105 protein-coding genes, 2 tRNA genes, 4 pseudogenes and 1 riboswitch (2 of these 112 cut by a window edge) are annotated in these 112,318 nt (G+C 69.2%); of the genes and pseudogenes, 38 read left to right on the forward strand and 73 right to left on the reverse strand.

Features of this window, described 5'->3' with window-relative positions; all coding sequences use genetic code 11:
• The 3 genes in view from AB5J53_RS19055 to drmB are tightly spaced (each overlapping or abutting the next) and all read left to right on the forward strand, a layout consistent with a single transcriptional unit that may run on beyond the window.
• A protein-coding gene (locus tag AB5J53_RS19055) for a UvrD-helicase domain-containing protein (protein ID WP_369246862.1) crosses the window boundary here: on the forward strand, positions 1-225 show its 3' portion. Its footprint begins 1,680 nt before the window's first position; the window shows 225 of its 1,905 coding nt (coding positions 1,681-1,905); its start codon lies off the left edge, out of view; its stop codon occupies positions 223-225.
• On the forward strand, positions 222-3,479 hold the full coding sequence (locus tag AB5J53_RS19060) for a helicase-related protein (protein WP_369246863.1): 3,258 nt from the start codon (positions 222-224) through the stop codon (positions 3,477-3,479). The genes AB5J53_RS19055 and AB5J53_RS19060 overlap by 4 nt, the downstream gene beginning before the upstream one ends.
• Entirely contained in the window at positions 3,476-5,341 is a 1,866-nt protein-coding gene (gene drmB, locus AB5J53_RS19065; protein ID WP_369246864.1) for a DrmB family protein, read from the forward strand. The genes AB5J53_RS19060 and drmB overlap by 4 nt, the downstream gene beginning before the upstream one ends.
• A 274-nt stretch (positions 5,342-5,615) precedes the next feature.
• Here the strand turns inward: drmB and AB5J53_RS19070 are convergent, their stop codons facing one another.
• Positions 5,616-6,260, reverse strand: a complete 645-nt coding sequence (locus AB5J53_RS19070) for an ATP-binding protein (RefSeq protein ID WP_369246865.1) — start codon at positions 6,258-6,260, stop codon at positions 5,616-5,618.
• A gap of 157 nt (positions 6,261-6,417) precedes the next feature.
• On the opposite strand from AB5J53_RS19070, the gene AB5J53_RS19075 reads away from it, so the two are divergent.
• Genes AB5J53_RS19075 through AB5J53_RS19085 form a run of 3 tightly spaced genes read left to right on the forward strand, consistent with a single transcriptional unit; the run spans position 6,418 to position 7,728 of the window.
• The gene (locus AB5J53_RS19075; protein WP_369246866.1) at positions 6,418-7,266 is read left to right on the forward strand and encodes a helix-turn-helix domain-containing protein; all 849 of its coding nucleotides are present in this window, start codon (positions 6,418-6,420) and stop codon (positions 7,264-7,266) included.
• The gene (locus AB5J53_RS19080) at positions 7,263-7,493 is read left to right on the forward strand and encodes a DUF397 domain-containing protein (RefSeq protein WP_369246867.1); all 231 of its coding nucleotides are present in this window, start codon (positions 7,263-7,265) and stop codon (positions 7,491-7,493) included. The genes AB5J53_RS19075 and AB5J53_RS19080 overlap by 4 nt, the downstream gene beginning before the upstream one ends.
• A gap of 43 nt (positions 7,494-7,536) precedes the next feature.
• On the forward strand, positions 7,537-7,728 hold the full coding sequence (locus AB5J53_RS19085; protein WP_369246868.1) for a hypothetical protein: 192 nt from the start codon (positions 7,537-7,539) through the stop codon (positions 7,726-7,728).
• Positions 7,729-8,051: 323 nt separating this feature from the next.
• Here AB5J53_RS19085 and AB5J53_RS19090 read toward each other — a convergent pair whose 3' ends face one another.
• Both AB5J53_RS19090 and AB5J53_RS19095 read right to left on the reverse strand, forming a co-directional pair.
• Entirely contained in the window at positions 8,052-8,600 is a 549-nt protein-coding gene (locus tag AB5J53_RS19090; protein ID WP_369246869.1) for a DUF1062 domain-containing protein, read from the reverse strand.
• A 265-nt stretch (positions 8,601-8,865) separates the two neighbouring features.
• A pseudogene (locus tag AB5J53_RS19095) lies at positions 8,866-9,224 on the reverse strand (IS5 family transposase); the annotation flags it as partial.
• 81 nt (positions 9,225-9,305) lie between these two features.
• On the opposite strand from AB5J53_RS19095, the gene AB5J53_RS19100 reads away from it, so the two are divergent.
• Together AB5J53_RS19100 and AB5J53_RS19105 are read left to right on the forward strand one after the other, a co-directional pair.
• On the forward strand, positions 9,306-9,659 hold the full coding sequence (locus AB5J53_RS19100; RefSeq protein WP_369246870.1) for an SCO4225 family membrane protein: 354 nt from the start codon (positions 9,306-9,308) through the stop codon (positions 9,657-9,659).
• Positions 9,660-9,740: 81 nt separating this feature from the next.
• Positions 9,741-10,097 (forward strand): SCO4225 family membrane protein, encoded by a 357-nt coding sequence (locus AB5J53_RS19105; RefSeq protein WP_369246871.1) that lies wholly within the window; start codon positions 9,741-9,743, stop codon positions 10,095-10,097.
• A 61-nt stretch (positions 10,098-10,158) separates the two neighbouring features.
• On the opposite strand, the gene AB5J53_RS19110 is transcribed toward AB5J53_RS19105, so the two are convergent.
• Positions 10,159-10,851, reverse strand: coding sequence for a hypothetical protein (locus tag AB5J53_RS19110; protein ID WP_369246872.1), 693 nt, complete (start codon positions 10,849-10,851; stop codon positions 10,159-10,161).
• 529 nt (positions 10,852-11,380) lie between these two features.
• Entirely contained in the window at positions 11,381-11,800 is a 420-nt protein-coding gene (locus AB5J53_RS19115) for an Hsp20/alpha crystallin family protein (protein WP_369246873.1), read from the reverse strand.
• Positions 11,801-12,003: 203 nt separating this feature from the next.
• Here AB5J53_RS19115 and AB5J53_RS19120 point away from each other — a divergent pair, with 203 nt between their 5' ends.
• Complete coding sequence (locus AB5J53_RS19120; RefSeq protein WP_369246874.1) at positions 12,004-12,306, forward strand: hypothetical protein; 303 nt, start codon at positions 12,004-12,006, stop codon at positions 12,304-12,306.
• A 39-nt stretch (positions 12,307-12,345) separates the two neighbouring features.
• Here the strand turns inward: AB5J53_RS19120 and AB5J53_RS19125 are convergent, their stop codons facing one another.
• Entirely contained in the window at positions 12,346-12,729 is a 384-nt protein-coding gene (locus AB5J53_RS19125; RefSeq protein WP_369246875.1) for a 4-oxalocrotonate tautomerase family protein, read from the reverse strand.
• 125 nt (positions 12,730-12,854) lie between these two features.
• On the opposite strand from AB5J53_RS19125, the gene AB5J53_RS19130 reads away from it, so the two are divergent.
• Positions 12,855-13,343 (forward strand): MarR family winged helix-turn-helix transcriptional regulator, encoded by a 489-nt coding sequence (locus tag AB5J53_RS19130; protein ID WP_369246876.1) that lies wholly within the window; start codon positions 12,855-12,857, stop codon positions 13,341-13,343.
• On the opposite strand, the gene AB5J53_RS19135 is transcribed toward AB5J53_RS19130, so the two are convergent.
• A complete protein-coding gene (locus tag AB5J53_RS19135; protein WP_369246877.1) occupies positions 13,289-14,281 on the reverse strand; it encodes a GlxA family transcriptional regulator in 993 nt (330 codons plus the stop codon). The two genes, AB5J53_RS19130 and AB5J53_RS19135, sit on opposite strands and share 55 nt — an antisense overlap.
• Positions 14,282-14,478: 197 nt before the next feature.
• Between AB5J53_RS19135 and AB5J53_RS19140 the strand changes: the two genes are divergently transcribed.
• Both AB5J53_RS19140 and AB5J53_RS19145 read left to right on the forward strand, forming a co-directional pair.
• Positions 14,479-14,955 carry a DUF2269 family protein gene (locus AB5J53_RS19140; RefSeq protein WP_369246878.1) on the forward strand — a complete coding sequence of 159 codons (477 nt, stop codon included), beginning with the start codon at positions 14,479-14,481 and terminating at the stop codon, positions 14,953-14,955.
• Between the two features lie 258 nt (positions 14,956-15,213).
• Positions 15,214-15,723, forward strand: coding sequence for a levansucrase (locus AB5J53_RS19145; RefSeq protein ID WP_369246879.1), 510 nt, complete (start codon positions 15,214-15,216; stop codon positions 15,721-15,723).
• Between the two features lie 153 nt (positions 15,724-15,876).
• On the opposite strand, the gene AB5J53_RS19150 is transcribed toward AB5J53_RS19145, so the two are convergent.
• Together AB5J53_RS19150 and AB5J53_RS19155 are read right to left on the reverse strand one after the other, a co-directional pair.
• Entirely contained in the window at positions 15,877-16,341 is a 465-nt protein-coding gene (locus AB5J53_RS19150; RefSeq protein WP_369246880.1) for a hypothetical protein, read from the reverse strand.
• A 246-nt stretch (positions 16,342-16,587) separates the two neighbouring features.
• Positions 16,588-17,955, reverse strand: coding sequence for a DUF445 domain-containing protein (locus AB5J53_RS19155; protein WP_369246881.1), 1,368 nt, complete (start codon positions 17,953-17,955; stop codon positions 16,588-16,590).
• Positions 17,956-18,163: 208 nt separating this feature from the next.
• On the opposite strand from AB5J53_RS19155, the gene AB5J53_RS19160 reads away from it, so the two are divergent.
• Positions 18,164-19,492 carry an SGNH/GDSL hydrolase family protein gene (locus AB5J53_RS19160; protein ID WP_369246882.1) on the forward strand — a complete coding sequence of 443 codons (1,329 nt, stop codon included), beginning with the start codon at positions 18,164-18,166 and terminating at the stop codon, positions 19,490-19,492.
• A gap of 106 nt (positions 19,493-19,598) precedes the next feature.
• On the opposite strand, the gene AB5J53_RS19165 is transcribed toward AB5J53_RS19160, so the two are convergent.
• The 4 genes from AB5J53_RS19165 to AB5J53_RS19180 form a co-directional block, all read right to left on the reverse strand.
• Positions 19,599-20,459 (reverse strand): DUF1707 domain-containing protein, encoded by an 861-nt coding sequence (locus tag AB5J53_RS19165; RefSeq protein WP_369246883.1) that lies wholly within the window; start codon positions 20,457-20,459, stop codon positions 19,599-19,601.
• A 63-nt stretch (positions 20,460-20,522) separates the two neighbouring features.
• Complete coding sequence (locus AB5J53_RS19170; protein WP_369246884.1) at positions 20,523-21,539, reverse strand: ATP-binding cassette domain-containing protein; 1,017 nt, start codon at positions 21,537-21,539, stop codon at positions 20,523-20,525.
• Between the two features lie 4 nt (positions 21,540-21,543).
• Entirely contained in the window at positions 21,544-22,404 is an 861-nt protein-coding gene (locus AB5J53_RS19175; protein ID WP_369246885.1) for an ABC transporter permease, read from the reverse strand.
• 4 nt (positions 22,405-22,408) lie between these two features.
• Positions 22,409-23,176, reverse strand: coding sequence for an ABC transporter permease (locus AB5J53_RS19180; RefSeq protein WP_369252330.1), 768 nt, complete (start codon positions 23,174-23,176; stop codon positions 22,409-22,411).
• 235 nt (positions 23,177-23,411) lie between these two features.
• On the opposite strand from AB5J53_RS19180, the gene AB5J53_RS19185 reads away from it, so the two are divergent.
• Positions 23,412-25,931 carry a transglycosylase domain-containing protein gene (locus AB5J53_RS19185; protein WP_369246886.1) on the forward strand — a complete coding sequence of 840 codons (2,520 nt, stop codon included), beginning with the start codon at positions 23,412-23,414 and terminating at the stop codon, positions 25,929-25,931.
• Positions 25,932-26,092: 161 nt separating this feature from the next.
• Here AB5J53_RS19185 and sugE read toward each other — a convergent pair whose 3' ends face one another.
• The 3 genes from sugE to AB5J53_RS19200 form a co-directional block, all read right to left on the reverse strand.
• A complete protein-coding gene (gene sugE / locus AB5J53_RS19190; RefSeq protein WP_266828021.1) occupies positions 26,093-26,413 on the reverse strand; it encodes a quaternary ammonium compound efflux SMR transporter SugE in 321 nt (106 codons plus the stop codon).
• 29 nt (positions 26,414-26,442) lie between these two features.
• Positions 26,443-26,530: riboswitch (guanidine-III (ykkC-III) riboswitch) on the reverse strand.
• Between the two features lie 65 nt (positions 26,531-26,595).
• Positions 26,596-26,952 carry a co-chaperone GroES gene (locus AB5J53_RS19195; protein ID WP_189184788.1) on the reverse strand — a complete coding sequence of 119 codons (357 nt, stop codon included), beginning with the start codon at positions 26,950-26,952 and terminating at the stop codon, positions 26,596-26,598.
• Between the two features lie 43 nt (positions 26,953-26,995).
• On the reverse strand, positions 26,996-27,334 hold the full coding sequence (locus AB5J53_RS19200; protein WP_369246887.1) for a DUF3618 domain-containing protein: 339 nt from the start codon (positions 27,332-27,334) through the stop codon (positions 26,996-26,998).
• A 133-nt stretch (positions 27,335-27,467) separates the two neighbouring features.
• Here AB5J53_RS19200 and bcp point away from each other — a divergent pair, with 133 nt between their 5' ends.
• Positions 27,468-27,935: a thioredoxin-dependent thiol peroxidase gene (gene bcp, locus AB5J53_RS19205; RefSeq protein ID WP_369246888.1), complete on the forward strand. Its 468-nt coding sequence runs from the start codon at positions 27,468-27,470 to the stop codon at positions 27,933-27,935.
• A 23-nt stretch (positions 27,936-27,958) separates the two neighbouring features.
• On the opposite strand, the gene AB5J53_RS19210 is transcribed toward bcp, so the two are convergent.
• Complete coding sequence (locus AB5J53_RS19210) at positions 27,959-28,444, reverse strand: GNAT family N-acetyltransferase (RefSeq protein ID WP_369246889.1); 486 nt, start codon at positions 28,442-28,444, stop codon at positions 27,959-27,961.
• 117 nt (positions 28,445-28,561) lie between these two features.
• Between AB5J53_RS19210 and AB5J53_RS19215 the strand changes: the two are divergent.
• Both AB5J53_RS19215 and AB5J53_RS19220 read left to right on the forward strand, forming a co-directional pair.
• Positions 28,562-28,720: pseudogene (locus tag AB5J53_RS19215) on the forward strand (HNH endonuclease); the annotation flags it as partial.
• 53 nt (positions 28,721-28,773) lie between these two features.
• Positions 28,774-28,858, forward strand: a tRNA-Leu gene (locus tag AB5J53_RS19220).
• Between the two features lie 52 nt (positions 28,859-28,910).
• On the opposite strand, the gene rdgB is transcribed toward AB5J53_RS19220, so the two are convergent.
• The 4 genes from rdgB to AB5J53_RS19240 form a co-directional block, all read right to left on the reverse strand.
• Complete coding sequence (gene rdgB / locus AB5J53_RS19225) at positions 28,911-29,513, reverse strand: RdgB/HAM1 family non-canonical purine NTP pyrophosphatase (protein ID WP_369246890.1); 603 nt, start codon at positions 29,511-29,513, stop codon at positions 28,911-28,913.
• A gap of 34 nt (positions 29,514-29,547) precedes the next feature.
• Positions 29,548-29,940 carry a hypothetical protein gene (locus tag AB5J53_RS19230; protein WP_369246891.1) on the reverse strand — a complete coding sequence of 131 codons (393 nt, stop codon included), beginning with the start codon at positions 29,938-29,940 and terminating at the stop codon, positions 29,548-29,550.
• A gap of 145 nt (positions 29,941-30,085) precedes the next feature.
• Entirely contained in the window at positions 30,086-30,832 is a 747-nt protein-coding gene (gene rph, locus AB5J53_RS19235) for a ribonuclease PH (protein ID WP_369246892.1), read from the reverse strand.
• Between the two features lie 94 nt (positions 30,833-30,926).
• Complete coding sequence (locus AB5J53_RS19240) at positions 30,927-31,160, reverse strand: PTS glucose/sucrose transporter subunit IIB (protein WP_362501359.1); 234 nt, start codon at positions 31,158-31,160, stop codon at positions 30,927-30,929.
• Between the two features lie 175 nt (positions 31,161-31,335).
• Here AB5J53_RS19240 and AB5J53_RS19245 point away from each other — a divergent pair, with 175 nt between their 5' ends.
• Together AB5J53_RS19245 and AB5J53_RS19250 are read left to right on the forward strand one after the other, a co-directional pair.
• The gene (locus AB5J53_RS19245; protein ID WP_369246893.1) at positions 31,336-32,625 is read left to right on the forward strand and encodes a PTS transporter subunit EIIC; all 1,290 of its coding nucleotides are present in this window, start codon (positions 31,336-31,338) and stop codon (positions 32,623-32,625) included.
• A gap of 274 nt (positions 32,626-32,899) precedes the next feature.
• Entirely contained in the window at positions 32,900-34,150 is a 1,251-nt protein-coding gene (locus AB5J53_RS19250; protein ID WP_369246894.1) for a PTS transporter subunit EIIC, read from the forward strand.
• A gap of 94 nt (positions 34,151-34,244) precedes the next feature.
• Here the strand turns inward: AB5J53_RS19250 and AB5J53_RS19255 are convergent, their stop codons facing one another.
• Positions 34,245-34,997 carry an MBL fold metallo-hydrolase gene (locus AB5J53_RS19255; protein WP_369246895.1) on the reverse strand — a complete coding sequence of 251 codons (753 nt, stop codon included), beginning with the start codon at positions 34,995-34,997 and terminating at the stop codon, positions 34,245-34,247.
• 262 nt (positions 34,998-35,259) lie between these two features.
• On the opposite strand from AB5J53_RS19255, the gene AB5J53_RS19260 reads away from it, so the two are divergent.
• Positions 35,260-35,718: a type II toxin-antitoxin system PemK/MazF family toxin gene (locus AB5J53_RS19260; RefSeq protein ID WP_369246896.1), complete on the forward strand. Its 459-nt coding sequence runs from the start codon at positions 35,260-35,262 to the stop codon at positions 35,716-35,718.
• 128 nt (positions 35,719-35,846) lie between these two features.
• On the opposite strand, the gene AB5J53_RS19265 is transcribed toward AB5J53_RS19260, so the two are convergent.
• The 7 genes from AB5J53_RS19265 to clpS all read right to left on the reverse strand — a co-directional run bounded on the left by AB5J53_RS19265 (position 35,847) and on the right by clpS (position 40,802).
• Positions 35,847-36,797, reverse strand: a complete 951-nt coding sequence (locus AB5J53_RS19265) for a PLP-dependent cysteine synthase family protein (RefSeq protein ID WP_369246897.1) — start codon at positions 36,795-36,797, stop codon at positions 35,847-35,849.
• A gap of 17 nt (positions 36,798-36,814) precedes the next feature.
• Complete coding sequence (locus tag AB5J53_RS19270) at positions 36,815-37,093, reverse strand: MoaD/ThiS family protein (RefSeq protein WP_369246898.1); 279 nt, start codon at positions 37,091-37,093, stop codon at positions 36,815-36,817.
• A gap of 115 nt (positions 37,094-37,208) precedes the next feature.
• Entirely contained in the window at positions 37,209-37,310 is a 102-nt protein-coding gene (locus tag AB5J53_RS19275) for a putative leader peptide (RefSeq protein WP_313904860.1), read from the reverse strand.
• 111 nt (positions 37,311-37,421) lie between these two features.
• Entirely contained in the window at positions 37,422-37,844 is a 423-nt protein-coding gene (locus AB5J53_RS19280; RefSeq protein ID WP_369246899.1) for a Mov34/MPN/PAD-1 family protein, read from the reverse strand.
• A 122-nt stretch (positions 37,845-37,966) separates the two neighbouring features.
• The gene (locus tag AB5J53_RS19285; RefSeq protein ID WP_369246900.1) at positions 37,967-39,418 is read right to left on the reverse strand and encodes an amino acid permease; all 1,452 of its coding nucleotides are present in this window, start codon (positions 39,416-39,418) and stop codon (positions 37,967-37,969) included.
• A 354-nt stretch (positions 39,419-39,772) separates the two neighbouring features.
• On the reverse strand, positions 39,773-40,378 hold the full coding sequence (locus AB5J53_RS19290; RefSeq protein ID WP_369246901.1) for a DUF2017 domain-containing protein: 606 nt from the start codon (positions 40,376-40,378) through the stop codon (positions 39,773-39,775).
• Positions 40,379-40,484: 106 nt separating this feature from the next.
• Positions 40,485-40,802 (reverse strand): ATP-dependent Clp protease adapter ClpS, encoded by a 318-nt coding sequence (gene clpS, locus AB5J53_RS19295; RefSeq protein ID WP_028804747.1) that lies wholly within the window; start codon positions 40,800-40,802, stop codon positions 40,485-40,487.
• Between the two features lie 91 nt (positions 40,803-40,893).
• On the opposite strand from clpS, the gene AB5J53_RS19300 reads away from it, so the two are divergent.
• Together AB5J53_RS19300 and AB5J53_RS19305 are read left to right on the forward strand one after the other, a co-directional pair.
• Complete coding sequence (locus tag AB5J53_RS19300; protein WP_369246902.1) at positions 40,894-42,222, forward strand: nicotinate phosphoribosyltransferase; 1,329 nt, start codon at positions 40,894-40,896, stop codon at positions 42,220-42,222.
• Positions 42,223-42,579: 357 nt separating this feature from the next.
• A complete protein-coding gene (locus AB5J53_RS19305; protein ID WP_369246903.1) occupies positions 42,580-43,164 on the forward strand; it encodes an isochorismatase family protein in 585 nt (194 codons plus the stop codon).
• A 615-nt stretch (positions 43,165-43,779) separates the two neighbouring features.
• Here the strand turns inward: AB5J53_RS19305 and AB5J53_RS19310 are convergent.
• On the reverse strand, positions 43,780-44,121 hold the full coding sequence (locus AB5J53_RS19310; RefSeq protein ID WP_369246904.1) for a hypothetical protein: 342 nt from the start codon (positions 44,119-44,121) through the stop codon (positions 43,780-43,782).
• 122 nt (positions 44,122-44,243) lie between these two features.
• Entirely contained in the window at positions 44,244-46,598 is a 2,355-nt protein-coding gene (locus AB5J53_RS19315) for an immune inhibitor A domain-containing protein (RefSeq protein WP_369246905.1), read from the reverse strand.
• 441 nt (positions 46,599-47,039) lie between these two features.
• On the opposite strand from AB5J53_RS19315, the gene AB5J53_RS19320 reads away from it, so the two are divergent.
• Positions 47,040-47,339, forward strand: a complete 300-nt coding sequence (locus AB5J53_RS19320) for a hypothetical protein (protein ID WP_369246906.1) — start codon at positions 47,040-47,042, stop codon at positions 47,337-47,339.
• 159 nt (positions 47,340-47,498) lie between these two features.
• On the opposite strand, the gene AB5J53_RS19325 is transcribed toward AB5J53_RS19320, so the two are convergent.
• Positions 47,499-48,182 (reverse strand): RDD family protein, encoded by a 684-nt coding sequence (locus tag AB5J53_RS19325; RefSeq protein WP_369246907.1) that lies wholly within the window; start codon positions 48,180-48,182, stop codon positions 47,499-47,501.
• A 99-nt stretch (positions 48,183-48,281) separates the two neighbouring features.
• Positions 48,282-49,871, reverse strand: a complete 1,590-nt coding sequence (locus AB5J53_RS19330) for an RDD family protein (protein ID WP_369246908.1) — start codon at positions 49,869-49,871, stop codon at positions 48,282-48,284.
• A gap of 301 nt (positions 49,872-50,172) precedes the next feature.
• Between AB5J53_RS19330 and AB5J53_RS19335 the strand changes: the two genes are divergently transcribed.
• The gene (locus tag AB5J53_RS19335) at positions 50,173-50,649 is read left to right on the forward strand and encodes an SsgA family sporulation/cell division regulator (RefSeq protein WP_369246909.1); all 477 of its coding nucleotides are present in this window, start codon (positions 50,173-50,175) and stop codon (positions 50,647-50,649) included.
• A gap of 87 nt (positions 50,650-50,736) precedes the next feature.
• Here AB5J53_RS19335 and AB5J53_RS19340 read toward each other — a convergent pair whose 3' ends face one another.
• Entirely contained in the window at positions 50,737-52,152 is a 1,416-nt protein-coding gene (locus tag AB5J53_RS19340) for an FAD-binding oxidoreductase (protein ID WP_369246910.1), read from the reverse strand.
• A 92-nt stretch (positions 52,153-52,244) separates the two neighbouring features.
• Here AB5J53_RS19340 and AB5J53_RS19345 point away from each other — a divergent pair, with 92 nt between their 5' ends.
• Positions 52,245-53,825 (forward strand): tetratricopeptide repeat protein, encoded by a 1,581-nt coding sequence (locus tag AB5J53_RS19345; RefSeq protein WP_369246911.1) that lies wholly within the window; start codon positions 52,245-52,247, stop codon positions 53,823-53,825.
• A 16-nt stretch (positions 53,826-53,841) separates the two neighbouring features.
• On the opposite strand, the gene nthA is transcribed toward AB5J53_RS19345, so the two are convergent.
• From nthA to hppD, 5 genes are all read right to left on the reverse strand, one after another.
• Complete coding sequence (gene nthA, locus AB5J53_RS19350) at positions 53,842-54,426, reverse strand: nitrile hydratase subunit alpha (RefSeq protein WP_369246912.1); 585 nt, start codon at positions 54,424-54,426, stop codon at positions 53,842-53,844.
• Positions 54,416-54,712: an SH3-like domain-containing protein gene (locus tag AB5J53_RS19355; protein WP_369246913.1), complete on the reverse strand. Its 297-nt coding sequence runs from the start codon at positions 54,710-54,712 to the stop codon at positions 54,416-54,418. Before AB5J53_RS19355 ends, nthA begins: the two co-directional genes overlap by 11 nt.
• Positions 54,696-54,995, reverse strand: coding sequence for a hypothetical protein (locus tag AB5J53_RS19360; protein ID WP_369246914.1), 300 nt, complete (start codon positions 54,993-54,995; stop codon positions 54,696-54,698). The genes AB5J53_RS19355 and AB5J53_RS19360 overlap by 17 nt, the downstream gene beginning before the upstream one ends.
• A 9-nt stretch (positions 54,996-55,004) precedes the next feature.
• Complete coding sequence (locus tag AB5J53_RS19365; protein ID WP_369246915.1) at positions 55,005-55,904, reverse strand: Teichoic acid biosynthesis protein C (Precursor); 900 nt, start codon at positions 55,902-55,904, stop codon at positions 55,005-55,007.
• 121 nt (positions 55,905-56,025) lie between these two features.
• Positions 56,026-57,180 carry a 4-hydroxyphenylpyruvate dioxygenase gene (gene hppD, locus AB5J53_RS19370; RefSeq protein ID WP_369246916.1) on the reverse strand — a complete coding sequence of 385 codons (1,155 nt, stop codon included), beginning with the start codon at positions 57,178-57,180 and terminating at the stop codon, positions 56,026-56,028.
• A 122-nt stretch (positions 57,181-57,302) separates the two neighbouring features.
• On the opposite strand from hppD, the gene AB5J53_RS19375 reads away from it, so the two are divergent.
• From AB5J53_RS19375 to AB5J53_RS19405, 7 genes are all read left to right on the forward strand, one after another.
• Positions 57,303-57,773, forward strand: coding sequence for an Lrp/AsnC family transcriptional regulator (locus AB5J53_RS19375; RefSeq protein ID WP_369246917.1), 471 nt, complete (start codon positions 57,303-57,305; stop codon positions 57,771-57,773).
• A gap of 138 nt (positions 57,774-57,911) precedes the next feature.
• Positions 57,912-58,559, forward strand: coding sequence for an ABC transporter permease (locus tag AB5J53_RS19380; RefSeq protein ID WP_369246918.1), 648 nt, complete (start codon positions 57,912-57,914; stop codon positions 58,557-58,559).
• Positions 58,552-59,829, forward strand: coding sequence for a betaine/proline/choline family ABC transporter ATP-binding protein (locus AB5J53_RS19385; protein WP_369246919.1), 1,278 nt, complete (start codon positions 58,552-58,554; stop codon positions 59,827-59,829). Before AB5J53_RS19380 ends, AB5J53_RS19385 begins: the two co-directional genes overlap by 8 nt.
• Positions 59,826-60,680, forward strand: coding sequence for an ABC transporter permease (locus tag AB5J53_RS19390; protein WP_369246920.1), 855 nt, complete (start codon positions 59,826-59,828; stop codon positions 60,678-60,680). Before AB5J53_RS19385 ends, AB5J53_RS19390 begins: the two co-directional genes overlap by 4 nt.
• Positions 60,677-61,642 carry a glycine betaine ABC transporter substrate-binding protein gene (locus tag AB5J53_RS19395; protein ID WP_369246921.1) on the forward strand — a complete coding sequence of 322 codons (966 nt, stop codon included), beginning with the start codon at positions 60,677-60,679 and terminating at the stop codon, positions 61,640-61,642. The genes AB5J53_RS19390 and AB5J53_RS19395 overlap by 4 nt, the downstream gene beginning before the upstream one ends.
• 152 nt (positions 61,643-61,794) lie before the next feature.
• Entirely contained in the window at positions 61,795-62,037 is a 243-nt protein-coding gene (locus AB5J53_RS19400; RefSeq protein ID WP_369246922.1) for a hypothetical protein, read from the forward strand.
• Positions 62,034-62,471, forward strand: coding sequence for a type II toxin-antitoxin system VapC family toxin (locus tag AB5J53_RS19405; protein ID WP_369246923.1), 438 nt, complete (start codon positions 62,034-62,036; stop codon positions 62,469-62,471). The genes AB5J53_RS19400 and AB5J53_RS19405 overlap by 4 nt, the downstream gene beginning before the upstream one ends.
• A 44-nt stretch (positions 62,472-62,515) precedes the next feature.
• Here AB5J53_RS19405 and AB5J53_RS19410 read toward each other — a convergent pair whose 3' ends face one another.
• From AB5J53_RS19410 to AB5J53_RS19420, 3 genes are read right to left on the reverse strand one after another with little or no spacing between them, the layout of a single operon-like run.
• Positions 62,516-63,304 (reverse strand): S16 family serine protease, encoded by a 789-nt coding sequence (locus AB5J53_RS19410; RefSeq protein WP_369246924.1) that lies wholly within the window; start codon positions 63,302-63,304, stop codon positions 62,516-62,518.
• A gap of 55 nt (positions 63,305-63,359) precedes the next feature.
• A complete protein-coding gene (gene menC / locus AB5J53_RS19415) occupies positions 63,360-64,481 on the reverse strand; it encodes an o-succinylbenzoate synthase (protein ID WP_369246925.1) in 1,122 nt (373 codons plus the stop codon).
• Positions 64,478-65,413: a chorismate synthase gene (locus tag AB5J53_RS19420; RefSeq protein ID WP_369246926.1), complete on the reverse strand. Its 936-nt coding sequence runs from the start codon at positions 65,411-65,413 to the stop codon at positions 64,478-64,480. The genes menC and AB5J53_RS19420 overlap by 4 nt, the downstream gene beginning before the upstream one ends.
• A 115-nt stretch (positions 65,414-65,528) precedes the next feature.
• Between AB5J53_RS19420 and AB5J53_RS19425 the strand changes: the two genes are divergently transcribed.
• On the forward strand, positions 65,529-67,136 hold the full coding sequence (locus AB5J53_RS19425) for a PucR family transcriptional regulator (RefSeq protein ID WP_369246927.1): 1,608 nt from the start codon (positions 65,529-65,531) through the stop codon (positions 67,134-67,136).
• Here AB5J53_RS19425 and dapE read toward each other — a convergent pair.
• The 5 genes from dapE to AB5J53_RS19450 all read right to left on the reverse strand — a co-directional run bounded on the left by dapE (position 67,108) and on the right by AB5J53_RS19450 (position 74,782).
• Positions 67,108-68,190 carry a succinyl-diaminopimelate desuccinylase gene (gene dapE / locus AB5J53_RS19430; RefSeq protein ID WP_369246928.1) on the reverse strand — a complete coding sequence of 361 codons (1,083 nt, stop codon included), beginning with the start codon at positions 68,188-68,190 and terminating at the stop codon, positions 67,108-67,110. The two genes, AB5J53_RS19425 and dapE, sit on opposite strands and share 29 nt — an antisense overlap.
• Positions 68,187-69,665 carry an amino acid permease gene (locus AB5J53_RS19435; RefSeq protein ID WP_369246929.1) on the reverse strand — a complete coding sequence of 493 codons (1,479 nt, stop codon included), beginning with the start codon at positions 69,663-69,665 and terminating at the stop codon, positions 68,187-68,189. Before AB5J53_RS19435 ends, dapE begins: the two co-directional genes overlap by 4 nt.
• A gap of 295 nt (positions 69,666-69,960) precedes the next feature.
• Positions 69,961-70,602: an IclR family transcriptional regulator gene (locus AB5J53_RS19440; protein WP_189184748.1), complete on the reverse strand. Its 642-nt coding sequence runs from the start codon at positions 70,600-70,602 to the stop codon at positions 69,961-69,963.
• Positions 70,603-71,068: 466 nt separating this feature from the next.
• Positions 71,069-72,868, reverse strand: coding sequence for a DEAD/DEAH box helicase (locus tag AB5J53_RS19445; protein ID WP_369246930.1), 1,800 nt, complete (start codon positions 72,866-72,868; stop codon positions 71,069-71,071).
• A 483-nt stretch (positions 72,869-73,351) separates the two neighbouring features.
• Complete coding sequence (locus AB5J53_RS19450) at positions 73,352-74,782, reverse strand: MFS transporter (RefSeq protein ID WP_369246931.1); 1,431 nt, start codon at positions 74,780-74,782, stop codon at positions 73,352-73,354.
• 279 nt (positions 74,783-75,061) lie between these two features.
• On the opposite strand from AB5J53_RS19450, the gene AB5J53_RS19455 reads away from it, so the two are divergent.
• Positions 75,062-75,133: transfer RNA gene (locus AB5J53_RS19455), tRNA-Cys, on the forward strand.
• A 150-nt stretch (positions 75,134-75,283) separates the two neighbouring features.
• Here AB5J53_RS19455 and AB5J53_RS19460 read toward each other — a convergent pair.
• From AB5J53_RS19460 to AB5J53_RS19530, 15 genes and pseudogenes are all read right to left on the reverse strand, one after another.
• On the reverse strand, positions 75,284-75,862 hold the full coding sequence (locus tag AB5J53_RS19460; protein ID WP_369246932.1) for a hypothetical protein: 579 nt from the start codon (positions 75,860-75,862) through the stop codon (positions 75,284-75,286).
• A 411-nt stretch (positions 75,863-76,273) separates the two neighbouring features.
• Positions 76,274-77,383: pseudogene (locus AB5J53_RS19465) on the reverse strand (tyrosine-type recombinase/integrase); the annotation flags it as partial.
• Positions 77,384-78,661: 1,278 nt separating this feature from the next.
• A pseudogene (locus tag AB5J53_RS19470) lies at positions 78,662-79,645 on the reverse strand (restriction endonuclease); the annotation flags it as partial.
• Positions 79,646-80,089: 444 nt separating this feature from the next.
• Positions 80,090-80,584: a cupin domain-containing protein gene (locus tag AB5J53_RS19475; protein WP_369246933.1), complete on the reverse strand. Its 495-nt coding sequence runs from the start codon at positions 80,582-80,584 to the stop codon at positions 80,090-80,092.
• A gap of 49 nt (positions 80,585-80,633) precedes the next feature.
• Positions 80,634-81,038 carry a RidA family protein gene (locus AB5J53_RS19480; protein ID WP_369246934.1) on the reverse strand — a complete coding sequence of 135 codons (405 nt, stop codon included), beginning with the start codon at positions 81,036-81,038 and terminating at the stop codon, positions 80,634-80,636.
• A gap of 748 nt (positions 81,039-81,786) precedes the next feature.
• Complete coding sequence (locus tag AB5J53_RS19485; protein WP_369246935.1) at positions 81,787-83,007, reverse strand: hypothetical protein; 1,221 nt, start codon at positions 83,005-83,007, stop codon at positions 81,787-81,789.
• Between the two features lie 465 nt (positions 83,008-83,472).
• The gene (locus AB5J53_RS19490) at positions 83,473-84,630 is read right to left on the reverse strand and encodes an SUKH-4 family immunity protein (protein WP_369246936.1); all 1,158 of its coding nucleotides are present in this window, start codon (positions 84,628-84,630) and stop codon (positions 83,473-83,475) included.
• Between the two features lie 378 nt (positions 84,631-85,008).
• Positions 85,009-85,137, reverse strand: coding sequence for a hypothetical protein (locus tag AB5J53_RS19495; protein WP_369246937.1), 129 nt, complete (start codon positions 85,135-85,137; stop codon positions 85,009-85,011).
• Positions 85,134-87,440, reverse strand: a complete 2,307-nt coding sequence (locus tag AB5J53_RS19500) for a xanthine dehydrogenase family protein molybdopterin-binding subunit (RefSeq protein ID WP_369246938.1) — start codon at positions 87,438-87,440, stop codon at positions 85,134-85,136. Before AB5J53_RS19500 ends, AB5J53_RS19495 begins: the two co-directional genes overlap by 4 nt.
• Complete coding sequence (locus tag AB5J53_RS19505) at positions 87,437-88,936, reverse strand: 2Fe-2S iron-sulfur cluster-binding protein (RefSeq protein WP_369246939.1); 1,500 nt, start codon at positions 88,934-88,936, stop codon at positions 87,437-87,439. The genes AB5J53_RS19500 and AB5J53_RS19505 overlap by 4 nt, the downstream gene beginning before the upstream one ends.
• Positions 88,933-89,826 carry a xanthine dehydrogenase family protein subunit M gene (locus tag AB5J53_RS19510; protein WP_369246940.1) on the reverse strand — a complete coding sequence of 298 codons (894 nt, stop codon included), beginning with the start codon at positions 89,824-89,826 and terminating at the stop codon, positions 88,933-88,935. The genes AB5J53_RS19505 and AB5J53_RS19510 overlap by 4 nt, the downstream gene beginning before the upstream one ends.
• Positions 89,827-90,106: 280 nt before the next feature.
• Positions 90,107-91,744, reverse strand: a complete 1,638-nt coding sequence (locus tag AB5J53_RS19515) for a beta-N-acetylhexosaminidase (protein WP_369246941.1) — start codon at positions 91,742-91,744, stop codon at positions 90,107-90,109.
• Between the two features lies 1 nt (position 91,745).
• A complete protein-coding gene (locus AB5J53_RS19520) occupies positions 91,746-92,606 on the reverse strand; it encodes a carbohydrate ABC transporter permease (RefSeq protein WP_369246942.1) in 861 nt (286 codons plus the stop codon).
• Positions 92,603-93,604, reverse strand: a complete 1,002-nt coding sequence (locus AB5J53_RS19525) for a carbohydrate ABC transporter permease (protein WP_369252332.1) — start codon at positions 93,602-93,604, stop codon at positions 92,603-92,605. The genes AB5J53_RS19520 and AB5J53_RS19525 overlap by 4 nt, the downstream gene beginning before the upstream one ends.
• Positions 93,605-94,149: 545 nt before the next feature.
• A complete protein-coding gene (locus AB5J53_RS19530) occupies positions 94,150-95,457 on the reverse strand; it encodes an extracellular solute-binding protein (RefSeq protein WP_369246943.1) in 1,308 nt (435 codons plus the stop codon).
• Positions 95,458-95,592: 135 nt separating this feature from the next.
• Between AB5J53_RS19530 and AB5J53_RS19535 the strand changes: the two genes are divergently transcribed.
• Positions 95,593-96,042 carry a hypothetical protein gene (locus AB5J53_RS19535; RefSeq protein ID WP_369246944.1) on the forward strand — a complete coding sequence of 150 codons (450 nt, stop codon included), beginning with the start codon at positions 95,593-95,595 and terminating at the stop codon, positions 96,040-96,042.
• 60 nt (positions 96,043-96,102) lie between these two features.
• On the opposite strand, the gene AB5J53_RS19540 is transcribed toward AB5J53_RS19535, so the two are convergent.
• Together AB5J53_RS19540 and AB5J53_RS19545 are read right to left on the reverse strand one after the other, a co-directional pair.
• Positions 96,103-96,408, reverse strand: coding sequence for a DUF3039 domain-containing protein (locus AB5J53_RS19540; protein WP_362017694.1), 306 nt, complete (start codon positions 96,406-96,408; stop codon positions 96,103-96,105).
• A 29-nt stretch (positions 96,409-96,437) separates the two neighbouring features.
• The gene (locus AB5J53_RS19545; protein WP_369246945.1) at positions 96,438-97,010 is read right to left on the reverse strand and encodes a YqgE/AlgH family protein; all 573 of its coding nucleotides are present in this window, start codon (positions 97,008-97,010) and stop codon (positions 96,438-96,440) included.
• A gap of 270 nt (positions 97,011-97,280) precedes the next feature.
• Here AB5J53_RS19545 and murA point away from each other — a divergent pair, with 270 nt between their 5' ends.
• A complete protein-coding gene (gene murA / locus AB5J53_RS19550; protein ID WP_369246946.1) occupies positions 97,281-98,621 on the forward strand; it encodes a UDP-N-acetylglucosamine 1-carboxyvinyltransferase in 1,341 nt (446 codons plus the stop codon).
• A 114-nt stretch (positions 98,622-98,735) separates the two neighbouring features.
• On the opposite strand, the gene AB5J53_RS19555 is transcribed toward murA, so the two are convergent.
• From AB5J53_RS19555 to AB5J53_RS19580, 6 genes are all read right to left on the reverse strand, one after another.
• On the reverse strand, positions 98,736-99,017 hold the full coding sequence (locus AB5J53_RS19555; protein ID WP_007382399.1) for an HU family DNA-binding protein: 282 nt from the start codon (positions 99,015-99,017) through the stop codon (positions 98,736-98,738).
• 352 nt (positions 99,018-99,369) lie between these two features.
• Positions 99,370-100,803 (reverse strand): NAD-dependent malic enzyme, encoded by a 1,434-nt coding sequence (locus tag AB5J53_RS19560; protein WP_369246947.1) that lies wholly within the window; start codon positions 100,801-100,803, stop codon positions 99,370-99,372.
• Between the two features lie 395 nt (positions 100,804-101,198).
• Positions 101,199-103,811: a UvrD-helicase domain-containing protein gene (locus tag AB5J53_RS19565; RefSeq protein WP_369246948.1), complete on the reverse strand. Its 2,613-nt coding sequence runs from the start codon at positions 103,809-103,811 to the stop codon at positions 101,199-101,201.
• Between the two features lie 83 nt (positions 103,812-103,894).
• Entirely contained in the window at positions 103,895-104,677 is a 783-nt protein-coding gene (locus tag AB5J53_RS19570; RefSeq protein WP_369246949.1) for an anti-sigma factor, read from the reverse strand.
• A 38-nt stretch (positions 104,678-104,715) separates the two neighbouring features.
• Positions 104,716-105,246, reverse strand: coding sequence for a sigma-70 family RNA polymerase sigma factor (locus AB5J53_RS19575; protein ID WP_369246950.1), 531 nt, complete (start codon positions 105,244-105,246; stop codon positions 104,716-104,718).
• A 385-nt stretch (positions 105,247-105,631) separates the two neighbouring features.
• A complete protein-coding gene (locus AB5J53_RS19580; protein WP_369246951.1) occupies positions 105,632-106,219 on the reverse strand; it encodes an ABATE domain-containing protein in 588 nt (195 codons plus the stop codon).
• A 226-nt stretch (positions 106,220-106,445) separates the two neighbouring features.
• Between AB5J53_RS19580 and AB5J53_RS19585 the strand changes: the two genes are divergently transcribed.
• Positions 106,446-107,009, forward strand: coding sequence for a DUF1772 domain-containing protein (locus AB5J53_RS19585; protein ID WP_369246952.1), 564 nt, complete (start codon positions 106,446-106,448; stop codon positions 107,007-107,009).
• Here AB5J53_RS19585 and AB5J53_RS19590 read toward each other — a convergent pair.
• From AB5J53_RS19590 to AB5J53_RS19600, 3 genes are all read right to left on the reverse strand, one after another.
• Entirely contained in the window at positions 106,958-108,109 is a 1,152-nt protein-coding gene (locus tag AB5J53_RS19590; protein WP_369252334.1) for a uroporphyrinogen-III synthase, read from the reverse strand. The genes AB5J53_RS19585 and AB5J53_RS19590 overlap by 52 nt on opposite strands.
• Before the next feature lie 113 nt (positions 108,110-108,222).
• The gene (locus AB5J53_RS19595) at positions 108,223-109,605 is read right to left on the reverse strand and encodes a nitrate/nitrite transporter (protein ID WP_369246953.1); all 1,383 of its coding nucleotides are present in this window, start codon (positions 109,603-109,605) and stop codon (positions 108,223-108,225) included.
• A 176-nt stretch (positions 109,606-109,781) separates the two neighbouring features.
• A complete protein-coding gene (locus tag AB5J53_RS19600) occupies positions 109,782-110,825 on the reverse strand; it encodes a hypothetical protein (RefSeq protein WP_369246954.1) in 1,044 nt (347 codons plus the stop codon).
• A 759-nt stretch (positions 110,826-111,584) separates the two neighbouring features.
• Here AB5J53_RS19600 and AB5J53_RS19605 point away from each other — a divergent pair.
• Positions 111,585-112,318, forward strand: the 5' end (the start) of a protein-coding gene (locus AB5J53_RS19605; protein WP_369246955.1) for a glycoside hydrolase domain-containing protein. Its footprint extends 1,498 nt past the window's final position; only the first 734 of its 2,232 coding nucleotides appear in the window; the start codon lies at positions 111,585-111,587; the stop codon falls past the right edge of the window.

The raw sequence follows: 112,318 nt of genomic DNA on the forward strand, positions 1-112,318 counted from the left end.
TTCCGCGAGGATCTTTTCCAGGTACAGAAGGTGAACCGCAACTGGGACCCTTGGTGGCCCGACGAGATCCACGACCTGCGGATCGACACCGTGGAGACCGTGACCGGCAGCACCGCCGCCGGCACGAACGCCGGACTCGGTGAACGAGGCGTGTGGATCGCGCCGCGGATCACCGGCATCGGTCGGTTCCGGAGAGCCGACGACTACGAGGAGCAGCGCGCATGACGCAGGTGGCAGGCCCACACTCCGAGCACTACCGGGTCCGGGACGAGGAACTCCTGGTGGGGCTCCGCCGTGAACTCCTGGGCCCCGCCGAGAACGCCGAGCCGGACGATCGCGGCGAGGTCCTCTCCCAGGACGCGCCGATCGACCGCTACCTGACCGGCGTGCTGTATCCGCGTGCCGCGGACAAGGCCGCGAAGGAACGGAAGGACGAGGACGCGGCCGAGCAGGAAGGCGTGGACGCCGCCCCTCTGCTCGCCCGGGAAGACGTCGAGGAGTCCGGCACCGCGCAGGAGGTCGGCGCCGCCGGGGACAGACGTCCTTCCTCGTTGGGTCTCACCTTCGCCGTCCGCCCGACCATAAGCAGTTCGATCGTGGTCTCTGCCCGCGCGGCCGTCTACGAACCCACCGACGCCGACGGCAGGCCAGTCCCGGCCCGCCGCGCCGAGGCCCGTACCACCGCCGACCAGCGGGAGCAGTGGCGGCGCAAGGAACTCGCGCTCCCGGACCAGCACATCGACGTGACCCAGCCGTCTCCGAAGGAACCGATCGAGCTCGCCTCGGAAGCAGCGTTGCACATCAACGTCCGGCGTCCCGATCCGATCACCGGCACTGTCACGGTCACGGTCACGCTGATCAACACCCAGAAGGTAGGCGAAAAGGATCTCCAGGACGCCTCCTCCCTGTTCCAGTGCGGTCTGACGGTCCGGGCCATCGACGGCTCCTCTGTGTTCGTCGAGCGTCCCGCCCCCGCCGCAGCCCACGACCCGGAGATCGCCACGAGTCGGTTGCTGCACCGCCACGCCCCGACCTTCGCGGTCGGCCACGGCTGCGCTGCCGAATGGGACTGGACTCCGCAGCCGATCGGTATGACCGAAGCCGTCACGCCCGCCGTCCCGGAGGTGCGGAGCCAGTTCGTGCCCACCGTGGAGGTGCTGCTCACCGACTCCAATCCAGAGATCGACAGCTCGACGCTGTCCATGCTGGGGCTGGCCGAGCAGTCCGATACCGAGGTCCTGGCCGCTCTGGAAGGGCTGGCCACGGGGTACGAACACTGGATCGACCGTAAGTCGGCCGAGGCGGACGCTCTGACGGGCATCGTCCACGAGAAGCCCGCACGGGACCAGGTGATCGCCTGCCGCGAGGCACTCGACCGTATCCGTGAAGGCATCGAGCTGCTGCGGACCAAGCCCGACCTCATGCGCGCTTTCCGCCTCGCGAATCGCGCCATGGCGGACCAGCGCGCTCGCAGCAAGTGGGTGAAGGACGGACGCGTCGGCGCCCCCGCCCCGGCCGCCGGCCGCTGGCGCCCCTTCCAGATCGCGTTCCTGCTGCTCTGTCTGGCCGGCATCGACGACCGTGCGCACGACGATCGGCAGGTGTCCGACCTGCTGTGGTTCCCCACCGGTGGTGGAAAGACGGAGGCCTACCTCGGGTTGATCGCCCTCACGTCGTTCCTGCGTCGCATCCGCAAGGGTGCGGACGGCGGCGGTGTCACCATCCTCATGCGGTACACGCTGCGGCTGCTCACCCTCCAGCAGTTCGAGCGCGCGGCGATCCTGCTCTGCGCCATGGAGCGCATGCGACGCCGGACGCCCGAGTTGGGCCATGAGGAGTTCTCCGTCGGCATGTGGGTGGGACGCTCGGCCACCCCCAACACGCTTACCGTGGCGGGTCTGAAGCTCGACGAACTGCGGAGGAACCTCGCCAAGCGCCTCGCCACGGAGAATCCCGTCCAGTTGCACGCCTGCCCCTGGTGCGGGACACGCCTCGACGCACGGAACTACGAAGTCGACGAAGACGCCAAGCGGATGCACGTCCGCTGCCCCGGCGCGGGTTGCGACTTCGCCGACGGCCTGCCCGTCCACCTGATCGACGAGGCGGTGTATGACGCGCGACCGACCCTGGTGATCGCCACCGTCGACAAGTTCGCGTCGATGCCATGGCGTCCCGCGACCTCCGCGCTTTTCAACCGCGACGACGACCCGGAGGACGGCACCCCTCCCCCGGAACTGATCGTCCAGGACGAACTGCATCTGATCTCAGGCCCGTTGGGAACCCTCACCGGCCTGTACGAAACCGCCGTGGACGCCCTCGCCGGCCAGCCCAAAGTGATCGCCTCCACAGCAACCATCCGTCGCGCCGCCGACCAGGGACGCCACCTCTTCGCCCGCAAAGTACGGCAGTTCCCGCCCGCCGGCCTGGATGCCCGCGACTCGTGGTTCGCCGTGGAGACGCCACGCGAGGAGAAGGCGAGCCGACGCTACGTCGGCCTCCTGGCCCCCGGCACCAGCCAGTCGACCCTGCTGATCCGTACGTACGCCACGCTGCTGCACCGGGCCAAGCAGGCGAAGACCGATGACGAGGTGCGCGACGCGTACTGGAGTCTCGTCGGCTACTTCAACAGCCTCCGGCTGCTGTCCGCGGCCGAACTCCAGGTCCATGACGACGTGGTGGCCTATCTGGAGCTGCTTGCCGAGCGCGAGGGGGTGGAGGTCCGCTCGGTCGCCAACTACTCGGAGCTGACGAGCCGTATCGACGCCAGCGAGATCCCCACCCGCCTCAAGGGCATCGAGAAGCGGCTGCCCGACGAGGACACCGTGGACGTCCTCCTGGCCACCAACATGATCGCGGTCGGCGTGGACGTGGACCGCCTCGGTCTCATGGCCGTGATGGGCCAGCCACAGACGACCGCCGAGTACATCCAGGCGACCAGCCGCGTCGGCCGTGCGTACCCCGGCCTCGTCGCCGTCATGCTCAACTCGACCCGGTCCCGGGACCGTTCTCACTACGAGAGCTTTCAGCATTTCCACTCGGCCCTGTACCGCGAGGTCGAGTCCACCTCGGTCACCCCGTTCTCCGCCCGTGCCCGTGAACGGGGCCTGCACGCGGTGATCGTCGCCCTCGCCCGCATCATGATTCCCGCCGCCCGACCCAACGAGGGCGCCAGCCAGGTCGAGTCCTATGAACACGTGCTCCGGGACCGCATCAAGTCGATCCTTCTGCAACGCGTCGAGGCGGTCACCCCGGAGGAGAGCGACGCCGTTTCCCAGGCCTTCGACGAGTTCGTCGAGTGGTGGTGCAAGGAAGCCGACATCCACAGCGGCCTGTTGTTCGAACCTCAGAGGGGCCATCGTGCTCCTTCGCTCCTGAAGGCGTACGACGACGAGTCCGAGGACGCAGATGCGTGGTCCACGTTGTGGAGCCTGCGCGATGTCGACGCCGAGTCCGCCCTGTTCATGGAGGGAACCCGATGACCCCGCCTCCCGCCCGCCGGCGCCGGACCGGCGCGAACGGCACCGCACCCGTCCACAACCTTCCGCGGCGTGGTGCAGTCCGTCGTGCCCAGGCGATCACCACGTACGGCGTCGGGTCGCTCATTGCCGTGGATCACGAGTCCTTCATCGTCTCGGGGCTCGACGAGGCCGAGCAGAGCTGGAGCCGTGACGAGTCCCCACGGATCCACGAACGGCGCCTGGCCCGGCTACTCGACGTCGACTGCTTCCGGACGCCGCCCGCTTCCGACGACACCAGCAGGGACGGTCTCCGAGTTCGACGGTTCCCCTTGATGCACTCCTGCCCGGAGTGCAACGACCTTCAGCGACACCGGGACTTCAACCCGTCCGCCGGTAGAAGCGTCTGCGGCACGTGTGAGGTCGACCTGGTCCCCTCCCGTTTCGTCGTCGCGTGCGAGGCCGGACACCTCGGCGAGTTTCCGTACTGGCAGTGGGTGCACCGCTCCAAAGACCGCGGCGCCACTTCGGCGGCACAGTGCGGGGGAAAGCTCAAGCTGCGCACGTCCGGGCACACCGCCTCGCTCCGTTCCATCCTGGTCTCCTGTACCTGCGGGCAAGCTCCCGAGGTCTCGATGGAGGGTTCCTTCCGCAGGAACGCGCTCAAGGACCTGGGCCTCAAGTGCCGAGGCCCCCGTCCATGGCTCGGTGCCTCTGCCCCCGCTCAGGAGTGTGGACTTCCCCTGCGCACATTGCAGCGTGGTTCTTCGGCGGTATGGCAGCCGGTGCTGAAGTCGGCGCTCTCCATCCCACCGTGGAGCGACGGCCGAGCGGATCCGCTCGCCGAACACTGGGACGCGCTTCGTGAGTACGACGAGCGCGAGCATGTCGAGATCTACCTCAAAGGTGTTTTCAAGGGAAAGTGTCCTGTACCGCTGGACGAGGTGATGGCGCTGCTCGACGCAGAGCGCGAGGAGGACCCCGATAGTGAGGCGGCTCCCACCTTCGATCACCGCTACCGCGCCCTGCGCAACAAGGAGTACGAGCGTCTTCGCTCGGGTAACGACGAGAGCGAGCACACCCGCGACGAACAGTTCGTCTGCGAGACCCCGCTGGGCGACCAGAGCGTGCTCGATCCACTCGGCGTCACCGGCCCGATGCTGGTCAAGAAGCTTCGCGAGGTGCGCGCCCTGAATGCGTTCACCCGACTCATCGACGCCGAGTCGACGACCGACTCCAAGGAGATGCCACTGTCCGAACGCCCCCTGCGCTGGCTCCCGGCCATGGAGGTGCGGGGCGAGGGAGTCTTCCTCCGCCTGGACGAGGACCGACTGGACGCCTGGGAGAAGGCCCCGGCGGTGGCGGCCCGGATCGAACGGATGCGTACCGCCCACCAGCGGGTGCTGGAGCAACGGGCCGACGACCCGAGCCAGGTCGTCCCCTCCCCCGCCACCCCGCGCATGGTGCTGCTGCACACCCTGGCCCACGTCCTCATCAACGAGTGGAGCCTAGAGGCGGGGTACCCGGCCGCGTCCCTGCGCGAGCGCCTGTACGCCGCCGACGACATGGCCGGGGTACTCGTCTACACGGCGACGAGCGACTCGGCGGGCAGCCTCGGCGGTCTCGTCGCGCAGGGCGAACCGGAGCTTCTCGACCGCACGGTGCGTTCGGCCGTCCACCGTGCCGAGTGGTGCTCCTCCGACCCGCTCTGCGTCGAGTCCGAGGCATCTGGCACGGGCGGCACCAACCTCGCCGCCTGCCACGCCTGCGTGATGCTCCCGGAGACGAGTTGCGAGCACAACAACATCCTGTTGGACCGAGCGTTGCTCGTCGGTACCCCGGACGATCCTCATCTGGGCTTCTTCGCGAACGTACTGGAGCAGTGACATCCAGCTGACCGTGGGGCCCCGACACAGATCGGCGTCTTGTACCACGACGTCTCGGTAGGGCCGGGGACTGGCGCGGTAGCTGAAGCTCCCTTTCCAGTCCCAGCCGCATCACACTGCGCCCGCAGTTCTCCCGCACGTGGTTGGGAATTCTTGGTAGCCGCTGTCACTCTTCCACTGGGAGTCCCAGAACCAGACATCGGAGACGTCCCCGGCGGACATGTGGACATACTCCGCCATTGCTGCCGGTTGATCCTCACTCCTCATTGCCTGTCTACTCCGCCTCCGCCTCGAAGTGCATCTGGGCTCGATCGAGGGCTTCATCGGCATCAAGACCATGCACGCGAAGCCAGTGGAGGAGGTCAGCGATGACGTTGATCACCGCCTCCTGCGCTACAGCCTCGCTCAGCATGCTTGGGCCCGGGTTGCCGGGCAGCTTCAATGCGCCGTAGACACCGAGCATCGCTCCTGCTCTTGCCACAGGCGCGCCCCCACTGTGGCCATGGGGCGAGTTCAGACCGGTGGGCAGTTCGCACCAGGTAACCTTTCGGTCGGGGTGGAGCTGGACACCCCAGCAGTCGGCAATGGTGTCGACGAGTGCCATTCCTCGACCGCCTTCGGAGTCGACGCCCGCCTCCAGGAGTGTCGGCAAGACCAGCGTGTCGGGGTCGTGGACCTCGATGCGCAGACGAGTGCCGTTCATGGAGACGGCGAGCGTGGTCGGGGTACCCGGGCCCACGTGTGTGATGACGTTGGAGACCAGTTCGCTGACGCAGAGTTGAGCCGGGTCGATGGCCTCGTGCAGGCCCCAGAGGCCGAGCTGAAGCCGCATGATGCGGCGCAGGGCGGCTACTTCCTCGGGTTCGGCCGTGAAGGCCAAGTCCCATGGCTTCCGCACCATGCATGCCTGCTGAATCATGCACAACCCCTCTCTGTGACGTGAGCTATACCTCTGTCAGGATGCTGGTGACACATCCCGCCATGCAATGTGCACGGCGGGATTCCCACTTCCGAGTGATTGGCAAGCACACCCCTTGGCGTGAGACTGAACACCCGATATCCGAAAGAGGGTTGAGATGGCCGGTTCACCGACGGCACGCCGTCGTCGTCTCTCGATCGAGCTCAAGAAGCTCCGAGAGAAGAGCGGACTCACCTGCGCACAGGTCGGTGAAGCTCTGGACTGGAGTGGGTCCAAGGTCAACCGGATGGAGACCGGCAGTGGCCGCATCCAGCCGTCCGACATCGATGCCCTGTGCCGCTTCTACAACACCAGCGACGAGCTGCGGGAATTCCTCAAGTCCCTGGCGAGGCTGGCCAAGACGCGCGGATGGTGGCAAGTCCACGGCTCCGGTGTGCCCGAGTGGTTCTCGATCTACATCGGCTTGGAGCAGGACGCCTCCACGATTCGTCAGTACCAGTGCGAGTTGCTACCCGGCCTCATGCAGACCACTGCTTACGCCTCGGAACTCCACAAGACCGGCGCGCACATGACGCCTGCCGACATCGACCGCGCGGTGCGGGTCAGACTGGAACGCCAATCCATACTCACGCGCCCCGAGGCCCCGGACGCCTGGTTCATCGTGAACGAGGGCTGCCTGCGCAATGTCATTGGAGATCGGGCATTGATGCGTGAGCAGCTCGAACGCGCCCTGGAGTCAGCGGAGTTGCCGACCGTCACCTTGCAGATCCTGCCCTTCGACTCCGGCACCTACCCGGCCACCGGTTCGTTCACCATGCTTGGCTTCCCGGATCCAGAAGACCAGGACATCGTGTATCGGGATGGCATCACCGATGCCATGTATCTGGAGGGCGAACATCATGTTCGGGAGTACACACGGGCCTTCGACGGCTTGCGGGCCGCAGCCTTGAGCCCTCAGCGGTCCACCGAGTTGATCAAAACCGTTCTGAAGGAATACGCGCGATGAGCATTTCCGGTCCCACCGTCCCCCACGATCGCTTGGCGTGGTTCAAGTCTTCGTACAGCAATGGCGCAGGCGGCGAGTGCGTCGAATGTGCGCACGCTGGCGATGACACGCTGATACGTGACTCCAAGGACCGCAGCAGTCCCATCGTGACTGTTCGGATTCCTGCTTGGAACAGCTTCCTCAAGGCCTTGGCCCAAAGTGCCCTAGAACGCGGTCCGTTGATGTGACGACGGAGCCGGGGCCTCTCGCAACTTGCCCTTCGGCTTTCTGGTGCCTACCGCACGTCTCCTTGGCGGTGCACGAGGGATCGTATTCGAATCGTTCGACTTCGCCGTGACGCCCGATGGCGAGTGGGTGTTCTTCGAGAACAACTCCGCCGGCACCTGGGCATGGGTGGAATACCGAACCGGCCTGCCGATCACTGCTGCGCACGCCGACTACCTGCGAGGAGCCACCGAATGACTTGGCCGGACAGCCGAGTGTCGGCCGCGCTGCGGCAGAGGTTCGCCGGGGAACTCGACTCACAGTTCGACAGAGGATGGGGCGACGCGTTCGCGGCCGTCCCGACACATCTTCGAGGCTCGCGCTGCTAGTGGGATGCTCTCGAAGACCTCGCCGTCTTCCACGGCGTACCTCATCGCGATGAGCTCCGCGTGACCATCACCCCGAGTCGGAAAACCGTCTGGTACGACGTGCCTGACGGGCCTCGTGGGAACTGCACGGAAGTGACGCCCAGGGCCTGTCCGGCGGATCTTGCCGGACAGGCCCCTGGTCCCGAGGAGGGCTCAGCGCTTGAGCGTGAAGGTGAAGTCGCCGGAGAGCTTGCCGCTCAGCCGGACGGCCGAAACGAGTTTCCCCTCCGTGATCAGTCTCTCGACCTCGGCCCGCGAGAGACCGCACCCTTCAGCGATCAGTCGCACCGGCCGGACAGGGATCCGCGCCGCGAAGCGGACCGAGACGTCGATCACCTCGCGGTCCAGGTGATCCGATCCGCCGGTGTCGAGGCGCCAGGCGTTGTCCCAGTCGAGGGCGATGCGATTACGGCGCCGCACGAGCGGATCCTGGAGCAGTTCAGCTGCCAGACCAGGGTCGTTGTCATGCATCCGGTCCAGCAGCTCAGGTCGTATGGAGCGCACATTCCTGCGCTCCAGGACCGTGAACTTTGCCGTTTCCCCGCAAGCGGTGCAGAGCGCGAGGAGCCAGGCGTCGAGGAGCTTGTGGTTGGCGTTGACGCGAAATTTGCCGTTTGCCCGGAAGCGCTCGGACGCGCACGCGTGGCAACGGCGGAGGACGATCGGCAGGCAGGTGGGCATGACCACCCAGTTTTCGAGCACAGAAGTACACCGGTTTCAGTGAGAAGTCCGCAGCAAAAAGCAGCGCGGCGCACATGCGCGACGCGCGACGATTCAGCACTCGGGAGGTCTCACAGGGTGTACAACGGCACGTCCTTGACTCGACGACTTGGTTCGGCAGCACGGTAATGGCGCACAGCGGCGCTGCTCCACTGGTTTTCGAGCGCCTCACCGCCAGGTTCTGTCCGGCGGATCATGGACGAAGCCAGAGCGGGGCGGTGCTGTCGGGGCGTGTGTCTTTTCCCCGCACTCGCGGCGGCTTCTTGCGCGCTCCGGCCGCGTGTTGGTGGGCGCGACAGGAGGTGGAATCCACGCTCGCCATGGACCGGTCGATGCGGCCTGCCGCGTCGGCGTCGGCGTCGGCTTGGACGGCCCGCAGGATCTTGTCCCACGTGCCGTTCGCCGACCAGCGTCTGTGTCGTTCGTAGACGGTCTTCCACTTGCCGAGACGTGCGGGCAGATCCCGCCAGGGCACTCCGGCCCGCTCCCGGAAGAGGATCCCGTGATCACCCTGCGGCGGCTCCTCCAACGCCCGCCCCGCCGACCCGTCTTGGGCAAATGTGGCTTCAGCCGGGCCCACCTGTCTGCCCCCCCCCAAGCACGCATGAGTACCCGTACTCATGCCTGAGCGCGCCCTCCGGTCCACCGTGGAGAACACCACCCACGGACCCTCCGAACGGACCCGCGATGCCGAACGCCTCCCGCCCGCGCCGCCTCTCGCGCCTGCGCCAGCTCCTCGCGCTCGCCACGGACAACTGGCCCGCCCGGAGCTATCTGGCTGTCTTCGCCGCCTCCGTCCCGGTCGCGTTCCTCTTCCCGGAGAGCATCTACGCCACGGGCCACCTGCTGCTCACGGCACCCCTCTCCTCCCTGGGCATGGTCCTCCCCTTCGGCCCCGGCACCGAGGGCGGCGGAGCGGCCGAGGCTCTCGCCATCGCCTTCTCGGCCGTCTGGCTCCTCCTGAGCGCACTCGTCAACGCCGCCGCGCTCGGCGCCCTCGCCCACCACGTCCGCGACCTCCGCACCACCGGGCACGCGTGAACTCCTCCCGCGCCGGACCCTCCGACCTCCCCCCACGCCCCCACTCGTATCTCGCACCACTCCGAACAGAAAGGAACGGACATGGCGCGTTCTGCACGCCCCCGCCTGCGGAGGACTCGAGCCCTGCTGGCGCCCGCGGTGGACAACTGGCTCGCGCGCGGGTACCTCGCCGTGGTCGCGGCGTCGCTGGGGTTCTTCCTGTACGCCGCGTACTTGTCGCCGGACCCGGGGTTCGCCGGGATCTGGCCGTACATGGCCACGGCGCCGCTCAGCACCCTCGCCTTCCTGGTGACGACACCAGCGTGGGACTCCTCGCTCGCCTGGCTGAGCCCGTTGATCTTCTCCGTCGTTGCGGCCCTGTCCGGGCTGTTCAACGCCGTACTGCTCGGCCTGCTCGCACACAGGCTGCGGGCACAGGAACCGCGCCCGGCCGCCTGAGGGAAGTGCCGGATCAGCAGGCCCGGTGCAGGGTGTGACGGCTGAGCACCACCCTGCCGCGTCAGTACGGGCCCGGCACCAGGTCGGCGGCCATCGGATAGCCGATTGCCGCGGCGGCTTCAGCGACATCCTCCATGGACGCCGAGGAGTTGAGCCTCGCGATCTGCGTTCGGTCGAGCGGGTGCAGGTCGTAAATGCGGCGTACGGCCTCGATGTCGACCGTCGTCTCGTAGTAGTCCTCGGCGAACTCCTGGAACGCCTCCGGCGTCGGGGCGAGGAGGAGCTCGAACAGCCAGTCCGAGCCGTCGGGGTCGGGATGTCCTTCGGGGAAGGTGATCGGTCCGGTTTTCCAGGACTGGTCTGTCGACTCGCGCCACACGCACACGGTCACCACGGGCGTTCCGTCCTCGTCCGTGAAGGCGGGCTCGTCGACGTAGCACTGGAAGGGCTCGGGTACGGAGTCCAGGACACCCGGCCATGGGGCGGGCACGTCGTCGTGGTGGTACGGGCTCAGGGGGGACTCGTGGTCGAAGCCGCGGATGTATGCGCCGGCGGGGGCGAAGACGATGTCGTACTCGTCGCCGGATCCGTTGCCCATCGAGGCCAGTTCCTCGGTTTCCGACCACTGGGAGTTGTACGAGTAGTAGCGCTCGCCTTCGGGATTGAGTATCGCCTCCGCCATGGCCATCGAGCGGCAGAGATCTCGCAGGGAATCGATATCGGGGAGCGCCCGGGCAACGTCGTGAGCAGTCATGGGGCACATCCAAGCGGGTGCCACTGACAGTCCCGGACCGAGGGTGGTCCAATCTCGGTCAGGCGGCGGCCGTTTGCCCGTTCAGATGTGCTTTAGGAAGGCGGACACTGCGGCGTGCAGCTGGGTCGGCTGGTCCGAGTGGACGTCGTGGGAGGCGTTGGGGATCACTTGGACTGTTGTCGTGCTGGCGCGGCGGGATTGCATTTCCGTGGCCTCGGGCTCGGGCATGGTTCCGGTGTCGCCTAGGACGACGAGGGTGGGGCAGCGGATTTTGTCCCAGTCAAGCCAGTAGGAGTGGGAGTGGAGCACCCCGACCGCCCCCGGCCAACGCATCGTGCTGACCCCCGGTGACTGACCCCCGCCCGCCCCGCTGCCGTCGTACGGGCGGAGCTCAGGGGGCTGGGCTCACCCTTCGGGCTCTCCTACGGTCCGGTGCTCAACTCTCGTCGCTGCCTCGGCCACGCCTCCGCCCCGCGAGGGACGTACCAGAGGCGCGTACCCGCGGGGCAGGGGCTGTCGGGCCGCGGCGTCAGCTGTGGAGCTGCTTGCGCTTGCTGCCGCCGGTGATCTGGATGCGGCGGGGCTTGGCCTGTTCGGCCACGGGGATGCGCAGGGTCAGTACTCCGGCTTCGTACGAAGCGTCGATGCGCTCGGGGTCGAGGGTGTCGCCGAGGAACAGCTGCCGGGTGAAGGTTCCGGTCGGGCGCTCCGCCACGATCATGTCCGCGCCCTCGGGGGCGGGGGAACGGCGCTCGGCGCGTACGTTCAGGACGTTGCGCTCGACGTCCAGGTCGATCGTCTCCGGGTCGATGCCGGGGAGGTCGAAGTGGACGATGAGGTCGTCACCGGCTCGGTAGGCGTCCATCTGCATCGCCGCGGGGTGATCGGGGCCGAAGAACTGCCGCGTGAGGCGGTCGAATTCGCGGAACGGATCGGTGCGCATGAGCATCACAGGTCACTCCCTTGCGTACAGGTGCTGGGTGCGATGCCCTACGGCTTCTTATATAACTCTGGCGAAGAAAATTGACAAGCCTCGACTCAAGCCTGGTCTCAGCACAGGGCTTCGAGTGGATCGCGAGGGCGGACGCCGGTCTGCGGGAGCGTCCGCGTTAGCCTCGGTTCGTTCGACAGACGCAGCAGCGGGAGGCAGCAATGGCGAAGGTACCGGCCGCGGCGGTGGCCGCGAGTGGGCTCATCGGGGGGTACGGCGTGGCCCGTTGGACCAAGAAGCGGCAGCTCGGCGGGGTCGTGCTCGCCGCCGCCGGAGCCGCGGCCGCGCAGCAGTGGAAGCAGCAGGCCGGCGGGAAGGCCGCCGGGGCGCTGACCGCCGCGTACGTCGCCGCCTTCGCCGGGTCTCATCCGCTGGCCAAGAAGGTGGGCGCCTGGCCCGCCGTGTTCGGTGTCGCCGGGGCCGTGGCCCTCGCCTCGTGGGCCGTGGCCGACCGGCGGGCCTGAGCCCGGCCCACGCCACAGCCGGATCGGCGGCACCGCACCTCAGACGACGTCGCCCCCGACCCCCGACCGCCCCGCCGGGACCCCGACGATCAGCACCGTCACATGCTTCCGTACGGCCTCGCCGAGGACCGCGACCGCCGCCTCCGTGAGGGACTCGATCAGGCGGGCGGGCGCGTCGGGGATCTGCGGATGGGTCAGTCCGCCTTCGCGCATGGCGAGGGTGATGACCGGCGCGGGCGCCTCGCCGGGTACGCCGCCGGTGCCCCAGCGGTGCTCCGGGACGCCGAACAGTTCGACGACGGCGACCGCGCGCGCCCACTCGCCGACGACGGCGGCCACCGCGTCGGTCAGGGCGCGGATGAGCTTCGGCTCGGTCGATCCGTCGAGCGTCTCCTCGCGGATCTGGACGGTCAGGTGCGGCATGGTGGATCTCCGTTCGGTCGCGGCGGTCGTGACACAGAGACGAATGAAACCGATTCACCTTTAGATGCGACTTACCTTTAGATGCAAAGCATCTTTAGTCTCAAAGCTATTCAGAGGGGTGGCCGATGTCAACCGAGGGTCGCTCCGAGCCGGGCGTCGACGACGCCGTACGTGCGCTGCTGCTCCTCATGCCCCGTATGGTCGGCCGGGCCAAGCGCATCCCCGTACCCGAGGAGCTCCAGTCGCTGGCGCTGGCTCCCCGGCACCTGTCGCTGCTGTCGTATCTGCTCTTCGACGGGCCCATGACCGTCAACGACCTGGCCGCCCGCCTGGAGGTCGCGCCGACGACCGTCAGCCTCATGGTCGGCGAGCTGAGCGGGAAGGGAATCCTGGAGCGGCAGGAGGACCCGGCCGACCGGCGGCGACGCATCGTCAGCATCACCGACGCCCAACGGCCGTCCATCTCCACGTGGTTGTCGCGCGGAGCCACCGCCTGGCGCCGCGCGCTGGCACCGCTGACTCCCGATCAGCGCCAGTTGGTCATCGACACCTTGCGCGCCTACGAAGCCGCGGCGGCCGAACCCGAGGGCTCGGACTCGCCGCCCGTCCCCTGAAATGCCCGCCGGTACGCGTTCGGACTCGTTCCCACCACCCGCTTGAACCGCTCCCGGAACGCCGTCGGCGAGCCGAACCCCGCCTGGACCGCGATGCGTTCGACCGGATACGTGGTCGTCTCCAGGAGGTACTGGGCCCGCCGCACCCGCGCCCGGTGCAGCCACTGGAGGGGCGTCGTGCCGGTCTGTTCGCGGAAGCGGCGGTTGAGGGTACGGGTGCTCATACCGGCGTGGGCGGCGATGTCCTCCAGGGTCAGGTCGTGGCCCGCGTTCTCCTCCAGCCAGGCGAGGAGGGGCTCCATCGTGGCGCCGGCCGGTACCGGCGGCTGGTCGTGGACGATGAACTGGGCCTGGCCGCCCTCCCGTTCGAGCGGCATGACGGACATCCGGGCGGCGTGCGCGGCGACGGCGGAGCCGTGGTCCTTGCGGATCATGTGCAGACACATGTCGAGGGCGGCGGCCGCGCCCGCCGAGGTGAGGAACTGGCCGTTGTCGACGTAGAGGACGTTCGCGTCCACGGTCACGGCCGGGTACATGGCCGCCAGGTCCTGGGCCGCGATCCAGTGGGTGGTAGCGCGCAGCCCGTCCAGCAGACCGGTGGCGGCGAAGACGAACGCGCCGACGCAGATGGAGGCGATCCGGGTGCCGTTCGCGGCCGCCGCGCGCAGCGCCTCGGCCACGCCCGGCGGGAGCGGGACGGTGGGGTCGGCGACGCCGGGCAGGACGATCGTGTCGGCCTCGGCCAGCGCCTCCAGGCCGTACGGGGCGCGCACCGCGAACGCGCCCGCGCTCACCTCCTCGTCCGCCGAAACCGAGCAGACCCGGATCCGGTAGGCCGCGCGGCCGTCCGGCAGCCGGGCCCAGCCGAAGGTGTCGATCGGGGCGGAGAGGTCGAACGGGATGACCTGGTCGAGCGCCAGTACGGCCACGGTGTGCATGGCTAGAGGGTAGGGGTACGACGGGATCCGGTCAGCCGCGTCAGCCTTGAGAACTCGGCCTTGATAACCCCGGTGAGAACCTTTTCAGGCACTTCGCCGCTCCTCGGCCGCTTCGCGGTCAGCTCTGGCGAGAATCCGTTGAGCACTGGCAGAACCGCCACTTCTCCGAGATCCGCCGCGCCCATAGCGTCACCCCCGTGACCAAGTTCCTCCTCGCCGTTCACGTCCTCGCAGCGATCATCGCCATCGGGCCTGTCACCGTCGCCGCGAGCATGTTCCCGCCCAGTGCACGCAAGGCCCTCGCGGAGCCGAAGAACACCCAGGCCGTGTCGACAGTGCGGCTGCTGCACCGCATTTGCCGGGTGTACGCCACCGTCGGCGTCGTCGTTCCCGTCTTCGGGTTCGCCACGGCCAGCAACATGGGCGTACTCGGCGACACCTGGCTGATCGTCTCGATCGCGCTGACGGTCGTCGCCGCGGTCGTGCTCATCGCACTGGTCCTCCCCCGGCAGGCCGCGATCGCGGAGAGTGTCTGGGATGCCGGGGGCGGGGAGGTCGCGGTTGCCCGGAACGCGACCGTTCGGCTCGCCATGTTCACCGGGATCTTCAACCTCCTCTGGGCCACCGTCACGATCCTGATGATCGTTCGACCGGGGTCCTCCACAGGGGCGTAGCCCCCGCACGGCGAACCACTCAGAAGGTGCTCCGTGCGCAGGCACCCCGCATTTCAGCGGGATCACGCTTGTCAGACCTCTCTACGGATACGGCATTCCCACCGGTCAGGCGTAAGGTCGGTGTCGTTGACCGGAGTTGAACTCCTGGACGAGGGCCGTGGCGGTCCTGCCATCACCGTGGACGTCGGAGTCCTTGTCGATGTCGTGCGGCAGCACCACCACCGACGAGTGCGCGGCGCGGGGCTTAGGATCCCGCCCATGTACGGACAGCAAGAGCAAGCGGCGCCGCAGGCCTACCTCGCCTCGGTGGAAGGTCGGCTGACGGCCGACGGATGCGCCACACGGTGGGAGAACTGGGCCGGGGTGCCCGTCCTCGTGGGGCGGCGGGCCGACTTCAAGATGCGCTGGATGGCCACGAAGCTGCATCTGTTCACCGTGGCCGCGGCGGTTCCGGAGATAACCGTCCCCGCCATCTCCGACTTCACCGACCAGGTGATGAAGTACGCCAAGGACACCAAGGGCGGCCTCCCCGTCGGCATGCAGAACGGGGTCGGCGCCTTCCCGCTGCTGGTCAGCGACCGGGTCGATCCGGCCGCCGTGCGGTGGGCGGAGGAGCAGCAGCGCATCAAGTTCGCCTGCATGACGCGGCCCGTCGTGGTCGACAGCGCGCGCCAGTACGTGGGCATGTACCGCGGCAAGCCGGCCCTCGGGCGCGTCTACGCCTCGTACTTCATCGAGAAGGGGTCGCGGTACTTCTACGGCCAGTGAGAGGTCGGCAACGCTACTTCTACGGCCAGTGGGCGGTCGGTAAGCAGGCGGTGACCGGCCGGCGAGAGGAACGCGGGCGCCCCGGCGCTCCCTCGCCTGTCACATGCGGTGGGCCAGGCTCAGCTTCTCGTCACACGCGGTGCCAGGCCCTCGTCACATGCGGTGGGCCAGGCTCAGCTCCTCGTCCACCAGGTCCGCCCTGAACTGCCGTGCCACCGCCGCCACGACCAGCACCCCGGCCGCCATCAGCAGCGTGAAGAACGCCCACGCCAGCGGCCACGCGTTCGCGAAGCCGTCCGGCGGCCCGGGGTGCGTGCGCAGGGACACGTACAGCAGGGTCGCAGGCGGCACCGCCACCAGCAGCAACGGCCAGGCCAGCGCGTCCCGGTGGCCGAAGTAGGCGGCGAGGAGCAGCAGGATCAGGGCGAGGAACACGACGCCCAGGCCGGTCACCGGCGTCGTCTCGACAACCGAATCGGCCGTCTCGGGGCGGTTGCGCAGGTCCCAGGGCAGGCACAGGCGATACGCCGCCGCGGAGAGGGCGGCGCCGAGCACGCGCGTCAGCCAGCGTTCCGGCCAAGGGCGCGTTCGCAAGGGGCGGAGCAGCTTCTCGGTCATGCGTACGAGGTTTCCGCGCTCGGCGGCGGCCCGACAGAGTACGCGTACTCAGTTCGTCCGAGTGCTGGCATCCTTCGCCAGATTGTCTTCCGGTCGTCGGGCGAGATCGACGACGGCGCCGAAGGGCCGACCAATGACGTCGCCGCCATCCACGCCGGGATCGAGGCCGAAATCCGTGCCGGCGGGCCGGCGGGGGTCTGGGGGTACCCCAGAAAACATGAGGGCGACACCCCAAGGGACTACGGTCTACGCCCCCAGCGCCCGCGACACCACATAGATCAGCAGCCCCGCCAGCGAGCCCACCACCGTGCCGTTGATGCGGATGAACTGCAGGTCGCGGCCGATGTGGGCCTCGATCTTCCGGGTCGTGTGCTCGGCGTCCCAACCCGCGACGGTGTCCGTGATGAGCGAGGTGATCTCCTTGCGGTACGTCGTCACGACGTACACCGCCGCGCCCTCGACCCAGCTGTCGACCTTGGCCTGGAGCTTGGGCTCCACCGCCATCCGGGCGCCCAGGGACAGCAGGGAAGCCCGGACCCGCAGCCGCAGCTCGCTGCGCTCGTCCTCCGCGGCGGACACCATCATGGACCGTACGGCCGTCCAGGCGGAGGCGATCAGTTCCTGGACCTCGCCGCGCCCGATGACCTCGACCTTCAGCCGCTCCACGCGGGCCCGTGTGTCCGTGTCGGACTGGAGGTCGGAGGCGAAGTCGGTGAGGAAGCGGTCGAGGGCGCCGCGGGCCGGGTGGGAGGGGGCGTCGCGCATCTCGGTGACGAAGCGGAGCAGCTCCTTGTAGACCCGCTCGCCGACCTTCCTGTCGACGAAACGGGGGGTCCAGCCGGGCGCGCCACCCTCGATCGCGTCCATGACCTGATCGTTGTGCAGCACCAGCCAGTCGTGGGCACGGACGCAGATCAGGTCCACGACCCGCTTGTGGCCGCCGTCCGCGACGATCTTCTCCAGCATCTTCCCTATGCCGGGCGCGATCTCCTGGGCGTCGGCTCGCCGTGTGATCGCCTCACCGACGACCGCCTGCACGTCGGAGTCGCGGAGCACGGTGAGCGCGCCGCGCAGGGCGGCGGAGAGCTCCGCCGTCACGCGGTCGGCGTGCTCCGGTTCGGCGAGCCAGGCGCCGAGCCGGCTGCCGATACCGACGGCGCGCAGCCGCTGTCGTACGACCTCCTCGGAGAGGAAGTTCTCCCCGACGAACTCGCCGAGCGAGACGCCCAGCTGGTCCTTCTTGGTCGGGATGATCGCGGTGTGCGGGATGGGCAGGCCGAGCGGGCGGCGGAAGAGGGCCGTGACCGCGAACCAGTCGGCGAGCGCGCCGACCATGCCCGCCTCGGAGGCCGCGGCGACATAGCCCGCCCAGGCGCCGGCTCCCGAGTTCTGCGCCCACTTGGCGAGGACGTACACCAGTGCGACGAAGAGCAGCAGGCCGGTCGCCGTGATCTTCATCCGGCGGACGCCCCGGCGCTTCTCCTCGTCGGCGGGGCTGAAGGAGGTCATCGCCCGGCCCGGCGGCCCGGGGGCGGTCACCGCGGGGTTCACGGCGGCGCCCGGCCGGGCATGCTGCCCTTCGGCACCCACTTCTTCCCGTTTCGTACGTTCCATCCGCTCCACCCGTTCGGTGACCTCACACACATTGTCCCTTCCTGACCGACTCCTGGAACGGATCAGGAGTTCCCGGCGTCTGTTCGGACGGGGAATCGTCCGGGGGGACCCTTAAGGGGCGCTGTCGGTGTTCTTCCACCCCATGACGCATCATGGGGTCATCACATCGGAGCCTCGGGCTCCCATCGCCCGAGGAGACACGCACCGCATGACCAAGCGTCACGGTTATGCCCTGCTCGCCGCGATCATCGCCGTGATCGTGGTTCTTTCCGCCGCCATATACATAGGCGTCTCGGCCGACGAGGGCGGCGACCAGAACAACCTCGCCAGCGGCCGCACCCCGCACAACTCCGCCGCCCCCGCCTCCACCGGCACCTGGGTCGGCGCCTGGTCGGCCTCCCCCGTCGGGGCCGAGCCCGGCACCGAGACGAACGGCATGGCCGGGCGCTCCGTGCGCAACGTCGTCCACGCGAGCGCCGGCGGTACGAGTGCCCGTGTCACGCTGTCCAACCTCTACGGGCAGCAGCCGCTGAGCATCACCCACGCCACGATCGCCGTCGCCGCGACCGTGAACAACGCCGCCGCCGCGACCGACACCATGCGCCGCCTCACCTTCGGCGGCAGCACCTCGGTGATCATCCCGGCCGGAGAGCAGATGTTGAGCGACGCCGTTCGCGTGCGGATCCCGCACGGCTCGGACGTCCTCGTGACGACGTACACGCCCACCCATTCCGGCCCGGTCACCTACCACCCGCACGCGCGGCAGATGTCGTACGTCGCCGAGGGCGACCGCACGGAGGACGTGACCGGCACCGCGTACACCGAGCAGAGCGAGTACTGGCGCTATGTGACCGCCCTCGACGTGCTGAGCGACGAGTCGGCGGGCACCGTCGTCGTGCTGGGCGACTCGCTCACCGATGGCATCACCTCCACGGTCGGGGCCAACCACCGTTGGACCGACGTCCTTTCGGACCGGCTGCGCGACGCGGCCGGGTCGGACGACGTGCCGCGCTACAGCGTCGTCAACCAAGGCATCAGCGGGAACCAGATCCTGGCCGCGGGGCTCGGCCGCCCGGCCGACAACCCAAGTGGCCTCTCCCGCTTCGGGCGTGACGTGCTCGACCGTACGAACGTCAAGGCCGTCGTCATCGACCTCGGGGTCAACGACATTCTGCGCAACCCGAATCAGGTGGATCCCCGGACGATAACCGACGGGTTGCGAAAGCTGGTGCGGCAGGCGCATGCCCGCGGGCTGCGGGTCGTTGGGGCCACCCTGATGCCGTTTCAGGGGCACCGGGGATACACGGACGCGCGGGACGCCGTGCGGCAGGCCGTCAACGCGGAGATTCGGGCGGGGAAGGTGTACGACGCCGTCGTCGACTTCGACGCGGCGCTTCGTGATCCTTACAACCCCCGGCGGTTGCGGGGCGATTACGACTCGGGGGACCATCTGCATCCCAGTGACAAGGGGTACAAGAGGATGGCGGAAGTCTTCGACCTGGGTGACTTGAAGGGGTCGGCTCCTGCTGAGCTGTAACGGCTCTCTCGACCGCGGCGCCGTCATGGCTTGTCGCGCCCACACGGCTCAGCCGCATGATGTCGCGGCCCCGCGCCCCTGAAGGGGCGCTCCAGCCGACCGGAGGTCAATAGCCGCCGTGGCGCCTGCGGTGGCGCTCCTCCCGGCGCTCCCGATGGCGCTCCCTGCGCTCCTCGTGCCGTTCCCGCCGCTCCTCGTGGCGTTCGCGGATCAGGTCGCGGGCCTCGTCGAGCGCGTCGTACATGTCGCCGAGGCCGTCGCCCTGCGATGCCTGGGAGCCCTGCAACTCCTTGCGGGCCGCCTTCCGTTCGAGTTTCTCCTGACGGCGCTCCTCCTTGATGCGGAGCCGCTCGGCGCGGGTCAGCTTGCGTTCGACGCCGACGCCGCCCCAGAAGGCGAAGCCGGTGACGATCACGCGGGGGGCGCCGGGCTCCCCGGGCTGCCCCTCCTCGCGATGGTCGAAGCCGCCCATGACGCCGATGCCACGCACGACGACCTCGACGCCGGGCGGTACGACGACGTTCATCCCGCCCATGACGGCGACGCAGTTGATGACGACCTCGCGGTCCGCGAAGTTCGCCTCGCGCAGGTCGATCTCGCCGCCGCCCATGAAGGCGAAGGAGTTGAAGCGCCGCGGCACGGTCCAGCGCCCTTTGCGCTCGAACCCCGACAGGATCGCGACACCCCACGAGGACGAACCCTCGCCGCCGACGATCCGGCCTGCCCAACTCCCGCTCTCCGCAGGCTGCTTGACCATGGAGATGGGCGCCACGGCCGCCGGGCCCGGCAGATCGCGGGTGATCGGCGTCAGCTCCCCGTACGTGCGTGCCTTGTACGTCGCCTCCAGCCGCTCCTCGAACTCCTCCATGTCGAGGCGGCCCTCCGCGAGGGCGTCCCTCAGCTGTTCGGCGACACGTTCACGATCGGCGTCGGAGGCACGCAGCTCCGGGAGTTCGTCGTCGGTCATGTACAGCAGCCTACGAGTTCCCCGGCCCGCGGGCCATGCGGCCCGCCATTCCTCCAAAGCTCGCTACGAGACCGCTTTCTCCGCGCCGTCCTGTGCGTACATCTTGGCAATGACCGCCTCGATGTCCGGCTCCCGCACCGAAAGATCCACCAGCGGATACTCCGCCGCGATCCGCGCCACGAGCGGAGCCGCCGACTGAGCGGCGGGGAAGGCGAGCCACTGCCGCGGTCCCTCCACCTTCACCACCCGCGCCGACTCCACCTCGATCGGCAAAAGCTCCCGCTCCAGGTCCACGACCAGTGTCCGCTCGCTCTCCCCCACCTCGTGCAGCCCGGTCAGCGGACCGTCGTACATCAGCCGCCCGTGGTCGATGACCATCACCCGCCGGCACAGCTGCTCGATGTCGGTGAGGTCGTGCGTGGTGAGCAGGACGGTCGTGCCGCGCTCGGCGTTCAGCTCGCGCAGGAACTCCCGTACCCGCGCCTTGCTGATCACGTCGAGGCCGATCGTCGGCTCGTCGAGGTAGAGCACCTCCGGGTCGTGCAGCAGCGCGGCCGCGATGTCGCCGCGCATCCGCTGCCCCAGGGAGAGCTGGCGTACGGGGACGTCCAACAGATCGGACAATTCAAGGAGTTCGACACAACGGTCGAGGTTCTCGCGGTAACGCCCGTCCGGGATTCGGTACATGCGGTGCATCAGCCGGTACGAGTCGATCAGCGGAAGGTCCCACCACAGGGTCGTACGCTGCCCGAACACGACCCCGATGCGCTGCGCGAGCCGCGTCCGCTCGCGCGACGGGTCGATGCCCGCGACGCGCAGCCGGCCACCGCTCGGCGTGAGGATGCCGGTCAGCATCTTGATGGTGGTCGACTTGCCCGCGCCGTTCGGGCCGATGTAGCCGACCATCTCACCGCGCGGCACGGTGAAGGAGAGGGAGTCGACGGCGCGCACCTGCCGTCGCTCACTGCGCAGGAAGCCGGTCTTCTTGCGCACGGCGAAGACCTTCTCGACACCGTCGAGCTCGATGAAGTCACCTTCCGCGCCGCTGAATTCACTGTCCACGCCGACCGCCACGTCCAACTCCCTAACTCCCCGTACTCCGATACGACCGAAGCCCCGCGCGCCAGGCGACCCCGGCCAGCGCACAGCAGCCCGCCGCCACCAGCGGCGGTGTGAAGGCGACCCACGTCGGCAGGCCGAGCGGATAGGGCCGCCCCAGCACGTACAGCGCGGGCAGCCAGTTGACGAAGGCGAGCGGGAGCACGAAGGTCACCCCGCGCAGCAGGTCCTTGGCGAAGACGGTCGGCGGGTACTGCAGGAGCGTACTGCCGCCGTATGTGAAGGAGTTCTGCACCTCGGAGGCGTCCTGTGCGACGAACTGGAAGGCGGCGCCCGCCACGAACACGGCCGAGAAGATCGCGCCGCCGCTCAGCAGCATCAGCGGGATCAGCAGCACCTTCAGCGGCGTCCAGGAGATGTCGAGCGCGGCGACCGCGTACCCGAAGACCAGCAGCCCCTGGGTGATCCGGCCGAGGCGGCGCAGCGCGAAACGGTCCGCGGCGACCTGGGCGAGGACGGGCACGGGGCGCACCAGGAGCGTGTCCAGCGTGCCGTCGCGCACCCGGCGCCCGAGCCGGTCCATCGAGCCGAGCGTCAGGTCGGCGAGCCCGAAGGCGGTGCCCGCGACGCCGTACAGGAAGGCGACCTCGGGGAGGCTGTAACCGCCGAGCCGGTCGACCTGGGAGAACATCAGCAGGATCGCGACGAAGTCGAGGGCGGTCGCCGCGAAGTTGCCGAACGTGGTCATCGCGAACGAGGCGCGGTAGGCCATCGTGGAGCGGATCCACATGGCGGCGATCATGCGGTAGGCGCGCACTCCGTCCCGTACGCGGGCGTACGCACCCTGCCTCTCGGGCCAGGAAGCCGGCCGCGTCCTCTCGTGCACCGGGCTAGCCACCCTGCACCACCACCCTCCGCGTAGCCACCGACTGGACCAGCCGCCCGGCCGCCAGCAGGCCGACAGCCCAGGCCGCCTGGAACGCGTACGTGGCCAGCGGGTCGGCGGTTCCGAGCAGGACGTCCACCGGCGCCTGGATCAGCGACGACCAGGGCAGGGCCCGTACGACCTCGCCGAACGTGCCCGGGAAGACGTTGAGCGGCAGCAGCATCCCCGAGCAGAAGATCCCCGCGATCCAGGCCAGTTGCGCCGCGCCCGCCCCGTCGAGGAGCCAGAACGCGGACAGCGCCACCAGGAAGCGGAGGGCGAAGCTGACGACGACCCCGAGGAGGACCGCGACGAGGAAGGCGATCCAGGTCAGCGGGGAGGCGGGCAGCGCCAGGTCGAAGAAGACCGCGCCGAAGGCGAGCGGGACCACCCCGCGCCCGAGCAGGTGGAACAGCGCCCGGCCCGTGTCCTGCGCCAGCCACCACAGCTGGAGGTCGGCGGGCCGGTACAGGTCGATCGCGATGTCACCCGTACGGATTCTCTCGATCAGCTCGTCCTCGAAGCCGCCGCCCATCACCGCCACCACCATGAGCAGCGCCTGGCCCAGCCACACATAAGTGAGCGCCTGTGCCTGGTCGTAGCCGCCGAGGTGCGGCTTGGTCTCCCACAGCGCGATGAAGACGTACGCCAGGATCAGCCCGAAGACCGTGTTGGTGAACACCCCCGCCGCCGTGGCCGTCCGATAGGTGGCGAAGCGCCGGAACCCGCCCATCGCGACGGCCGCGTACAACCGCCCTGTGCCCACAACTCCGCCCCTCTTCGCCGCGTTGAGCCAAAGCGCAGGAGCCTAGCCCCGGGTTGACGTGGCCCGCCAGGCATTTTCCGGGCGCGACGCGTGCCGGGCCGAGGGAACGGAACGCTTGGTGCGACAGTCTTCAAGAGGGGGCGCACAAGGCGTACGAGGGCGTACGGGAACGTACGCACGCGAAACAGGAGTCCGGCGACAAATGAGCGACGAGCCGCAGCCGAAGCAGAACAGCCAGGGCTGGGCACCCAGGGATCCGGCACCGGGACCGGGACCGGGACGGGAACCTGGATCGGGACCGGGACAGGCATCGGGACCCGCATCGGCACCGGGGTCGGCACCGCAGAGTGCACCGGGCAAGCCCGGCAAGGAGCCGAAGCGGAAGCGCACCGGGTGGCGCCGGCTCGTCCCGACCTGGCGGATCGTGCTCGGCACGTTCCTCGGCGTGATACTGCTCCTGATCGGCCTCTTCGCGCTCGGCTACTACCTGGTGAAGATCCCGCCCGCGAACGCCGCCGCGACCAAGCAGAGCAACGTCTACCTGTACGCGGACGGCAGCCAGCTCGCCCGCGACGGCGAGGTCAACCGGGAGAACGTGTCGCTCGCGCAGATCTCCAAGGACGCCCAGCACGCGACCCTCGCCGCCGAGGACCGCGACTTCTACTCCGAGTCGGCCGTCGACCCCACGGCGATGATCCGCGCCGCCTGGAACACGGTCACCGGCAAGGGCAAGCAGTCCGGCTCGACGATCACCCAGCAGTACGTGAAGAACTACTACCTGGGCCAGGAACAGACGGCCACGCGGAAGTTCAAGGAGTTCTTCATCTCCATCAAGCTCGACCGCGAGAAGAGCAAGGACGACATCCTCGAGGGCTACCTCAACACCAGCTACTACGGCCGCAACGCGTACGGCATCCAGGCCGCCGCCCAGGCCTACTACGGCGTCGACGCCAAGGATCTGACGGTGGGCCAGGGCGCCTACCTCGCGGCGCTCCTCAACGCGCCCAGCGAGTACGACGTGATCGCGCACCCCGAGAACAAGGCCGCGGCCGTCGCCCGCTGGAACTACGTACTCGACGGCATGGTCAAGAAGAAGTGGCTGACCCAGTCGGACCGGAACGACGTGAAGTTCCCGATGCCGAAGCAGGCCAAGGGCTCGGCGGGCATGTCGGGGCAGCGCGGCTACCTGGTGCAGGCCGTCAAGGACTACCTGACGAGCAACAAGATCCTCGACGAGGACAGCCTCGCCATCGGCGGCTACCGCATCACGACCACCCTGCAGAAGCCCAGACAGGACGCCTTCGTGAAGGCCGTCGACGACCAGGTGATGGACCAGCTCGACAAGAAGAACCGCAAGGTCGACAACTACGTCCGCGCGGGCGGCGTCGCCATCGACCCGTCCAGCGGCAAGGTCGTCGCGATGTACGGCGGCATCGACTACACCAAGCAGTACGTCAACAACGCGACCCGCCGCGACTACCAAGTCGGCTCCACCTTCAAGCCGTTCGTGTTCACCTCGGCCGTGCAGAACGGCTCGACGACGCAGGACGGCCGCACCATCACCCCGAACACCATCTACGACGGCACCAACAAGCGCCCCGTGCAGGGCTGGAGCGGCGGCTACTACGCGCCCGAGAACGAGGACGGCCGCTCGTACGGCGACATCACCGTGCGCACCGCCACCGACAAGTCCGTGAACGCGGTGTACGCGCAGATGGCCGTGGACGTCGGCTCGGACAAGGTCAAACAGACGGGCATCAGCCTCGGCATCCCGTCCGACACCCCCGACCTGACCGCCTCCCCGTCCATCGCGCTCGGCTCGGCCACCGCCAGCGTCCTCGACATGACGGAGGCGTACGCCACGCTCGCGAACCACGGCAAGCACGGCACGTACACACTCATCGAGAAGATCACCAAGGACGGCGCGGCGGATGTGGAGCTGCCGGACAAGGACACGAAGCAGGCGGTGAGCCGGGAGGCCGCGGACACGACCACGTCCATCCTGCGGAGCGTCGTCGAGGGCGGCACCGGAACGGCCGCGCTGGCCGCCGACCGCCCCGCCGCGGGCAAGACCGGCACGGCCGAGGAGGACCAGGCCGCCTGGTTCGCGGGCTACACCCCCGACCTCGCCACCGTCGTCGCCGTCATGGGCCAGGACCCCGACACGGGCGCCCACAAGTCCCTGTACGGCGCGCTCGGCCAGAACCGCATCAACGGCGGCGGCTACCCCGCCCAGATCTGGGCCCAGTTCACGAAGGCCGCCCTCAAGGGCACCCCCGCGACGGACTTCGACCTCCGGCTCCAGCCGGGTGCCGAGCAGCAGGAGCTCCCGACGCTCGAACCCAGCACGCCGCCCACCGACGGCCAGGACAACGGCGGCACGGCGACGGGCGGCCGGGACACCCAAGGCCAGACCGAGGGGCAGACCGAGGGGCAGACGCAGGGCCAGACCGAGGGGCAGAGCGAAGGCCAGTCCCAGGGGCAGACCGAAGGGCAGACTCAGGGCCAGTCCCAGGGGCAGACCCAAGGCCAGACGAACGGCGGCACCACCACGGAGGGCACCACGGACGGCGGCACCACGGGAGGGACGACGGAGGGCGGGACGACCGACGGCGGTACGACGGACGGCGGGGACACTGACGGCGGGAGCACGGACGGCGGGACGACGGGGTCCAACGCCGGGGCAGGGCCGCTCAGCGGGCTCACCTCACGAAAACACTGAGTAAGGTCGAGAACGGAGGAAGGCCGGGAACACTGAGCAAGGCCAGTCCCGGCTGATCAGTGGCCGGACCCGGCTGATCAGTGGCCGGACCCGGCTGATCGGTGGCGGGTCCCGGCTGATCGGTGGCGGGTCCCGGCTGATCGGTGGCCCGAGGTGACTGATCAGTGGCCGGAGGTGACCTTCAGCCCCACCACGGCCACCAGCAGCAGACAGACGAAGAAGATCCGGGCGGCGGTCGCCGGCTCACCGAGCACGACCATGCCGAGCACCGCCGCCCCGGCCGCGCCGATGCCGACCCAGACGCCGTAGGCGGTGCCGATGGGCAGGGATTTGGCGGCGTACGACAGCAGGACCATGCTCGCGACGATGCCCGCGCCCGTGAGGACGCTCGGGACGAGCCGGGTGAATCCGTCGGTGTACTTCATACCGATCGACCAGCCGACTTCCAGCAGGCCGGCGACGAGCAGCAGAACCCAGGCCATGAGAGGCACCTCCGTGATCGATCAACAGGGGTGCGTCGTCTTTGCCCGGAGGCCCTTCGGCTCTCCGCCCGGTACGGCGCGTCTCGTCGGGGTCCTTCAAAGGTAGCAAAGGAACGGCAAAAGGGGCTGGTGACGACGGTCACCAGCCCCTTTCACCTGCGATCCGCAGGCAAAGTCAGTCGTTACAAGTACAGGCCCGTCGAGTCCTCGGACCCCTCGAACCGGTCCGCGGCCACCGCGTGCAGATCCCGCTCGCGCATCAGCACATACGCGATCCCGCGCACCTCGACCTCGGCGCGGTCCTCCGGGTCGTACAGGACGCGGTCGCCCGGCTCCACCGTCCGGACGTTCTGCCCGACCGCGACGACCTCGGCCCAGGCGAGGCGCCGGCCGACGGCCGCCGTCGCGGGGATCAGGATGCCGCCGCCGGAACGCCGCTCGCCCTCGGCGGCGTCCTGCCGCACGAGCACGCGGTCGTGCAGCATCCGGATGGGCAACTTGTCGTGCTGGGTGCTGTGCTTTTCCCGATTGGCGCTCACGCCCTGAACCTACCTGCCTCGGCCGCTTTCGTACGTCGGTGGGTCAGCTCTTGCGTCGCCGCGAGCCCACGGCGAGCAGCCCGACGATCCCCACCACGACCAGGGCCGCCGGCACGATGCGCTCCAGCCGCGGCGCGCCGTCCTCCGTCACGAGCTGGCCCTTCACATCGCTGACGACGCGGTTGACGCCGACGTAGGCGCGCCCCAGCGTGTGATCGATGTTGGAGACGACCTTGGCCTTGGCGTCCCCGACGATCGTCTTCGGGTGCACGCGCACGCCGAGCTCGTCGAGCGTCTCGGCGAGAGTTTCACGGCGGCGCTTGATGTCCGCCTCGATCTGCGCCGGAGTCCTGGTATCCGACGTTCTCGACGTATCCGACACCGCGCTGCCTCCGTGGTCGTGTCCGAGTCCCTACAGTCGACAGTCTGTCAGCTCGGACCGAGCCGCACCCCCCGGCACCCCCCATTACGCTCGTTCCGTATCCGTATCCATCCCCCGGCCACGTGAGGTACCGATGAGCGAGCGACTCCAGCCCGGCGACACCGCCCCCGCCTTCACCCTGCCCGACGCCGACGGCAACGAGGTCTCCCTCGCCGACCACAAGGGCCGCAAGGTCATCGTCTACTTCTACCCAGCCGCCCTGACCCCCGGCTGCACGAAGGAGGCCTGCGACTTCACGGACAACCTCGACGTCCTCGCGAGCGCCGGCTACGACGTCATCGGCGTCTCCCCCGACAAGCCCGAGAAGCTCGCCAAGTTCCGCGAGAAGGAGAACCTGAAGGTCACGCTCGTCGGCGACCCCGACACGACCGTCATCGAGGCCTACGGCGCCTACGGCGAGAAGAAGAACTACGGCAAGACGTACGTCGGCGTCATCCGCTCCACGATCGTCGTGGACGAGGAGGGCAAGGTCGAGCGGGCCCTGTACAACGTGAAGGCGACCGGCCACGTCGCCAAGATCATCAAGGACCTGGGGATCTGAGGTCCGGCCCCGGGGATCCGGGGTCAGAAGGAGATCCACACGTCGGGAAGCAGGTCCGGTCGCGCCGGCACCGGCCTGCGCTCCTCGGTCCAGTCATCCCCGGCAATCTCGGCGGCGACACGGCGCCAGAAGCACACGGCGGTCGGGTTGTTGTCCTGAAAGGCCACCCCCCAGGGGCCCGGGTGCCGGGCGACGACTTCCCGGACGGCCCGCAGCCCGATCCCCTGTCGCCGGGCCCCGCTCACGACGAAGAAGCTGCTGAGCACGCGGGCCGGGCCGTTCAGGCCGCGCACGAACACGAAGCCGACCGGATGTTCCCCGCTCGCCACCAGATACGGCACCCGGTCGGCATCGGTGAACGCCGCGTCCAGCCGCTCACTGCGGAACGTCCCGTCCGGGTTGGGCAGCACGCCCCGAAACCCGGACATGTCGTGCTGGAACAGCGGCCACAGACGCTCCAGCACAGGACGGTCGGCGGCGTCCGCACGACGCACGGTGATGTCGAGCATGCTCCTCCTCCTATGGTTTGCGGGCACGAAAAAAGCCTCCCGGCGGACATGTGTCCGAGCCCGGAAGGCCTGACTGCTGATCAGCAGGATACCGAGGGCCGGGACTCCGTGACTCCGCCCGAGTGGAACGGCAAACCCACGACACTGGAGATCGACCACATCAACGGCGACTGGAGCAATGATCGGCGCGAGAACCTGCGGCTGTTGTGTCCCAACTGTCATGCGATCACCAGCACCTGGTGCAGGGGAGGCAGCCGAAGCCGGGAAACGGCGTGACAGAAACCCCTGCTCACCGGCAGCCTCGTGACCGGTACGATGTCAGACGGCTAGCGGCGGTGGCGCAACGGCTGACGCAGCAGACTTAGGATCTGTGGCCCGTGAAACGGCTTGAGGGTTCGAATCCCTTCCGCCGCACAGCAAACGGCCTGCGAATCGAAGGATACGCAGGCCGTTCTCGTGCGCGGCCTCAGCTCAGCAATTCCCGCACCACCGGCACCAGCGCCCGAAATGCCTTCCCCCGGTGGCTGATCGCGTTCTTCTCCTCCGGGCTCAGCTCCGCGCAGGTGCGTGTGTCGCCCTCCGGCTGGAGGATCGGGTCGTAGCCGAAGCCGTTGGTGCCGGTGGGGGTGTGGCGGAGGGTGCCGCGTAGCTGGCCCTCGACCACCCTCTCCGTGCCGTCCGGGAGAGCCAGGGCTGCCGCGCAGGCGAAGTGGGCGCCCCGGTGGGCCTCGTCGATGTCGGAGAGCTGGGCCAGGAGCAGTTCCAGGTTCGCGCGGTCGTCGCCATGCCGTCCCGCCCAGCGGGCGGAGAAGATGCCGGGGGCGCCGTTCAGGACGTCGACACAGAGGCCCGAGTCGTCCGCGACGGCGGGCAGGCCCGTGGCTTGGGCCAGGGCGTGGGCCTTCAGCAAGGCGTTCTCGGCGAAGGTGACGCCGGTTTCCTTGACGTCGGGGATGTCGGGGTAGGCGTCCGCGCCGACGAGGTCGTGGGTGAGACCTGCGTCGGCGAGGATCGCCTTCAGCTCGGTGATCTTTCCGGCGTTGCGGGTGGCGAGGATCAGGCGGGTCATGGTCGCCAGTATCTCCGAGTTCCCCCGTCGGCTCTTACGGCGTGCAGACCTTCGTCAGTTCGCCGGCCGCGTCCGTGACCGGGCTGATGTCGGGGGTGTTGTCGCCGTTCTTGATGGCCGTACGGACATTGCCGACGGCCTTGTCGAGGTCGTCGACCGCCTTGTTGACGTCGGCGTTGTCGGTCTTGTCGCCGATCTTGTCGAGGTTCTGGTCGATCGAGTTGAGGGACTCGTCGGTCTGCGTCGGGTCGTTCGCCGCGTTCTCGACGGCCTGTTGGAGGTCGGTGACGCTGTCGGCGATGGAGTCGGCGGTCTGGACGCAGTCCAGGGCCTTGTTGACCGCGTCGCAGCCGACGGCCGCCGGCAGGGCGACGAGTGCGGCGACGACGGCGAATGCGGCGGTGCGGCGGCGGTGGCGCGCGGCCATGGAACGGTCCCTCCCCGTGGGCATGATGTGGTCCGACCCCGTGGTGCGGCCGGCTCGACCGGTGATGCGGTCGGTTCGCCCCCGTGACGTGATCGGCGGGGCGCACGGCTGGACCGTACGCCCGTACCCCTAAGAACGCGAAGGGTTAACGCGCGGTTGCCTCGATCGTCGCCTCCAGGGCCGCGCGCTGGATGGCCGCGAGTTCGTCGCAGCCCGCGACCGCCAGGTCCAGCAGGGCGCCCAGCTCCTTGCGGTCGAAGGGCTGCGCCTCCGCCGTGCCCTGGACCTCGACGAAGCGGCCGTCGCCGGTGCAGACGACGTTCATGTCGGTGTCGGCCTTCACGTCCTCCTCGTAGCAGAGGTCGAGGAGGGGGACTCCGCCGACGATGCCCACGGAAACGGCGCTCACCGTTCCCGTCAGCGGCTTGCGGCCCGCCTTCACCAGCTTCTTGCCCTGCGCCCACGTGACGGCGTCGGCGAGCGCCACGTACGCGCCGGTGATGGCCGCCGTACGCGTGCCGCCGTCGGCCTGGAGGACGTCGCAGTCGAGGACGATGGTGTTCTCGCCGAGCGCCTTGTAGTCGATGACGGCGCGCAGGGAACGGCCGATGAGGCGGCTGATCTCGTGCGTACGGCCGCCGATCTTGCCGCGTACGGATTCGCGGTCGCCGCGGGTGTTGGTGGCGCGGGGAAGCATGGAGTACTCGGCGGTGACCCAGCCCTCGCCGCTGCCCTTGCGCCAGCGCGGGACGCCCTCGGTGACGGAGGCGGTGCAGAACACCTTGGTGTCGCCGAAGGAGACGAGGACGGAGCCCTCGGCGTGCTTGCTCCAGCCGCGCTGGATGGTGATGGGGCGCAGCTGTTCGGGGGTGCGGCCGTCGATTCGAGACATGCTGATGAGCCTAGCCGTATACGGGTGAGGGGCTGCCGCCGGTGACGGAAGCAGCCCCTCAGGGGTGAGCCAGGGCTCTAGGAGACCCCGGGTCTCACATCATGTCTTCGATCTCGCCCGCGATCGGGTCCGCGTCGGTGCCGATGACGACCTGGATGGCGGTGCCCATCTTGACGACTCCGTGGGCGCCGGCGGCCTTCAGGGCGGCCTCGTCGACCAGCGAGGGGTCGTTGACCTCGGTGCGCAGGCGGGTGATGCAGCCCTCGACCTCTTCGATGTTGTCGATCCCGCCGAGCCCGGCGACGATCTTCTCAGCCTTGGTGGCCATGTCCCTACTCCCTGATCCGAACCGCTTTGTCGCAGTAACCCACAGTTGGCCCATCTTCGCGAGCGGTCATGTCGTACGTACCGAATGATGGCGATCACGACAGAGCGACCGGTCGTCAACTGGTCTACACCAGTGTGCGGGCAGTCGCCAAACCGGCCCTGCCGGGAGGACACCGATGAGTGCCGACAGCGCTGTCTCACCCGCGCGCGCCCGCTGGAACAACGTGTTCCAGGGCCTGCAGAAGATGGGCCGCAGTCTCCAGCTCCCCATCGCGGTGCTGCCGGCCGCCGGCATCCTCAACCGGCTTGGCCAGCCGGACGTGTTCGGCGCCGACGGGCTCGGCTGGGACAACGTCTCCAAGGTGATGAAGGGCGCGGGCGGCGCGCTGCTGGACGGCGAGCTCGGGCTGCCGCTGCTTTTCTGCGTCGGTGTGTCCATCGGCATGGCGAAGAAGGCGGACGGGTCCACCGCGCTCGCGGCGGTCACGGGGTTCCTCGTCTACCTGGGCGTGCTGCACGAGTTCCCGGAGAGCTGCGGACAGCAGGCGAAGGTCATCCAGAACATCGGCTGCCAGGCGCCCGACTTCTCCGTGACGGGGTTCACGTACCAGAATCCGGGGGTCTTCGGCGGCATCATCATGGGCCTGATGACCGCCTACTTCTGGCAGCGCTTCCACCGCACCAGGCTGGTCGACTGGCTCGGCTTCTTCAACGGGCGCCGGCTGGTGCCGATCATCATGTCGTTCGTGGCCATCGCGTTCGCCGCGCTGTGCCTGTGGATCTGGCCGCCGATCGGTGATGGGCTGGAGAGCTTCAGCGACTGGCTGGTGGGGCTGGGCGCCTGGGGTGCCGGCGTCTTCGGCGTGGCCAACCGCGCGCTGCTCGTGATCGGGCTGCACCAGTTCCTGAACGTGCCCATCTGGTTCCAGTTCGGCAGCTTCACCAAGCCGGACGGGACGGTCGTGCACGGGGACATCAACATGTTCCTCAACGGTGACCCCGACGCGGGCCAGTTCACCTCAGGGTTCTTCCCGATCATGATGTTCGCGCTGCCCGCGGCGGCCCTGGCGATGACGCACTGCGCGCGGCCGAACCGCCGCAAGGAGATCGGCGGGCTGATGCTCTCGGTCGCGCTGACGTCGTTCGTCACGGGCATCACCGAGCCGATCGAGTACTCCTTCCTGTTCATCGCGCCCCTGCTGTACGTGGTCCACGCGCTGCTCACGGGTGTGTCGATGGCGGTGACTTGGGGGCTGGGGGTGCACGACGGGTTCAGCTTCTCCGCCGGTCTCATCGACTACGTCATCAACTGGAACCTGGCGACCAAGCCGTGGGCGATCATCCCGATCGGGTTGTGCTTCGCCGTCGTGTACTACGTGATCTTTCGGTTCGCGATCACGAAGTTCGACTTGAAGACGCCGGGGCGGGAGCCGGAGGAGGAGCGGGAGGACATCACCAAGGCGTAAGCGCTCCGCCGGGTAACAGGACACCGGGCGGCTCCTCGCCTGCGGGCCGTCGTGGCTTGTCGCGCAGTACCTCGCGCCCCTTTCTGGGGCGCTTTTCTTACGCCTGGAATCAGTTCCTCCCCTTATGACCCAGGCCACAAAATTCGCGGGTTCCTTATCCAGCCTTCACCGTGCTACAACAGGTCTACACCACTGAGTGGTGTAGACCACGCGGATGCTGCCTACCCCCTTTTGCCCTTCCCGTCCCCCGGCAGCACCGGCACATGGAGGAACTATGAGCACCGCCAGCGCAACGGCGGCTCCCGCGAAGAAGCGGGGATCCGGCCTGTTCCAGGGCCTGCAGAAGGTCGGCCGCAGCCTACAGCTCCCGATCGCCGTGCTGCCGGCGGCGGGCATCCTGCTCCGCCTCGGGCAGGATGACGTGTTCGGCAAGGACGGGCTCGGCTGGAACAAGGTCGCGTCCGTGTTCGCGACCGCCGGCGACGCGGTGTTCAGCAACCTGCCGCTGCTCTTCTGCGTCGGCATCGCGATTGGTTTCGCCAAGAAGTCCGACGGCTCCACCGCCCTGGCGGCGCTGGTCGGCTTCCTGGTCTACAAGAACGTGCTGACCGCATTCCCGATCACCGACGCCAAGGTCACCAAGGGCGCGGACATCGCCGCGACATACAACGACCCCAAGGTCCTCGGCGGCATCGTGATGGGCCTGATAGCCGCCGTCACCTGGCAGCGCTTCCACCGCACCAAGCTGCCCGACTGGCTGGGCTTCTTCAACGGCCGCCGCCTCGTCCCCATCCTGATGGCCTTCATCGGCACCGCCGTGGGCGTCTTCTTCGGTCTGGTCTGGGAGCCCATCGGCGACGTCATCACCAACTTCGGCGAGTGGATGACCGGCCTCGGTGCCGTCGGCGCGGGCATCTTCGGCGCCATCAACCGCGCGCTGCTGCCGGTCGGCATGCACCAGTTCGTCAACACCGTGGCCTGGCAGGAGATCGGCTCCTACAAGGACTCCGCCGGCGCCGTATGGCACGGCGACCTGCCGCGCTTCTTCCACGGCGACCCGACCGCGGGCCAGTTCATGACGGGCTTCTTCCCCATCATGATGTTCGCCCTCCCGGCCGCCGCCCTGGCGATCACGCACTGCGCCCGCCCGGAGCGCCGCAAGGCCGTCGGCGGCATGATGCTCTCGCTCGCGCTGACCTCCTTCGTCACCGGTATCACCGAGCCGATCGAGTTCGCGTTCATGTTCATCGCGCCGGTCCTCTATGTGATCCACGCGGTCCTGACCGCACTTTCGATGGCCGTCACTTGGGCCCTGGGCGTGCACCACGGCTTCAGCTTCTCGGCCGGCGCCATCGACTACTTCCTGAACTGGGGCCTGGCCACCAAGCCATGGATGATCATCCCGATCGGCCTGGTCTTCGCGTTGATCTACTACGTGGTCTTCCGCTTCGCGATCCTCAAGTTCAACCTCGCCACCCCGGGCCGTGAGCCCGAGGAGGAACTCGAGGACCTCACGAAGGCGTGAGCCGTCCGGCTACACAGCCGAAGGCCCCCGGAACCGACTGGTTCCGGGGGCCTTCGCGTGCGCGGGAGCGGTCGGAGCTTGCGCGCGGGAGCGCTCAGATCTCGTACGACAGTCCAGGCATCGCCAGTTCCGCAGGACCCGTGTACGCCGCGCGGGCGTCCGCCAGGTTGACCTGGGGGTCCGTCCACGGCGGGATGTGGGTGAGCAGGAGGCGGCGGGCGCCGGCGCGGGCGGCGGTCTCGCCCGCCTCGCGGCCGTTGAGGTGGAGGTCGGGGATGTGCTCCTTGCCGTGGGTGAACGCGGCCTCGCACAGGAACAGGTCCGTGTCGCGGGCGAGTTCGTCCAGGGCCTCGGTCACCCCCGTGTCCCCGGAGTACGTGAGCGACTTGCCGCCGTGCTCCACTCGGATGCCGTACGCCTCCACGGGGTGGCGCACCCGCTCCGTGTGCACGGTGAACGGGCCGATCTCGAACGTGCCCGGCTTGACCGTGTGGAAGTCGAAGACCTCGCTCATCGAGGAGGCGGTGGGGGTGTCCGCGTACGCGGTGGTCAGGCGCTGCTCCGTACCCTCGGGTCCGAAGACGGGGAGCGGATCGCAGCGGCCGCCGTCATGGCGGTAGTAGCGCGCGACGAAGTAGGCGCACATGTCGATGCAGTGGTCGGCGTGCAGATGGCTGAGGAAGATCGCGTCGAGGTCGTAGAGACCGCAGTGGCGCTGCAGCTCGCCAAGGGCACCATTGCCCATGTCGAGAAGCAGCCGGAAGCCGTCGGCCTCTACGAGGTAGCTCGAGCAGGCCGATTCCGCGGACGGGAACGACCCCGAGCAGCCGACGACGGTGAGCTTCATAAGAGCTGGAACCTCCGCGCTGGCAGGAAGTGCAGAGAGTAGATGCGGGGTGCAGATACTCGGAGCAGTTACGGAAAACGGGGGTCGTGCGGTCCGTCGAGCGTAAGGCGCAAAAGGGCGGGTCGCTCCTCCGCCAGGGGCCGTTGTGGGCGAACTCACCTGTGCTGTCACCGGTTCGGATGGACCCTGGGGTGGGCCGCACCCTGCCGGGCCGCACCGGGCAGGGGGGCGGGCGGACATACGCGCCGGTACCTTCTTTGGTATGGACACGTCCTGGTGGCTCGCGCTGGCGGCGGTGGTGCTGCTCGCGCTGGTCGCGACGCTGGTGGACGGCTGGGGGCGCCGTGGGCGCCGGCCTGCCCGCAGTACGCGTCCGCCCGGGCGGGCGGGTGTGCGTCGGCGGGGGGCGCCGCGGCCACGGCCGGCGGAGATCTGGTGGGCGAATGTTCCGTACGAGGACGGGCCGGGGGTGAAGGATCGGCCGTGCCTGGTGCTGGCCGTGCGGGGGGACTTCGCTACCGTCGCGAAGATCACCAGCAAGTACCACGATGAGCGGGCCGGGGTGATTCCGTTGCCGCCGGGGGCCGTGGGGGATGCCCACGGGCGGGCGAGCTTCCTGGAGACGGATGAGCTGCGGGACGTCCCTCTGTGGGACTTTCGGCGCCGGGTGGGGGTCGTGGACCCGGTGTTGTGGGACCAGGTGCGCTACCTGGCGGGCTGAGGCGGGGTGTTTTTCGCCCCCTCCGCCCCTACCCGTCCCGTATTTGTCCTTTGGCTGCGGGTGCGTGGGGGCTTGTCGCGCAGTTCCCCGCGCCCCTTCAGGGCGCGGGGAACTGCGCGATCTTTCGCCTACGCCCAGAGCTGCCCCTGCAGCGTCTCGATCGCTTCCTCCGTGGTCGCCGCTGTGTAGACGCCCGTCGAGAGGTACTTCCAGCCGCCGTCGGCCACGACGAAGACGATGTCGGCGGACTCACCCGCGGCGACGGCCTTCTTGCCGACGCCGATCGCGGCGTGCAGCGCGGCCCCCGTGGAGACGCCCGCGAAGATGCCCTCCTGCTGGAGGAGTTCCCGGGTACGGGTCACCGCGTCCGCGGAGCCGACCGAGAAGCGGGAGGTGAGGACCGACGCGTCGTACAGCTCGGGCACGAAGCCCTCGTCGAGGTTGCGCAGGCCGTACACCAGGTCGTCGTAGCGCGGCTCCGCCGCGACGATCTTGACGCCGGGCTTCTGCTCGCGCAGGAAGCGGCCGACCCCCATCAGCGTGCCGGTCGTGCCCAGGCCGGCCACGAAGTGGGTGATCGAGGGGAGGTCGGCGAGGATCTCGGGGCCCGTCGTCGCGTAGTGCGCGCCGGCGTTGTCCGGGTTGCCGTACTGGTAGAGCATCACCCAGTCCGGGTGCTCGGCCGACAGCTCCTTGGCGACGCGTACGGCGGTGTTCGAGCCGCCCGCCGCGGGGCTGGAAATGATCTCCGCGCCCCACATGCCGAGCAGGTCGCGGCGTTCCTGCGAGGTGTTCTCGGGCATCACGCACACCATGCGGTAGCCCTTGAGCTTCGCCGCCATGGCCAGTGAGATGCCGGTGTTGCCGGAGGTCGGCTCCAGGATCGTGCAGCCGGGCGTCAACCGGCCGTCCTTCTCGGCCTGTTCAATCATGTGCAGGGCCGGACGGTCCTTGACCGAACCCGTCGGGTTGCGGTCCTCCAGCTTCGCCCAGATGCGGACGTCCGCGGACGGCGAGAGCCGCGGCAGGCGCACCAGAGGGGTGTTGCCCACCGCCGCGAGCGGGGAGTCGTAGCGCATGGGAGACCAGCGGCCGATCAGGCCATGCCACCGGCGACGGCCGGCAGGATCGTGACGTTGTCGCCGTCGGTCAGCTTGGTGTTGATTCCGTCGAGGAAGCGGACGTCCTCGTCGTTCAGGTAGACGTTGACGAAGCGGCGCAGTTCGCCGCCGTCCACGATGCGGGCCTGGATGCCCGTGTGCCGGGTCTCGAGGTCGGCGAGGAGCTCGGCGAGGGTCGCGCCGCCGCCCTCGACGGCCTTCTCGCCGCCGGTGTAGGTGCGGAGGATGGTGGGGATGCGGACCTCGATGGCCATGGCTTGGGGCTCCTGTCGGAAGGAAGTCAGTCGGTGGGCGCGCGGCAGCGCGGGAAAAGCAGGGGGTACGCCGGATGCGGAGCCGCGGCTCACGGCCGTACGGCGGCGGCAGGGATCAGCGCGTACAGATGGCGCTCTGCAGCCTGCACAGGTCGACGTGCAGCCGCGCCACGAGCAGCATGCCCGGCGTCTTGTCGCTCACGTCGTGGGAAACCATGGGCTCATCGTATCGATTCCCGGTCCGGGTCCCGGAATGTGATCTCAGATAGTGGATGAATTCTGACCGAATTGCGGGATCGAGTCGGGATCGCTCCTGGATCGGTCCGGATCAGTACGCCTCCACCACCTTGATCTCCTCCTCCGTCACCTCGCCCTCCACGATCCGGTACGAGCGGAACTGGAAGGGGCCGGCGTCGTCCGTGTCGGCGGTGGAGACCAGGACGTAGTGCGCCTCGGGTTCGTTCGCGTACGAGATGTCCGTGCGGGACGGATACGCCTCGGTCGCGGTGTGGGAGTGGTAGATGATCACCGGCTCCTCGTCGCGGTCGTCCATCTCGCGGTACAGCTTCAGCAGGTCGCCGGAGTCGAACTCGTAGAAGGTGGGCGAACGGGCGGCGTTGAGCATCGGGATGAACCGCTCGGGGCGGCCGGTGCCCACCGGGCCCGCGACGACGCCGCACGCCTCGTCGGGGTGGTCCTGGCGCGCGTGCGCGACGATCTGGTCGAAGAGGGCCTGGGTGATGGTCAGCATGTTCGCCAGGATAAGCAGAAGGGCCACTCCGTACCGAGGGGTGGTACGGAGCGGCCCACATGGTGAACCAGGAAGGTCGGCCGACCTCGGTCAGGAACGCCGGCCGACCTTGGCCTGGAAGGTCAGCCGACCTTCTCGAACTCCGGCTCGCGGCGCTCGGTGACCTCCGGGTTCCGCGCCTTCAGGACCGCCCAGCCGACGGCCAGGACGGCGGCCCAGCCGGCCATCACGTACAGGCAGATGCGCGAGTCGGCGTCGTACGCGATCAGACCGGTGACGAAGAGCAGGAACACGACCGCGATCCAGCTGCACTTCGCGCCGCCCGGGGCCGGGAAGGAGGACGCGGGCAGGCGCCCGGCGTCGACCGCGCGGCGGTACAGGATGTGGCTGATCAGGATCATCAGCCAGGTCCAGATGCCGGCCGCGGTGGCCACCGAGGTGACGTAGCCGAAGGCCTTCTCCGGGACGATGTAGTTCAGGACCACGCCGATGCCCATGAAGAGCACCGAGACGGTGATGCCGATCGCGGGGGTCTTGGTCGAGGAGAGCTTGTTGAAGACCCTCGGCGCCTCGCCGTTGTCGGCCAGGGTGCGCAGCATGCGGCCGGTGGAGTACATGCCGGAGTTGCAGGAGGACAGGGCCGCGGTCAGCACCACGAAGTTGACGATGCCCGCGCCCGCCGGGATGCCGATCATCGCGAAGGCCTTCACGAACGGGCTGACGCCCGGTGCGAACTCCGTCCACTTCACGACGCAGAGGATGACCGTGAGGGCACCGACGTAGAAGAGGGCGATGCGCCAGGGCAGGGTGTTGATCGCCTTGGGGAGGGTCTTCTCCGGGTTCTCGGACTCGCCCGCCGTGACACCGACCAGCTCGACGGCGAGGTAGGCGAACATGACGCCCTGCAGGGTCATCAGGGAGGAGCCGATGCCCTTGGGGAAGAAGCCGTCGAACTGCCAGAGGTTGGAGACGGTGGCGGTGTCACCGGCGGCACTGAAGCCGAAGGTGAGGACACCGAGGCCGATCACGATCATGCCGATCAGCGCGGTGACCTTGACCATCGAGAACCAGAACTCGATCTCGCCGAAGAGCTTCACCGAGATCAGGTTGGCCACGAACAGGACAACCAGGAAGACCAGTGCCGTCACCCATTGCGGGACCTGCGGGAACCAGTAGTGGACGTAGATCGCGGCGGCCGTGAGCTCGGCCATGCCGGTGACGACCCACATCAGCCAGTACGTCCAGCCGGTGAAGTAGCCGAAGAACGGGCCGAGGAACTCGCGGGAGTACTCCGCGAAGGACCCCGAGACCGGGCGGTAGAGGAGCAGCTCGCCGAGCGCCCGCATGATGAAGAAGATGATCACGCCCGCGAGGGCGTACATGAGGATGAGACTGGGTCCGGCCTTGGCGATGTTCGCCCCGGCTCCCAGGAACAGGCCGACACCGATGGCGCCGCCGATCGCGATCATCTGGACCTGACGGCTGCCGAGCCCGCGTTCGTACCCCTCTTCGGGGGCGTCGCCGCCCACGGCCTCACTGCCGTCGTACTGCTTGTCGACCTGCGATGAGGTCATGTGTGATGCGCCTTTCTCCATGCCGATCCGAGCCAGTCCCTTGGCCTCGGATCGGGTTCCGATCCCCCCGGATGGTGGAGCTTTATGCCTGGCCGGCGATCCGCCGGCTGGTGGCGCACCCGACCGGACATGGGTGGTGTCCTGTCGGGCGGTCGTGAAGATTTATCACGGCCGCAACATTGATCGGCTGTGGCTGGTGTAAGGCATGCCACAGGGAGAAGTGGACAAACAAACACGCAGGGCCGCATAAGCGGCCAGAGCGGTGACGCGATCGTTATCCGGAATTGAGCGTCCGTTGAGCGAACACCAGAGGGTGCTTATCCCTACGGATCAGGGCACAAGAATCCCAGTTGATCAGGGCATGAGGGTTTCGACGAGGCTCTCCTGAAGCCCGCCCAGCCACAGATACGCCATCACCATCGGCTTGCGCGGGTCCTCGTCCGGGAGCCGGTAGAGGAGGTCGGTGTCCTCCTCGTCGACGACATCGAGCCGGGAGCCGATCGCCAGGCGCAGGTCGTTGAGGGCGCGCAGCCACTGCTCGGACTCCTCGGCGGACAGCTTGAGGACCGCGCCGCCGTCGCCGCCGGGCGTCAGGGCGTCCAGCGAGCGGATCACCGCGAGGGCGTTCTCGCGCTTGGCCGCGCGCAGATCGTTCTCGGTGAAGCGGCGGAACTCCGCGGAGTACACCCGCTGCTCCTCGGCCTGCTCCGGCGAGCCGGCCTCGACGTCGGGGCCGCTGTAGGCATCGGGGAAGAGGCGCTGCAGCACGGGGTCGGTGGGCGGCTCGCTGGGCCCCTCCGCGAACAGCTCGGCCAGTGGGTCGCCGGGGGCGTTCTCCGCGGGGCCGGGACCGATGAGCTCCAGGAGCTGGACGGCGAGGGAGCGGATGATGGAGATCTCGACCTCGTCGAGCGCGACGGCCGCGCCGCCGCCGGGGAGCGGTTCGAAGTGTCCTGGCATGGAGTGAGTTCGCTACTTCCGGTCCTGCGCCACGTGTGCGGGCTGTGCGGGCTGCTTCCGGTTCCTGCTCGCCGTTCTCGGCTTCCGGGGCTCGGGCGCTATCGGGCTACTTTCGGTCCTGCTGAAGGGTGGCCCACAGACCGTAGCCGTGCATGGCCTGTACGTCGCGCTCCATCTCCTCGCGCGTGCCGCTGGAGACGACCGCCCGGCCCTTGTGGTGAACGTCCAGCATGAGCTTGGTGGCCTTGTCCTTGGTGTAGCCGAAGTACGTCTGGAAGACATACGTCACGTAGCTCATGAGGTTGACCGGGTCGTTGTGGACGATGGTGACCCAGGGGACGTCCGGCTCGGGTACGGCGAAGACCTCCTCCGCCGACTCGGTCTTTTCGATCTCTAGGGGTGCGGGAGCCGTCACATCGCCCATGCTGCCACCAGACACGGGTACCCGCACAAACGGGTCCCCCAAATCGGACCCACAAATCGTCAGAGTGACGAGATGGGGGTACGATCCCGTCATGAACACAGCGGACCTTGGGCTGCCGGTGGATGTTCCCTCGACGGCGCTCTTCACGGACCAGTACGAGCTGACGATGTTGCAGGCCGCGCTGGCCGCGGGGACCGCCGAGCGGCGCTCGGTCTTCGAGGTCTTCACGCGGCGACTGCCCGACGGGCGGCGCTACGGGGTCGTGGCCGGGACCGGCCGCGTTCTCGACGCCGTCGAGAACTTCCGCTTCGACGCGGACGTCCTCGGTTTTCTGCGCGAGCAGCGGATCGTGGACGAACCGACCCTGGAGTGGCTCACCTCGTACCGCTTCAGCGGCGACGTATGGGGCTATCCCGAGGGCGAGGTGTACTTCCCGGGCTCGCCGATCCTGCGGGTCGAGGGATCCTTCGCGGAGTGCGTGCTCCTGGAGACGGTGATCCTCTCCATCCTCAACCACGACTCGGCGATCGCGGCCGCCGCCTCCCGGATGTCCTCCGCCGCCGGGGAGCGGCCGCTGATCGAGATGGGCGCACGGCGCACGCACGAACTGGCCGCGGTCGCCGCCGCGCGGGCCGCGTACGTCGGCGGGTTCACCACCACCTCCGACCTGGCCGCCGGGTTCCGTTACGGGATTCCGACCGTCGGCACCTCCGCACATGCCTTCACCCTGCTGCACGACCGCGAGCGGGACGCCTTCCAGGCGCAGGTGAACTCGCTCGGCCGCGGCACCACGCTGCTCGTGGACACGTACGACGTCGCCGAGGCGGTCCGGATGGCCGTCGAGGTCGCCGGGACCGACCTGGGCGCGGTGCGCATCGACTCCGGCGACCTGCTGCTGGTGGCGCACCGGGTGCGGCAGCAGCTGGACGAGCTGGGCGCGACCCGTACGAAGATCATCGTGACCTCCGACCTGGACGAGTACGCGATCGCCTCGCTGGCGGCCGCGCCCGTGGACGCGTACGGCGTCGGCACCCAGCTGGTGACGGGATCCGGCCATCCCACCTGCTCCATGGTCTACAAGCTGGTCGCCCGGGCCGAGTCGGCGGACCTGAAGGCCCCGCTGCTGCCCGTGGCCAAGAAGTCGACCGGGGGCAAGACGTCCATCGGTGGGCGCAAGTGGGCCGCGCGGCGCCCCGACGAGCACGGGGTCGCCGAGGCCGAGGTGATCGGCACCGGGCCGGTCCCCGGTGAGCTGGTCGACCACCAGCTCCTGGTCGAGCTGATCAAGGGCGGCCAGGTCGTCGCCCGCGAGCCCCTCGACGTCGTACGCGACCGGCACGCGGCGGCCCGCGCCAACCTGCCGCTGTCGGCGACGCAGCTCTCGCGCGGGGAGCCGGTGATTCCCACGCAATACCTCTGAGACCCACGCAGTACGTCCGAGATCCACGGAGTACGCCCGCGAGGTGGGCGCCGGCCTCGCCGGGGCGGCGCCCCAGTGGCCCCATGAGTGCCCACTCGTGCGGCCACGCATGAACAACCGGTGAGCGGGAATGCAACGGCAGCGTGCCTGCGCGGCTCGCGGAAGCCAAAAGCCCCCTCCCGCAGCGCACTTGAAGTCTCTAGGCTCGGTACACCAACTGTGACCGTGGGAACGCTCTTCAGGAGCCCAAGCCGTCTTCCGGCCGGGGGTCCGGGGGGTGTCCCCCGGGAAGAATGCAGCAACGGCCGGGCCCGCACCCCATCCACCGACCTCCTGCCAAGCCGAAGGACACCGACCATGCGCCGCGCCTTGATCGTCGTAGACGTGCAGAACGACTTCTGCGAGGGTGGCAGCCTCGCGGTGGCCGGGGGTGCCGATGTGGCCGCCGCCATCACGGAGCTGATCGGGCAGGCGCCCGCCGGCTACCGCCATGTCGTGGCCACCCGCGACCTCCACATCGCCCCCGGCGGCCACTTCGCCGACAACCCCGACTACGTGCACTCCTGGCCCGCGCACTGCGTGGCCGGCACGGAGGGGGTGGGCTTCCACCCGAACTTCGCCCCGGCCGTCGCCTCCGGCGCGATCGACGCCGTGTTCGACAAGGGCGCCTACGCGGCGGCGTACAGCGGCTTCGAGGGTGTCGACGAGAACGGGGTCTCGCTCGGCGACTGGCTGCGCGCCCGGGAGATCAACGAGGTGGACGTGGTCGGCATCGCCACGGACCACTGCGTGCGGGCCACCGCCCTCGACTCGGCCCGCGAGGGCTTCCGCACCCAGGTCCTGCTCGACCTCACGGCCGGAGTGGCCGAGGAGACGACGGAGCGGGCCCTGGAGGAGCTCCGGGCAGCCGGGGTGGAGCTCACGGGCAAGCCCGTCGTCTAGCCCCTGCGGGAGCGTCCCACGGAGGGGCGCCCCTGCGGGGAGCGTCCCACGGACGGTCCGGCGGATTCGGCACCACCGAGACGTGCCGTCGCCGCTGCCCGGCGTCATGGCTGTCCGGCCATAGCCGCTGCCCGACGTTCCCGCTGCTCGGCGTCATGGGCCGCTCGGAGTCCCCGCTGCCCGGCGTTCCGGCTGCCCGCCGTCACGGCCGCCCGGCGTACCCGCTGCCCGACGTCATAGCCGCTCGGCGTCATGGCCCTCGGCGTCGCCGCTGCTTGCCGGCGCCGCTGCCCGCCATCATGGGCCGCCCGGAGTCCCCGCTGCCCGGAGTTCCGGCTGCCCGCCGTCATGGCCGCCCGGAGTTCCGGCTGCCCGCCGTCATGGCCGCCCGGCGTCCCCACTGCCCGCCGTCACGGCGGCCCGGCGTCCCCGCTGCTCGGGGCATGGCCGCCCGGCCGCAGCCGCTGCCCGCCGTCACGGCCGCCCGCCGTCCCCGCCGCCCGCCGTCCCCGCTGCCCGCCGTCCCCGCTGCCCGCCGTCCCCGCTGCCCGCCGTCGCGGCGGGAATCCGCCCGCCCGGCGGATTCAGAGTTCCCGCGCTCTCAAGACACCCGTCTCACGCCTGCGCCGCGGGGCGTCTCAGCAGGGCTCTGATCGGGTGCCAGAGCTCCTGGGCCAGTTCCGGGCCCGCGACACCGATGTCAGGGGCCGTACGCCATATGAGGCCGTCGGGGTGGTGCAGGACCGCGGTGATCTCGTCCGGGGTGGGGGGCGCCGCGTTGCCGCGGAGGTAGACCGCACGCATGCCCAAGTTACGCAGCCGTGTCAGGGCTCGGGCGCGGTTCTGGGCGAGGACCAGGAAGCGCACGCAGCCGCCGCCCGAGCCCGACGGGCTGGGCAGGTTCAACGCCACCACCACGCTGCCGTTCGGCAGCTTGCAGAAACCTCCTGCGGCCATGCGGTCACACCCCCGTGCGAGTCAGTGTCAATAAGCGAGGCACAGGACGCACCTAAACACGGATCGGCGGCAACCCGCCAGGGGGTCGCCGCCGATCGCCTTCTGACCTGCGGAAATGCCGACTACTTCACCGCGGGGCCGACCTGGAGCGAGATCGTGGAGCCGTCCTTGGCCTCCTTGACGATCTTGATCTTGGTGTTGGTGTCAGTGATCTTGACGCCGCCGGTCGGGTTCCTGTTGTCGTAGTAGTCGCTGGTGTGGTCGTTGAAGACCGACACCCCCTTCGACGACGGGATCTTCGTCGCGACGTCCGCGCTGTGCAGCGTGATGCCGTCCGTGCGGTACAGGCTGAACGTCGAGTCGTAGGCCTGGATGCGGTTGCGCATCAGCGTGCCGTTGGACCACCACAGGGCCTTCGGGTGCGCGTCGACCGGAAGCGCGAGGCCGACACCCGGGTGCTGGCTGGTGTTGTTGTCCGCCTGCGAGGTGTCCCACTTCCAGATCAACAGGCCGTTCTGGTACGGGTAGTGCTCCACCCAGTCCGGACGGGTCGTCGAGAAGCCGAAGTTGTACGGGCCGACCTTGAGGGTCTTGTCGTACGAGACGTACTGGCGGTTCTCGGCGAGGTAGTACTGCGCGTAGTCCTTGGTGAAGGACGCGCCGATGCGGGAGAAGCCGGTCGCGGTCCAAGCGGCGTCAGCGGCCTCCGCGTTGTCGGAGAACACCGTCGCACCGTCGGCGGTCAGCGCGATCTCGTCGGCCGCGAAGCCCTTCTGGGCCACGCCACCGTCGGTCTGGTAGCGGAAGCGGACGTCGATCTTCTTGCCCGCGTAGGCGCCCAGGGAGTACGACAGCTTCTTGTAGCCGTCGACCGTGCCGGTCAGGGCCGGCTTGTCGCTGGCGTCGTGCGGGATGGGCTGACCGTCCACCGTGCCGTCGAGAGCGGTCCAGTTGGCGCCGCCGTCGGTCGAGACCTCGGTGTAGAGGAAGTCGTAGTTGGCCTCGATGTCGTAGTAGCCGTCCAGGGTCAGCGTGGCCGAGGACTTACCGGTGAGGTCGACCGAACGGGTCAGCGTGTTCTTGAGGTTGTCACCACTGCCGCTCCACCACTGGGTCGAGCCCTGCGCCGGGGTGACGACCGTGGTCGTGACCTCCTTGTCGGGGAGCGTGACGACGAGCGCCTGCTTGTTCCAGGTGTTGTACTCGGCGACGCCCAGCTTGTGCGTGGACTGCTTGCCGGCCTTGGCCGTGTCGTAGTTGAGCCAGCCGAGCTGCAGCTTGTCCCAGGCGTTGAAGTCGCCCGGCAGGTCGCCGATGGACTGCTTGCCCGTGCCGAGCCAGGAACCGGACGACATCAGCGTCCAGAAGCCGGTGGAGTTGTCTCCGCCCGCGGTGTCGTAGTGGTCCGGCAGACCGAGGTCGTGGCCGTACTCGTGGGCGAAGACGCCGAGTCCGCCGTTCTCCGGCTGGATGGTGTAGTCGCCGACCCAGATGCCGGTGTCGCCGATCTGCGCGCCGCCGAGCTTGTTGTCGGCCGGACCCGTGGCGCCCGCGTCGGTGCCGAACGCGTACCAGCGGTGGGCCCAGATCGCGTCGGTGCCCTGGACGCCGCCGCCCGCGGACTCGTCCTCACCGGCGTGCACGATCTGGAAGTGGTCGATGTAGCCGTCGGGCTCGTTGAAGTCGCCGTCGCCGTCGAAGTCGTAGCGGTCCCACTGGTCGAAGTTCGCCAGGTCCGCCTTGATGGCCGCGTCGGTCTTGCCGGCCGCCTTCTGCTGGGCGACCCACGCGGTGACGCCGTCGCTGACGACGTTCCACACGCTCGGGCAGTTGGTGGAGCCGCAGGCGTTGTTGCCGTAACGGGCCTCGTTGTAGGGGACCTTGACCCAGTCCGCGACCTCGCCGTCGACCGAGTAGCGGCCCGAGGACTGCTTCTCGTAGAACTTCTTCATCGACTCGACGTTCTTGCCGGTGCCGAAGTAGAGGTCCTGGAAGTGCTTCTGGTTGTAGTCCGCCTGCCAGGCCGTGCTGTTGTCCTTGGCGCGGTCCGGCTGGGATATCTGGTTGTGCAGCGGGCCGGCGGTGCCGCCGGCCGTACTGTCGACCTTGTCGCCGAACTCGACCAGGATCGTGAAGATCTTGTCGGTCTTCTCGCGGCCGAGCTCGACGTACTTGCTGTCGCCCTTCTTGCTCTTCAGCTGAACGACCTGCGAGCCGTTGCGGTCCTGGACCTTGGCATCGCCGGATATGACCTGGTTCAGGGCCTCTTGGCGCTGCGCGTTCCGGGTCTTGCTGAGCGGCCCGTCGAGGTCGTGGTCGACCGTGTTCTTGACCGGCTGCGGGTCGTGGCGGTCGACGGCCGGTGGCTTGGCGGCCGAGTCGGCCTCCGCCACGGCGAACGTGGAGAACGTGGCGGTTGCCGCCGCGAGGGCGACGCCCACCGCTGCCGCTCTGAACGTCCATGGTCTGCTGGTCACTTGATGTCCTCCCCCGCGTCCGCTCACGCGGATGGGGGATCCCGGTCATGGAGGTCCGCGCGCGTATACGCGATTCAAGTGACGACATTTGACCGGAGTTACCAAAGAAAAGACAGATCTTGACTTGAACCTGGCAAGTGCGTTATGCGGAGCGGAGGTTCGCTATCCGAACACTCCGGCCGACCCCCAACGGGCGCGCTCATATGTCCACTTGATGGACGTAATGACTCCGTGCGCCCCCTGTGCACCGGCACCGTGGGTAAGGTCACGCTTACCAGTCGTTCCACTCGGGCATGCAGGCGAATAGAGTCGATTGGCGGAGCGTCGGAAGTCGGCGGAAAGCCAAGCCGACACCGTTGCCTCACCCCCGATTCTTATCCGCACCCTCCCCCATCGCGAGAGGCACCGGGGGGAGAACCCCCACCCGAGGACACGATTGCCATGCCTCGTCCGACCGCCGCACAGCTCGCCTACGGTTCCTGCACCGTGATCTTCTCCACCCTCGCCATGCTGCTGCTGTCTCAGACGAGTTCGGGCCTGGGGATCGCGCTGATCACTCTCTCGGCGCTCGCCCTCGGGCTGCTCGTCGCCATGACGGTCCCGCTGCCGAAGCCCACGCCGTCCGCCGCGGCTCGGACGCCGGCTCCCGTTCCGGTCGAGCGGGTGCCCGTGCGGCGCGAGACCGCGTCCGTGTCCGCCTCCTCGGCGCCCGAGCCCGTAAGCGAGCCGGCCGGCCCGTGACGCCAGGTACGCCTCGTACGTGAACCGGCGGGTCCGTGGATCCCTGGTACGCCTCGCACGTGAACGGGCGGGCCCGTGAACCACGGACCCGCCGGTTTTCGGAGCGTTGCCGCCGCCCTGCTGGGGTCTGCCCCTTCCGAACGAGGCCGACCGTGTACGTCAACTCGTGCTGACCACCACCGTCTTGGCCGCCTTGTCGTGCAGGCCCTGCTTGTAGGGCTTGTCGAAGAAGCTCCAACCGCCCGCGATCGCGGTCCAGATGCACGCGCAGCAGAACGCGAACGGGAGCCACAGGACCAGCGAGCGGGTCAGCATGGTCTGCACGGAGGGCGTGGAGCCGTTGTCGAGGTTGGCCACCCGCAGGTTGAGCAGCTTCTTGCCGAGGGTCTGCCCTGATCTGCTCATCAAGATGGTGTCGTAGGCGACGTAGAGCACGGCGGCGATCACTTCCTTCCCGAAGGATTCGCCGAACTTGATCTTGTCCGTGTTCACTGTGTACTGGTGGAACCCGAAGGCCAAGGACACCAGCCACACCACGATGCCCACCAGGATCATGTCGAGGATCCTCGCCAGCACCCGTTTGCCGCTGTCGGCGAGCGGGGGCATGCCGGCGAGCGGATCGCCGCCGTAGGGGCCGCCGGGGCCGTAGGGTCCGCCGCCTCCGTAGGGGGGTGGTTCGCCGCCTCCGTACGGCGGGGGTGGCTCGCCGTACGGAGAGCCGCCGCCCGGCGGCGGAGGGGTGTCGTACGGGGAACCGCCGCCCTCGGCGGGCGAGGGCTGCTTCTTGAACGGGTCTTCTTCCGGTGGCTGACCGGAGCCAGGGGGCGGCGGTTCACTGCTCATGGCCCGAGTCGACCGCGAACCCTCCGGCTCCGCATCCGGCGAGGGCCGTCCGGGGGACCGGAACGGCTACGCCGGCGGGGCTTCAGGAAGGACGCGGCTTCACGAGGACGCGGCCACGAAAGTGTGGGCCGCCTTGTCGTGCCAGCACTGCCGCCACGGCTTGTCGAACAGGCACCACAGCACGCCGACGACACCGACCACGAGCAGGCCCGGGACGCTGTAGACGAGCCAGCGGCGCAGGGCCCGGCCGAAGGTCGGCGGTTCGTGGCCCTCGATGTCGCGCACCTCGATGCCGCACAGCTTCTTGCCGAGGGTGCGGCCCCACTTCGCGGTGGGCAGCGCGTCGTACAGGACGCCGAAGACGAGCAGGACGGCGAGGACGATGCCGAGGCAGCTCGTGGTGGTGCCGTCGAGCAGCCAGACCGTGACCTTCTCGCCGGACAGCTTGGCCGCGTCGATCTTCTCGTTGATGTGGTCGATCGCCTGGGTGCCCAGCGGCACGGCGGCCACTGCGGTGACACCGGCGAGCACGACGGTGTCCACGAGCCGTGCGGTCAGCCGCTTGCCCAGGCCCGCGGGCCGCGCCGCCGACTGCCGCCGCGCGGCCGCCTGGAAGATGTCGTCGACCGGCGGCTTCCACGGCGCGACCGGCTGCCCCTCGTCGTCCGTGGCACCCGCGAGGCGGTGCACCTGCTGCGCCCAGGAGGGCTGTCCACCACCGGGGCCCGAGGTCATGGGGGTGGGGCCGCCGGACTGCTGGGGGACGGAGGGGGTGGCGGGCGTGGAGGGCGTGGAAGGCGTGGAAGGGGCGTTGCGGGCGGCGGCCGCCGCTTGGGCGGCCTGCCCGGCGCCGAAGCCGCCACCGGCGTGGCCGCCCGCGCCGGGAGCGCCGGAGGCGGGGGAAGCGCCGGAAGCACCGGGCGTACCGGAAGTACCGGCCGCACCGGCCGTGCCGGATGCGCCCGCCGCCGGGCCCGTGCCCCCGGTCTGCGCCCCGTGCTGCCGCCCCGTGCGCGGGGAGAGCGCGCGGAAGGCCATGGTCCCCTCGGAAGGGAGGGGGTCCTTGGCGCCGGGCGTCGCGGAACCCGGGTTCCCCGTACTGCCCGCGCCGGGCGTGCCCTCCGACCCTGCGGGCCGCACCGGCCCCGTGGGACGGCGGAACACCACGGTGCCGCCGGACGCCGGGGGCCGGCCGCCGCTGGAGTCCGCGGGCGGGATCGTCGCCGTACCGTCCGTGCGGGAGGACTTGCCGTCGGGCTGGACGATGTCGTCGGCCGACTGTGCCGCGCGGGGCACGCGCGGGTCGGCGCCCTGAGGCGCGCCCCAGGACACCCGGCGGTCCTGTTCGCCGCCGAAGCCGGACTGCTGGGAGCGGTCGGCACCCCACGCGGCGGCGGGCTCGGGCCGGCTGCCGTGCTGCGCGTCGGCGGGGGACACCGGGGGCTGGGGGTCCTCGTCGAAGAAGTGGGGGCCGGTCTCCTCCGCCGGCGCGGGCGCCGGTGCCGGCACATGGGCCGGGCGGACGCCGGGCGGCGGTGCGAGCGGTTCGCCGTCGGACGGCGCCGGACGGCTCGTACCCGGTACCCAGGCGGCACCGTTCCAGTACCGGACATATCCAGGAATGGAGGGGTCCGGGTAATACCCTTCGCGGGGCCTGTCGTCACCGGGGGCCGGGGTTGGGGCGCTCATGTCCGTCGTCCCGTATCTGCTCGGGGGTCTTTTGGAGGCTCCACATCTATCAGACCGGCGCACGCGTCACGGCCGCTCCCGCCGTACCCACCCCTTTCGGGCAAGGTTCCGACACCTCTTGCGGCCGGGCTTCCGCGGTTGTCCGGGAAGGGGCCGACCCCGGTCGCCGAAGGCGCCCCCGGCCGGCCCGAAGCCAGTGCAAAAAAATTTCCCGGAACCCGCGTAATGGTTCCGGACCGACGCGCTCTCCACTCGTATGGGCCCACCCACAGGGCCCAGTGCACGAGAGGAGACGCACGACATGCACACCGTGGTGGAACGCGAGCTCGAGCTCAAACTCGTCCTGTCGCCCGAGCGCAGCATCCCCGTCCCGGCGCGGCTCAGCTACCGCACCGACGATCCGTACGCCGTCCACATCACCTTCCACATCGGCACCGACCATCCCGTCAGCTGGACCTTCGCCCGCGAGCTGCTCGTCGAGGGGGTGTTCCGGCCGTGCGGGCACGGCGATGTGCGGGTGTGGCCGACGAAGGTCGCGGGCCGCAGCGTCGTGCTGATGGCGCTGAGTTCGCCCGACGGAGACGCCTTGCTCGAAGCGCCCGCCCCTCAGGTGTCGGCCTGGCTGGAGCGCACCCTGCGGGCGGTCCCGCCGGGTTCTGAGGCCGAGCAGCTCGGCATCGACGACGGCCTGGCCGAGCTGCTCGCTCCCACGCCGGCCGACGATCTGTGGCTACGGGACCCCTGGCCGTCGGACGAATCCAGGGACGGCGGTGAGTGAAGCCACCCCAGCCATCAATTGAGGAACCACAACGGCGATCAGCCAGGTCCGCGAGAGCGGCGGCGGTTCAGCCGAAAAAGAGGTGCGTCAGAACAGCTTGCCCGGGTTCAGGATGCCCAGCGGGTCGAAGGTCGTCTTGATCGCCCGCTGCATCTCCACTCCCACCGGGCCGATCTCGCGTGCCAGCCACTCCTTCTTCAGGACGCCCACGCCGTGCTCGCCGGTGATCGTGCCGCCGAGTTCAAGGCCGAGGGCCATGATCTCGTCGAAGGACTCGCGGGCGCGCCGGGACTCGTCGGGGTCGGACGCGTCGAAGCAGACGGTCGGGTGCGTGTTGCCGTCGCCGGCGTGCGCGCAGACCCCGATGGTCAGGGAGTACTTGTCGGCGACGCGCTCGATCCCTTCGAGCATGTCGCCGAGCCGGGAGCGCGGCACGCACACGTCGTCGATCATCGTCGTGCCCTTGACCGCTTCGAGCGCGGTGAGCGACAGCCGCCGCGCCTGAAGCAGCAGTTCGGACTCGGCCGCGTCCTCCGCCGGTACGACCTGGGTGGCACCCGCGGCCTCGCACAGCGCGCCGAGCGCAGCGAGGTCGGCCGCCGGGTCGTGGGTGTCGAAGGCGGCGAGGAGCAGGGCCTCGGTGGTCTCCGGCAGGCCCATGTGGGCCATGTCGTTGACGGCCTTCACCGTCGTACGGTCCATGAGTTCGAGGAGGGACGGTACGTGGCCGCCCTCCATGATCCGGCAGACGGCGTCGCAGGCGGCGCGCGCCGACCCGAATTCGGCGGCCAGCACCAGCTGTTGGGGCGGCTGCGGCCTCAGGGCCAGAATCGCCCGTACGACGATGCCGAGCGAGCCCTCCGATCCCACGAAGAGGCGGGTGAGGTCGTACCCGGCGACGCCCTTCGCCGTACGGCGGCCGGTGTTCATGAGCCGTCCGTCGGCGAGGACGACCTCCAGTCCGAGGACGTACTCGGCCGTCACCCCGTACTTCACGCAGCACAGGCCGCCGGAGGCCGTGCCGATGTTGCCGCCGATCGTGCACATCTCCCAGCTGGAGGGGTCCGGCGGGTAGTACAGGCCGTGTTCGTTGACCGCGCGGGAGAGCGCGGCGTTGATGACGCCGGGTTCGACGACTGCGATACGGTCGACCGGGTTGATCTCGAGGATCCGGTCCATCTTCACCAGGGACAGCACGATGCAGCCGTCCGAGGCGTTGGCGGCGCCCGACAGACCGGTGCGGGCGCCCTGGGGGACGACCGGGACGCGCAGCTCGGTCGCGGTGCGCATGACGTGCTGGACCTGTTCGACGGTGCGCGGCATGACGACCACGGCGGGCGTGCCCGCCTCGCAGAAGCTCGCCATGTCGTTGGCGTACGAGGCCGTGACGTCCGGGTCGGTGAGGACGGCTTCGGCCGGCAGGCCGCTCAGCAGGCGGTCGACGAGGTTGCCGGTCACTGCCGTGTCTGCATCCTGCGGGGCTTCGATACGGCTCATGATCACAGGTTCGCACTCGGGGCCATCGGTGTGAACCCCGTCCGCCCGAGGCTTTTGCTGCCGGGATGTGGTCTTAGTACTGGCGCACAGTGAGCGGCATGGAGATCGAAGAGCGACAGGCGGTTTTCTCCGGGCTGCAGCCCCAGGAGCCGCGCGGGCCACGCTTCTCCCCCGTCGCCAAGCGCGTGCTGATCGGCGTGGTCGTGGGCGGTGTCGTGCTCGGCGGTGTGCTGGTGCTGCTGCCCCCGGCGCGGCAGGCCGTGGTGCCGCCCTCGCCGGGGCCGGGCCCGGTCACCCGGGCACAGACGGCGGTCGCGGCCGGCATGCCCGCCGCGCTGCCCGATCTGGCGGCGCTCATCGGGGATCGCGAGGCCCATCTGCGGGCCCATCCGCGCGACGAGCAGTCGTGGGCGGTGCTCGGCAGCGCGTATGTGGAGCAGGCGCGGCGGACCGCGACGCCCGCGTACTACCCGAAGGCCGAGAAGGCGCTGCGTACGTCGCTGCAGATCAGGCCGGAGGGGAACGCGGAAGCGCTGGAAGGTCTTGCCGCGCTCGCCGACGCGCGGAGCGACTTCCAGGAGGCCAAGGAGTGGGGCGAGGCGGCCGTGGAAGAGTCGCCGAAGCGGTGGACGACGTATCCGCTGCTGATCGACGCGTACACCGGCCTCGGGGACTACAAGGCCACCCGCGCGACCCTCGAAAAGCTGCAGAAACTGCACTCCGGGCCGACGGTGCTGGCGCAGGCCTCGCGGGTCTACTGGGACCGCGGCTGGCGTGAGGACGCGGCGGCCTCGATCGCCGACGCGGTGGCGGGCGCGCGGACGCCCTCCGAGGAGGCGGTCTTCCTCCAGCAGGCCGGTGAGCTGGCATGGGAGCGCGGCGACCCGGAACAGTCGTTTCGCTACTACAAGGCCGCGCTGGGCAGCGACCCCGACGCGCACGGGGCCCTCGCCGGGCAGGGGCGCGCGCTGGCGGCGCTCGGGCGCACCTCGGAGGCGCTGCGCGCGTACCAGACGGCGCTCGCCAAGCGGCCCGCGCCGCGGTACTCGCTGGAGCTGGGCGAGCTGTACGAGAAGCTGGGGCTCGGCCGGGCCGCGCGCGGGCAGTACGACCTGCTGCGGGAGCGGGTGCGGCAGGAAAACACCGGGGGTATGGACGACGAGCTGGTCCTCGGGCTCTTCGAGGCGGACCACGGTGACCCGGCGGAGGCGGTGCAGCGGCTGCGCGACGAGTGGGATCGGCACCCCGCGATTCCCGTCGCGGACGCGCTGGGCTGGGCGCTGCACCGGACCGGGGCGAACGAGGAGGCGCTCACGTTCGCCACGAAGGTCACGGACAAGGAGCACGGGGGTGGTGTGCGCAGTGGGCTGTACATGTATCACCTGGGCCAGATCGAAAGCTCCTTGGACCTCTTCGGCCCGGCCCGCCGTCATCTCACCGACGCCCTGCGCATCAACCCCTACTTCTCGCCGCTCTTCGTGCCGCTGGCCCAGGAGACCCTGGAGGATCTGGGCGAGCCGCCCGCGGGCGGGCCGCCCGAGCCTCCAGAGGAGGAGCCCGAGCAGTACACGGCGCCGGCCGCACCGCAGCCACCGCCGGCGCCCGCACCGAAGCCCCGGCCGACGCGCACACCGAAGCCCGCGGTGACGCCCGCACCGAGGCGCTCGGCGTCGCGCTGAGTGGCGGCGGGGGGAGTCAGACCGCCGCCGTGCCGATCAGCGCGTTGCGGGTGACCAGGGCCGCCAGTTCCTCCTCCCGGAGGGACTGGGTGTCGGCGGGGCGTCGTGGGAGGACCATGTAGCGGGTCTCGGCGCTGGAGTCCCACACCGAGATGTCCGTGCCGGCCGGGAGCGCGAGGCCGAACTCGGCGAGGACGGTGCGGGGTTCGCGGACGACGCGGGAGCGGTAGGACTCGGACTTGTACCAGCTCGGGGAGGGGCCGAGGAGGCGGAGCGGGTAGCAGGAGCAGAGGGTGCAGACGATGACGTTGTGCACGCTCCGCGTGTTCTCGACGACTCTCAGGCGCTGGTACGAGCCCTCCATGTAGCCGAGTTCCCGGACCGCCGCCGTGCCGTCGGCGAGCAGACGGGACTTGAAGGACGGGTCCACCCAGGCACGGGCCACCACCCGCGCCCCGTTCGCTGGGGACGACTGCGCCATGAACGCGTCGATCGCCTCGTCCAGCGCCCCGCCCGAGAGCACCCCCTTCTCCTCCAGGAGGGTCTCCAGGCGCCGTACCCGCCGGGAGATCAGCGCGTCGTCGTGATGGTCACCGCTCATCGTGCCGGTCCTCTTCCAAGTAGCTTTCCCACAAGTCCAGTACGACATGGTGGTCGCCCTCGCCCCACAGATCGCGGGCCGCGAAGCGGACGGCGTACACCTGCTCGACCGGGGCGTCCCCGCGCCCCTGCGCGCTGACGTCGGCGAGCTCCACCCGGCCCTCCGGCTCGACCACGACGCCCCGCTTGCCGCGCGCGTACCGCGGCAGCCGGGTGTGGTGCGGCGGGTCGTGGTGGAAGGTCCGGACCCGGGCGCCGGGCGCGAAGCGGTCAGGCATCGCGCTCATCCGGCCCTTCGAGCTCACCCGGCTCGATCACGCCCTTGCGCTCCAGGAGCGCGCAGATCGCGGTGAACCACCGCTCGTAGTACGAGGCCGTCAGGTACTCCTTGGCCGGCATCGACTCGATGGCGTCCCGGAACTCGTTGGTGTTGAACACCCCTTGCGCGCGCAGGGCGTTGAAGAGGCCGACGACGCGCGCCTCCCAGTCCGCGTGGAAGGGCTCGGTGTCGTCGGTGGTGTCGATGGCACCGAACCCCTGCATGCCGCCGACGTCGTTGATCCTGGCCATGCGGTCAGATTACGACTCCGCGGGCGTGTACGGCTTGTGGTAGATCGAGAACTTGCGGGCCCCCTCGTCGCCGGAGGCGAGCCCCAGGTACAGCCGGAGCCCGCCCTTGTGCCGGATCGCCAGGCCTTCGGGTTCGCGGTAATCGAGCGAGTACCCGGCCTCGGTCCTCTCCCGCTGCAGCAGCTTGCCGGTGCGGATGTCGAGGCAGGACAGGTACGCGTTGCCGTGGCCCGAGCGCGGGTTGGTCGCCTCGTCGTACGCCGTGCCCGCCAGCTGGTAGACGTGGTCGCCGTGCAGCGCGTAGCCCTGGAACGGGACGTCGGGGTCCGGGTGGGCGCCGGTCTGCGGGAAGTCGGCGAGGTGGGTCGAGTAGTCGCCGGCGACGAACGCGTCGAGGTCGTAGACGCGGTAGCGCGGTGTGCCCGAGACGCGGTGGCGGATGGCGATGCGGCCGGTCGCCGTGCAGACGGAGGGCTGGTTGTTGACGGAGCCCGGGATCGGGTGGCGGACCTTGACCTTGTCGAGGGTGCGGATGACGCCGTCGACGAAGCGGAAGCGGGTGACGCCGTTGCCGTAGCCCTTGACCGCTTGCGCCTCGGTCCAGATGTACACGGTGCCGTCGGACGCGTTCTGCACGCCCATGCTCACCCCGTGCCCGAAGCGCGGCAGATACATGTGGCCCAGCCGGTTGCCGGCGTAGTCGAGCCGGGTGAGGCACAGGTTGCCCTGTGCCCTGCCGCCCGGCGCGACCTGCAGGACGTACAGCCGCTTGTTCACCTCGTCGAAGGCGAAGGACTGCAGAACCGTCTTCTCCCGGAGCGTGGCCTTCTTCCACAGCCAGCGGACGGCCGCCGTGGACAGGTCTATGCGCGCGTCGACGGTGGTGGTGCCGGCCCGTGTCTCCCCCATGAGGCCTTGTCCCTCCCGTGTCCTGCGGGCGCCCGGGCGGCGTCCACAGGACCTGAGAGTCCCAACTGGCTTCCTATGGTTGCAAGTTCGGCGCGTCGGCCCGCACCGGTCCACAGGTGGTCTACAGGTTGCCGCGCTTCTCCTGCTCCCGCTCGATCGCCTCGAACAGAGCCTTGAAGTTGCCCTTGCCGAAGCCCATCGAGCCGTGCCGCTCGATGATCTCGAAGAAGACGGTCGGCCGGTCCTGGACCGGCTTGGTGAAGATCTGCAGCAGATAGCCGTCCTCGTCGCGGTCGGCGAGGATCTTCAGTTCGCGGAGCGTGTCGACGGGGACGCGGGTGTCGCCGACCCACTCGCCGAGGGTGTCGTAGTACGAGTCCGGCGTGTCCAGGAACTGGACTCCCCCGGCGCGCATGGTGCGTACGGTCTCGACGATGTCGTTCGTGTTCAGCGCGATGTGCTGGACGCCCGCGCCGCCGTAGAACTCCAGGTACTCGTCGATCTGGGACTTCTTCTTGGCGATGGCGGGCTCGTTGATCGGGAACTTGACCTTGAGGGTCCCGTCCGCGACGACCTTCGACATCAGCGCGCTGTACTCGGTCGCGATGTCGTCACCCACGAACTCCTTCATGTTCGTGAAGCCCATGACCTTGTTGTAGAAGCCGACCCACTCGTTCATGCGGCCGAGCTCGACATTGCCGACGCAGTGGTCGATGGCCTGGAACGTGCGGCGGGCCGGCGGCTCCACGATCGGCTTCGCGGCCACGAAGCCGGGGAGGTACGGGCCCTCGTAGCCCGAGCGGTCGACCAGGGTGTGGCGGGTGTCGCCGTACGTCGCGATCGCGGCGAGGACGACCGTGCCGTGCTCGTCCTTGATCTCGTACGGCTCGGTGACCGAGCGGGCGCCGTGCTCGACGGCGTACGCGTACGCGGCGCGCGCGTCCGGGACCTCGATGGAGAGGTCGACGACGCCGTCGCCGTGCGCGGCCACGTGCTCGGCGAGGAAGTGGCCCCAGGTGGTGGCGGCCTTGATGACGGAGGTGAAGACGAAGCGCGCGGAGCCGTTCTCGAGGACGTACGACGCCGTCTCGCGGCTGCCGTTCTCCGGTCCGGAGTAGGCCACGAGCTGCATGCCGAAGGCGGTGGAGTAGTAGTGCGCGGCCTGCTTGGCGTTGCCGACGGCGAAGACGACCGCGTCCATTCCCTTGACCGGGAAGGGGTCTGCCTGCCGGGCGGTGTCGGGAGTGTGGTGGGTGTTCGCAGAGATAGCAGCCATGGCGGCAGGCTCCCTCCGTTCCGCAAGGTGCGCAATAGTTTGTGTGTCGGCTGGACAATCTGTTCAGACGATCGCGCGTATCTACGGGCGTTCTGTACAGGATGACCATCTCGGAGGCCCCCATGGCGATCGATCATCTGGACGGCCGGCTCCTCGTGCTGCTCGCCGAGGAACCGCGTATCGGCGTCCTGGAGATGTCCCGGCGGCTCGGGGTCGCGCGCGGCACGGTGCAGGCCCGGCTCGACCGGCTTCAATCGAATGGAGTCATTCGGGGTTTCGGGCCGCAGGTGGACCCGGCCGCGCTCGGCTACCCGGTCACGGCGTTCGCGACCCTGCAGATCCGGCAGGGGCAAGGTGCCGACGTACGGGCCCATTTGGCGACCGTGCCCGAGGTCCTCGAACTGCACACCACGACCGGCACCGGGGACATGCTGTGCCGGCTCGTGGCCCGCTCGAACGCCGATCTCCAACGTGTGATCGACCGTGTTGTCGGTTTTGATGGCATCGTCCGGGCCTCCACGGCGATCGTCATGGAGAACCCCGTACCCCTGCGGATCATCCCGCTGGTGGAGCAGGCGGCGACCGAGCACTGACCGATGACCGGGGTGAGGTGGCGTACTGAGTTTTCCCGGGGGCGTTGACATCAGCGGCTCCGCCGCGGGCCTCCGGACCCCCAGCCGGAAAAGCGGCTGGGTCGATGTGCCCGGGATGCACTTGGGAGGTGAGTCCGGTTGAACTTCTGGGAGTACCTGAGCAGCCGCCACCAGCAGCTGCTCACGGACGCGTACCAGCACGCCAGCGCGGTCTTCCAGTGCATGGTCGTCGCGACGGTCATCGGTGTGGTGATCGGTGTGATCACCTATCGGAGCGACTGGGCTGGCAGCCTCGCCACGGTCACCACCTCCACCATCCTGACGATCCCGTCGCTCGCCATGATCGGTCTGCTGATCCCGATCGTCGGCCTGGGCGTGCCGCCGACGGTGGTCGCCCTGACGCTGTACGGGCTGCTGCCGATCGTGCGGAACTCGATCGTCGGCCTGCGCGGGGTCGACCCTTCGCTGGTGGACGCGGCGAAGGGCATCGGGATGTCGCGGCCGGCCCGGCTGATGAAGGTGGAGCTGCCGCTGGCCTGGCCGCCGATCCTCACCGGCATCAGGATCTCGACGCAGATGCTGATGGGCATCGCGGCGATCGCGGCGTACGCCTCCGGGCCCGGACTCGGCAACGAGATCTTCCGCGGCATCGGCTCCCTGGGCAGCAAGAACGCGCTCAACCAGGTGCTCGCGGGCACGCTCGGGATCATCATCCTGGCGCTGCTGTTCGACGCCGCGTACGTCCTCATCGGGCGGCTGACCATTCCGAGGGGGATCCGTGCCTGAGACCTCTGAGACCGCCGGGAAAGCCGCGCCCAGGCATGCGTCCACCACCGGCGCCACCATCGAGCTGGAGCACCTCACCAAGCGCTATCCCGGCAGCCGGGACCCCGCCGTGGACAGCGTCAACATGGAGATCAAGGCGGGCGAACTCGTCGTCTTCGTGGGCCCGTCCGGGTGCGGCAAGTCCACCACCCTGAAGATGATCAACCGGTTGATCGAGCCGACCGGCGGACGCATCCGCATCGGCGGCGAGGACGTCACCGACATGGATCCGGTGAAGCTGCGCCGCAAGATCGGGTACGCGATCCAGGCCTCCGGGCTCTTCCCGCACATGACGGTCGCCCAGAACATCGCGCTGGTACCGAAGATGGTCGGCTGGTCCAAGCCGAGGATCAGGTCGCGGGTCGAGGAGATGCTGGACCTGGTCGGGCTCGACCCGGCCGAGTTCCACGGCCGCTATCCGCGCCAGCTCTCCGGCGGTCAGCAGCAACGCGTCGGCGTGGCCCGGGCGTTGGCTGCCGACCCGCCCGTCCTGTTGATGGACGAGCCGTTCGGGGCGGTGGACCCGATCACCCGCGACCACCTCCAGGACGAGCTGATCCGGCTCCAGTACGAGCTGCACAAGACGATCGTCTTCGTCACCCACGACTTCGACGAGGCGATCAAGCTGGGCGACCGGATCGCGGTGCTGCGCGAGCGCTCGCACATCGCGCAGTTCGACACCCCGGAGGCGATCCTCACCAACCCGGCCGACGACTTCGTGTCGGGGTTCGTGGGCGCGGGGGCGGCTCTGAAGAGACTCAATCTGACGCGCGTACGGGATGTGGAGATCACCGACTATCCGACGGTGACCGTGGACGACCCCCTCCAGTCGATCTTCAACCTGCTCCGGGCGAGCGGTACGAACGAGATCCTGCTGCTCGACAAGCGCCGGCGCCCGTACAAGTGGCTGCGGCGCGGCGACCTGATGCGGGCCAAGGGCTCGCTGGCGCGGGCCGGCACGCTGGTGCACGACACGGTGACCAGGGACGCCACGCTGCGCGACGCCCTGGAGGCGGTGCTCACGGACAACACGGGCCGGGTCGCGGTCACCGGGCGGCGCGGCGAGTACATCGGCGTCGTCGACATGGAGACGCTGATGAACTCCGTGCACGAGCTGCTCGAGGCCGACCGGCTGGAGGCGATCGAGGCCCAGCACGAGCTGGAGGAGGCGCGCGCCCAGCAGACCCACTTCGAGCAGGAGGGCGTGGACATCGGGGAGGCGAAGGCGTGAGCACACCGCCCACCGATCAGCGGCCCGAGGGCGAGCACGAGGTCAAGGGGCTCGCGTTCCGGGACGAGGGCGAGGCCGAGCAGGAGGCCCCGCCGCCGCCCGTCACGCTCAAGCGCCGGATCACCTGGCGGAAGCTGACCTTTCTGCCCGCCGTCCTCGTGGCCCTCCTGCTCGCCACGTGGCTCTGGTTCCAGCAGGCGAACCTCGACCCGATCTCCGAGAACGCCCTGTCGAACGGTCAGGTGTCGAAGGCCTTGTGGCAGCAGATCCAACTGGTCGTGATCTCCACCTTCTTCGTGCTGATCATCGCCATCCCGCTGGGCATCCTGCTCACCCGCAAGACGTTCCGGAAGGCGACCCCGATCGCGATGACCATCGCCAACATGGGGCAGGCCACTCCGGCGATCGGTCTGCTGGCACTCCTGGTCATCGTGCTCGGCTCCGGCCAGAAGGCCGCCCTGATCGGCATCATCATCTACGCCGTCCTGCCGGTGCTGTCGAACACGATCGCGGGCCTGAAGGGCAACGACCCGACGCTGCTCGAAGCGGCGCGGGGCATCGGCATGTCGCCGCTGGGGGTTCTCGGGAAGATCGAGCTACCGCTGGCCGTACCGCTGATCCTCGGTGGTGTGCGGACGGCCCTCGTGCTGAACGTGGGCACGGCGACCCTCGCCACGTTCGGCGGAGGCGGCGGTCTGGGCGTCCTCATCACCACCGGAATCACCACCCAGCGCATGCCGGTCCTGGTCCTCGGCTCGGTCCTCACGGTTGCGCTCGCGCTGCTCGTCGACTGGCTCGCCTCACTGGCCGAGCTGCTGCTCAGGCCGCGCGGGTTGGAGGCGGGGTCATGAGGCGCTTCATGGCCCGCGTGTTCGCCGGCGGGCTGCTGCTGGCCTCCGGGTGCGGGCTGACCAGCGGCTCCCCCATGGTCGACAACGTCAAGCCCGGCTCGATCGGCCAGGGCGAACCGCTCAAGGGCGCCAACCTGACCGTCACCTCCAAGGAGTTCACCGAGCAGCTGATCCTCGGCGCGATCATGGGCATCGCCTTCCAGGCGGCCGGCGCGAATGTGCTCGACCGCACCGGCATCCAGGGGTCGGTCGGCGCCCGCGAGGCCGTCAAGAACGGCGACGCGGACGCCATGTACGAGTACACGGGCACGGCCTGGATCACCTACCTCGGCAACAGCACGCCCATCCCCGACCCGCAGAAGCAGTGGGAGGCGGTGCGCGACGCCGACCTCAAGAACGGCCTGACCTGGCTGCCGCCGTCCGCCCTCAACAACACGTACGCGCTCGCCATGAACCAGGCCAACTTCAAGAAGTACGGCACGAGGACGCTCTCCGACGTGGCCGCGCTGGCCAAGAAGGACCCCGGCGCGGTGACGCTGTGCGTGGAGAGCGAGTTCGCCAACCGGGCGGACGGACTGCCGGGCATGGAGAACGCGTACGGGATGAGCGTGCCCGCGAAGAACATCACGCAGATGGACACCGGGATCATCTACACCCAGGTGGCGAAGGGCAGTTGCACCTACGGGGAGGTGTTCACCACCGACGGGCGCATCAAGTCGATGAACCTGGAGGTGATGCAGGACGACAAGAAGTTCTTCCCCAACTACAACGCCGCGCCCGAGATCAACTCCAAGGCCCTGAAGAAGTATCCGGCGATCGCCGAGGTCATCAATCCGGTGACGAAGAAGCTGAACAACGCGGTGGCGCAGGAGTTGAACGCGAAGGTGGACGTGGACGGGGAGGATCCGCATCAGGTGGCGTTGGACTGGATGAAGGCGGAGGGGTTCGTGAAGGGCGGCTGAGCTCTGCGGAGCGGCTCGTCGGGGGGATCGAGGGCCTGCCCGCGGGTGCGCCGGGGAGGGCGTGTCGAGGCGTCGTAAGCGGAAGAGTCAAGTCCGCCGCATCACCGAATCGCCCTGGTGCATCATGATGCGCGGCTCTTACGCTTGTGTGCATGAGGACAACGGTCGACCTCTCCGAGGACCTGCTCCAGGAAGCCAAGCTGCGCGCCGCGCGCAGGCGCGTCACGGTCAGTGCGGTGATAGAGGACGCGTTGCGGGCGTCGTTCGCGCGGGATGTGGCGGCGGCACGAAACATCGTCAGCCTGACCACCGACCCCGGCGGCGGGGGAGTGCGCCCAGGTGTCAACCTCGACGACAACGCGTCGGTGCGGGACCTCATGGATGGCCTGGAATGATCCTCTGCGACGTGAACGTCCTCGCGTATGCCTTCCGCGAGGACAGCAAGGACCACGAGGAGTACCACGGGTGGCTCATCGAGCGGCTGCGCGGTGACGAACCCGTCGGCTACAGCAGCGTGATCGACAGCGGCTTCCTGCGGATCGTCACGCATCAGCGGATCTACCAGCCGCCGAGCGATCCGGAGACGGCCTTTGCCTTTCTCCAGGACATGCGCAGTGCGCCCGTCGCCACCTTCGTCCAGGAAGGCCCCCGGCACTGGGAGATCTTCGAGCGCCTGTGCCTCAGAGTCGGCGCCCGCTCGAACCTCATCCCCGACGCCTACATCGCCGCCCTCGCCATAGAGCACGGTGCCACGCTCTACTCCGCCGACCGAGGATTCGCCCGCTTCCCCGGCCTGCGCTGGCGCCACCCTGTGGAGGACGACGTCTGAGCGGCTGAGCGCCGGGGTGCGAGCCCATCCGCACCTACCCGGGCTCAGCAGCTGGGAACCGAGCCCTTCCCCTTCTCCAGGGCCACCAGGGAGTCCACCGCACCCTTCAGGGTGGTCACCGGAATCAGCCGCAGCCCCTTGGGGAGCTCCGACTTCGCGTCCGAGCACTCCGCCTTCGGGACCAGGAAGATCGTCGCGCCGTCGCGGCGGGCGGCCTGGGTCTTGAGGGCGACGCCTCCCACCGCGCCGACCTTGCCGTCGGCGTCGATCGTCCCCGTACCCGCGATGGTGCGACCCCCCGTGAGGTCACCGCCGCTGCCATCGCCGTCCAGCTTGTCGACGATGCCGAGCGAGAAGAGCAGTCCGGCGCTGGGACCGCCGACATCGGCGAGCTTGAGGGTGACCTTGACGTCGTTCTTCTCGTGGAGATACGACAGTGCCGCCTCGGTGGCCGTGTCCTGGGACTCCTTCATCTGCTCGGCGTTGTGCCGCTCGATCTCCTTGACGCTGTTCCCGCTCGGGTAGACCGAGTCGCGCGGCATCACGGCCCGGTCCGTGGCGAACCAGGCGTCGAGCACATCGCTGAGGGAGACGCTCGCGTCGGGGCCCGTCGCCTCGATCGTCGTCATCCGCAGCTGCCCGCTGGTGTCCCGCGTGGGCGCCCCGCTGATCGTGATCACCGGGTCGCCCTTGTTCTCGCCGAGGACGTTCGCCGTCATACCGGGCTGCGCCACGGAGAACGGCAGCGGCGCGAACACCGCCGTGGCGAGCAGAGCCACGACGGGGACGGCGCAGACGGCGACGGCCTTGGGGCGCGTGAGGCGAGAGAGCACGGGATCAATCTAACGTCACTGCGAGACGCGGCCCCGTGACGGGTTCAATCCAACGTCACCGCTCGGCGCGGCCCCCGTACAGGTCCCGCCGTGCGGTCGTGAAGCGGCGCAGCGCCTCCGGGAGCGGTTCGATGCCGATGCCCGGGGTGCGCGGGACCGGCAGATGACCGTCCTGAAGGACGAACGGCTCGGTGATGTCCTCGGCGAAGTAGCGGCTGGAGGCGGAGGTGTCGCCGGGGAGGGTGAAGCCGGGCAGGGCCGCGAGCGCCAGGTTGGGGGCGCGGCCGATGCCCGTTTCCAGCATGCCGCCGCACCACACCGGCACCCCGTGCGCGTGTGCGACGTCATGGATGCGGCGGGCCTCCAGATAGCCGCCGACCCGGACGGGCTTCACGTTCACGACCCGGCACGCGTCCATGGCGATCGCGGACGCGGTGTCGCGGGCGCTGTGCAGGGATTCGTCGAGGCAGACGGGGGTGGCGACGCGCTTCTGGAGCTGGGCGTGCGCGTGGAGGTTGTTCTCCTCCAGCGGTTCCTCGATGAGCAGCAGCCCGAACGCGTCGAGCCGCCGCAGGTGCTCGGCGTCCGCGAGCGAGTACGCCGTGTTCGCGTCCACCTGGAGCGGCAGCCCGTCCCCGAAGCGCTCGCGCACGGCCCGCACGGGTTCCAGGTCCCAGCCGGGTTCGATCTTCAGCTTGATACGGACGTACCCCTCGGCGAGATAGCGCTCGACGTCGTCGAGGAGTGCCGGGACGGACTCCTTGATGCCTACGGACACGCCCGCCGGTACGCGGTCCCGCACCGCCCCGAGGTAGGTCGCGAACGGCATGCCGTGCGCGCGCAGCCCGGCGTCGAGGACGGCCGTCTCCAGGGCCGCCTTGGCCAGCTCATGGCCCTTGATCTTCGCCATCGCGGGCGCGAGCGCGGCCGCCGTGAGCTCCGGGAGGGCGGCCACGCGCGGCAGCAGGAAGTCGCGGAGCACGATCTCGGCCCCGGCCACGAACTCCGAGCAGTACAGCGGCTCGGGGTCGGCGGCGAACTCCGACCAGCCCTCCGCCGCGTCCGTGACGACGTGGAGGAGGAAGGTGTCCTTCGTCGTCATGGTCCCGAAGGACGTACGGAAGGGGGTGACGAGGGGCAGGGCGATGTGGACGACTTCGACGCGTTCGAGTTTCATGCGTGGCCTTCCGTGGACGGGCGGGTGAGGGTGTACCAGCCGTCCCGGGACATCCCCGTGGCGACGTACCCCTCGGCGAAGGCCTCCGTGAAGACCTCCCGGACGGCGTGCCGCCAGCGCAGTGCCGGCAGCGGGTCGGTGGCGCGCAGCTTGACGATGTCGTCCGGCACCCGGCACCAGACGCGGCTGTCGGCGAGGTCGCGGCGGGCCAGCGGGTCGCCGTCGGGGGCGAGGTGGGTGGCGGGCGCGGCGTCGCGGTCGCCTTCCGCCGCCGTGCGGTCGCCTTCCTCCGCCGTACGGGAATGGGGCGCGGCGAGGTCCCAGGTCACCGTCAGACGGTCGCTCTCGTCGCCGTCGTTCACACCGTCGGCCATCGGCCCGTAGAAGTCGACGAGGTACTCCGTGCCTGCGGCGCCCAGCTTGACCAGGTTGAAGCGGGCGTTGCGGCCGACCAACGGGTCGAAGGTCCAGCGCATGGTGCGGGCGCCGCGCTCCAGGGCCCAGACGCGCTGGGCCTGCTTCACGGCGTACCCGACCCCGCGGTCGGAGGCGACGGCCGCGGCCACGAAGGAGTACACGTCCGCGTCGCCGGGCGGCCCGAAGACGGCCACGGAGGCTCCGGCGAGCCGCTCCCCGGCCGGCGAGTACGCGGCGTGCACCGCGCCGCCCGCGTGGACGAGGCTGTGCAGCACCTCGGCGGGGTACGGCGGGGTGCTGCGCGGGGTCTGCCAGACGTCGCTGAAGAAGTCGGCCACGGCGGCGATGCCGGTGACGTCGTGGACGGTGCGAAGGGTGACGCCTGCCGCGTCGGCGGCGGCCGACGCGAGATCTCGTACACCGGTCGCCGCTGCCGTCCCGCCCCGCGCCGCGTCCGTCGCCACTGCCACCCAGTCCCCTGCCGGCGGATCGTCTGCCACGGGGTCGCCTGCCATGCCGTCTCCTGTCATGAGGTCGAGTCTCGGAGGCGGCGGCGGCGCCCACGTTGTGCATCAGGACAACACACGCGTACGTTCCTGATGAGATCGGCCAATCCCGGAGGAGGGACCCATGGACGCCTGCACCCTCGGCGACCTGCTGGACGTCATAGGCGGCCCCTCCGTACGCCTGCACACCGCGCCCGCCGGGCTCACCGTGCCGGTCACGGAGGCGCTGCTGTACGACGCCCACGCCCCGCTGCCCCGTGCGCCCGGGGCGCTGCTGCTCGCGGTCGGGGTGCGCGCGTCCGCGGCCGGGCCGCTGGCGCGGGCCGCGGCGGAGGCGGGGATGAGCGGGCTGGTGGTCCGCGGCCCGGACGGCCCGCTCGCGGAGGCGGAGTCGGCGGGCGTGGCCCTGCTGTCGGTGGACGAGGACGCCGCCTGGCACCACGTGCACCTGCTGCTCGCCTCGGCGATCGGCGCCCGCCCGTCGACCGCCGGGAGCGGCCTCGGGGACCTGTTCGCACTGGCCGACGCGGTGGCCACGGCCGTCGGCGGCGCCACGGTCGTCGAGGACCCGCGCCAGCGGATCCTCGCCTACTCGACCGTGCCGGGGCAGCCGGTCGACGAGGACCGCAGGCAGGGCATCCTCGGCCTCCAGGTGCCGACGAGCCCGGAGAACTCGGAGCAGTACCGGGTGCTGTTCGCGGCCGACGGCCCCGTCCGGCTGCCCGCGCTCGGCGGCACCGGCCTGGGTGACCCAGGTGGTCTCCTCCCCCGCCTCGCCGTCGCCGTCCGCGCCGGCGGCGAAACGCTCGGTTCGCTCTGGGTCGTGGACGACGGCAACCTCGCGCCCGACGCCGAGGAGGCCCTCGCCCAGGGCGCGTCCACGGCGGCGCTGCTCCTGCTGCGCGCGCGGGCCGCGCAGGAGCTTGCCCGGCACCAGAACGGGGACCTGCTGCGCCGCCTGCTCGACGGCACCGCCGACCCGGCCGGCGCCGCCCACCGGCTGGGCCTCGGCCTCGGCCCGGACGGAGACCCGGCGCCCGTCCGCGTGGCCGCCTTCGTCCTCGACTCGGCCGTCTCGGCGGCGGACGTCGAGCAGACCGCGCTGCGGCTCCTGGACCTCGTACGGCTCCAGTGCGAGGCGCGCTACGGGCGGCACGCGTGCGTCCTCGTCGACGGAGTCGTGTACGCGCTGCTGCCCGCGCTCGGCGAACACGGCGGGGCGCGTCACAAGAGGCTCGCTGAGGACATCGTGCGGCGGGCCGGGCAGGCACTGCGGGTGCCCGTGCGGGCGGGGCTCGGCGATGTCGTGCCGGGGCTCGCGGAGGTGACGGCCTCCCGCGCCGACGCGGACCTCGTCCTGCGCGTCCTCGGACCGGAGCTGCCGGTGGCGTCCGTGGCGGAGGTGCGGCCGCGTGTCGCCCTCCTCCGCCTCACCGAAGTCATGGGCGAGCGGCGGGAGTTGAGTGCCGGGGCGTGGCGGACGGTTCTCGCGTACGACACCGAGCACGGCACCGACTACGCCCGCACCCTCGTCTCCTGGCTGGACGCCGGCTGCGACATGGCGGGCGCGGCCCGGCTGCTCGCCGTACACCCCAACACCTGCCGCTACCGCCTCCGGCAGGCCCAGCAGCAGCTCGGCATCGACCTCGACGATCCCGACGAACGGCTGGTGCTGTGGCTGCAGTTGCGGACGCTGGCCGGGCTCACGGCGACGCCGACAGCCAGCTCCTGAGCCGCTCCTCGCACCCGCGCAGCTGCGCCACCGGCACGTACTCGCCCACCGTGTGCGCCAACACCGGGTCCGCGGGGCCATAGTTGAGCGCCGGGACACCGAGCGCGGCGAACCGGGCGACATCGGTCCAGCCGAGCTTCGGACGGGGCGTCGCACCGAGTACGCCGACGAGCGAGGCCACGGCTTCCTGGCCGAGCCCGGGCAGGGCGCCGGGCACGACCTCGGTGACCTCGACGTCGTACTCCGGGAAGAGGTCGCGTACGTACGCCTCCGCCTCTTCGGGTGAACGGCTCGGCGCGAAACGGGAGTTGACCGTGATCACGCACTCGTCGGGGACGACATTGCCCGCGACCCCGGACCGCACGGCGACGGCGTTCAGCCCTTCCCGGTACTCCAGGCCGTCGATCACGACCCGCGCGGGTGTGTGGTCGGCAAGGCGCTGGAGGACGGCCCCGGCGCGGTGCGCGGCGTTCACGCCCCTCCAGGCGCGCGCGGTGTGCGCACGCTCGCCGCGCACCGTGATGTCGGCCATCAGTACGCCCTGACAGCCGGCCTCGACCCCGGCGTCGGACGGCTCCATGAGGATCGCGAAGTCGGCCTTGAGGAGCTCCGGCCGCTCGGCGGCGATCCTGCCGAGCCCGTTGCGGTCGCCCTCGACCTCCTCGCACTCGTAGAAGACGTACGTGATGTCGCGCGCGGCCGGCACGGGGACGGTGGCCGCCAGCCGCAGGGCGACCGCGACGCCGCCCTTCATGTCGCAGGCGCCGAGTCCGTACACCAGGTCGCCGTCCAGGCGTGAGGGCAGGTTCCCGGCGGCGGGGACGGTGTCCAAGTGGCCCGCGATCACGACCCGTTCGGGGTGGCCGAGGTCCGTGCGGGCGACCACCGAGTTGCCGACGCGTTCGACGCCGAGGTGCGGGAGTGCGGCGAGCGCCGCCTCCACGGCGTCCGCGAGCCGGGCCTCCTCGCCGCTCTCGGAGGGGATGTCGACGAGGGCACGGGTGAGGGTGACGACGTCGGTGGTGAGGTCGAGGGGGGTGGTGAGGACGGTCATGCGGATTCCTGGGCGAGGTCGGGTTCCTGGAGCTCGGGGCGCCGGCTGAGCTTGGAGTTCTTGATCCCGTACAGCCAGTAGATCACCAGGCCGACCGCCATCCACGCGCCGAACGCGACCCACGTGTCCGTCCCCAGGCTGAACAGCATGTACGCGCAGAAGCCGACGCCCAGGATCGGCGTGACCGGCGAGAAGGGCACCCGGAAGGAGCGGGGCGCCTCGGGGCTGCGGCGGCGCAGCAGGATGACGGCCAGGTTGACCAGCATGAAGGCGAACAGCGTGCCGATGCTGGTGGCGTCGGCGAGGGCGCCCAGCGGGACGAGCGCGGCGAGCACGGCGATGAAGCCGGAGACGATCACCGTGTTGGCGCGCGGCACCCCGGTGGTGGGGTGCACCTTGGAGAACAGCGGCGGCACGAGCCCGTCCCGGGACATCGCGAAGAGGATGCGGATCTGCCCGTACTGGACGGTGAGGACGACGCTGGTGGTGGCGACGACCGCGCCGATGGACAGCAGGATCGGCCAGAGGCTGCCGCCGCCCACCGACTGCACGAGCACCTCGCTCAGCGTGGCCTCGGTCCCCTCGAACTTCTGCCACGGCATGGCGCCGAGCGCGGCGACCGCGACGAGGACGTACAGCGCGGTGACGAGCACGAGGGAGAAGATGATCGCGCGAGGAAGATCGCGCTGCGGGTTCTTGGCCTCCTCCCCCGCCGTCGACGCGGCGTCGAAGCCGATGTAGGAGAAGAAGAGCGAGGCGGCGCCCGCGCTCATGCCGGCCGTGCCGAGCGGGAAGAGGGGCGTGAAGTTCCCGGCGCGGAACGCGGTGAAGGCGACCGCGCAGAACATCACCAGGGCGGCGATCTTCACGCCGACCATGAGGGTGTTGGCGACGGCGCTCTCCCGGGCGCCCCGCAGCAGCACGACCATGGCGAGGACGACGATGGCGGCGGCGGGGATGTTCAGCACACCGCCGTCACCGGGCGGCGCGCTGAGGGAATCGGGCAGGGTGACCCCGAGGGTGAGCTGGAGCAGTTCGTTGACGTACTGCCCCCACCCCACGGCCACGGCGGCCACCGACACGCCGTACTCCAGGATCAGACACCAGCCGCAGACCCAGGCGACGAGTTCGCCGAGGGTCGCGTAGGCGTAGCTGTACGAGGACCCCGAGCCCGGGATCATGCCGGCCAGCTCGGCGTACGACAGCGCGGAGAACAGCGCGGTCACCCCGGCGAGCACGAACGACACGACGATCGCGGGCCCGGCCTCGGGAACGGCCTCCCCGAGCACCACGAAGATCCCGGTCCCGAGCGTGGCCCCCACACTGAGCAGCGTGAGCTGCCCGACCCCCATGGTCCGCTTGAGCGGACTCCCGGCGGCCTCGGCAACCAGCGCCCCAACCCCCTGCCGCCGCGTCAACCGAGCCGCCCACCCGCCCTCTCGCCCGACATCCGGCCGCGTACGCACTGTCTCCACCGGGCCACTCCCTCCACGGTTCCACCATCAGTGCCCTGATGATGCGGAGGGCGGGGCGGCGGGCGGTGGGCCTATCGGCCAGAGATACGGGGGGCGCTTTGGCGGGTTGGCCAAAGTCAAGGGGCAACCGGAAACACGGCTCTACATAGCTGTAGGCAATCGTGCCGCCAGAGCGGCACCCGTCCCACAGAAAGCGGCACCCCGTAACCGCGGGCTGCGCCACCCACCCCGAGCCCAGCCCCCACACCGGGTGCCCATTGAACCGGCGCCGGCGCAAGGCCGAACCGGCGCGGCGTCAGCGCAGGGCGTCCGCAACCTCCCGGGCGGCGTCCACGACGCGGGGCCCGACCCGCTCGGGCACAGAGTCGGCGAGCATCACAACGCCGACGCTGCCCTCAACTCCAGTCACCCCGATCAGAGGAGCCGCGGCCCCACTGGCCCCCGCCTCCAACTCCCCGTGCGTAAGCGTGTATCCGGGCTCCCCCACGGGCGCCTGCCGAGCCGCAAGAATCGCCCGCCCCGCAGCGCCCCGGTCCAGCGGATGCCGGAACCCGGCGCGATAGGCCACGTGGTAGTCCGTCCATGTCGGCTCCACGACCGCGACGGCCAACGCCTCGGTCCCATCGACCAGCGTGAGATGCGCGGTGGCCCCGATGTCCTCGGCCAGCGACCGCAACGCGGGCAGCGCAGCCTCCCGTACCAACGGATGCACCTGGCGGCCAAGCCGCAGCACCCCGAGCCCGACCCGGGCACGGCCACCCAGATCACGGCGTACAAGAGCGTGCTGCTCCAACGTGGCGAGCAACCGGTACACAACCGTCCGATTGACGCCCAGTTTGTTCGAAAGCTCGGTGACGGTCAGCCCGTGATCCGTGTCGGCGAGCAACTTGAGGACGCGCAGTCCCCGGTCGAGCGTCTGAGAGGTCTCCGCGGTCACGACGCCCACTCCTTAGTGGTGAGGTCGACGGCCCCCTCGCGGCGGTTGCGACGCCGAGTCCCGTCGGCGACGCGCTTCAGAGGCCGCCGGTCGGCTGACGACCCGGGTTCTTCCCGGGCGTGAGTCGCTTCACGGCTGCGCTCCGCGGCGGCGCTGCCACGGGGCGTGTGCGTAGCGGGACAGTAGCGAGCCGGTCCGCTCAGCGGAAGTCTCCGTCCAGAATCCGGGCAGTGGCTGGTACGGACCCTTTCCCTTTGTCCCGATACGCGAGGCGCCCACCACTCGGCGTGCACCACCCTTGCACACAGCGCACACGGCACCCCGCGCGCCTGTAAGGAGGGAACACGCGCCTGTATGGAGGGAACACGCCCCCGTACGTGACATACGCCCCCGCACCGAACACTTGGGGGAGGTCACACGCTCCGCACCCCGACGGCAGCCACCCGCTCAGGCACAGCGGCCGGCGTCACCGCATCCGGGTGGCCCACTCCTGCACTTTGGCGATCCGCTGCCGCAGCTGCCCCGCCGTCGCCTCCGCGCTCGGCGGCCCTCCGCACACACGCCGCAGCTCGGTGTGGATCACCCCGTGCGGCTTGCCGCTCTGGTGGACGTACGCGCCGACCATGGTGTTGAGCTGCTTGCGGAGCTCCAGCATCTCCTTGTGGGAGACCACGGGCCGCCGCTCGGCGGGGAGTTCGAGGAGATCGGCCTCCTCGTCGGGCTTCTTGCGACTGTGCGCGATCTGCCGGGCCTGCCGCTTCTGCAACAGCAGCTGAACCTGGTCGGGTTCGAGGAGCCCCGGAATCCCGAGGTAGTCCTGCTCCTCCTCACTGCCCGGGTGGGCCTGCATCCCGAACTCGGCGCCGTCGTAAAGGACCCGGTCGAAGACGGCTTCCGACTCCAGCGCCTCGAAGGAGAACTGCTCCTGCTCCCCGGTGTCCTCGTCCTGCTCCCGGTTCGCCTCCTCCATCTCCTTCTCGGACTCGGCGTACGGGTCCTCCTCGCCCTCCTTCTTGGGCTTGTCGAGGACGTGGTCGCGCTCGACCTCCATCTCGTTGGCGAAGCCCAGGAGATCGGGGACGGTCGGGAGGAAGACGGAGGCGGTCTCACCGCGCCGCCGGGACCGTACGAAGCGCCCGACGGCCTGCGCGAAGAAGAGAGGGGTCGAGATGGTGGTGGCATACACGCCGACGGCGAGCCGCGGCACGTCCACGCCCTCGGACACCATGCGCACCGCGACCATCCACCGGTCGTCGCTGTGGCTGAACTCGTCGATACGGTTCGAGGCACCGGTGTCGTCGGACAGGACGAGGGTCGCCTTGGTCCCGGTGATCTCGCGGATCAGCTTGGCGTACGCGCGCGCAGAGTCCTGGTCGGAGGCGATGACGAGGGCGCCGGCGTCCGGAATGCCCTTGCGCACCTCGGTCAGCCGCTGATCGGCGGCGCGCAGCACGCTCGGCATCCACTCGCCGCGCGGATCGAGGGCGGTGCGCCAGGCCTGGCTGATGGCGTCCTTGGTCATCGGCTCACCGAGCCGCGCCGCGATCTCGTCCCCCGCCTTCGTACGCCACCGCATGTTGCCGCTGTAGGAGAGGAAGATGACGGGCCGCACGACACCGTCGCCGAGGGCGGACCCGTATCCGTACGTGTAATCGGCGGCGGACCGCCGAATCCCGTCGTTCCCCTCCTCGTACGTCACGAAGGGGATGGGGTTGGTGTCGGACCGGAAGGGCGTACCGGTGAGCGCGAGTCGGCGGGTGGCGGGCTCGAAGGCCTCGAGGCAGGCCTCACCCCAGGACTTGCTGTCACCGGCGTGGTGGATCTCGTCAAGAATGACGAGGGTCTTGCGCTGCTCCACCCGATTCCGATGCAGCATCGGCCGCACGCCCACACCCGCGTACGTCACGGCGACGCCCTGGTACTCCTTGCTGAGCGGCCCCGCGCTGTACTCGGGATCCAGCTTGATCCCGACCCGCGCGGCCGCCTCCGCCCACTGCTTCTTCAGATGCTCGGTCGGCGCGACCACGGTCACCTGCTGCACGACATGGTGGTGCAACAGCCAGGACGCCAGCGTCAGCGCGAACGTCGTCTTACCGGCGCCGGGCGTGGCAACGGCCAGGAAGTCGCGCGGCTGCACCTGGATGTACTTCTCCATCGCCCCCTGCTGCCAGGCGCGCAGCTTGTTGGCGGTGCCCCAGGGGGCGCGGCCGGGGAAGGCGGGTGAGAGATGGTGCGAGGAGGAGGCACTGGCGGCGGTGGTAGTCACGGTCTCCGTGGGGTGTCGAATGAAAAGGGCCGCGCGCAGCGCGTCGGGTGGGGCGGTGGTGGGAGACGGGCGGGCGCTCGGCTACGTATGACAACCGGGCCACCCTACCGGCGGCCCGGATGTGTCAACGCGCGGACGACGCCGGGTCACCCGCGGATGGGATCCACCTCACAGACCGCGCAGCCGGTCCGCAAGCACCCCGATGTCACTCTCCTCACCGGAGGCCACGTCGATGACCAGGTCGTACGCAGCGTTCTGGTCGCAGGACACGAGGTCGACGCCGCTGACGGCGAGGAAGGTCGCGGCGGCCGGCCAGGCGGTCCGCTTGTTCCGTCGACGAGGGGGTCGGCGATTGCTCGCCGAGGAATGCGCATACGCCCAAGACCGTTCGGGGCGTGCGGCTGATCGGGCTCGCTCCCGCTCAGTCCAAAGGAACGGTGGTTGGTGGCGATGGCGTGGAGGAGGGCGGCGGCCTGCTCGTGGTTACGGTCGCCGCACCCGCAGCCGTGTCGTCACCCAGGCGCCCACCAGCGCCACCCCGGCCATCGGCAGGAACACGGCGGCGAAGGCGGCGGGATGCGAGCCGGAGGTGGACGCGGCCGCGTCGGTGACCGTGCCGCCGCCCAGCGCCGCGAAGGCGGCGCCGCCCACGGCGAGCAGCAGCACGTTGGACAGACCGTCGGAGATCTGCAGCGCCGCGGAGTTGGCGCCGGCCTCCTCGGGTGCCGAGAGGTGGAGCAGCAGCACGCTGGTCGAGGCGATCACCAGCCCCATGCCGAAACAGCCCAACCCCCAGGCGACGGCGACGATCCACACCGGCACGGCGTGGATCAGCACGCTGGGCGCGGCGGCGATGGCGGCCGCCACCAGCACCATGCCGAGGAACATCAACCGGTCCCGGTAGGGCTCCACACGCGGCCGCGCCTGGACATACGAACCCAGCGCCCAGGTCCCGCCGCCCGCCGCGAGCGAGAACCCGGCGAGCGTGGGTGACAGCCCCCGCTGGGTGACCAGCATGAGCGGCACGAAGGACTCGGCGGCGATGAACGATCCGGCTGCGACCCCGCGCAACAGCACCACGGCCGGCAGTCCGCGCGCCGCCCGGTACGTACCGCGCGGCAGCAGTCCGAGGACGGCCGGGACGAGCAGCGCGGCACCGGCGGCGGCCGGGACGAGCGACAGCCATTCCAGGTCCTGGGCGGCGTACTGGAGAAGCCCGGCGCCCAGCGAAATCCCGAGCGCCAGCCGGATGCGCCGCCGGTCGAGGGGCGCGGGGACGGCCTCCCCGGTCCCTCCCGACGTCCGCCGCCGTATCTGGGGCAGCGCGAGCGCCAGTGGAAAGACGACGAGGACAGGTATCCCGACGAACACCCAGCGCCAGCACAGGTGTTCGGTCACCGCGCCCGCCGCGAGGGGGCCGACCACGGACGGAACCACCCAGCCCGCCGCGAACGCCGCCATGATCGACGGCCGCAACCGCTCCGGATAGGCGCGCCCGACCACCACGTACAACGCGACGATCACCAGCCCGCCACCGAGCCCCTGCACGGCCCGCCCGAGGATGAACACCCACATGGACGCCGCCGACCCGGACAGCAGCAACCCCGCCGCGAACGCCCCGATCCCCGCGGTCAGCGACGCCAGCGGCCCGCCTCGGTCCGACCACTGCCCGGCGAGCACCATCCCGAACAGACTCGTCGTGAAGTACCCCGAGAACGCGAACGCGTACAACGACACCCCGTCGAGCTCCCGCGCCGCCACGGGCATCGCCGTCCCCACGGCGGTCGCCTCGAAGGCGATCACCAGCACGACGGAGACGATCCCGATACTGAGCGCCCGGTACGGGCGGCTCAGCACACCGCCTTCCACCTCCGACGGTGCCGTCGCGACATCACTGGTTTCCAGGGCTGCCATGACGTCAGCGTAAGGGGCACAACTGACATTGACCCCTGTCCGGAGACCGTGATCGCCTGGGCCTTTGGTCGTACGGCCACCCACGGACCGGGACACCCGCGGGCCACCGCGGGCCACCCGGCGGTTCATGAACGGCGTATGGCAGTCCCATTGCAGCACCCGCCCATCCCTTGAGCGCCGCGAGCACCCGCGCCTACGGTCTTACCCATCAGGTTCGGAACGAGTGAGCCGTGCCGCACCTGACATTGGCCGTCTGCCTGAGTGGCGGCCAATGTGCCCGGCCGTGTGCCCGAGTGGTTTAGGGACTCGCCTGCAAAGCGAGTTACGTGGGTTCGATTCCCGCCACGGCCTCTAGCGCCTGACCAGGCAAAACAACAGGGCGGCACCCCTCCTGGGTGCCGCCCTGTTGTCTGTCCGTCTCATTTCCCGTCTCAGTCGGCGGCGAGCACACTACGAGGCCAAGCAGCTCCTTGGCCTTGCCACCAAGGCAGAACGTGCGCCTCATCGACCTCCAGGACAGATGTTGAAGCCGATCGCCCTGGATTTTGTGATGGACTCCATGCCCACACGCCCACCCTCGGCGATATACGGATTGGCGTCCTCTCCACCATCCTCCATCACATCGGCAGCAATCTCGTATTGGCGTATCGATCCCAAAGCCAGGGATTGAGCTTCCGCTACCTTTTCCCTCATGTCCTTATAGTCGGGGACAACGAGGGCTTGCCAGTCACGGACCACTGCACCGAGGACCTCATTCTTTTCGCGAAGATGAGCAGCATAAGCTACCGGATCACCTTGCCACGGCCCGTCCCCCAACTCGGCAAGGGCTGGGCCATATTTTGCGCATGCCGCATCGGATGCTTCACGATATGAAACAAAAGCTTTCTGGGCGGACTTTTCCTCCTTCTGGCCGTTCTGATCATCACCGAAGAGCCAAACGATGACGCCGACCAGGAGGGCTGCTAGCGCCAGAAGCACGCCGACTAGCGCCAACCACTGCTCTCTTGTCCAGCTGGTGGAAGGCGCCGGTTCACCAGTGGGAGTTGGCTCTCCAGTGGGGGCGGGTTCGCCTGTTGACATGCGTCGCTCCAATGGTCCTGCCAGCCTTGGATCATTGAAATTAGACGCCTCGTAAGATGGCCACCAGGGCGCACGAAGGCGCCTGAGAGCGCGAAACCGTCGTGGCAGCATGACTGTGCGCCCTCAGACCCTTATCACTGAAGCAACGAGGAACTTCAATCCTCTATCAGCAGCCCCCACAGTCCACCTCGTGCTACGAAGCCACAGCCGCGTCCCTGATGAATTCTGTCAGCGTCGCCACCATCTCTGATCACTACAACAAATTCAATGAGGAGCTGTAGACACGCCAGTACGTGACCACACCACGCGGTCCTGGAGGGAGGCAGCAACCTTGCGCGGTACCGCGCTTCGCATGGTCTGTGGCTACCCCGACCTCTCGGTCGGGGTGCACCCCTCGGCGTCCGCTATCGATCAGCTGCCACTGTCTGCAGCCTGCCCATTCGGCCGCCAAATGAGGGCATCGACTTGCTTGGCCACATCGGCCCGCACCGCGTCGACCATGTGCTGATACCGAGCAGCCATGGCGGTCGTCGACCATCCCATGAGGCCCATGACGGCCCGTTCGGGTACCCCAAGGATCAGTAGGACCGTGGCGGCGGTGTGGCGCGCGTCGTGCAGACGCCCGTCCCGGACTTTCGCCTCTTCCAGCAGGGCCTTCCACTCGGTCCAGTCCCGGCGGTGGGAGGGGCTGCGACCGTGCTCGTCCGGGAAGAGCAACCCGTGCTCCTCCCAGTGCTTCCCGGCCGCCGCCCGCTCCGCTTCCTGCGCCTTGAGGTGAGCCCGGAGTAGGTCACCGAGTTGCTCGGGAAGACCGACAGCGCGGCGGCCGGCGCGCGATTTAGTGGTGGACAGCTCCGGGTTCGCACGACGCCTCTGCGGGCAATACCCTGCGGCCCTGCGTCCACAGGGGTCCTCACACCCGTGGGCGTACTGCGGCCGGTGTCGACTGCGCCGGACTACAAGGAACCCACCGTCAAGGTCCACGTCCTCCCACCTCAGACCGAGCACTTCCCCTTGCCGCAGTCCGAGGGCAAGGGCGACGGCCCAGCGAGCGGAGTTGCGGTGCTGGTCAGCGGCCTTGAGCAACCGCTGTACCTCTTGGACGCTGTAGGGCTCCACCTCGTACTCCCCCGTTTTCGGCGCCTTGGCCAACTGAACGGGGGTTCTTGCCAAGATGTCCGCGCCGCACGGCCTCGTTGAGGGCGGTGCGCAAGGTTCGGTGTACCTGGTGAGCAGTCGCGGGCTTGCTGCCGTTGGCCTGCATCTTGGCGTAGAACGCCTCTATGTGCTCGGGCTTGAGCCTGTCGAGACGGTGAGCCCCCAAGCCGGGGATCAGGTGCTTCCGTACGGCGATGCCGTACCCGACCATCGTGTTGTCGTTGACGGCGAGGGGCGCAACGTTCTCAATCCAGTGCGTCAGCCACGCCTTGACCGTCCATGCCTTGCCGTACCCAGATCCTTCTACTCATCTTCATTCCGAAGGGTTCGCATCATGGCTTCTATGTCGCTGGCTGTCCTTCGGCGCGCCAACCCAGGAGTGCTTGTTTCGGAGTCGAGTTGCTCAGAGGGGAGCGTATAGGCAGAGTCGCGCTCATCCAGACGCTCCACAACCGCCTCATAGTCCTCGAATGGTGGATATTCATTGCTCTGGCCGTAGTACTCAACAATCTCCCTCATCTCCGCGGCAGGCAAGTCGGGTTCAACGAAGGTTTGCGCCCACTCCTCAAAAGCTCTTTCTGCGTAGTCGTCTCGAATTGACTCAAGTAAGCGAATCGCCTCCTCTATCTCAGGCCTTGACACATAGGACTTGATTCGCTGGAGCGCTTCTTCCGCCGACTCTATTTGACTCCATTCATAGACATCTACCATGGCCCATTCGATAGCAGTCTCTACACATTGCGCGAGGGCCTCGCGTCCCTCGCGCGTGTTGTCATGCGCCAGAGTCTGGACAAGATCGATGATTTCCAATTCCGACATAGGTCCCGCATATCTTCCAAAATTCTCGGCTATAGTGCGAAATCCGAGATCCCGGAGAGTCTGACTTTCCAAGTCCTTTGCTATGTCGAGGAAGATATAGGCACGCCGCACCCAGTTCTCATCGACGCCCGGTTCGCCCCGTGGTTCGCCGGAGTCGGTTATCTCACCCATTAAGGGCGCTGATGCCATAACGTCTACGGCAGCCTGCTCTATGGCCTCTTTAAGCTCGCGAAAAGCAGGCAGTGGTGGACCTTCTCCGCGCGAAGGAAAGAGCGACCACAAGATTTCAAATTGCTCAAAGCGGCGCACGAGATTTACGAAGGATGCCAGTTCCTCAGGATCCGACCCAACATAATCCATCATATAATCTCGCACAGATGGGTTATGAAATTCTATGCAAATGAGCCCGGTACGATCGAGTAGTGTTTCGAATCGCTCGAAGCTCTTCAGCATGGTTCCGTCGAGCACAGCCAAGGACCCACGGAGGTCCCGCGCGGACTCACCGTAACTTGTCCATAGCTCGCGGAGAGCCTGAAGGGGAACGGGGCCCGAGAAAGACAGAACGACTTTTAGAAGCCGTATATCCGTTTCGCTCAGCTGGTGACTAACTATGTGATGCCAGATGCGGTGAGGCTCTTCCAAATTCCTAAGAATCTCGTCTGCCACAAACTCTGGCTCGTTTGACAACAAGTGTGCTTCCGCTAGTGTTGCGGCAATGATTCGCGGATTGAAATTCCCGTGCCCGATAATGGGGATATACACGCGGGGTGAGGCGAAATTAGCTTTGATCTCATCCGGTAGCGGGGAGTTGTAGACATGGTTGTACAGAATTGCCGCTCGGGCTCCAGCGGTATAGTCAGCGAGGTCCACGACACATGTATGTATATCAAACCGGTGGCGATCGATTCGTTCGTAGCGCTGTTTGGCCTGCGCGAGAATATATTCACGCGTTGTCAGAATAAACCGCTTATTCGGGGCAGCCGACACTCGTCTAATTAGCGACAGTAGCCGGTTATCCTCATTCTTTCCCAGCTTCTCAACCAGGTTCGTTTGCCCCAGAAAGTCATCGTAGTAAAATATTTGGTTCGCGGAATCGTCCCACAGGCTGTTAGCTTCTTCTGCATCCTCGGATATCTCTACAAGCTCGTACCCCAAACCAAGGTAATAAGCACACAGAACATGACCTAGCGTCGTCTTACCGATTCCCGGAATGCCAGCAATTACGCATACACGCTTCCCTTCCAGGATATCGACCGCTCGAGGAAAACTAGGGTTTTCTGCGTACGTCCTCAAGGTTTCGTCGAGTTCCCGCGCCAACGCTTGTGAGCGCGTGACAATACTTTTCGAAAGCAGCGAGTTAAGAATTGATGCACTAGTGAGCCACAGCCGGAGATGCCTGCGGACTACAATTTCATTTTTTCGCAGGAGGGCATCTATTTCATGTCGACCGTATACATCGCCCGGAGTTAGGAGATATGGTTTTAGCTCATCGAATATCTTGCCTTTGGCATCTCTAGTCAACGGAAGCGACGTGGCCAACACGTAGCGCGTCGGGTTAAGCTTGCGCACTTTGTGCACTTCGGTCTTCTTTATATGCTCGATTAGCTTTGACCGAGTGGACCCGTGCCAGTGCTTGCACTGAATCACTAGCGACGACCCGTTGTCGTGAAGATGGCGAAGATCCACCCCGCCGTCTGCACCAGGAGTGAAGATCTCCAGTCGCACATCAAATTCCTCTTCGAATAGATCCTTACAGACCATTTCGAAGTCGAAGTCTGTCAATCTGCTCAGGTCGAACGACTCCATAGCCCCCCTCACGACGGAGCCTCAGTATCCGACGGGGGAGCACTCGTGTCAGCCCTCGCGGAGGCAGCATCCTGACTGGCGTCGCCTCTCTTGCACCCCCCGTCTCGTTCAGCGTCGTACGCAGCCGTCCGGAGCCATTCACTCGGCTTTGCTGAGCAGGTAGTCCGTATGAAGCTGGACGCCGGTGAACGACTGCGGACCCTCGTCCGTCCGGCGCGGACAAACCTGCAAAGCGCAGTAACTGCCAGCAGACTGCGGGTCTCGGTTCTGGTCACACTTCGCGGGACGGGCCGGAAAAACCCGCCCCGTCTCGGGCACCACGTCACTGCACTCCCCACACTGACCCCTAAACCCGCAGTAACGGAGAAGTCCGGCTGGAGTACCAGGGGGCTGTGCCATGTGGACGTGAGACGGTTTCCCCGGGACTGGCCCGGGAGGCCCTCGTCAGCGGCGCGCGGACCATGCCTCGCTGTTCAGGAAGTGGTTGTCGTAGAGCTCCTGGACCTCCAGCAGACTTTCCCGGCCGACCTCGCCCAGGCGGATGCGCTGGATGTGGCGGAAGTACTCGAAGCGCTCGACGCCCGGGGTAATCACGATGAGGATGTCGGCGCCGGCGCCGGGGGTGGCGGCGAAGGCGTGCGGCTTGCCCGGCGGGACGATGAGGAGATCGCTGCGTTCCGCGGTGACGATGTCGTCGCCGGAGAGGATCTCGGCGGCACCATCCAGCAGGAAGAACATCTCCGCGGAGTGCCGGTGCAGATGCGGTGGGGCGCCGTCGGTGCCCGCCGTCAGGTTGACCCGCACAGTGGACAGCGCCCCACCAGACGCGCTGCTGTCAGCCAGCAGCGTGAAAACACCGTTGGGATCATCATCGATCGTCTCGGCCTCCGCCGCACGGACGATCACGGACGAGTCGAACTTCGGCACGAACAGTGACATTTCCGGACCTCCTTGTGAGGCTCACGACCAGACTTGGGGGCGCGCTCCGTCAGTGCGTCACGTCAAGGCGGACGACCGCGCCGATCTCGACGAGCTGGTCGGGCAGCGCGAGGTCGGCCACGCCCATGACGGTGCTGGTGGGCCGGTGGTCGCCGCAGTACGCGGCGTGCAGCCTGGCGAGGGTGTCGAAGTTTTCCCGCAGGTCCATGGCCAAGACGGTGGTCTCGACGATTTGGTTGCGGGTGGCGCCGAAGTGCTCCAGCACCCGGTCGAGGTTTTCGAAAGTCGTCCGCACCTGGAGCTCGAAGTCTCCCGCCCCGACGAAGGCCCCGGTGCTGTCGTGCGACACCTGCCCGGAGACATAGAGCGTGTCGCCGACTTGAACTGCCTGGCTGTACCCGTATTGGGCTTCCCACGGCATACCGAAGCTGAGTTCCCTGGACCGAACAGTCACGATTCTCTCCCGAATAATCGACCGAACCAATTCCGGGCTCATACAACTTGCTTCGCAGCGGAGACGACGTTCGCCCGCATCAGTGACACGCCGTACGACGTGTGCCTCGTACAGATAGCACCCCCGACCAGGGTGTCTCGTGCCGGCAACCTCCGCATCCGGGGCCGCGGCGGTCAGGACCAGGAAGGGCGTGCCGCACGGCAGCAGCCTCACCGTGGATGACCCGGAAAGCTGAGAAGGGTCAACGTTCAAAGGAGCCCGCCCCTGGTAATCGACGCCTTCACCGCCGCAGTCCCAGACCAGTCGACAGCCGGCCCGGGGCAGTCAAGACCTACGTCACCACAGCCTGACCTGCTCGCAGGTGCGGCCCAGGGTGCGCAAGAGCCCTTCGTTGGCGTCCGCGTAGATCACTGCGGAGTCAGCGATGCCACCGACCCGGGAAGGGCCTGGACCACCGCTGTCTAGGTAGGTCTCGCCCCGTCTCAGTTTCCGTCTCGTTCACCGACGTACGCGACCCTCCAGAGCCGTTCACCCCGCCCCTGCGGGCTCAGCTTCCGTACGGATCTGAACGCCCGCGACCACGCCCGGATGACGCCCTGACCAGGCCGGACAAACCTGCAAAGCGAGTTACGTGGGTTCGATTCCCGCCACGGCCTCTAGCGCCTGACCTGCAGAACGAAGGGGCGGCACCCCCGAAGGGGTTGCCGCCCCTTCGTTCTGTGGTCGGGTCTCTTGTCCGGGGTGCGGTCTACGGGGCCGGGCAGGCGTCCGGTCCGTCCTTTTCGAACGCGGCCGTGGTGCAGTAAGTGATGGTCGGGTAGTAAGGGCCCATGGCCGTGGCCGGGTCCTGACCCTTCTGGACATTCTGTACGGCGTTGTGGAAGTCGCCGGCCGGGAGCATGTTCCGGAAGAGCAGGAGGCCGTCGACGTCGGTGGGTCCCCAGGCGATCCAGGTGACCTTGTTGGACGCGGTCGCATTCGCGGGGCGGTCCTGGGGGGTGGAGACCACATAGGTGTACTGCCCGTCCTTCAGGGCCGTTTGGTAATCAGCGGCGCAGGAGCTCGACGGGTAAGGAAGCCGCCACTGGTTCTGGCAGAGCGACCAGTACCTGAGTTGCGTCTTGGTGAGCACCGACTGGCCTTCGCTGGTGTTGGGGAACGTCGGCGCCTTGCCCCGGATGACGGCAATGCGGCCGGGCTCATACGCAATCGGGGTGCACAGGTACTTGTTGTACGGGTTGGGGAACAATCCCCCGGCCTTATTGGGCACGGCGAAGACCGGGGCACTCGGAGTGGACTTCCCGCATCCCTCGAATCCTCCCGGGGGTGCGTTGCTTTTCACGAGCTGCCGCAGGAACCCGGCCAGTGGTCCTGCGGGACCCTGGGCAGAACCGGCTGCGGGGCAGGTCGCAATGTTGCTGGTGCTGCCGCCCTGGTGCTGGATCGAGAGCGCGGGAAGGGGAACGCCGCCCGTGGGGTCGGACGCCTCGGTCGGCACATAGATCCTCAAGGCGATGAACCCGGATCCGGAGGCGGCACTGTTGGCAGTGGCGGCCAGGGTGTTGTTGCCGGAGCCGGCTGCGACGCCGCTCTGCGCGGTGACGCGATACCGGTGCTGAGCAGGGTCTGTCCCGGCATTCGCCTGAGCGAAGGGGTTTTTGCTGCCTGCGCTCGGGGCGATCGATTTGTCGTCGAGCGAATCGATCGGGGATCCCGTGGTGTCGTACGTCGTCAGCGACGTGAACCGGGCCGATGGATATGTCCCCTCCACAACCAGCCGGTCTCCCTCGGCCAACTGGTAAGGCATGACCCAGTAGGTGGCGTTCGTCTCGGGAAACGCGAAATTCAACCTGTTGGGATTGACCACGGCCGGCCACCCGCAGGAGACCTTGGGGACACTCTTATGGCCGGTTCCCGCCGGGACCGCCGCATTGGCTGACGGCACAGCCAGCACCGCGAGGAAGCCCATCGCAAGGGAACAAGATCCCAGCCTCTGTCTCAAAGAGCGCATGGCTTCGCTCCGTCCATGGACACTGAAGGTGGTGGAAGCCCTGCGCTCATGGAAACGCGGAGGATCAGGCGCGCTGCAAGGGCCGAGACTCAGGAATCCCTGGCCCAGCGTGCGGCCGGGTGCCCCCAACGACTTTCTGCACGTATTTCCGTCGCCGTTTCGGTACTGCCGTTCGGCCCGACGAGTACCTACCTGCCTCGCACTCCCCTGGAGAAGGCACCCATAACAGTTTCACGCCGTCACCAGCGTCACGCAACGCAGCAGCCGCCAGGCACGAGCTCGACGCGGCTCGACGCGGCTCGAGGCGGCATTACGCGCGCTGCTCGCGCTCGCCACGGCCTCGCGAAAGAGTCGGCCGTCCCCCATCCAGGGGGCGGCCGATCCGCCTTCCGGTGCCGGACCGCCTCAAGTGCGGCCCGCCGCCTACGCGTACAGCGCTCCGCCGGCCTGGTCCTCGAATATCTCTGGCCAGTAGCGCCAGCCGTCGTCCCCGGGCAGGAACGGGGTCGGGTCGCAGGCGACGGGGTCGACCGTGGCGAGGGTCTGGGCCATCGTGGCGGCGAGTTGCTCGTAGGAGTCGGTCAGGTCGTGGGCCGCGTCGATCGTCTTCTCACGGTGGAGCAGCCAGAGGGTGAAGGCGAGGGTGGAGATGTCGGCGTTGAGGGGGCGGAGGGTGAGGTCCGGTTCGCTCCAGGCGAGGACCGCGCCCGTGCTGCCGTCCACGACGAGGCTGGTGTCCTCCAGCAGATGGCCGAGGCGTATCAGACGGTCCGCGGCGGTGGGCAGTTCGTCGGCGGAGAAGTCGCCTGGGCGCTCGTCCGCGTAGTACTCGCTGAGCGCCGGCAGCGGCACCTCCGTGTCCAGCTGGAAGAGGAGGCCGTCCTCGGGCAGGCCCGTCTCCCGCAGGAACCGGCGCGTGGGTTCGTGCGCAAGCGCGGACGGGAAGTCGACGTCCTCGAAGCGCATGATCTCGCCCGCGCCGAACTCCTCGTCCAGCAGCCGCTTCGGCAGGTCCAGGACGAGTCCGTCGCCCGGGCCCGCGATCCGGGCCAGCGGGCGGATCAGGGCGGCCATCCGCCAGTACGGCGGCACGTCGTCGCCCGCGCCCGACTCGAAGACGGCGGTCAGGCGGTCCGACGCCTCCGTGACCGCCTTCGGGCCGAACTGGCCTCGGGCGGCCGTCAGTTCCTCCGTCGCGGCCGCGAAGCGCAGCAGCGCCTCCAGGGAGGGGGCGAGGGGGGACAGGTCCATCAGGGCCGGGTTCCGGTGGACATACGTCGTGGAGACCTCTCCCGTCGTGCCGTCCAGCACGATCGACTCCAGGTCCCTGTCGAGGTTGCGCAGCGCCCCTATGACGAGTTGGTCCCTCAGCTCCTCGGCGAGCTTCTCCGCGTCGCCGGCCAGGTCCGCGAGCCTTCGCAGGCCGTGCTCCCGCAGCGTGCCGAACCCCAACAGCGCGCCGTCGGACGGCAGCCCTGGCCCTGTCAGCCACCGGCGCGTCCCCGCGTGCGTGACATACGCATCCAGCTCGTCGTCGGTCAGTGTGATCGCGCCGCCGACAGCGGTGTCAGTCGTGCTCATGGCTCCCCCGCGCATGTGAACGCATCGTGCTTCCCCCACGTGAGAACACCCCGCCGCCCAGCGGCAGTTCCCCACTGCCGAGAACCATACGCCGCACCACTGACAACGCCAGAAACACGCAGGAACAGCCCGCCCACACCGGGGAAACTTCCGTCCCAGAGCCTGCGGGCCCCTGTTCTTCGCCCCCTCCGCCCCTACCCGTCCCGTACCAGCCTTTCGGCTGCGGGTGCGTGGGGGTTGCTCGCGCAGTTCCCCGCGCCCCTTTTAGGGGCGCGGGGAACTGCGCAATCTTTTAAGCGGGGGTCTGGGGGCGCAGCCCCCAGGTACGGGAACGGGTAGGGGCGGAGGGGGCGAAAAAATCCCCGAGCCCACCGGATCTCAGCTGAGGTACACGCCACCCACGACAACCACGACGGCCGCCAGCACGAACAGCAGCACCCAGAGCATCAACTTCCCGGCGCTGGGCGGGGGTTCATAGCGCGGAGGCTCGGGCTCAGGAGCGCTCATGACGGCGTCACCACCGCGGCCTGGGGCCGGATGGGGAGGCGGTTGACGGGACGCCCCGTCGCCGCGCGGACGGCGGACGCGACCGCCGCCGGGGACGTCACGACCGGCACCGCGCTGACCGCCTTCGCGCCGAAGGGAGCGACCACGTCGCGTTCCTCGACCAGCTTGACGATGCGGATGTCGGGGGCGTCCAGGGCGGTGGGGAGGGCGTACCCGGTGAGGTCGGGGTGGCGGACCAGGCCGCGGGCCGTGCGGAGGTTCTCCGTCAGCGCGGCGCCGACTCCCTGGGTGACGCCCGCCTCGATCCGGGCGGTGAGCTGCGCCGGGTTGAGCACTCGGCCCACGTCCTGGGCGAGGGCGAGTTCCACGACACGGACCGAGCCGAGCTCGATGTCGACGTCCACCACCGCGCGGATCGCGCAGAAGGCCAGGCCCACGAAGGCGTCGCCCTGCCCGGCGTCGTCCAGGGGTTCCGTCGGATGCGGGCGGCACTGCGCGGTGGCCCACAACTCCTTGCCGTCCATCGCCTCGGTGACGGTCGTCGACAGAACACCGTCGTACGACGTGATCTTGCCGTCCGTGATCTGCAGCAGCTCCGTGGACATGCCGAACTTGTGCGCCAGCGGCTGGAGCAGTTGCGTGCGGACCATTTTCGCGGCCCGTTCCACCGCGCCGCCCGACACCCACGTGTGGCGGCCGCGGCAACTCCCGCCCGCCGGAGGCTGGTCGGTGTCGACAGGTGCCACATGCACCTCGTCGATGCCGAGCGTCTCCTGGACGATCTGGCGGGCCAGCGTGGTGAAGCCCTGGCCGGTCTCGACGGCCGCGCAGAGCACCGTGGCGACGCCGTCGTGGACCTTCACCGTGGCCGTGGAGACCTCGTCCGCGCCCTCGGCGCCCAGCATGTGGACCATGCCGACGCCGTAGCCGACACCACGGCGTACGGCACCGGGTTCGCCCGCGCCTTCGGGGCCCCCGGGGAGCAGCCACTCGTCCTCGGGCGTGTCCTTGGGGAGGGCGGGGAGCGGGAAGTCCCGTACGGCTTGCAGCAACTCGGCCACCGGAGCGGGACATGTCACCGTCTGGCCCGTGGGCAGCACATCCCCCGTGGCCATCGCGTTGCGCAGGCGCAGTTCCGCCGGGTCGATGCCGAGCTTCTTCGCCAGCTTGTCCATCTGCGCCTCGTAGGCGGCGCACACCTGCATGGCGCCCTCGCCGCGTACGTGCCCGGAGGGCGGGTTGTTGGTGCGTACGGCCCAGCCCTCGATGAAGGCGTTCGGGACGACGTACGGGCCACAGGCGAAGGAGACGGCGGCGGCCAGCGACTCGGCGGAGGTGTCCGCGTAGGCGCCCGCGTCGAGCAGGATCTGCGCCTCGACCTTCACCAACTTGCCCTCGGCGTCCGCGTGGTGGCGGTAGCGCAGCAAAGTGGGGTGTCGGTGGACGTGGCCCAGGAAGGACTCCTCGCGCGTAGCGGTGAGCTTCACCGGGCAGCCGGTCTTCAGGGCCAGCAGGCCGAGCGGGAGCTGGAAGCCCTGGTCCTCGCGGTCGGCGGTGGCGCCGGGGACCCCGGTGACGACGACCTTCACGCGCTCGGGTTCCAGGCCGTAGCAGGCGGCGGCCGTGTCGCGGTCGGTGTGCGGGTCGGTGGAGGCTACGTAGAGCTCGACTCCGCCGTCGGGGCGGGGCACGGCGAGACCCGCCTCGGCGCCGATGGGGGCCGGGTCCTGGCGGCCGATGCGGTACTGGCCCTCGACGACGATCTCGCCGGCCGCGGCGGGGTCGCCGTGGCGCAGCGGGATGTGCCGGATCAGGTTGCCGTCGGGGTGCAGGGGTTCGGCCTCGAAGGCCTGCTCAGGGTCGGTCACCGCGTCGAGCACTTCGTACTCGACGATGACGGCGGCGGCGGCCATGCGCGCGGTGTCCGGGTGGTCGGCGGCGACGGCCGCGATGGGCTCCCCGTGGTGGCGTACGACCTCGGAGGCGAACACCGGGCGGTCCGCCCTGCCGCGCCCGTGCATCGCGCTGCCGGGCACGTCCTCGTGGGTGATGACCGCTCGCACGCCGGGCATCTCGCGCGCGTGGCTGGTGTCGATGGACACGATGCGCGCGTGCGGGTGGGGCGACCTGAGCACGGCGGCCCACAGCAGGCCCTCGGCCCACAGGTCGGCCGCGTACGGGAAGGTGCCCTCCGTCTTGGCGCGGGCGTCCGCGGCGGGCAGCGAGACGCCCAGCCCGTGCGGCACGGGCTCGGGGCCGGTCTCGGGTGCCGCCGGTGTCGCGGTCGCGGCTTCGTTGCTCACGCCTGGCCTCCGTCCTGGCCGTACGGCTGCTCATGCGGCGCTTGGGGATCGTACGGAGCGGTGTTCTCGTACGCCGACGGGTGGACGCCGCCCGCGCCGGGTCCCGCCTGGTGCGGGATGCGTGCCTCGTCCGCGTCCGGCGCGGCTTCGGCGGCGGCCGCGGAGTGAGCCTCGCGTTCGGCGACGACCTCCTGCACGGCATCCAGGACCCCGCGGTAGCCGGAGCAGCGGCACAGGTTGCCGCACAGCGCCTGGCGGGTCTCGAGCTCGGTCGGCGCGGGGTTGCCCTCGAGGAGGTCGTGCACGGTCATCGCCATGCCCGGTACGCAGAAACCGCACTGCACGGCACCGCACTTGGCGAGCGCCCGCTGCACGTCGGAGGGCTGCCCGTCGGCGGCCAGGCCCTCGACGGTGCGCACCTCGCTGCCGGCGGCGGTGACGGCGGGCACCAGGCAGGACGCCACGAGCCGTCCGTCGACCTGCACGTTGCAGGCGCCGCACTCGCCCTGCGAGCAGCCGTCCTTGGCGCCCGCGAGGCCGAGCCGCTCGCGCAGCACGTAGAGCAGCGATTCGCCGATCCAGGCGTCGCTGACGGGACGGTCGGCGCCGTTGACGCGCAGGACGTACGAGGCCAGAGGGTGTTCGTCGTGCTGGGGTGAGGCGGGGGTGCCCTCGTCCCGCGCCTCCTCGGCGGCGCTCTCGGAAGTCTCCGAGGCGTCTCGATCCTCGGGTGCCGGGTCCGGTTCGTGCGCCTCCGCAGGCTCACCGGCCACGTGCTCGGGCCCGGCGACCGGCCCGTGAGCCTCGTGAGCGGCCTCGGCGGCCTGCTGGGCGGCCTGCGCGGGCGATTCCGTATGCGACTGCGCCGGCGGCTCCGCGGGAGCCTCAGCGGCCGTTTTCGCCGGCTCGGCGGACCATGCCTGCCCGATGGTCTCCGTCGCCCAGGGAGCGGCCGCGCCGCCGGGGAGCGTGGCGGGTGGCGTCCCGCCCCACTGCTCGACGAGCGCCGACGTGGTGAACTCGCCCGATTCGTCCGGAAGATCGCCATTGGCGACCGGAATCGACCACTGCCCGGTCACGTCGTGCCCGGAGTGCGACGAGTGCCCGGAATGCCCATCGGTAGCGGCTTCTTGTGCGGGCGCCTGACCGAAGTCCCACTGCCCGGTGGCTCCCGGGTGGTACGAGAACCGGTCGTTCGCGCCCTGCTGAGGCTCGCCCCCCTGGGGCGCACCGTTCGGATCCGGCCACTGGACGGCCTCGCCGGGCACCGCCCAGGTCCCGGTGGCCGCCGGGTCGGTCGCGACGCTGATCTGCGGGGGCACGTAACCGTGCCCGGGCGCCGCGAGCGGGCTGTCCCGGTCGGCGAGGAGGGCGTCGATACCGCCTTCGGGGAGCTGGACGAAGGCGGTCGCGCTGTCGTCGTAGTCGCCCTGGGGCAGCGGATCCCATCGGCCGCCGCTCCGCGGAGCGCCCTCTCCGTGCTGGTCGTCGGTCACGACAGTGCCCTCCCCAGTGCTCGTCGGGCCAGCGCGGCGACGGTGCGCCGCAGGTGCAGTACGGCGGGCGGAAGCGGTTGCACGGAGCCGTCCTCGGCAGGGACGGGATCGGGGATGCAGGCCGCGGCGACGTACTCCCCGAAGGCGTTCAGCGCCTCGGGCACGAGCGTGCGCTCTCCGTCCCAGTCGATCAGCTGGGCGACCCACGCCTCGGCGTCCAGCGGCCGCAGCGGCATCGGCGCTATGGCCCCGACGGCGCACCGCACTCCGCGCCGCGCGGGGTCGAGGACGAGCGCCACGGACGCGATCGCGCGCCCGGGTCCGGTACGTCCGGTCGCCTTCAGGAAGACCTGCGGCGCGTGCAGCAGCGGCACGCGCACGTAACCGATGAGTTCGCCGCCGCGGAGCATCTCCATGCCCGCGAGCAGGTGCGAGACGGGAATCTCGCGGCGGGCTCCGCCCTGGCCCGCGATGATCAACGTGGCTTCCAGGGCGGCCAGTACGGGCAGCGCGTCCCCCGTAGGGGAGGCCGACGCGATATTGCCACCCAGGGTGCCCGCGTTACGGATCTGCGGTGGTCCCGCCGCACGCGCGGCGGCGGCCAGCGCCGGGATGAGGGCCGCGAAATCGGGGCGCCCCATACGGGCGTGGGTGAGGCCCGCGCCGAGCAGCGCGTGGCCGTCCTGGTACTGCCAGCCGCGGATCTCGCTGATCCGGCCGAGGCCGACGAGCGCGGCGGGCCGCAGCTGTCCGGAGTTGACCGCGGCCATGAGGTCGGTGCCGCCGGCCACCGGAACGGCGGCGGGCATGGCGGCCAGCGCCGCCACTGCCTCGTCCAGCGAGGCGGGCAGCGTCACGGCCTGCGCCGCCTGCGGTGCGTGCGTGGTCAAACCGGCTGCCCCTTCCCGCTGCCCCACCTGGTCCCACCTGTGCTGCCGTACGGTACGTGCTGACAGGGCGGACGTGGCAACTCTGGCACATCTTCCCCGACCCTCGACGCGGGGGTCCGCTAGGAGGCATTCGCCCCTCTCACCAGGGAGATGGTCCGTTTTCGCACGGCATCACCCGTGAGTGCGAATTGCCACTCTTCGGTGACCCTTGGGTGCCTTTTTCCATGTGGGGCCACCGTGGCAGGGTGAAAACGACGGGACACACCGGTTGGGAGTCACCTCACACGTTTGGGGGCGCCCCCTCGATCGGGCGTCCGAGCACACCGGGTCGCTTCTGCCACGGCAGCGGTCCCGTGGGCGGGCGATAGGCCACTCCCAGAGCGTCAAGTCGCGCGTAGTGGGCGGTCATCCGGTGCTCGAAGTCCGCGAAGTCCCGTTCGGCGGGGGCGGGCAGGGCGCTCCAGGCGACCTCGGCGAAGGCCGCGAGCCGCGGGTGGGTCTGATAGTCCACGCGCGCGTGATCCTCCATCACCTCGGTCCACACATTGGCCTGAGTACCCAGCACATGCCGTGCCTCCGCCTCGGTGAGCTGCGGCGGGACCGGTTCGAAGCGGTAGACGTCCTCCAGGGTGCGGACATAGCCGATGGGCACCGGCTCGTCCTCGCCGGCGTCCTGACGGTGGTCCAAGTACACCTGCTGCTCGGGGCACATGACGACGTCGTGGCCCGCGCGGGCGGCCGTGATGCCGCCCTGGTAGCCGCGCCACGAGGACACGGCCGCGCCGTCCGCGAGCCCACCCTCCAGGATCTCGTCCCAGCCGATCAGCCGACGCCCGTGCGCGGAGAGCCAGTTGTCGAAGTGCCGGATGAACCAGGACTGCAACTCGTCCTCGTCCGCGAGCCCGAGTTCCTTGATGCGCGCCTGAGCGGTGGGCGACTGCTTCCACTGGTCCTTGGCGCACTCGTCTCCGCCGATGTGGACAAACCCCGAGAACGGCGCGGCGTCCGCCGGGAAGAGCTCCAGGAGTTCCTCGAACACCCCCTCGTAGAAGCGCAGGGTGTTGTCAGTGGGGGCGAGTACGTTTTTGGAGACGCCCCAGTTGTCCCAGACGGTCAAGGAGGTCGTGTCGATGACGTCGGTGTTGCCCAGTTCCGGATACGCGGCGATGGCGGCCTGCGAGTGGCCCGGGATGTCGATTTCGGGGACGACGCTGATATGCCGCTCGGCCGCGTACGCGACGATCTCGCGGATGTCGTCCTGCGTGTAGAAGCCCCCGTGCGGCTTCTCCTCCCACAGCGGCGAGGCACGATGGCCGAATTTCGTGCGCGCCCGCCAGGACCCGACCTCCGTCAGCTTCGGGTAGCGCTTGATCTGGACACGCCAGCCCTGGTCATCGGTGAGGTGGAAGTGGAAGACGTTGAGTTTGTGCGCGGCCAGGACGTCGAGATGGCGCAGGACTCCGTCCTTGGGCATGAAGTGACGCGACACGTCGAGCATCAGACCGCGCCAGCGGAATCGGGGGGCGTCCTCGATGATCTGGTGCGGGATTCCGTAGATCGTCCCCGGCCGGACGGGGGCACGGCGGAAGGCGTCGGGGCCGAGGATCTGACGCAGCGTCTGCGCGCCCCAGAACACTCCGGCCGCGTCGCCGCCGCGGATCTCGATGCCCCAGTCGACGACGCTGAGCTTGTACGCCTCGGGCTCCAGCCTGTCGTCGAGGAGCAGCCGTACGGCATTGCGGGCGTCCTGCGGCCCTGGTGACAGGAGTAGGCCGAGTGCCGCGCCGAGCGTGGCGCGCAGCCAGCGCTCCGTGCCGCCCGTGCCGGGCGCGGCCCACACGGTGGTGTCGGCGTCGAGCGCGACCCCACGGCGCATCGGGCCCTCGACGGCGCGGGGCGCCGGAATCAGATCAGTCACGTCAGTCCTTTACCGCTCCGCCGAGGCCGGAGACCAGTCGTCGCTGTACGAGTACGAAGAAGATCAGCACCGGAATCGTCATCACGGTGGAGGCCGCCATCACTCCGCCCCAGTCCGGCTCGTCCGGCTTGTAGAAGACGAGAAGGGCCATCGGCAGGGTGGACTGCGAAGTGTCGCTGATGATGAAGGACTTGGCGAACAGGAAGTCGTTCCAGGCCGAGATGAACGAAAAGACGCTCGTGGACACAAGGCCCGGGAAGACCAGGGGGAACAGAATCTGCCAGAGGAATCGCGCACGGCTCGCCCCGTCGATGTACGCGGCCTCCTCCAGCGCGTCCGGTACGGCCTTTACGAAACCCCGCAGCATCCAGATCGCGAAGGGCAGCGAGAAGGCGATGTGCGGCAGGATCAGCGAGCCCAGCGTGTTCAGCTGACCGAAGTCCCGCATGAGGAAGAAGAGGGGGATCGTCAGGGCCTCGACGGGCACCATCTGCGCGACCAGGAACATGATCAGCAGGGTGGTCCGGAAACGGAAGCGGAATCGTGTCACCGCCGTCGCCGCGAGAAACGCGACGAGCGCCGACACGAGCACCACGGAGCACGCCACGACAAGGCTGTTGAGGAAGTACCGGCCGAATTCCTGCTGTCCGAAGACGCGCCGGAAGGAATCCAGGGAGGGCGAAAGCGTCCAGGGGCGGGGCTCGGTCGACTCGACCTCTCCGGCCGGTTTGAAGGCGCTGAGCACCATCCAGTAGAGGGGGAAGGCGACGACGGCCGCGATCAGCAGCGCGGACGCCTCGGCGGCCAGCCGCCATGGACGCCGTACGAAACCCCGTAGGAAGTTCCCCGTCGGGAAGCTCACAGTTCCTCCCCCTGCCTGCGCAACAGCCGCAGATAGACCAGCGTGACCGCCAGCAGAATCACCAGCATCACCACGCCGATCGCCGAGCCGAGGCTGTACTGGGAGGCGGCGAACGCCTTCTGGTACGCGTACACGTTGAGCACCAGGTTCTGTCCCGCGATGCCGCCGCCGTTCGTCATCACGTAGATCTGCGTGAAGACCTTGAAGTCCCAGATGACCGACTGGATGGTGACGACCACCAGGATCGGCCGGAGCATCGGCGCGAGCACCGAGCGCCAGATCCGCCAGTGCGAGGCGCCGTCCAGAGCGGCCGCCTCCAGCACCTCACCCGGTACGGCGCGGATCCCGGCGTACACCGTCACCATCACGAACGGGAAGGAGCACCACACCACTTCGAGCAGCACCAGCGCGAAGGCGCTGTAACGCCCGTACGTCCATGAGTGGTCGCCGATCCCGAGGACCCGGTTGGCGGGGCCGAAGTCGGGGTCGAAGAGGAACAGCCAGACCGTGGATCCGGTGACGGCCGGGGTGGCCCAGGCGCCGAGCGCGGCCAGCATCAGCGCGAGGCGCGGCACGGCCCGTACGCGCGTGAGGAGCACCGCGAGCGCGCAGCCGACGGCCAGGGTGGAGACCACGCAGGCCGCCGCGAACACCAGGGTCGCGAGCAGCACCTGCCAGAACTGGTCGTCGGCGAAGAGCGTCGCGTAGTTGCCGAAGCCCTCGAAGGTGGTCGGCTCGCCACCGCTGACCTGGGCCTGGGTGTACCGCAGGAACGAGATCAGGCCGAGCTGGTAGATGGGGTAGACGAGCAGACCGCCGAGGACGACGAGGGCGGGGGCGAGGTAGAGCCAGGGGGTCCAACCGGCTTGGGTGCGGCGGGATTTACCTGTGCTACGGCGAGGTTGGGCGGGCCGCCCGCGACGGAGGCTGCCGGTCCCCGGCCCGGATTTGCCGGGCCCGCCGGGGTGCCCGGGCGCCCCCTGGGCGGCCGCGGGCAGCAGGTCGCGCACGGGCGCGCCGCCGCTCGGCCGTGCCGTGGGGGCCGCCGCCGGCCGACCGGGCACGGCCGAGTCCGGCCCGCCGGAACGGCCCACGCCGGAGCCGTCGGAGCCCGCGCCGGTGCCAGAGCCCGCGCCGGTGCCGCGCTCGGGCGGGATGTCGTCCGTCGGATCGTCCGTCGGAACAGCACCGTCTCTCGGCGATGACGCCCGGCCTCCCGCCGCCCGACCGGGCACAGCCGAGTCCGGCCCATCGGAACGCCCCACACCGGAGCCGTCGGAGCGCGCGCCAGTGCCAGAGCCCGCGCCGGTGCCGCGCTCGGGCAGGATGTCGTCCGTCGGAACAGCACCGTCCCTCGGTGACGGCGCCCGGCCTCCCGCCGCCCGACCGGGCACAGCCGAGACCGGCCCACCGGAACGCCCCACACCGGAGCCGTCGTAGCCCGCGTCGGTGCCGGTGCTGGACCCGCAGTCGGCGCCGGAGTCCGTATTCGAGCCGTCCTCGGGCGGGACACCCGTCGAAGCCGCACGCTTCTTCATCGGCTTCACCCAGCGGAGCTGAACGCGTCGTTCATCTTCTTCGCCGCGTCCTTCGAGGCCGCTGCCACGTCCTTCTTGCCGCTGACGATCTCCTGGAACATCGTCGGCAGGACGAGCGAGGCGTCGATCTGCGCCCACGCGGGCGAGGCGGGCACGAACTTGGCGCCCGCGGCGAGCGTCTTCACGAAGGGGGCGACGAACGGCTCCTTGGCCGCGACGTCTTCCCGCACATCGGTGTACGTCGGCAGGAAGCCCATCGCGTCGAAGAGCTCGCCCTGGGTCTTCTTCGACGCCAGCCGCTTCATCAGGTCGACGGCGAGCGTGCGGTGCGAGGTGCTCTTCAGTACGCCGATGTTGTTGCCGCCCGCGAACGCCGGCGCGATCTCGCCCGCCTTCAGACCCGGCAGCGGTACGACCGCGTACTTGCCCTTGACCTTCCCGGCCTCGATCGCCGCATGGCTGAAGTCACCGCCGATGGCCATGCCCGCCTTGCCCGAGGCGAAGGCAGTCACCGTGTCGTTCCCGCCCATGCCCGCGCACTTGGCGGCCGGACAGTTGTCGTCGCCGAAGAGCGAGGTGTACGCCTTGATGCCCTTCCGGGCGTCCGCGCTGTCGATGGTGGAGGCGTACGAACCGCCCTTGCCCTCGGCGAGTTCACCTCCGTTGGACCAGATGAACGGCATCGCGCCGTACGTGTAGGCGCCGCCGACCGCGAGACCGTACAGGTTGGGCTTCGCCGCGTGGATCTTCCGGGCGGTCTCAGCCAACTCGGCCTGGGTCTTCGGGACTTCGAGGCCCAGTTCCTTGAGGACGTCGGTGCGGTAGTAGAGGGCGCGTACGCCGACGAAGTACGGGGCGCCGTAGATCCTCCCGTCCACCGTCACCGACTGCCTGGCCGTCGGGTCGGTGTCCTTGGCCTCGCTCCAGTCCGTGAACTCCTTGGTGACGTCGGCGAGTCCGCCGTCCTTCACATAACCGGCCGTGTCCGTGTTGCCGTACTCGATGACGTCCGGGGCGCTCTTGGGGTCGTTGAAGGCGGCCTTGATGCGCTGGGCGCGGGTCTCCACGGGGATGTACTCGACGGTAACCTCGGTGCCCTTGTGGGCCTTCTTGAAGGTGTCGAGCGCCGCGTCGACGACCTTCTCCTTCGGCGCGTTGTCGACCTCCTGGAAGAGCCAGATCCGCAGGGTGCCGGTCTTCTCGTCCTTGCCGGAGGAGGAGTTGTCGGAGGTCTGGGGGGCGCAGGCGGTGGCGACGACAAGGGCCGCGAGGGCGGCGGCCGTTCGGACGGGGAGCTTGGCAGGGAGCTTCATCGAGCATCCTCCGGTGGGGGTGCGTTGCAACATGCGCAATGGCGGTTTTGCTCTGCACAACACCCACGAGGCTATGGAGTACATGAACATGCCCACAAGAGGTCTCAACCACTCTGTGACCACGGCACGCACTCCGTGCAACGGTCAGCCGTCGGCGGCCTTTTCGCGATCCTCACCGACACCGTCCCGGATCCCCGCCGCGAGGGGCGTGCCGATCGACGCGAGCAGGAACCATCCGAGGCCGCCGAGGGAGCAGCACCTTCCACACGATCAGCAGAACCACCGCGCGGGCATCACCCGCATCAGCTCAAGGATGCGTTCTCGACGCTGTCCGACCCGTCGCGCACCAGCAACAGCGTCCCGGCGACGACGACCACCGGCACGCACGCCAGGGCCGGGCCGCCCCGGCACCGCATCGCCTTGCGGCCGCCCGGACTCAACTCCTCCGCACTCTGCGGCTCCGGCTCCGCCCGCTCCGCCGGCGCCCGGCTCCCGCGGAACTTCCGCGCCGCCGCCGGTTCCCGCGCCCGCAGCGACAACTCCGTGCCCCTCCCCCGCGTACGACAAGACCGCGGCACCCCCTGACCAGGGGCGCCGCGGCCGTGCTCGGTCTACGCGGCGTGCTGCGCCGGGGACCCGGTGGCGTTACTTCTTGTCGCCGCCCTTGCCGTCCTTGCCCTTGTCGCCGCCGGCGCCCATGGACTCGTAGATCTCCTTGCACATGGGGCACACGGGGTACTTCTTCGGGTCACGACCCGGGACCCACACCTTGCCGCAGAGGGCCACGACGGGCGTGCCGTCGAGGGCGCTCGCCATGATCTTGTCCTTCTGGACATAGTGGGCGAAGCGCTCGTGGTCCCCGTCGCCGTGCGACACCTGCGGCGTCGGCTCTACGAGGGTCCCCGTCCCCGTGCCTCGCTGGGGCTGGGTCTCAGGCTCAAGAGTGCTCATGAGTGCAAGGGTACTGAAACCCGTGCGCATCAGTTGAGCGACGGGTCGTCCGGATACGTCGCCACCATCGCCAGCTCGTTGCGCTGGCGGCGCAGCACCTCGCGCCAGAGCCGTTCGGGTGACGGGGAGGAGACGTCTCCGGGTTCGGACTCGACGACGTACCAGGCGCCCTCGACCAGTTCGTCCTCCAGCTGGCCCGGGCCCCAGCCCGCGTACCCGGCGAAGATTCTCAGCGAGCCGAGGGCCGAGGCGAGGAGCTCGGGCGGGGCCTCCAGGTCGACCAGGCCGATCGCGCCGTGCACGCGCCGCCAGCCGAGGGGCGCACGCTCACTGGACGCGCCGCCCGGGATGACCGCGACGCCCAGCGCCGAGTCCAGCGACACCGGGCCGCCCTGGAAGACGACGCCGGGCTCGCCGGCCAGGTCCGCCCAGGCCTCCAGAATGTCACCGACGTCCACCGGTGTGGGCCGGTTGAGGACGACGCCCAGGGAGCCCTCCTCGTCGTGGTCGAGGAGCAGCACCACCGCGCGATCGAAGTTCGGGTCCGCCAGGGCGGGCGTGGCCACGAGCAGCCGCCCTGTGAGCGAGGACACCTCGGTCATGCCAGACATGATCCCGCATCTTCCCTTCGTGTGGGGAGGCAATGTCCTTACGCAGCTCAGGGCGCAGAGAAGCGACCCCCGCGCACGCCCGTACCGGTGACCCCGTGTGCCCGATTCGGAACGGTTCGTGTTGTGGCAAAGCTATGACGTAGCTGGGTGGTACTTGGGCTTACTGAAGGGGGGTAGGCGGCTATTACCCTTGCTCATCGGCTCCCGCAAACCGGCTTGCCGACGACTCACACCTGCCCAACTCACCGGAACGCGAGATACATGACCGTCAACGACGATGTCCTGCTTGTCCACGGCGGAACCCCGCTTGAGGGCGAGATCCGTGTCCGCGGTGCGAAGAATCTCGTACCCAAGGCCATGGTCGCCGCCCTGCTGGGCAGCGCGCCGAGTCGGCTGCGCAATGTCCCCGACATCCGCGACGTGCGGGTCGTGCGCGGTCTGCTGCAGCTCCATGGTGTGACGGTACGTCCGGGTGAGGAACCGGGCGAGCTGGTGCTCGACCCGTCGCACGTCGAGAGCGCGAACGTCGCCGACATCGATGCCCACGCGGGTTCGTCGCGCATCCCGATCCTGTTCTGCGGTCCGTTGTTGCACCGTTTGGGGCACGCTTTCATCCCGGGGCTCGGTGGCTGTGACATCGGCGGCCGGCCGATCGACTTCCACTTCGAGGTGCTGCGGCAGTTCGGCGCGAAGATCGAGAAGCGGGAGGACGGCCAGTACCTGGAGGCCCCGCAGCGGCTGCGCGGCACCAAGATCCGGCTGCCGTACCCGTCCGTCGGCGCCACCGAGCAGGTGCTGCTGACGGCCGTGCTCGCGGAGGGCGTCACCGAGCTCGCCAACGCCGCCGTGGAGCCCGAGATCGAGGACCTCATCTGCGTTCTGCAGAAGATGGGCGCGATCATCGCCATGGACACCGACCGGACGATCCGCATCACGGGTGTGGACAGCCTCGGCGGTTACACCCACGCGGCCCTCCCGGACCGTCTGGAGGCCGCCTCCTGGGCTTCCGCGGCGCTGGCGACCGAAGGCAACATCTACGTCCGCGGCGCCCAGCAGCGCTCGATGATGACGTTCCTGAACACCTACCGCAAGGTGGGCGGCGCCTTCGAGATCGACGACGAGGGCATCCGCTTCTGGCACCCGGGCAGCCAGCTCAAGTCGATCGCCCTGGAGACGGACGTCCACCCCGGCTTCCAGACCGACTGGCAGCAGCCGCTCGTCGTCGCCCTCACCCAGGCGACCGGCCTCTCGATCATCCACGAGACGGTGTACGAGTCCCGCCTCGGCTTCACCTCCGCGCTCAACCAGATGGGCGCGCACATCCAGCTCTACCGCGAGTGCCTCGGCGGCTCGAACTGCCGCTTCGGCCAGCGCAACTTCCTGCACTCGGCCGTCGTTTCGGGCCCGACGAAGCTCCAGGGCGCCGACCTGGTCATCCCCGACCTGCGCGGCGGCTTCTCGTACCTCATCGCCGCCCTCGCCGCCCAGGGCACCTCCCGGGTCCACGGCATCGACCTCATCAACCGCGGCTACGAGAACTTCATGGAGAAGCTCGTGGAGCTCGGCGCGAAGGTGGAGCTGCCGGGCAAGGCGCTCGGCTGACAGCGACAGTCGTACGTACTACGACGATGGGGCGGCCCCGGTGAGGGGGCCGCCCCATTGGCGTTACTGGCGCCTCGTACGCGTCCCGTGGCGTACGGGAACGTACAAGTGGGCTTACTTGCCCTTGGCGGCTTCCTTGAGCTTGGAGCCCGCGGAGACCTTCACGCTGTAGCCGGCCGGGATCTGGATCGGGTCGCCGGTCTGCGGGTTGCGCGCGGTGCGAGCGGCACGGTGGGTGCGCTCGAAGGTCAGGAAGCCGGGGATGGTGACCTTCTCATCGCCCTTGGCGACGATCTCGCCGACGGTCTCGGCGAACGCGGCCAGAACGGCGTCGGCGTCCTTGCGGGTCACCTCGGCGCGGTCGGCCAGCGCGGCCACCAGCTCACTGCGGTTCATGTTGTTACTCCCGTGTTCTTCTTGCCGTTGAGGCGTGCCACGCGGCGGAGCCGCATATTGGGCACAGCGGAGTCGATGCTGCCAGGGTCCTTGGTCGGTCCCCGGACCCGGGTCCGTAGCCAGACCCTCGCGCCCGAAGACGCATCCTGCCCCCACCTGCGGCGGGAAAGCCAATCCGGCACCCCTGGGAGTCACACGAACACCCTTGGGAGTCACACGAAAAGGCCCTGGAGAGGCCTGGGCAGGGCTGAGCCTGGCCGCCACCCTAAAGGCGGCCACAGGCCCCGCGTTCCACGACGCGCCGGGGTCTCGGGCGGTCGTGGCACCCGTCACAGCCGCAGCGCGGCCGCGCTCACACCGTCGTGTTGTCCGCTTCCGTCACCCCCGCCGCCTTCGCGGCGTTGCGCACCGCTCCGGCGACCGCGCCCGCGACCTTGTCGTTGAAGACGCTCGGGATGATGTAGTTCGGGTTGAGCTCGTCCTCGGTCACCACGTCCGCGAGGGCGGTCGCGGCGGCCAGCATCATCTCCGTATTGACCGTACGCGACTGGGCGTCCAGGAGGCCACGGAAGACGCCCGGGAAGACCAGGACGTTGTTGATCTGGTTGGGGAAGTCGGAGCGGCCGGTGGCGACAACTGCCGCCGTCTGACGGGCGATTGCCGGGTCGACCTCGGGGTCGGGGTTCGCGAGCGCGAACACGATGGCGTCGTCGGCCATGGCGGCCACGTCGTCGCCGTCGAGCACGTTCGGGGCGGAGACGCCGATGAAGACGTCGGCGCCGCGCACGGCCTCCTTCAACGTGCCCGTGAGGCCCTCGGGGTTGGTGTTGTCGGCGATCCAGCGCAGCGCCGAGTCCGGGGCGGCGTCCACCAGGTCGGCGCGGTCGGCGTGCACGACGCCGTGGATGTCGGCGACGACGGCGTTCTTGACGCCCGCGGCGAGCAGCAGCTTGAGGATGGCCGTACCGGCCGCGCCCGCGCCGGACATGACGACACGAATGTCGCCGATCGCCTTGCCGGCCACGCGAAGTGCGTTGGTCAGGGCGGCGAGTACGACGATCGCGGTGCCGTGCTGGTCGTCGTGGAAGACGGGGATGTCGAGGGCCTCGCGCAGGCGGGCCTCGATCTCGAAGCAGCGCGGCGCGGAGATGTCCTCCAGGTTGATGCCCGCGAAGCCGGGGGCGATCGCCTTCACGATCTCGACGATCGCGTCGGTGTCCTGGGTGTCCAGGCAGAGCGGCCAGGCGTCGATGCCGGCGAACCGCTTGAAGAGGGCGGCCTTGCCCTCCATGACGGGGAGGGCGGCCTTGGGCCCGATGTTTCCGAGACCCAGCACGGCCGAGCCGTCCGTCACGACCGCAACGGAGTTGCGCTTGATGGTCAGGCGGCGGGCGTCCTCGGGGTTCTCGGCGATCGCCATGCACACCCGGGCCACGCCCGGGGTGTAGATCATGGACAGGTCGTCACGGTTGCGGATCGGGTGCTTGGACTGCATCTCGATCTTGCCGCCGAGGTGCATGAGGAACGTACGGTCGGAGACCTTGCCGAGCGTGACGCCCTCGATGCCGCGCAGCTGCTGGACGATCTCGTCGGCGTGGGCCGTGGAGGTCGCGGCGATGGTGACGTCGATCCGGAGCTTCTCGTGGCCTGAGGCGGTCACGTCGAGGCCGGTCACCGAGCCTCCGTGGGACTCTACGGCCGTGGTGATCTGGGAGACCGCGGTTCCGCTCGCGGGCACCTCCAGCCGGACCGTAATCGAGTAGGAGACGCTGGGCGCCGTTGCCATGGCCGACTTCCTCTGCTTTCACCGTGTCGCTGGTATGCCGTCCGATCGTCGCACCTACCGTCGAGTACGCGGTAGCCGCCCCGGATTGCGAACGTTTTGTTCGTGAGCGGCGGGAACTTTCGGAAAACGTCTTCCACCATACGAGAAGTGGGGGCGCAGCAAAAGAGGCCCACGTCACGGGGTGACGTGGGCCTCTCGTACGTTCAATGACACCGACCCGCCATGCTCGCCTCGCGGCAAGTGGTCGCTCGTAGCGACGAAGGTTGGGCCCGGGGGCTTGGATCGGGCCGGTGCCACGTCAACGGTAACAAACGATCCCCGTAAGGCAATTCCCGTCCCGAGAGTTCTTACCCACGGGGCGAGGCTGCCGGGCGGGCAGGCACAGGACGCTCACATCAGTCCCGGAGCAGATCAGGCACCCCGTTCGCATCCGCTTGGTCCCGCTCACCGGAGACAACGGTCAGCTGCTGAGTAGCCCGGGTAAGAGCCACGTACAGCACGCGCAAGCCCGCGGGCGACTCGTCGGCGATCTCCGCCGGCGAGACGACCACCGTCGCGTCGTACTCCAGCCCCTTGGCCTCCAGGCTGCCGAGCGCCACCACGCGGTCGCCGAGCCCTGCGAGCCAGCGCGCGGCCTCCTCGCGCCGGTTCATGGCGACGACGACACCCACCGTGCCGTCCACCCGGTCGAGAAGGCGAGCCGCCTCGGCGCGTACCGCCTGCCGGAGTGAGTCCCGTACGACGGCGCCGTGTCCATTGTTCGTTGTCACAAAACGCGGCTCGACGCCGGTGGACCGCACGGCGGACGGCGACTCGGAGCCCGGCATGGCGAGGGCGAGGACCTTCGCGGCCAGCTCGGCGATCTCGGCGGGGTTGCGGTAGTTGACGGTGAGGTTGAAGCGGCGCCGGGGACGGGTCCCGAGGGCCTCGTCGCGGGCCTCGGCGGCCTCGTCCGGGTCGGACCACGAGGACTGCGCCGGGTCGCCGACCACTGTCCAGGTGGCGTGCCGCCCGCGCCTGCCCACCATCCGCCACTGCATGGGAGTGAGGTCCTGCGCCTCGTCGACGATGACGTGCGCGTACTCGACCCGCTCCTGCGCCAGCCGCTCGGCGCGCTCGCGCTGCGACTCCTCGCGTACGGGCATGAGCTCTTCGAGTCCGGTGAGCTGGTCCAGGGGATCCAGATCGCGCTTCTTCCTGGGCCTGGCCGGGGTGCCGAGGATCGCCTGGAGCTCGTCAAGGATGGCCACGTCATGGACAGACAAACCGTCCCGCTTGAGCGAGCGCGCCACCCGGCGGATCTCGCCGGGGTTGAGGATCCGCCGCGCCCACCGTCCCAGCCGCCGCTCGTCGGCCATGGCGGCCAGCACCCCGCGCGGCGTCAGCTCCGGCCACCACGCGTCCAGGAACTCGATGAAGCTGTCCTCGGACGTGATGTCGTCGTCGAACGACGACCGCAGCTCGGCGGCCAGCTCCGGGTCCGTGTGCCGCGTCCCGGCGCCCGAGTGCGCCCACAGCGCGTCGAGCAGCAGCTTGCGGGCCCGCGGCCGCAGCATGTTGACGGGCGCGGTCCCGCTGAGCGCGTTGCGCTTGATCCGGTCCAGCTCGGCCGCCTCCAGCTCCAGCCGCCGCCCGAAGGCGACGACGCGGAGGCGGGTGGGAGGACCGACGGGGGCCCCACCCTCCGGGCCGCCCTGCCCAGCGGCCCCGGCCTCCTCGCCGAAGGCGAGCTGTTCGGCGCGGGGGCCGCGGTCACCGGCGCCCGGCGCGTCCACGCGGCCGTTACTCGAGACTCCGGCCGCGTCGGTCCTGCCGTGCATGGTGTCCGTGGCCCCGCCGTCGGCCCCGCGCCCGCTGCGGTCCGCCCGCGAGCCTCCGGCCGCGGCCCCGTCCCGCCCGGAGCGCGAGGACGGCCGGGGCTCGCCCCCGGGCCCCTCCAGCACGCCGCGCGCCGCCTTCCGCAGCACCTTCAGCATCCGGTACGAGCCCTTGGCACGGGCCACCGCCGGAGAGTCGTACAGGGTGGCCTCCGCACCGTCGACGAGCGCGCCGATCGCACGGATGGCGACCTGGCCCTCCTCGCCGAGGGAGGGGAGGACGCCCTCGGTGTAGGCGACGAGGAGGGGGGTCGGGGAGACGATCAGGATGCCGCCCGCGTAGCGGCGGCGGTCCTGGTAGAGCAGGTACGCCGCCCGGTGCAGGGCCACCGCCGTCTTGCCCGTGCCCGGGCCGCCCTCCACGTACGTCACGGACGCGGCGGGCGCCCGGATCACCAGGTCCTGCTCGGCCTGGATCGACGCCACGATGTCGCGCATGGTGTGGCTGCGGGCCTGCCCGAGCGCGGCCATCAGCGCGCCGTCGCCGATCACCGGGAGTTCGCGGCCGTCGAGGGAGGCCTTCAGCTCCGGGCGCATCAGGTCGTCCTCGACGCCGAGGACCTTGCGACCCTTGGAGCGGATGACCCGGCGGCGTACGACACGTCCCGGGTCGACCGGCGTCGAACGGTAGAAGGGGGCCGCGGCGGGCGCCCGCCAGTCGATGACCAGCGGCGCGTAGTCCGCGTCGAGGACACCGATCCGGCCGATGTGGAGCGTCTCGGCGATATCGGCGCTGTTGTCCTCACGGACGGCGCCCTCCGCCGGTTCGACCGCTGTGTACGCGCCGTCCGGGCCCTTCTTGCCGTCCTTCCCCAGGAGCAGGTCGATGCGCCCGAAGAGGAAGTCCTCGAACTCGTTGTTGAGGCGGTTGAGGTGAACTCCCGCGCGGAACACCTGGGCGTCCCGCTCCGCGAGCGCCCCCGGCGTACCGACCTGACCGCGCTTGGCGGCGTCGTTCATCAGGAACTCCGCCTCGTGGATCTTCTCCTCGAGGCGCCGGTAGACCCGGTCCAGATGTTCCTGTTCGACGCTGATCTCCCGGTCCCGTACGGAGTCGTCCTTGGCGGAGTCGTCCTTCACGGATTCGCGGACCGAGCCGAGCGCGGTTTCCTGCTGAGCCTGAGCGGCCACCGGGCCCCCTTCTGACGTGCTGGGCAGCCGTCAACCGTACGCGAAGGGGGGGCCGTCAGGCTACGTGCGCGCCAGGGGTTCGCTCATGCGTCCACCTCCACGAGCCGCTTCCCGTCGAAGGTCATGACCTCGAAGTGGTCGATCTCGTTGGGCGAGAAGGCCGCGCCGCCGTGTACGTAGAGCGGGGATTTCGCCTCTTCGCTCTTCGCGCTGGGGATGCCGTAACCCCACTTCGGGACCGCCCAGGAGGTCACCGTCTCGCGCTCGCCGTTCTTGCCGACGGCGATCAGGGAGCACTTGAGCGGGCCCTTGACGTTCTTGAGCTGGAGGACGGCGTGGGTGCCCCAGTCCTTCTTCTCGACGGCGACGACGGCGTTGACCTTGGTGCTCGGGTCCGTGGCCGAGACCCTGTCCTTCATGACCTCGAAGGCGGCCTTGGCAGGGCTGGTGGGGTGCGCCATCCCGGCCTCGTTGCTGGTGCTGCCGCCGTTGACCGCCATCACCGTCAGCGGACCGCCGATGATCAGCGCGGCCGCGGCCGCCACCAGGTACATCCCGCGCCGGCGCTTCTGGGCGCGCCGCTCCGAGACCTCGTCGACCAGCCGTTCCGCGAGCCGTGGGCTCGGGCGCGCGGCCAGGGACTCGCCGATGGCCGGGGTGCCCTGGGAGGCGGGCAGATCCGCGAGCGCGGCGAGCATCGGTTCCATGCCGGCGAGCTCGTCGAGCTGCTGGGCGCACCACTCGCAGGTGGCGAGGTGCGCCTCGAAAGCGGTTGCCTCGGCGTCGTCGAGGATGCCGAGGGCGTAGGCGCCGACGGTCTCGTGGATGTTGTCACCGGGATTCTGCTGTCCCCGTGGTCCCTGCATGGCTCCTGGACCGCCCGTTCCGTAACCCCCGTACATGTTCATGCCGTCACCCCCCGCTCCTCCAGCGCCAGCTTCATCGAACGCAGGGCGTAGAACACCCGGGAGCGCACGGTGCCGCTGGGTATGCCGAGCGTCTCGGCCGCCTCATTGACCGTACGCCCTTTGAAGTACGTTTCGACCAGAACCTCCCTGTGAGCAGGGGTCAGGTCGTCCAGCGCGTCCGACAGTGTCATCAGCCACAACGCCTTGTCGATCTCGTCCTCCGCGGGGATGACCTCCAGCGGTGACGGGTCCACCTCCTGCGGCCGGGCCTGCCGGCTGCGGTGGCCGTCGATGACGATGCGCCGGGCGACCGTCACCAGCCAGGGTCGTACCGAACCGGTCGCCCGATTGAGCTGACCGGCGTTCTTCCAGGCACGGATGAGCGTTTCCTGCACGACGTCCTCGGCACGCTGCCGGTCTCCGGCGACCAGCCGCAGCACGTAGGCCAGCAGGGGTCCCGCGTGTTCCCGGTACAACGCGCGCATCAGCTCCTCGTCGGGTTCGTTCGACGAGGACTGCTGGGACATGCGATGTCGGGCCCTTGGCCTGTGTTCATCAGCCACGGCGGAATCCTTGCGCACGCCTACCTCCGGTGTCCGGGGGTTCCCCCAGTCGGTCGCTCATCTCCGGGTACGTGCGCGGGCGGGCGTGTGTTCAAAGAGGTCGCGCATATTTCTTGGTCGGGGTGTGAAGGGGGAGTTGAAGGGCTTTCTGAGAACTGGATGCGGTCGGGGGGTCACGTACGGGTCACATCCGGGCCGCGCGCCGATCCACGACCGGAAGGACCACTCGGGGCCGGAGTGGGGAGGATCACACCTGGTGGAACGTCCGGATGTCCCCTATGTGGAGGGTCCGGAGGATCACGAGTACGTGGAGGGTCCGAAGGATCACGAACGGACACGGGGCGCCCGCTCACGCGCGGGCGAGGGCCGCCCGGCGGCGGTGCCGGGCCACCCGCTCGCGGTTGCCGCACACCTCGCTGGAACACCATCGTCGGCGCCGGCCCCGGGAGGTGTCGAGGTAGACGATCGGACAGTTGTCACCCTCGCACTGCCTCAGGCTCGCCCGCGCCACCGGATCGGTGAGCAGTTCCAGGGCGTCCCGGGCGACGACGGAGAGCAGTTCGGCGCAGCTCGGCGGGGTGCGCAGCCTGCGGTGCAGCGAACCGTCATCCGCGCGTACGGCCCAGGGGGTGGGCGGGGTGCCCAGCGCGACCGCGTTGACGCGGGCGAGTGCCGCGTCGGCGGGCCGCCCGTCGAGCTCGCCGCGTACCAACTGGGCGATGTGTCCGCGCAGCTCACGGAAGCCGAGCAGCCATGCCGCGTCGACCGATGCCAGCGGCGTCCCCGCGGGCACGAGTCCGGACGCGGCGATCCAGGCGCGCAGCCGGGGGGCCGAGTCGAGCCGTTCCTCGGGGTGGGTGGTCGCCGTCAGGTCCAGGCAGATCCGCCCGGAGTCGAACCGCAGCTCGTACGAGGCCGTGGCCATGCCCGATGCCATGTGCCTGTCACCGCCTTGGGGTTACCGACGTGAGGGGTCGGTGAGATGCCGATGAAAGGTGCTCGTAGGGTGCGTACCCCCTACAGTGCATGCCCGCGCGCCCCGCCGGAAGACTGCGTACCGCTCCACTGCCGGACACGGCGTCGCGCCCGTACTGGACGCGCGCTTATGGGGCCGCGCGTCTGAGCCATGTCACCCGTGCCGCGGCGCCGGTTGACTCGAGGACATGACAGACAACAGCACTGGGCGGCGTACGACCGCCGGAGGTGTACTGGGTGCGGCCACGGTCGCGATGGGCCTGATCGCGGGGGTCTTCTACATATTCGCCTGCGACGTCATGCCGTCGCTGGCCCGCAGCGACGACCGCGTCTTCATCGAGGTCATGCAGAACATCAACGACGTGATCCAGAACCCGGTGTTCTTCCTGAGCTTCATGGGCGCGCTGGCGCTGACGGCGATCTCCGCCTGGCAGTTGCGGAGCTCCCCGTACCGGTGGTGGGTGTTCGCCGCCCTCGCCGCGTACGCGCTCGCCTTCCTCTTCACCGTCGTCGTGAACATCCCTCTCAACAACGACCTCGCGAACGCCGGCGATCCGGCGAAGATCGCCGACCCGGCCGCCGTGCGCGAGAAGTTCGAGGACACGTGGGTGGCGTGGAATGTCGTACGGGCTCTGCTGTCGACGCTCGCGCTGGCGTGCCTGGCCCGCGCGCTCCTTCTGTACGGGAGGTCCGGAAGGTCCTACGCGTCGGCGTACTTGGAGTCCGCGGCCGGGTCGAGCGCGAGCCGGTAGCCGCGCTTGACCACCGTCTGGATGAGCTTGGGCGCACCCAGTGCCGTACGCAGCCGGGCCATCGCCGTCTCGACGGCGTGCTCGTCCCGCCCGGCACCCGGCAGCGCGCGCAGCAGCTCGGCCCGGGCCACCACCCAGCCGGGCCGCCGCGACAGGGCCCGTAGCAGCGACATCCCGGCGGGCGGTACGGGCCGCAGTGCCCCGTCCACCATCACGGCGTGCCCGCGGATCTCCACCCGGTGCCCGGCGATGGGCAATGCCCGTGCCCGCCCCGGCAGCTCCTGACACAGCAGCTGTACGAGGGGGCCGAGCCTGAAGCGTTCGGGCTGGACCGTGTCGATGCCCCGGGCCTGCAGCGGCAGCGCGGTGACCGGGCCGACACAGGCGGCCAGCACGTCGTGGTGGAGGGCGGCGAGGAGTTCCGGGAGCAGCCCACGGTTCTCCGCGCGGGACAGCAGGGAGGCCGCGGCGGGCGCGCTGGTGAAGGTGAGCGCGTCCAGCCCCCGGGTGACGGCCGCGTCGAGCAGCCGGTCGACGGGACCGATGTCCTCCGGCGGCATCCACCGGTAGACGGGGACCCCGACGACCTCGGCGCCCGCGGCGCGCAGCGACTCCACGAATCCGGGCAGCGGCTCGCCGTGCAGCTGGATGGCGATACGGCGCCCGTCGACCCCCTCGTCCAGCAGCCGGTCGAGGACCTCGGCCATGGACTCCGAGGAGGGCGACCACTCCTCGGTCAGGCCCTGGGCTCGTATCGCCCCCTTGACCTTGGGCCCGCGGGCGAGCAGCTCGACCCCGCGCAGCCGGGCCAGCAGGTCCTCGCCGAGCCCCCATCCGTCGGCCGCCTCGACCCAGCCCCGGAATCCGATGGCGGTCGTCGCCACCACGACGTCCGGTGCCTGGTCGATCAGTTCCTTGGTGGCGGCGAGCAGTTCGCTGTCGTCGGCGAGCGGCACGATGCGCAGGGCCGGCGCGTGCACGACGGAGGCGCCGCGCCGCTGGAGCAGCGCGCCGAGCTCGTCGGCCCGGCGCGCGGCCGTCACGCCCACGGTGAATCCGGCGAGGGGTCCGTTGTCCGGTCGCTGCTGTTCGTCGTACATGGCTCTTGCCCCGGCTCTCGTCATGCGCTCGAGTCGTCGTGCACTTGCGGCTGAGCCGAGCCTGTCAACGGACCGTGACAGGCTCGGATCAGCTGGATGTCGCTGGCGTTACGTCACACCTCGGCGTAGCTGAGCTGGGGCTTCGTCTCCTTGGCTGCTGTGACCGGGGTCTCGGCGGCGGCCGGGCGGCGAAGGTATACGGCCCAAGTGACCGCGAAGCAGGCCGCGTAGAAGGCGAGGAAGGCGACGAAGGCGCCGGTGCCGGAGCCCACGCTCAGGAACGACTGCCGGAAGGCGAGGTTGATCCCCAGCCCGCCGAGCGCACCCACGGCTCCGATGAGCCCCATGGAGGCGCCGGACAGCCGCCGCCCGTAGGCGGCCGCCTCCTCACCGGTGAGCCCCTTGGCGACGGCCTTCGCCTGGAAGATCCCGGGGATCATCTTGTACGTCGACCCGTTGCCGAGCCCGGTCAGTACGAACAGCACGATGAACGCGGTGGTGAACAGGGGCAGCGACTTCTGCATGGAGGCCATCACGATGACGCCGGTCGCGGCGGCCATCCCGACGAAGTTCCACAGCGTGATCTTCGCGCCGCCGTAGCGGTCGGCGAGCCAGCCGCCCACGGGCCGGATCAGCGAGCCGAGCAGCGGTCCGATGAAGGTGACGTACGCGGACTGCAGCGGCGTACGGCCGAACTGCGTCTGCAGGACCAGCCCGAACGCGAAGCTGTATCCGATGAACGACCCGAACGTCCCGATGTAGAGGAAGGACATGATCCAGGTGTGGGCGTCCTTGACGGCCTCCTTGGCGGCGCCGGTGTCGTTCTTCACGGACGAGATGTTGTCCATGTAGAGCGCGCCGAGGACGGCGGCGATCACGATGAGCGGGATGTAGATGCCCAGCAGGACCCTCGGTCCGCCGCTGGCGCCGATGACCGCGAGGCCGACGAGCTGCACGACCGGGACGCCGATGTTGCCGCCGCCCGCGTTGAGGCCGAGTGCCCACCCCTTCTTCCTGAGCGGGAAGAAGGAGTTGATGTTGGTCATGGAGGAGGCGAAGTTGCCGCCGCCGACGCCGGCGAGCATCGCGCAGACCAGGAAGGTCCCGAACGACGTACCCGGCTTCATCACGATGAACGCGGCGATGGTGGGGATGAGCAGCATGCTCGCCGAGACGATGGTCCAGTTCCGGCCACCGAAGCGGGCGACCGCGAAGGTGTACGGCACCCGGACGACGGCGCCGACCAGCGTCGCCATCGACACGATGAAGAACTTGTCGGCGGGGGTGAGCCCGTACTCGGGGCCCATGAAGAGCACCATCACGGACCACAGGGTCCAGATCGAGAATCCGATGTGCTCGGACAGCACGGAGAAGAACAGATTCCGCCGGGCGACCTTCTCCCCGGTCTCCTGCCAGAAGGCCTCGTCCTCTGGATCCCACTCCTCGATCCAGTGGCCTCCCCTGCTCCGTGCGGGGGCTGTACTAGGGGCTGTCATGACGCCTCCACGGTTCTCCGGTGCGGTGCTCGTGTCATTCCTGGGCTTGCCTGGGGATGACACCCGAAGGTAGGGAGGGCGCGTTTCCGGCCTGTGGCTGTGGGTGACCGGAAGGGAACGTTGCTCTCACTCGGGCGCGGGGGCGGCGGTGAGGGCGGGGATCGTCGTCTCGGTACTCAGTGCTGTGGGGGGACGGGGTGGGGGTGGGGCTGGGCGTAGGGGCCGGGGGTCGGCTGGTTGTGGTTCGGCGGGGTGGGGGGCTGGGGCTGGCTGTACGGGGTGGGGGGTTGGGGCTGGCCGTACGGGTCGGGGGCCTGCGGCTGGCCGTACGGGTCGGGGGCCTGCGGCTGGCCGTACGGGCCCGGGGCCTGCGGCTGGCCGTACGGGCCCGGGGCCTGCGGCTGGCCGTACGGGCCCGGGGCCTGCGGCTGGCTGTAGGGGCCGGGGGCCGGCTGCTGACCGTATGGGGTCGTTGCCTGCGGCTGACCGTACAGACCCGGGGTCGGCTGCTGGCCGTACTGGCCGGGCGCCTGCTGCTGGCCGTACTGGCCGGGCGCCTGCTGCTGGCCGTACGGACCAAGCTGCGCCTGCGGAGGGTATGGCCCTGGTCCGGCGACTTGCTGCGCGTACGGCGTCGGCGGCAGATACCGCACCCGGCCGCCCTCCTCCGTGACGGGCACGAACCCGGCGGCCTGCAACCGCGCAGCAAACTTGGCGTTGCGTTTGCGCGTGACGACGAAGCCGATGCCGAAGACGGCCATGAGCACCGCCCACAGAACGCCCGCCACGGTGTAGGCGACGGAATCCCCACCGGTCCGGACCGCCAGGACGACGCAGCCGACGGTGACGCCGACAACCCCGTACAGCATCCGCTTCTCGGCGTTCTTGCCGGTGAGGTCGAAGTTGATGCGAGCCTTGAGGAGTTCCAGCGCGTCGGGAATGACGGGCGGCAGCGACTGCCCATCCCCGGCCTGCGGATACTGCGCCCAGTTCTGCGCGGCCCGCGCCTGAGCCTGCGGGCTGGGATCGGGCACGATGAGCATGGTGAGCGCGTTGTTCCGCCCGCTTCCCTGCCGCACATCGGCGTACTCGTACCCGAACTGCTGGGCGATGAAGGCGAGTCGGGCCAGCTTCTTCACCGAGGCCATGGGACTCGTGAGCTGAACCGCCTCCCCCGCGGCCATCAACTGGAACATCTTCCGAATCTGCCGCTTGCTCATAGCGCCCCCAACTCCCCACCGGGCTCACCGGTTCACATCCGCAACCGGCCCAGCCTTTCACGCGCCCGATCCGCCAAGAACGGCAAGGCAACCTGGTTTACCGGCCCTTGACCGCGCTTTGACGGAAACCGGCGAGACCAAGCCAATTCCGCGCAGGGAACGAGCCGTTGGATGCGCATGGGTGAGACCTCAACCATCCCCTTTCTTCACTGGAAACACACAGGTCCCAGGCGGATCCACACGACCCTCGGGCCGCTCCGAACGGCCCCGGGTCACCGCCCTCGCGATCCGGCCACGCCCCGCACCACTCTTGCTCCGCGCTCCGCCCCCATGCCTATGGTGATCGCCGCGCAACGGTGGCCCTGACCAGGCCTCCCGGACGCGCCGACCGACACCGGGGGAACCATGGGGGGAACCATGTTCACGGGGGATCGCGCCTCACGCGCCGCATCATTCGCACGCGCCTCACGGACGGAACAACTCGTACGCGCCGCACAAGTCGCACGCGCCTCATCGGCCGTGCATGACGTGCGTGTCTCAGCCGTACGTGACGTCCACGCCTCTGCCGTGCGTGACGTGCGTGACGTGCACGACGCGTATGCCTCGCGCGCCTGATCGGTCTCACCACTTCCGTCACACCACGCCCCGGCGCCAGACGCCTCTATCGGCGGAGCGGAACGCCCTCAAGTCCGGTGCTCCGCCGTGCCGTTGCCCTGCGCCGCCCGCCGTACGCGATCGCCGAAGGAGAACCCGCGCCCCATGGCCGACGAGATGGTCCGGAGAGCTCAGCAGTTCGTCAACCGCACGTACCCCAACATGCTCGGCATCCCCGCGCTGGACGAGAACGGCCAGACCGGCTGGACGACGATGTTCGCGCTGACCCGCGCGCTCCAGTACGAGCTCGGCATCTCGAGCCTGTCGGACACGTTCGGCCCCACCACCCTGTCGACGCTCGCCTCGAAGTTCCCGAAGCTGAACGCCTCGACGACCCCCTCGGCGAACTTCGCCCGCATCATCCAGTCCGCCCTGTACTGCAAGGGCTACGACGGCGGTGACATCGACGGGAAGTACAACTCCCGCGTCGCGTCCTCGGTGGCCAAGCTGAAGACGGACATGGGCGTCGACGGCGCGTTCCCCGGCGGCGACCTGGTGCCCAAGGTGTTCAAGGGCCTGCTGAACATGGACGCCTATGTCACCGTGAACTCCGGGTCCGAAGGGATCCGCAGTGTGCAGCGGTGGCTGAACGGCCGTTATGTGAACCGCGCGGACTTCTTCGTCATCCCGTGCGACGGCCACAACTCCCGTGATGTGTCCAAGTCCATGCTGTACGCCATCCAGTACGAGCTCGGCATGGCCGACGGAACCGCGAACGGCGTCTTCGGTCCCGGCACGAAGTCCGGCCTCAAGTCGCACACGGTCTCGACGGGTTCGACGGGCACCTGGGTCTCCCTCTTCTCCGCCGCGATGATCCTCAACCAGCGGCCGGTCTCCTT

This window comes from Streptomyces sp. R41 (genome assembly GCF_041053055.1).
GTDB lineage: Bacteria > Actinomycetota > Actinomycetes > Streptomycetales > Streptomycetaceae > Streptomyces.

Bases quoted from the DNA above. Each gene is read 5' to 3' on its own strand.
- AB5J53_RS19320 (WP_369246906.1), top strand. From the start codon at position 47,040: ATGCCTCGTCCGACCGCCGCACAGCTCGCCTACGGTTCCTGCACCGTG.
- AB5J53_RS19105 (WP_369246871.1), top strand. From the start codon at position 9,741: ATGGCGCGTTCTGCACGCCCCCGCCTGCGGAGGACTCGAGCCCTGCTG.
- AB5J53_RS19310 (WP_369246904.1), bottom strand. From the start codon at position 44,121: ATGGCCGCAGGAGGTTTCTGCAAGCTGCCGAACGGCAGCGTGGTGGTG.
- AB5J53_RS19580 (WP_369246951.1), bottom strand. From the start codon at position 106,219: ATGGCATCGGGCATGGCCACGGCCTCGTACGAGCTGCGGTTCGACTCC.
- AB5J53_RS19530 (WP_369246943.1), bottom strand. From the start codon at position 95,457: ATGAAGCTCCCTGCCAAGCTCCCCGTCCGAACGGCCGCCGCCCTCGCG.
- AB5J53_RS19540 (WP_362017694.1), bottom strand. From the start codon at position 96,408: ATGAGCACTCTTGAGCCTGAGACCCAGCCCCAGCGAGGCACGGGGACG.
- clpS (WP_028804747.1), bottom strand. From the start codon at position 40,802: ATGGGCGATGTGACGGCTCCCGCACCCCTAGAGATCGAAAAGACCGAG.
- sugE (WP_266828021.1), bottom strand. From the start codon at position 26,413: ATGGCCTGGGTTCTGCTGCTCGTCGCCGGCCTGCTGGAAGTCGGCTGG.
- AB5J53_RS19245 (WP_369246893.1), top strand. From the start codon at position 31,336: ATGAGTGCCGACAGCGCTGTCTCACCCGCGCGCGCCCGCTGGAACAAC.
- AB5J53_RS19110 (WP_369246872.1), bottom strand. From the start codon at position 10,851: ATGACTGCTCACGACGTTGCCCGGGCGCTCCCCGATATCGATTCCCTG.
- dapE (WP_369246928.1), bottom strand. From the start codon at position 68,190: ATGACCGTCCTCACCACCCCCCTCGACCTCACCACCGACGTCGTCACC.
- AB5J53_RS19115 (WP_369246873.1), bottom strand. From the start codon at position 11,800: ATGCTCATGCGCACCGATCCGTTCCGCGAATTCGACCGCCTCACGCGG.
- drmB (WP_369246864.1), top strand. From the start codon at position 3,476: ATGACCCCGCCTCCCGCCCGCCGGCGCCGGACCGGCGCGAACGGCACC.
- AB5J53_RS19325 (WP_369246907.1), bottom strand. From the start codon at position 48,182: ATGAGCAGTGAACCGCCGCCCCCTGGCTCCGGTCAGCCACCGGAAGAA.
- AB5J53_RS19280 (WP_369246899.1), bottom strand. From the start codon at position 37,844: ATGCTGACCATCACCCAGGCCCTCTTCGACCAGATCGTCGCGCACGCG.
- AB5J53_RS19230 (WP_369246891.1), bottom strand. From the start codon at position 29,940: ATGGCCGCGCGCCACCGCCGCCGCACCGCCGCATTCGCCGTCGTCGCC.
- AB5J53_RS19150 (WP_369246880.1), bottom strand. From the start codon at position 16,341: ATGACCGAGAAGCTGCTCCGCCCCTTGCGAACGCGCCCTTGGCCGGAA.
- AB5J53_RS19355 (WP_369246913.1), bottom strand. From the start codon at position 54,712: ATGAGCGCGATGCCTGACCGCTTCGCGCCCGGCGCCCGGGTCCGGACC.
- AB5J53_RS19570 (WP_369246949.1), bottom strand. From the start codon at position 104,677: ATGCAGGGACCACGGGGACAGCAGAATCCCGGTGACAACATCCACGAG.
- AB5J53_RS19335 (WP_369246909.1), top strand. From the start codon at position 50,173: ATGCACACCGTGGTGGAACGCGAGCTCGAGCTCAAACTCGTCCTGTCG.
- AB5J53_RS19590 (WP_369252334.1), bottom strand. From the start codon at position 108,109: ATGTACGACGAACAGCAGCGACCGGACAACGGACCCCTCGCCGGATTC.
- AB5J53_RS19180 (WP_369252330.1), bottom strand. From the start codon at position 23,176: ATGGGCGGGTTCCGGCGCTTCGCCACCTATCGGACGGCCACGGCGGCG.
- AB5J53_RS19240 (WP_362501359.1), bottom strand. From the start codon at position 31,160: ATGGCCACCAAGGCTGAGAAGATCGTCGCCGGGCTCGGCGGGATCGAC.
- AB5J53_RS19185 (WP_369246886.1), top strand. From the start codon at position 23,412: ATGAGCGACGAGCCGCAGCCGAAGCAGAACAGCCAGGGCTGGGCACCC.
- AB5J53_RS19490 (WP_369246936.1), bottom strand. From the start codon at position 84,630: ATGAGCACGACTGACACCGCTGTCGGCGGCGCGATCACACTGACCGAC.
- AB5J53_RS19060 (WP_369246863.1), top strand. From the start codon at position 222: ATGACGCAGGTGGCAGGCCCACACTCCGAGCACTACCGGGTCCGGGAC.
- AB5J53_RS19555 (WP_007382399.1), bottom strand. From the start codon at position 99,017: ATGAACCGCAGTGAGCTGGTGGCCGCGCTGGCCGACCGCGCCGAGGTG.
- AB5J53_RS19495 (WP_369246937.1), bottom strand. From the start codon at position 85,137: ATGAGCGCTCCTGAGCCCGAGCCTCCGCGCTATGAACCCCCGCCCAGC.
- rdgB (WP_369246890.1), bottom strand. From the start codon at position 29,513: ATGACCCGCCTGATCCTCGCCACCCGCAACGCCGGAAAGATCACCGAG.
- AB5J53_RS19290 (WP_369246901.1), bottom strand. From the start codon at position 40,378: ATGCCAGGACACTTCGAACCGCTCCCCGGCGGCGGCGCGGCCGTCGCG.
- rph (WP_369246892.1), bottom strand. From the start codon at position 30,832: ATGTCTCGAATCGACGGCCGCACCCCCGAACAGCTGCGCCCCATCACC.
- AB5J53_RS19300 (WP_369246902.1), top strand. From the start codon at position 40,894: ATGAACACAGCGGACCTTGGGCTGCCGGTGGATGTTCCCTCGACGGCG.
- AB5J53_RS19270 (WP_369246898.1), bottom strand. From the start codon at position 37,093: ATGGCCATCGAGGTCCGCATCCCCACCATCCTCCGCACCTACACCGGC.
- AB5J53_RS19575 (WP_369246950.1), bottom strand. From the start codon at position 105,246: ATGTCCCAGCAGTCCTCGTCGAACGAACCCGACGAGGAGCTGATGCGC.
- AB5J53_RS19260 (WP_369246896.1), top strand. From the start codon at position 35,260: ATGGACACGTCCTGGTGGCTCGCGCTGGCGGCGGTGGTGCTGCTCGCG.
- AB5J53_RS19165 (WP_369246883.1), bottom strand. From the start codon at position 20,459: ATGACCGACGACGAACTCCCGGAGCTGCGTGCCTCCGACGCCGATCGT.
- AB5J53_RS19125 (WP_369246875.1), bottom strand. From the start codon at position 12,729: ATGCCGCACCTGACCGTCCAGATCCGCGAGGAGACGCTCGACGGATCG.
- AB5J53_RS19395 (WP_369246921.1), top strand. From the start codon at position 60,677: ATGAGGCGCTTCATGGCCCGCGTGTTCGCCGGCGGGCTGCTGCTGGCC.
- AB5J53_RS19420 (WP_369246926.1), bottom strand. From the start codon at position 65,413: ATGGCAGGCGACCCCGTGGCAGACGATCCGCCGGCAGGGGACTGGGTG.
- AB5J53_RS19130 (WP_369246876.1), top strand. From the start codon at position 12,855: ATGTCAACCGAGGGTCGCTCCGAGCCGGGCGTCGACGACGCCGTACGT.
- AB5J53_RS19405 (WP_369246923.1), top strand. From the start codon at position 62,034: ATGATCCTCTGCGACGTGAACGTCCTCGCGTATGCCTTCCGCGAGGAC.
- AB5J53_RS19265 (WP_369246897.1), bottom strand. From the start codon at position 36,797: ATGCGCTACGACTCCCCGCTCGCGGCGGTGGGCAACACCCCTCTGGTG.
- AB5J53_RS19360 (WP_369246914.1), bottom strand. From the start codon at position 54,995: ATGGCCAGGATCAACGACGTCGGCGGCATGCAGGGGTTCGGTGCCATC.
- AB5J53_RS19475 (WP_369246933.1), bottom strand. From the start codon at position 80,584: ATGTCACTGTTCGTGCCGAAGTTCGACTCGTCCGTGATCGTCCGTGCG.
- AB5J53_RS19425 (WP_369246927.1), top strand. From the start codon at position 65,529: ATGGACGCCTGCACCCTCGGCGACCTGCTGGACGTCATAGGCGGCCCC.
- AB5J53_RS19250 (WP_369246894.1), top strand. From the start codon at position 32,900: ATGAGCACCGCCAGCGCAACGGCGGCTCCCGCGAAGAAGCGGGGATCC.
- AB5J53_RS19375 (WP_369246917.1), top strand. From the start codon at position 57,303: ATGGCGATCGATCATCTGGACGGCCGGCTCCTCGTGCTGCTCGCCGAG.
- nthA (WP_369246912.1), bottom strand. From the start codon at position 54,426: ATGAGCGGTGACCATCACGACGACGCGCTGATCTCCCGGCGGGTACGG.
- AB5J53_RS19330 (WP_369246908.1), bottom strand. From the start codon at position 49,871: ATGAGCGCCCCAACCCCGGCCCCCGGTGACGACAGGCCCCGCGAAGGG.
- AB5J53_RS19145 (WP_369246879.1), top strand. From the start codon at position 15,214: ATGTACGGACAGCAAGAGCAAGCGGCGCCGCAGGCCTACCTCGCCTCG.
- bcp (WP_369246888.1), top strand. From the start codon at position 27,468: ATGAGCGAGCGACTCCAGCCCGGCGACACCGCCCCCGCCTTCACCCTG.
- AB5J53_RS19545 (WP_369246945.1), bottom strand. From the start codon at position 97,010: ATGACCGAGGTGTCCTCGCTCACAGGGCGGCTGCTCGTGGCCACGCCC.
- menC (WP_369246925.1), bottom strand. From the start codon at position 64,481: ATGAAACTCGAACGCGTCGAAGTCGTCCACATCGCCCTGCCCCTCGTC.
- AB5J53_RS19365 (WP_369246915.1), bottom strand. From the start codon at position 55,904: ATGGGGGAGACACGGGCCGGCACCACCACCGTCGACGCGCGCATAGAC.
- hppD (WP_369246916.1), bottom strand. From the start codon at position 57,180: ATGGCTGCTATCTCTGCGAACACCCACCACACTCCCGACACCGCCCGG.
- AB5J53_RS19400 (WP_369246922.1), top strand. From the start codon at position 61,795: ATGAGGACAACGGTCGACCTCTCCGAGGACCTGCTCCAGGAAGCCAAG.
- AB5J53_RS19080 (WP_369246867.1), top strand. From the start codon at position 7,263: ATGAGCATTTCCGGTCCCACCGTCCCCCACGATCGCTTGGCGTGGTTC.
- AB5J53_RS19585 (WP_369246952.1), top strand. From the start codon at position 106,446: ATGACAGACAACAGCACTGGGCGGCGTACGACCGCCGGAGGTGTACTG.
- AB5J53_RS19135 (WP_369246877.1), bottom strand. From the start codon at position 14,281: ATGCACACCGTGGCCGTACTGGCGCTCGACCAGGTCATCCCGTTCGAC.
- AB5J53_RS19120 (WP_369246874.1), top strand. From the start codon at position 12,004: ATGGCGAAGGTACCGGCCGCGGCGGTGGCCGCGAGTGGGCTCATCGGG.
- AB5J53_RS19600 (WP_369246954.1), bottom strand. From the start codon at position 110,825: ATGAGCAAGCGGCAGATTCGGAAGATGTTCCAGTTGATGGCCGCGGGG.
- AB5J53_RS19155 (WP_369246881.1), bottom strand. From the start codon at position 17,955: ATGGAACGTACGAAACGGGAAGAAGTGGGTGCCGAAGGGCAGCATGCC.
- AB5J53_RS19285 (WP_369246900.1), bottom strand. From the start codon at position 39,418: ATGACCTCATCGCAGGTCGACAAGCAGTACGACGGCAGTGAGGCCGTG.
- AB5J53_RS19100 (WP_369246870.1), top strand. From the start codon at position 9,306: ATGCCGAACGCCTCCCGCCCGCGCCGCCTCTCGCGCCTGCGCCAGCTC.
- AB5J53_RS19160 (WP_369246882.1), top strand. From the start codon at position 18,164: ATGACCAAGCGTCACGGTTATGCCCTGCTCGCCGCGATCATCGCCGTG.
- murA (WP_369246946.1), top strand. From the start codon at position 97,281: ATGACCGTCAACGACGATGTCCTGCTTGTCCACGGCGGAACCCCGCTT.
- AB5J53_RS19460 (WP_369246932.1), bottom strand. From the start codon at position 75,862: ATGTCAACAGGCGAACCCGCCCCCACTGGAGAGCCAACTCCCACTGGT.
- AB5J53_RS19305 (WP_369246903.1), top strand. From the start codon at position 42,580: ATGCGCCGCGCCTTGATCGTCGTAGACGTGCAGAACGACTTCTGCGAG.
- AB5J53_RS19210 (WP_369246889.1), bottom strand. From the start codon at position 28,444: ATGCTCGACATCACCGTGCGTCGTGCGGACGCCGCCGACCGTCCTGTG.
- AB5J53_RS19070 (WP_369246865.1), bottom strand. From the start codon at position 6,260: ATGATTCAGCAGGCATGCATGGTGCGGAAGCCATGGGACTTGGCCTTC.
- AB5J53_RS19485 (WP_369246935.1), bottom strand. From the start codon at position 83,007: ATGGGCTTCCTCGCGGTGCTGGCTGTGCCGTCAGCCAATGCGGCGGTC.
- AB5J53_RS19075 (WP_369246866.1), top strand. From the start codon at position 6,418: ATGGCCGGTTCACCGACGGCACGCCGTCGTCGTCTCTCGATCGAGCTC.
- AB5J53_RS19255 (WP_369246895.1), bottom strand. From the start codon at position 34,997: ATGAAGCTCACCGTCGTCGGCTGCTCGGGGTCGTTCCCGTCCGCGGAA.
- AB5J53_RS19450 (WP_369246931.1), bottom strand. From the start codon at position 74,782: ATGGCAGCCCTGGAAACCAGTGATGTCGCGACGGCACCGTCGGAGGTG.
- AB5J53_RS19345 (WP_369246911.1), top strand. From the start codon at position 52,245: ATGGAGATCGAAGAGCGACAGGCGGTTTTCTCCGGGCTGCAGCCCCAG.
- AB5J53_RS19595 (WP_369246953.1), bottom strand. From the start codon at position 109,605: ATGACAGCCCCTAGTACAGCCCCCGCACGGAGCAGGGGAGGCCACTGG.
- AB5J53_RS19560 (WP_369246947.1), bottom strand. From the start codon at position 100,803: ATGGCAACGGCGCCCAGCGTCTCCTACTCGATTACGGTCCGGCTGGAG.
- AB5J53_RS19275 (WP_313904860.1), bottom strand. From the start codon at position 37,310: ATGGTTTCCCACGACGTGAGCGACAAGACGCCGGGCATGCTGCTCGTG.